General features: G+C 65.0%; 114 protein-coding genes and 1 pseudogene (1 of these 115 cut by a window edge). 67 read left to right on the top strand and 48 right to left on the bottom strand.

Features of this window, described 5'->3' with window-relative positions:
• From IC608_RS16705 to IC608_RS16675, 7 genes are all read left to right on the top strand, one after another.
• Positions 1-1,639, top strand: the 3' portion of a protein-coding gene (locus IC608_RS16705; protein ID WP_248306466.1) for a methyl-accepting chemotaxis protein. 410 nt of this gene lie to the left of the window's left edge; the window shows 1,639 of its 2,049 coding nt (coding positions 411-2,049); its start codon lies beyond the left edge, outside the window; the stop codon is at positions 1,637-1,639.
• 417 nt (positions 1,640-2,056) lie between these two features.
• Positions 2,057-3,682 (top strand): globin-coupled sensor protein, encoded by a 1,626-nt coding sequence (locus tag IC608_RS16700; protein ID WP_248306465.1) that lies wholly within the window; start codon positions 2,057-2,059, stop codon positions 3,680-3,682.
• Positions 3,683-3,749: 67 nt separating this feature from the next.
• Complete coding sequence (locus IC608_RS16695; RefSeq protein ID WP_191777874.1) at positions 3,750-4,112, top strand: methylglyoxal synthase; 363 nt, start codon at positions 3,750-3,752, stop codon at positions 4,110-4,112.
• A 106-nt stretch (positions 4,113-4,218) separates the two neighbouring features.
• Entirely contained in the window at positions 4,219-5,001 is a 783-nt protein-coding gene (locus IC608_RS16690; RefSeq protein WP_248306464.1) for an ABC transporter ATP-binding protein, read from the top strand.
• Positions 5,002-5,706 (top strand): ABC transporter ATP-binding protein, encoded by a 705-nt coding sequence (locus IC608_RS16685; RefSeq protein WP_191777871.1) that lies wholly within the window; start codon positions 5,002-5,004, stop codon positions 5,704-5,706.
• Positions 5,707-5,902: 196 nt separating this feature from the next.
• Complete coding sequence (locus tag IC608_RS16680) at positions 5,903-6,907, top strand: branched-chain amino acid ABC transporter permease (RefSeq protein ID WP_191777869.1); 1,005 nt, start codon at positions 5,903-5,905, stop codon at positions 6,905-6,907.
• The gene (locus IC608_RS16675) at positions 6,904-8,187 is read left to right on the top strand and encodes a branched-chain amino acid ABC transporter permease (protein ID WP_191777866.1); all 1,284 of its coding nucleotides are present in this window, start codon (positions 6,904-6,906) and stop codon (positions 8,185-8,187) included. The genes IC608_RS16680 and IC608_RS16675 overlap by 4 nt, the downstream gene beginning before the upstream one ends.
• Before the next feature lie 6 nt (positions 8,188-8,193).
• Here the strand turns inward: IC608_RS16675 and IC608_RS18530 are convergent, their stop codons facing one another.
• The 3 genes from IC608_RS18530 to IC608_RS16665 all read right to left on the bottom strand — a co-directional run bounded on the left by IC608_RS18530 (position 8,194) and on the right by IC608_RS16665 (position 10,526).
• Entirely contained in the window at positions 8,194-8,463 is a 270-nt protein-coding gene (locus IC608_RS18530) for an SDR family NAD(P)-dependent oxidoreductase (RefSeq protein ID WP_248306463.1), read from the bottom strand.
• Positions 8,464-8,469: 6 nt separating this feature from the next.
• Complete coding sequence (locus tag IC608_RS16670) at positions 8,470-9,117, bottom strand: SDR family NAD(P)-dependent oxidoreductase (RefSeq protein WP_248306462.1); 648 nt, start codon at positions 9,115-9,117, stop codon at positions 8,470-8,472.
• Between the two features lie 203 nt (positions 9,118-9,320).
• Positions 9,321-10,526 carry an ABC transporter substrate-binding protein gene (locus IC608_RS16665; RefSeq protein WP_191777864.1) on the bottom strand — a complete coding sequence of 402 codons (1,206 nt, stop codon included), beginning with the start codon at positions 10,524-10,526 and terminating at the stop codon, positions 9,321-9,323.
• 225 nt (positions 10,527-10,751) lie between these two features.
• On the opposite strand from IC608_RS16665, the gene IC608_RS16660 reads away from it, so the two are divergent.
• Complete coding sequence (locus tag IC608_RS16660; RefSeq protein ID WP_191777862.1) at positions 10,752-11,777, top strand: glycine betaine ABC transporter substrate-binding protein; 1,026 nt, start codon at positions 10,752-10,754, stop codon at positions 11,775-11,777.
• 48 nt (positions 11,778-11,825) lie between these two features.
• On the opposite strand, the gene proX is transcribed toward IC608_RS16660, so the two are convergent.
• The 3 genes from proX to IC608_RS16645 all read right to left on the bottom strand — a co-directional run bounded on the left by proX (position 11,826) and on the right by IC608_RS16645 (position 15,216).
• Positions 11,826-12,842 carry a glycine betaine/L-proline ABC transporter substrate-binding protein ProX gene (proX, locus tag IC608_RS16655; RefSeq protein ID WP_191777860.1) on the bottom strand — a complete coding sequence of 339 codons (1,017 nt, stop codon included), beginning with the start codon at positions 12,840-12,842 and terminating at the stop codon, positions 11,826-11,828.
• A 97-nt stretch (positions 12,843-12,939) separates the two neighbouring features.
• Positions 12,940-13,869 carry an ABC transporter permease gene (locus tag IC608_RS16650; RefSeq protein ID WP_191777858.1) on the bottom strand — a complete coding sequence of 310 codons (930 nt, stop codon included), beginning with the start codon at positions 13,867-13,869 and terminating at the stop codon, positions 12,940-12,942.
• A gap of 96 nt (positions 13,870-13,965) precedes the next feature.
• On the bottom strand, positions 13,966-15,216 hold the full coding sequence (locus IC608_RS16645; protein ID WP_191777856.1) for a quaternary amine ABC transporter ATP-binding protein: 1,251 nt from the start codon (positions 15,214-15,216) through the stop codon (positions 13,966-13,968).
• A gap of 399 nt (positions 15,217-15,615) precedes the next feature.
• On the opposite strand from IC608_RS16645, the gene IC608_RS16640 reads away from it, so the two are divergent.
• Together IC608_RS16640 and pyc are read left to right on the top strand one after the other, a co-directional pair.
• Complete coding sequence (locus tag IC608_RS16640) at positions 15,616-16,125, top strand: protein tyrosine phosphatase family protein (RefSeq protein ID WP_248306461.1); 510 nt, start codon at positions 15,616-15,618, stop codon at positions 16,123-16,125.
• A gap of 104 nt (positions 16,126-16,229) precedes the next feature.
• Positions 16,230-19,670, top strand: coding sequence for a pyruvate carboxylase (gene pyc / locus IC608_RS16635; RefSeq protein ID WP_191777854.1), 3,441 nt, complete (start codon positions 16,230-16,232; stop codon positions 19,668-19,670).
• Positions 19,671-19,744: 74 nt separating this feature from the next.
• Here pyc and IC608_RS16630 read toward each other — a convergent pair whose 3' ends face one another.
• Complete coding sequence (locus IC608_RS16630; RefSeq protein ID WP_191777853.1) at positions 19,745-20,035, bottom strand: YkvA family protein; 291 nt, start codon at positions 20,033-20,035, stop codon at positions 19,745-19,747.
• A gap of 156 nt (positions 20,036-20,191) precedes the next feature.
• Between IC608_RS16630 and ispG the strand changes: the two genes are divergently transcribed.
• Complete coding sequence (gene ispG / locus IC608_RS16625) at positions 20,192-21,433, top strand: flavodoxin-dependent (E)-4-hydroxy-3-methylbut-2-enyl-diphosphate synthase (RefSeq protein ID WP_191777851.1); 1,242 nt, start codon at positions 20,192-20,194, stop codon at positions 21,431-21,433.
• 214 nt (positions 21,434-21,647) lie between these two features.
• Here the strand turns inward: ispG and IC608_RS16620 are convergent, their stop codons facing one another.
• The 5 genes from IC608_RS16620 to IC608_RS16600 form a co-directional block, all read right to left on the bottom strand.
• Positions 21,648-22,079 (bottom strand): PACE efflux transporter, encoded by a 432-nt coding sequence (locus IC608_RS16620; protein WP_191777850.1) that lies wholly within the window; start codon positions 22,077-22,079, stop codon positions 21,648-21,650.
• Positions 22,080-22,370: 291 nt separating this feature from the next.
• Positions 22,371-23,000, bottom strand: a complete 630-nt coding sequence (locus IC608_RS16615; RefSeq protein WP_345890918.1) for a class I SAM-dependent methyltransferase — start codon at positions 22,998-23,000, stop codon at positions 22,371-22,373.
• Positions 22,982-23,449 carry a YbaK/EbsC family protein gene (locus IC608_RS16610; protein WP_191777849.1) on the bottom strand — a complete coding sequence of 156 codons (468 nt, stop codon included), beginning with the start codon at positions 23,447-23,449 and terminating at the stop codon, positions 22,982-22,984. The genes IC608_RS16615 and IC608_RS16610 overlap by 19 nt, the downstream gene beginning before the upstream one ends.
• 8 nt (positions 23,450-23,457) lie before the next feature.
• The gene (locus IC608_RS16605) at positions 23,458-24,093 is read right to left on the bottom strand and encodes an MOSC domain-containing protein (protein ID WP_191777848.1); all 636 of its coding nucleotides are present in this window, start codon (positions 24,091-24,093) and stop codon (positions 23,458-23,460) included.
• Between the two features lie 5 nt (positions 24,094-24,098).
• On the bottom strand, positions 24,099-25,001 hold the full coding sequence (locus IC608_RS16600) for a polyprenyl synthetase family protein (protein ID WP_191777847.1): 903 nt from the start codon (positions 24,999-25,001) through the stop codon (positions 24,099-24,101).
• A 121-nt stretch (positions 25,002-25,122) separates the two neighbouring features.
• On the opposite strand from IC608_RS16600, the gene IC608_RS16595 reads away from it, so the two are divergent.
• The 3 genes from IC608_RS16595 (at position 25,123) to fumC (ending at position 27,627) form a co-directional block, all read left to right on the top strand.
• On the top strand, positions 25,123-25,794 hold the full coding sequence (locus tag IC608_RS16595) for a transglycosylase domain-containing protein (protein ID WP_248306460.1): 672 nt from the start codon (positions 25,123-25,125) through the stop codon (positions 25,792-25,794).
• A 132-nt stretch (positions 25,795-25,926) separates the two neighbouring features.
• Complete coding sequence (gene rpmF / locus IC608_RS16590) at positions 25,927-26,106, top strand: 50S ribosomal protein L32 (RefSeq protein WP_191777845.1); 180 nt, start codon at positions 25,927-25,929, stop codon at positions 26,104-26,106.
• Between the two features lie 120 nt (positions 26,107-26,226).
• A complete protein-coding gene (gene fumC, locus IC608_RS16585; RefSeq protein WP_191777844.1) occupies positions 26,227-27,627 on the top strand; it encodes a class II fumarate hydratase in 1,401 nt (466 codons plus the stop codon).
• Positions 27,628-28,008: 381 nt separating this feature from the next.
• On the opposite strand, the gene IC608_RS16580 is transcribed toward fumC, so the two are convergent.
• Positions 28,009-28,488 carry a VOC family protein gene (locus IC608_RS16580; RefSeq protein ID WP_191777842.1) on the bottom strand — a complete coding sequence of 160 codons (480 nt, stop codon included), beginning with the start codon at positions 28,486-28,488 and terminating at the stop codon, positions 28,009-28,011.
• A gap of 172 nt (positions 28,489-28,660) precedes the next feature.
• Here IC608_RS16580 and IC608_RS16575 point away from each other — a divergent pair, with 172 nt between their 5' ends.
• Positions 28,661-29,110: a hypothetical protein gene (locus IC608_RS16575; protein WP_248306459.1), complete on the top strand. Its 450-nt coding sequence runs from the start codon at positions 28,661-28,663 to the stop codon at positions 29,108-29,110.
• Between the two features lie 4 nt (positions 29,111-29,114).
• Here IC608_RS16575 and IC608_RS16570 read toward each other — a convergent pair whose 3' ends face one another.
• On the bottom strand, positions 29,115-29,363 hold the full coding sequence (locus tag IC608_RS16570) for a hypothetical protein (RefSeq protein WP_191777840.1): 249 nt from the start codon (positions 29,361-29,363) through the stop codon (positions 29,115-29,117).
• A 197-nt stretch (positions 29,364-29,560) separates the two neighbouring features.
• Positions 29,561-30,328, bottom strand: coding sequence for a hydroxyacylglutathione hydrolase (gene gloB / locus IC608_RS16565; protein WP_191777838.1), 768 nt, complete (start codon positions 30,326-30,328; stop codon positions 29,561-29,563).
• 124 nt (positions 30,329-30,452) lie between these two features.
• Here gloB and IC608_RS16560 point away from each other — a divergent pair, with 124 nt between their 5' ends.
• From IC608_RS16560 to IC608_RS16550, 3 genes are all read left to right on the top strand, one after another.
• Positions 30,453-31,184: a class I SAM-dependent methyltransferase gene (locus tag IC608_RS16560; protein ID WP_191777836.1), complete on the top strand. Its 732-nt coding sequence runs from the start codon at positions 30,453-30,455 to the stop codon at positions 31,182-31,184.
• 80 nt (positions 31,185-31,264) lie between these two features.
• Positions 31,265-32,359, top strand: coding sequence for a pyridoxal phosphate-dependent aminotransferase (locus IC608_RS16555; RefSeq protein ID WP_191777835.1), 1,095 nt, complete (start codon positions 31,265-31,267; stop codon positions 32,357-32,359).
• Positions 32,356-33,327, top strand: coding sequence for a prephenate/arogenate dehydrogenase family protein (locus tag IC608_RS16550; RefSeq protein WP_191777834.1), 972 nt, complete (start codon positions 32,356-32,358; stop codon positions 33,325-33,327). Before IC608_RS16555 ends, IC608_RS16550 begins: the two co-directional genes overlap by 4 nt.
• A gap of 65 nt (positions 33,328-33,392) precedes the next feature.
• Here IC608_RS16550 and IC608_RS16545 read toward each other — a convergent pair whose 3' ends face one another.
• Positions 33,393-34,361 carry a DUF2125 domain-containing protein gene (locus IC608_RS16545; RefSeq protein WP_191777833.1) on the bottom strand — a complete coding sequence of 323 codons (969 nt, stop codon included), beginning with the start codon at positions 34,359-34,361 and terminating at the stop codon, positions 33,393-33,395.
• A 140-nt stretch (positions 34,362-34,501) separates the two neighbouring features.
• Between IC608_RS16545 and IC608_RS16540 the strand changes: the two genes are divergently transcribed.
• The gene (locus tag IC608_RS16540; RefSeq protein WP_191777832.1) at positions 34,502-35,071 is read left to right on the top strand and encodes a gamma-glutamylcyclotransferase; all 570 of its coding nucleotides are present in this window, start codon (positions 34,502-34,504) and stop codon (positions 35,069-35,071) included.
• Here IC608_RS16540 and IC608_RS16535 read toward each other — a convergent pair.
• The 4 genes from IC608_RS16535 to IC608_RS16520 form a co-directional block, all read right to left on the bottom strand.
• The gene (locus IC608_RS16535; RefSeq protein WP_191777831.1) at positions 35,059-35,397 is read right to left on the bottom strand and encodes a hypothetical protein; all 339 of its coding nucleotides are present in this window, start codon (positions 35,395-35,397) and stop codon (positions 35,059-35,061) included. The two genes, IC608_RS16540 and IC608_RS16535, sit on opposite strands and share 13 nt — an antisense overlap.
• Before the next feature lie 103 nt (positions 35,398-35,500).
• Positions 35,501-36,325: a lysophospholipid acyltransferase family protein gene (locus tag IC608_RS16530; protein WP_191777830.1), complete on the bottom strand. Its 825-nt coding sequence runs from the start codon at positions 36,323-36,325 to the stop codon at positions 35,501-35,503.
• 46 nt (positions 36,326-36,371) lie between these two features.
• The gene (locus tag IC608_RS16525) at positions 36,372-37,301 is read right to left on the bottom strand and encodes a cell division protein FtsX (protein ID WP_191777829.1); all 930 of its coding nucleotides are present in this window, start codon (positions 37,299-37,301) and stop codon (positions 36,372-36,374) included.
• Positions 37,294-37,956 carry a cell division ATP-binding protein FtsE gene (locus tag IC608_RS16520; RefSeq protein WP_191777828.1) on the bottom strand — a complete coding sequence of 221 codons (663 nt, stop codon included), beginning with the start codon at positions 37,954-37,956 and terminating at the stop codon, positions 37,294-37,296. The genes IC608_RS16525 and IC608_RS16520 overlap by 8 nt, the downstream gene beginning before the upstream one ends.
• Positions 37,957-38,166: 210 nt before the next feature.
• On the opposite strand from IC608_RS16520, the gene IC608_RS16515 reads away from it, so the two are divergent.
• From IC608_RS16515 to lysA, 3 genes are all read left to right on the top strand, one after another.
• Positions 38,167-39,060, top strand: a complete 894-nt coding sequence (locus IC608_RS16515) for an MJ0042-type zinc finger domain-containing protein (RefSeq protein ID WP_191778000.1) — start codon at positions 38,167-38,169, stop codon at positions 39,058-39,060.
• Between the two features lie 9 nt (positions 39,061-39,069).
• The gene (locus IC608_RS16510; RefSeq protein WP_191777827.1) at positions 39,070-39,480 is read left to right on the top strand and encodes a response regulator; all 411 of its coding nucleotides are present in this window, start codon (positions 39,070-39,072) and stop codon (positions 39,478-39,480) included.
• Between the two features lie 83 nt (positions 39,481-39,563).
• Entirely contained in the window at positions 39,564-40,814 is a 1,251-nt protein-coding gene (gene lysA, locus IC608_RS16505; RefSeq protein WP_345890917.1) for a diaminopimelate decarboxylase, read from the top strand.
• 104 nt (positions 40,815-40,918) lie between these two features.
• Here the strand turns inward: lysA and IC608_RS16500 are convergent, their stop codons facing one another.
• Entirely contained in the window at positions 40,919-41,641 is a 723-nt protein-coding gene (locus IC608_RS16500; protein WP_191777826.1) for a gamma-glutamylcyclotransferase, read from the bottom strand.
• Positions 41,642-41,942: 301 nt separating this feature from the next.
• Positions 41,943-43,391, bottom strand: a complete 1,449-nt coding sequence (gene argH, locus IC608_RS16495; protein ID WP_191777825.1) for an argininosuccinate lyase — start codon at positions 43,389-43,391, stop codon at positions 41,943-41,945.
• A gap of 24 nt (positions 43,392-43,415) precedes the next feature.
• Here argH and IC608_RS16490 point away from each other — a divergent pair, with 24 nt between their 5' ends.
• Positions 43,416-44,081, top strand: coding sequence for a redoxin domain-containing protein (locus IC608_RS16490; RefSeq protein ID WP_191777824.1), 666 nt, complete (start codon positions 43,416-43,418; stop codon positions 44,079-44,081).
• Positions 44,082-44,102: 21 nt separating this feature from the next.
• On the opposite strand, the gene IC608_RS16485 is transcribed toward IC608_RS16490, so the two are convergent.
• Complete coding sequence (locus tag IC608_RS16485) at positions 44,103-45,197, bottom strand: tetratricopeptide repeat protein (protein ID WP_191777823.1); 1,095 nt, start codon at positions 45,195-45,197, stop codon at positions 44,103-44,105.
• A 211-nt stretch (positions 45,198-45,408) separates the two neighbouring features.
• Between IC608_RS16485 and IC608_RS16480 the strand changes: the two genes are divergently transcribed.
• Complete coding sequence (locus tag IC608_RS16480) at positions 45,409-46,071, top strand: hypothetical protein (protein WP_191777821.1); 663 nt, start codon at positions 45,409-45,411, stop codon at positions 46,069-46,071.
• 18 nt (positions 46,072-46,089) lie between these two features.
• Positions 46,090-46,479, top strand: a complete 390-nt coding sequence (locus tag IC608_RS16475) for a hypothetical protein (RefSeq protein WP_191777819.1) — start codon at positions 46,090-46,092, stop codon at positions 46,477-46,479.
• 207 nt (positions 46,480-46,686) lie between these two features.
• Here IC608_RS16475 and IC608_RS16470 read toward each other — a convergent pair whose 3' ends face one another.
• On the bottom strand, positions 46,687-48,456 hold the full coding sequence (locus IC608_RS16470; RefSeq protein WP_248306458.1) for a methyl-accepting chemotaxis protein: 1,770 nt from the start codon (positions 48,454-48,456) through the stop codon (positions 46,687-46,689).
• Complete coding sequence (locus IC608_RS16465; RefSeq protein ID WP_191777817.1) at positions 48,453-48,767, bottom strand: hypothetical protein; 315 nt, start codon at positions 48,765-48,767, stop codon at positions 48,453-48,455. Before IC608_RS16465 ends, IC608_RS16470 begins: the two co-directional genes overlap by 4 nt.
• A 166-nt stretch (positions 48,768-48,933) precedes the next feature.
• Between IC608_RS16465 and IC608_RS16460 the strand changes: the two genes are divergently transcribed.
• From IC608_RS16460 to IC608_RS16425, 8 genes are all read left to right on the top strand, one after another.
• The gene (locus IC608_RS16460) at positions 48,934-49,296 is read left to right on the top strand and encodes an ArsR/SmtB family transcription factor (RefSeq protein ID WP_191777815.1); all 363 of its coding nucleotides are present in this window, start codon (positions 48,934-48,936) and stop codon (positions 49,294-49,296) included.
• Positions 49,289-49,786 carry an SRPBCC family protein gene (locus IC608_RS16455; protein ID WP_191777813.1) on the top strand — a complete coding sequence of 166 codons (498 nt, stop codon included), beginning with the start codon at positions 49,289-49,291 and terminating at the stop codon, positions 49,784-49,786. Before IC608_RS16460 ends, IC608_RS16455 begins: the two co-directional genes overlap by 8 nt.
• Positions 49,787-49,848: 62 nt before the next feature.
• Positions 49,849-50,118: an autorepressor SdpR family transcription factor gene (locus IC608_RS16450; protein WP_210316401.1), complete on the top strand. Its 270-nt coding sequence runs from the start codon at positions 49,849-49,851 to the stop codon at positions 50,116-50,118.
• A complete protein-coding gene (locus IC608_RS16445; protein ID WP_191777811.1) occupies positions 50,115-50,759 on the top strand; it encodes an SdpI family protein in 645 nt (214 codons plus the stop codon). The genes IC608_RS16450 and IC608_RS16445 overlap by 4 nt, the downstream gene beginning before the upstream one ends.
• Before the next feature lie 93 nt (positions 50,760-50,852).
• Complete coding sequence (gene argJ, locus IC608_RS16440; RefSeq protein WP_191777809.1) at positions 50,853-52,088, top strand: bifunctional glutamate N-acetyltransferase/amino-acid acetyltransferase ArgJ; 1,236 nt, start codon at positions 50,853-50,855, stop codon at positions 52,086-52,088.
• A gap of 1 nt (position 52,089) precedes the next feature.
• Positions 52,090-52,839, top strand: a complete 750-nt coding sequence (locus tag IC608_RS16435) for a GNAT family N-acetyltransferase (protein WP_191777807.1) — start codon at positions 52,090-52,092, stop codon at positions 52,837-52,839.
• Entirely contained in the window at positions 52,836-53,243 is a 408-nt protein-coding gene (mutT, locus tag IC608_RS16430) for an 8-oxo-dGTP diphosphatase MutT (protein ID WP_191777805.1), read from the top strand. Before IC608_RS16435 ends, mutT begins: the two co-directional genes overlap by 4 nt.
• 33 nt (positions 53,244-53,276) lie before the next feature.
• The gene (locus tag IC608_RS16425; RefSeq protein ID WP_191777803.1) at positions 53,277-53,471 is read left to right on the top strand and encodes a Flp family type IVb pilin; all 195 of its coding nucleotides are present in this window, start codon (positions 53,277-53,279) and stop codon (positions 53,469-53,471) included.
• 1 nt (position 53,472) lies between these two features.
• Here IC608_RS16425 and IC608_RS16420 read toward each other — a convergent pair whose 3' ends face one another.
• A complete protein-coding gene (locus tag IC608_RS16420; protein WP_191777801.1) occupies positions 53,473-54,951 on the bottom strand; it encodes a M48 family metalloprotease in 1,479 nt (492 codons plus the stop codon).
• Positions 54,948-55,757: a thermonuclease family protein gene (locus IC608_RS16415; RefSeq protein WP_248306457.1), complete on the bottom strand. Its 810-nt coding sequence runs from the start codon at positions 55,755-55,757 to the stop codon at positions 54,948-54,950. Before IC608_RS16415 ends, IC608_RS16420 begins: the two co-directional genes overlap by 4 nt.
• Before the next feature lie 138 nt (positions 55,758-55,895).
• Here IC608_RS16415 and IC608_RS16410 point away from each other — a divergent pair, with 138 nt between their 5' ends.
• The gene (locus IC608_RS16410) at positions 55,896-56,726 is read left to right on the top strand and encodes a DUF72 domain-containing protein (RefSeq protein WP_191777799.1); all 831 of its coding nucleotides are present in this window, start codon (positions 55,896-55,898) and stop codon (positions 56,724-56,726) included.
• 82 nt (positions 56,727-56,808) lie between these two features.
• Positions 56,809-57,312 (top strand): disulfide bond formation protein B, encoded by a 504-nt coding sequence (locus IC608_RS16405; protein ID WP_191777797.1) that lies wholly within the window; start codon positions 56,809-56,811, stop codon positions 57,310-57,312.
• On the opposite strand, the gene IC608_RS16400 is transcribed toward IC608_RS16405, so the two are convergent.
• The 3 genes from IC608_RS16400 to IC608_RS16390 form a co-directional block, all read right to left on the bottom strand.
• Positions 57,309-57,866: an HNH endonuclease gene (locus tag IC608_RS16400; RefSeq protein ID WP_191777795.1), complete on the bottom strand. Its 558-nt coding sequence runs from the start codon at positions 57,864-57,866 to the stop codon at positions 57,309-57,311. The genes IC608_RS16405 and IC608_RS16400 overlap by 4 nt on opposite strands.
• 89 nt (positions 57,867-57,955) lie before the next feature.
• Positions 57,956-58,621: an alpha/beta hydrolase gene (locus IC608_RS16395; protein WP_191777793.1), complete on the bottom strand. Its 666-nt coding sequence runs from the start codon at positions 58,619-58,621 to the stop codon at positions 57,956-57,958.
• The gene (locus IC608_RS16390) at positions 58,618-59,295 is read right to left on the bottom strand and encodes a DNA-3-methyladenine glycosylase family protein (RefSeq protein ID WP_191777790.1); all 678 of its coding nucleotides are present in this window, start codon (positions 59,293-59,295) and stop codon (positions 58,618-58,620) included. The genes IC608_RS16395 and IC608_RS16390 overlap by 4 nt, the downstream gene beginning before the upstream one ends.
• On the opposite strand from IC608_RS16390, the gene gluQRS reads away from it, so the two are divergent.
• Positions 59,294-60,139, top strand: a complete 846-nt coding sequence (gluQRS, locus tag IC608_RS16385; RefSeq protein WP_191777788.1) for a tRNA glutamyl-Q(34) synthetase GluQRS — start codon at positions 59,294-59,296, stop codon at positions 60,137-60,139. The two genes, IC608_RS16390 and gluQRS, sit on opposite strands and share 2 nt — an antisense overlap.
• On the opposite strand, the gene IC608_RS16380 is transcribed toward gluQRS, so the two are convergent.
• Positions 60,136-60,519 (bottom strand): DUF4260 domain-containing protein, encoded by a 384-nt coding sequence (locus IC608_RS16380; protein ID WP_191777787.1) that lies wholly within the window; start codon positions 60,517-60,519, stop codon positions 60,136-60,138. The genes gluQRS and IC608_RS16380 overlap by 4 nt on opposite strands.
• 8 nt (positions 60,520-60,527) lie before the next feature.
• Positions 60,528-61,475: an NAD-dependent epimerase/dehydratase family protein gene (locus tag IC608_RS16375; RefSeq protein ID WP_191777785.1), complete on the bottom strand. Its 948-nt coding sequence runs from the start codon at positions 61,473-61,475 to the stop codon at positions 60,528-60,530.
• A 97-nt stretch (positions 61,476-61,572) separates the two neighbouring features.
• Between IC608_RS16375 and IC608_RS16370 the strand changes: the two genes are divergently transcribed.
• The 5 genes from IC608_RS16370 (at position 61,573) to IC608_RS16350 (ending at position 63,792) form a co-directional block, all read left to right on the top strand.
• Positions 61,573-62,487 (top strand): LysR family transcriptional regulator, encoded by a 915-nt coding sequence (locus tag IC608_RS16370; RefSeq protein WP_191777783.1) that lies wholly within the window; start codon positions 61,573-61,575, stop codon positions 62,485-62,487.
• Between the two features lie 9 nt (positions 62,488-62,496).
• Positions 62,497-62,697, top strand: a complete 201-nt coding sequence (locus IC608_RS16365; protein WP_191777781.1) for a twin transmembrane helix small protein — start codon at positions 62,497-62,499, stop codon at positions 62,695-62,697.
• Positions 62,698-62,701: 4 nt separating this feature from the next.
• Complete coding sequence (locus IC608_RS16360; RefSeq protein WP_191777779.1) at positions 62,702-63,298, top strand: cob(I)yrinic acid a,c-diamide adenosyltransferase; 597 nt, start codon at positions 62,702-62,704, stop codon at positions 63,296-63,298.
• 91 nt (positions 63,299-63,389) lie between these two features.
• Positions 63,390-63,578, top strand: coding sequence for a putative motility protein (locus IC608_RS16355; protein WP_191777777.1), 189 nt, complete (start codon positions 63,390-63,392; stop codon positions 63,576-63,578).
• 4 nt (positions 63,579-63,582) lie between these two features.
• Positions 63,583-63,792 (top strand): hypothetical protein, encoded by a 210-nt coding sequence (locus tag IC608_RS16350; RefSeq protein WP_191777775.1) that lies wholly within the window; start codon positions 63,583-63,585, stop codon positions 63,790-63,792.
• Between the two features lie 77 nt (positions 63,793-63,869).
• Here IC608_RS16350 and IC608_RS16345 read toward each other — a convergent pair whose 3' ends face one another.
• Positions 63,870-64,949: a peptidylprolyl isomerase gene (locus IC608_RS16345; protein WP_191777772.1), complete on the bottom strand. Its 1,080-nt coding sequence runs from the start codon at positions 64,947-64,949 to the stop codon at positions 63,870-63,872.
• 418 nt (positions 64,950-65,367) lie between these two features.
• Here IC608_RS16345 and secA point away from each other — a divergent pair, with 418 nt between their 5' ends.
• Positions 65,368-68,061, top strand: a complete 2,694-nt coding sequence (gene secA, locus IC608_RS16340; protein WP_191777770.1) for a preprotein translocase subunit SecA — start codon at positions 65,368-65,370, stop codon at positions 68,059-68,061.
• Positions 68,062-68,130: 69 nt separating this feature from the next.
• Here the strand turns inward: secA and IC608_RS16335 are convergent, their stop codons facing one another.
• The 5 genes and pseudogenes from IC608_RS16335 to IC608_RS16315 form a co-directional block, all read right to left on the bottom strand.
• On the bottom strand, positions 68,131-68,775 hold the full coding sequence (locus tag IC608_RS16335) for a hypothetical protein (protein ID WP_191777761.1): 645 nt from the start codon (positions 68,773-68,775) through the stop codon (positions 68,131-68,133).
• Between the two features lie 80 nt (positions 68,776-68,855).
• Entirely contained in the window at positions 68,856-69,875 is a 1,020-nt protein-coding gene (locus IC608_RS16330) for a L,D-transpeptidase family protein (protein WP_191777759.1), read from the bottom strand.
• A gap of 160 nt (positions 69,876-70,035) precedes the next feature.
• Positions 70,036-70,989 (bottom strand): acetyl-CoA carboxylase carboxyltransferase subunit alpha, encoded by a 954-nt coding sequence (locus IC608_RS16325; protein ID WP_191777991.1) that lies wholly within the window; start codon positions 70,987-70,989, stop codon positions 70,036-70,038.
• 148 nt (positions 70,990-71,137) lie between these two features.
• On the bottom strand, positions 71,138-72,043 hold the full coding sequence (locus IC608_RS16320) for a site-specific tyrosine recombinase XerD (protein WP_191777757.1): 906 nt from the start codon (positions 72,041-72,043) through the stop codon (positions 71,138-71,140).
• A gap of 80 nt (positions 72,044-72,123) precedes the next feature.
• Positions 72,124-72,258: pseudogene (locus tag IC608_RS16315) on the bottom strand (histidine kinase); the annotation flags it as partial.
• 166 nt (positions 72,259-72,424) lie between these two features.
• Here IC608_RS16315 and IC608_RS16310 point away from each other — a divergent pair.
• Genes IC608_RS16310 through IC608_RS16300 form a run of 3 tightly spaced genes read left to right on the top strand, consistent with a single transcriptional unit; the run spans position 72,425 to position 75,450 of the window.
• Entirely contained in the window at positions 72,425-73,000 is a 576-nt protein-coding gene (locus IC608_RS16310) for a shikimate kinase (protein WP_191777755.1), read from the top strand.
• Between the two features lie 45 nt (positions 73,001-73,045).
• The gene (gene aroB / locus IC608_RS16305) at positions 73,046-74,161 is read left to right on the top strand and encodes a 3-dehydroquinate synthase (protein ID WP_191777753.1); all 1,116 of its coding nucleotides are present in this window, start codon (positions 73,046-73,048) and stop codon (positions 74,159-74,161) included.
• Positions 74,158-75,450 (top strand): HlyC/CorC family transporter, encoded by a 1,293-nt coding sequence (locus IC608_RS16300; RefSeq protein ID WP_191777751.1) that lies wholly within the window; start codon positions 74,158-74,160, stop codon positions 75,448-75,450. Before aroB ends, IC608_RS16300 begins: the two co-directional genes overlap by 4 nt.
• On the opposite strand, the gene IC608_RS16295 is transcribed toward IC608_RS16300, so the two are convergent.
• Entirely contained in the window at positions 75,447-75,743 is a 297-nt protein-coding gene (locus IC608_RS16295; RefSeq protein WP_191777749.1) for a BolA/IbaG family iron-sulfur metabolism protein, read from the bottom strand. The genes IC608_RS16300 and IC608_RS16295 overlap by 4 nt on opposite strands.
• Positions 75,744-75,792: 49 nt before the next feature.
• Here IC608_RS16295 and IC608_RS16290 point away from each other — a divergent pair, with 49 nt between their 5' ends.
• From IC608_RS16290 to IC608_RS16270, 5 genes are all read left to right on the top strand, one after another.
• Positions 75,793-76,419, top strand: a complete 627-nt coding sequence (locus IC608_RS16290; protein WP_191777748.1) for a J domain-containing protein — start codon at positions 75,793-75,795, stop codon at positions 76,417-76,419.
• Between the two features lie 144 nt (positions 76,420-76,563).
• Positions 76,564-77,547 (top strand): cobaltochelatase subunit CobS, encoded by a 984-nt coding sequence (cobS, locus tag IC608_RS16285; RefSeq protein ID WP_191777739.1) that lies wholly within the window; start codon positions 76,564-76,566, stop codon positions 77,545-77,547.
• Positions 77,548-77,707: 160 nt separating this feature from the next.
• A complete protein-coding gene (gene cobT / locus IC608_RS16280; RefSeq protein WP_191777737.1) occupies positions 77,708-79,597 on the top strand; it encodes a cobaltochelatase subunit CobT in 1,890 nt (629 codons plus the stop codon).
• Positions 79,594-80,586, top strand: coding sequence for an esterase-like activity of phytase family protein (locus IC608_RS16275; RefSeq protein ID WP_191777726.1), 993 nt, complete (start codon positions 79,594-79,596; stop codon positions 80,584-80,586). The genes cobT and IC608_RS16275 overlap by 4 nt, the downstream gene beginning before the upstream one ends.
• A gap of 67 nt (positions 80,587-80,653) precedes the next feature.
• A complete protein-coding gene (locus IC608_RS16270; protein WP_191777724.1) occupies positions 80,654-81,055 on the top strand; it encodes a VOC family protein in 402 nt (133 codons plus the stop codon).
• Positions 81,056-81,088: 33 nt separating this feature from the next.
• Here IC608_RS16270 and IC608_RS16265 read toward each other — a convergent pair whose 3' ends face one another.
• Together IC608_RS16265 and rpmB are read right to left on the bottom strand one after the other, a co-directional pair.
• Positions 81,089-81,775, bottom strand: a complete 687-nt coding sequence (locus tag IC608_RS16265) for a queuosine precursor transporter (RefSeq protein WP_191777722.1) — start codon at positions 81,773-81,775, stop codon at positions 81,089-81,091.
• A 194-nt stretch (positions 81,776-81,969) separates the two neighbouring features.
• On the bottom strand, positions 81,970-82,254 hold the full coding sequence (rpmB, locus tag IC608_RS16260; RefSeq protein ID WP_191777720.1) for a 50S ribosomal protein L28: 285 nt from the start codon (positions 82,252-82,254) through the stop codon (positions 81,970-81,972).
• A 235-nt stretch (positions 82,255-82,489) separates the two neighbouring features.
• Between rpmB and IC608_RS16255 the strand changes: the two genes are divergently transcribed.
• The 5 genes from IC608_RS16255 to IC608_RS16235 all read left to right on the top strand — a co-directional run bounded on the left by IC608_RS16255 (position 82,490) and on the right by IC608_RS16235 (position 89,038).
• The gene (locus tag IC608_RS16255) at positions 82,490-83,263 is read left to right on the top strand and encodes a DUF3108 domain-containing protein (RefSeq protein WP_191777717.1); all 774 of its coding nucleotides are present in this window, start codon (positions 82,490-82,492) and stop codon (positions 83,261-83,263) included.
• Between the two features lie 1,020 nt (positions 83,264-84,283).
• Positions 84,284-87,199 (top strand): helicase-related protein, encoded by a 2,916-nt coding sequence (locus IC608_RS16250; RefSeq protein ID WP_191777715.1) that lies wholly within the window; start codon positions 84,284-84,286, stop codon positions 87,197-87,199.
• A gap of 3 nt (positions 87,200-87,202) precedes the next feature.
• A complete protein-coding gene (locus tag IC608_RS16245) occupies positions 87,203-87,619 on the top strand; it encodes an RNA-binding S4 domain-containing protein (RefSeq protein WP_191777712.1) in 417 nt (138 codons plus the stop codon).
• A gap of 155 nt (positions 87,620-87,774) precedes the next feature.
• Complete coding sequence (gene fdxA / locus IC608_RS16240) at positions 87,775-88,113, top strand: ferredoxin FdxA (protein ID WP_191777710.1); 339 nt, start codon at positions 87,775-87,777, stop codon at positions 88,111-88,113.
• A gap of 358 nt (positions 88,114-88,471) precedes the next feature.
• Positions 88,472-89,038 (top strand): CarD family transcriptional regulator, encoded by a 567-nt coding sequence (locus IC608_RS16235; protein WP_191777708.1) that lies wholly within the window; start codon positions 88,472-88,474, stop codon positions 89,036-89,038.
• Between the two features lie 77 nt (positions 89,039-89,115).
• Here IC608_RS16235 and IC608_RS17965 read toward each other — a convergent pair whose 3' ends face one another.
• The 3 genes from IC608_RS17965 to IC608_RS16220 all read right to left on the bottom strand — a co-directional run bounded on the left by IC608_RS17965 (position 89,116) and on the right by IC608_RS16220 (position 90,998).
• Positions 89,116-89,481 (bottom strand): excalibur calcium-binding domain-containing protein, encoded by a 366-nt coding sequence (locus IC608_RS17965; RefSeq protein ID WP_210316400.1) that lies wholly within the window; start codon positions 89,479-89,481, stop codon positions 89,116-89,118.
• A 124-nt stretch (positions 89,482-89,605) separates the two neighbouring features.
• Positions 89,606-90,154 carry an AAA family ATPase gene (locus tag IC608_RS16225; protein WP_248306456.1) on the bottom strand — a complete coding sequence of 183 codons (549 nt, stop codon included), beginning with the start codon at positions 90,152-90,154 and terminating at the stop codon, positions 89,606-89,608.
• 13 nt (positions 90,155-90,167) lie between these two features.
• Positions 90,168-90,998: an SAM-dependent methyltransferase gene (locus IC608_RS16220; protein ID WP_191777704.1), complete on the bottom strand. Its 831-nt coding sequence runs from the start codon at positions 90,996-90,998 to the stop codon at positions 90,168-90,170.
• Between the two features lie 42 nt (positions 90,999-91,040).
• Here IC608_RS16220 and IC608_RS16215 point away from each other — a divergent pair, with 42 nt between their 5' ends.
• The 5 genes from IC608_RS16215 (at position 91,041) to IC608_RS16195 (ending at position 94,391) form a co-directional block, all read left to right on the top strand.
• Positions 91,041-91,832: a ComF family protein gene (locus tag IC608_RS16215; RefSeq protein WP_248306455.1), complete on the top strand. Its 792-nt coding sequence runs from the start codon at positions 91,041-91,043 to the stop codon at positions 91,830-91,832.
• Between the two features lie 33 nt (positions 91,833-91,865).
• Positions 91,866-92,120 (top strand): glutaredoxin 3, encoded by a 255-nt coding sequence (gene grxC / locus IC608_RS16210; protein ID WP_191777702.1) that lies wholly within the window; start codon positions 91,866-91,868, stop codon positions 92,118-92,120.
• 42 nt (positions 92,121-92,162) lie between these two features.
• Positions 92,163-92,990 carry a carbon-nitrogen hydrolase family protein gene (locus IC608_RS16205; RefSeq protein WP_191777700.1) on the top strand — a complete coding sequence of 276 codons (828 nt, stop codon included), beginning with the start codon at positions 92,163-92,165 and terminating at the stop codon, positions 92,988-92,990.
• Between the two features lie 66 nt (positions 92,991-93,056).
• Positions 93,057-93,479 carry a DUF1178 family protein gene (locus tag IC608_RS16200; protein WP_191777698.1) on the top strand — a complete coding sequence of 141 codons (423 nt, stop codon included), beginning with the start codon at positions 93,057-93,059 and terminating at the stop codon, positions 93,477-93,479.
• A gap of 42 nt (positions 93,480-93,521) precedes the next feature.
• Positions 93,522-94,391, top strand: coding sequence for an aldo/keto reductase (locus IC608_RS16195; RefSeq protein WP_191777696.1), 870 nt, complete (start codon positions 93,522-93,524; stop codon positions 94,389-94,391).
• A gap of 187 nt (positions 94,392-94,578) precedes the next feature.
• Here the strand turns inward: IC608_RS16195 and ilvD are convergent, their stop codons facing one another.
• The gene (gene ilvD, locus IC608_RS16190; protein WP_191777694.1) at positions 94,579-96,432 is read right to left on the bottom strand and encodes a dihydroxy-acid dehydratase; all 1,854 of its coding nucleotides are present in this window, start codon (positions 96,430-96,432) and stop codon (positions 94,579-94,581) included.
• 200 nt (positions 96,433-96,632) lie between these two features.
• Between ilvD and IC608_RS16185 the strand changes: the two genes are divergently transcribed.
• Positions 96,633-97,004, top strand: a complete 372-nt coding sequence (locus IC608_RS16185) for a hypothetical protein (RefSeq protein WP_191777693.1) — start codon at positions 96,633-96,635, stop codon at positions 97,002-97,004.
• 67 nt (positions 97,005-97,071) lie between these two features.
• Here the strand turns inward: IC608_RS16185 and ubiG are convergent, their stop codons facing one another.
• Positions 97,072-97,827, bottom strand: a complete 756-nt coding sequence (ubiG, locus tag IC608_RS16180) for a bifunctional 2-polyprenyl-6-hydroxyphenol methylase/3-demethylubiquinol 3-O-methyltransferase UbiG (RefSeq protein WP_191777691.1) — start codon at positions 97,825-97,827, stop codon at positions 97,072-97,074.
• Between the two features lie 156 nt (positions 97,828-97,983).
• On the opposite strand from ubiG, the gene IC608_RS16175 reads away from it, so the two are divergent.
• The 6 genes from IC608_RS16175 to clpB all read left to right on the top strand — a co-directional run bounded on the left by IC608_RS16175 (position 97,984) and on the right by clpB (position 107,378).
• The gene (locus IC608_RS16175) at positions 97,984-99,249 is read left to right on the top strand and encodes an aspartate kinase (RefSeq protein ID WP_191777689.1); all 1,266 of its coding nucleotides are present in this window, start codon (positions 97,984-97,986) and stop codon (positions 99,247-99,249) included.
• Positions 99,250-99,313: 64 nt separating this feature from the next.
• Positions 99,314-101,581: a phosphoenolpyruvate--protein phosphotransferase gene (gene ptsP / locus IC608_RS16170; RefSeq protein ID WP_191777687.1), complete on the top strand. Its 2,268-nt coding sequence runs from the start codon at positions 99,314-99,316 to the stop codon at positions 101,579-101,581.
• Positions 101,582-101,644: 63 nt separating this feature from the next.
• Positions 101,645-102,721: a peptide chain release factor 1 gene (gene prfA, locus IC608_RS16165; protein WP_191777685.1), complete on the top strand. Its 1,077-nt coding sequence runs from the start codon at positions 101,645-101,647 to the stop codon at positions 102,719-102,721.
• Positions 102,718-103,614: a peptide chain release factor N(5)-glutamine methyltransferase gene (gene prmC, locus IC608_RS16160; RefSeq protein ID WP_191777984.1), complete on the top strand. Its 897-nt coding sequence runs from the start codon at positions 102,718-102,720 to the stop codon at positions 103,612-103,614. Before prfA ends, prmC begins: the two co-directional genes overlap by 4 nt.
• A gap of 318 nt (positions 103,615-103,932) precedes the next feature.
• Positions 103,933-104,586 (top strand): DUF4167 domain-containing protein, encoded by a 654-nt coding sequence (locus tag IC608_RS16155; protein ID WP_191777683.1) that lies wholly within the window; start codon positions 103,933-103,935, stop codon positions 104,584-104,586.
• Positions 104,587-104,771: 185 nt separating this feature from the next.
• Positions 104,772-107,378 (top strand): ATP-dependent chaperone ClpB, encoded by a 2,607-nt coding sequence (gene clpB / locus IC608_RS16150; RefSeq protein WP_191777682.1) that lies wholly within the window; start codon positions 104,772-104,774, stop codon positions 107,376-107,378.
• Between the two features lie 164 nt (positions 107,379-107,542).
• Here clpB and IC608_RS16145 read toward each other — a convergent pair whose 3' ends face one another.
• Together IC608_RS16145 and IC608_RS17960 are read right to left on the bottom strand one after the other, a co-directional pair.
• Positions 107,543-109,366 carry a M23 family metallopeptidase gene (locus IC608_RS16145; RefSeq protein WP_191777680.1) on the bottom strand — a complete coding sequence of 608 codons (1,824 nt, stop codon included), beginning with the start codon at positions 109,364-109,366 and terminating at the stop codon, positions 107,543-107,545.
• Positions 109,367-109,537: 171 nt separating this feature from the next.
• Positions 109,538-110,110 (bottom strand): hypothetical protein (locus IC608_RS17960; RefSeq protein ID WP_210316398.1); only part of this gene is annotated, 573 nt, incomplete at its 5' end.

Here is a 110,110-nt window from a genome sequence, read left to right as displayed (position 1 = left end):
GGATCTCGTCATTCCCGCCGGCAGCGAGGCCTTCAACAAGCTCGCCGAAGGGCAGATGTATGTGGGCCGCTTCCCGGTGGATGGTGACGACTTCTTCGTGGCCATGCAGCCGATCGTCAAGATGAGCGGCGAATTGATGGGCGCGATCATGGTGGGCACGCCCATCAGCGCGGTCGAGGCGACCGCCAACAAGGTCCTTAGCCTCATTGCCATCGTCGGCCTCGTGACGACCATTGCCCTTTCTGCCCTGGGCTTTGTCGCCTCGCGTCTCATTAGCCGGCCGATCCCCAGGCTGGCGCAAGCCATGGATGCCATCGCCGAGGGGAAATACGGCACTGAAGTGCCCTATACCGGATGGGGCAACGAGGTGGGCGGCATGGCCCGAGCCGTGGAAGTGTTCCGCCAGAACGGTCAGCGCGTCAGCGAAATGACCGAAGCCGAAGCGGCCCGCATCATCGCCGAGCAGGACGAACGCCGGCGCATGATGGCGCAGTTGCAGACGGCATTCGGCGAAGTGGTGGACGCAGCCGTGGCCGGTGATTTCACGCGGCAGGTCGAAGACAATTTTCCCGACGCCGAACTCAATGCGCTGGCCGACAGCGTCAACAACCTCGTCGGCACGTTCAACCGCGGCGTCACCGAACTGGGTGCGGTGCTGGGGGCCATGGCCAATACCGACCTCACCCCTCGCGTCACCGGCGACTATTCCGGCGCCTTTGCCCACCTCAAGGCCGACGTCAACGCGGTGGCGGACAAGCTCACCGATGTGGTCGGGCAATTGCGCCACACCTCGCGCACTCTCAAGACCGCCACGGGGGAGATCCTGGCCGGTGCCAACGACCTCTCGGAACGCACCACGCGCCAGGCCGCAACCATCGAGGAAACCTCTGCGGCCATGGAGCAGCTCTCCGCCACCGTCCTCAAGAACGCCGAGCTTGCGCACGAGGCCAGCGCCAGTGCAGCCAGTGCGACGCGGACGGCCGAAGAGGGCGGCGCCGTGATGACTGCCGCGACGGAAGCCATGGAGCGGATCACAGCGTCTTCGTCCAAGATCTCCAACATCATCGGCCTCATCGACGACATTGCCTTCCAGACCAATCTTCTGGCGCTCAATGCCTCGGTCGAAGCGGCGCGCGCCGGTGAAGCGGGCAAGGGCTTTGCGGTGGTTGCCGTCGAAGTGCGACGGTTGGCGCAATCGGCAGCGCAGGCCTCGGCGGACGTCAAGGCCCTCATCGAGCAGAGTGCGGGCGAGGTGGGATCGGGTTCGCGCCTCGTCTCGGAAGCGGCCAGCAAGCTCACCGCGATGCTCATCGCGATCCGGGAAAACACCGGCTCGCTGGAGGCGATCGCGCGGGACAGCCGCGACCAGGCCTCGGCCATCGAAGAGGTTTCGGCGGCCGTCCGCACCATGGACGAGATGACCCAGCACAATGCGGCGCTGGTGGAAGAGACCAACGCGGCCATCGAACAGACCGAGGCGCAGGCGAGCGAGCTCGACCGGATCGTCGACATCTTCCATCTCGACGACGAGGGTCGGTTCGAGCAGGAGCGGAACGATGCGCCGCAGTCCCGGCCCGCTGCCCCGCGCTACCGCAGCCAGGGCAACGCCGCCATCGCCGCCGATTGGGACGAATTCTGAGCCAACTCTTCCGGTTCTGCACACCGAACCCGCCTCCCCAGAAGGCGGGTTCTTCTTTTTTTGCCACCGCCAGGCTTGGTTGAGCCGGACTTTATCCGCAGGCGACAACAGATTGGAACCGGCTGTAGCACTCCAGTGGGAGGTCGCGGTTTCTCATTCCGAGCAATCGGTTTGTGCATCGTTCGAACAAGGCCGTTCGGCGCGTGATCCCCAGTGCCTGGCGATCAGGCGCGATCCTCTCCAATTTTTTTGCTCACTTTTCCTCAAGTGCGCATCGGCGTGTGGCGGCGGCAAGCGAACCAAAGACTTACCTTGTTTTGGTAGTGTGGCCGGAAGGTTGATCTGGATCATGTTCCGCACTGCCAATCGACGTCACACACACATGAACTCAGGTTGGCGGCAGCTTAGATGGCGGGCATGACTACGGATACGACAGGCACTCTCGAATCCCGGCTGGACTTCATCGGCCTTGATGAGACTGGGCGCCAGCGGCTGGCAGAGGCGCAGCCGAGCGTGGAGCGGCATCTGCCGGGGGCGCTGGATCTCTTCTACGGCAAGATCGAAACGGTGCTCGCGGCGCGCCAGTTCTTCGATGGTCGGGCGCAGATGGACCGGGCCAAATCGCGGCAAGTCGGTCACTGGCGGTCCATCGCCTCCGGGCAGTTGGACGATGCCTATTTCGAGGCCAGCTCGAAAGTCGGGCTGCGCCACGCGCTGATCGGCCTCGAGCCGCGCTGGCACATCGGCGGCTATGGTCTCATCCTCGAGACGCTGGTGCGCGGGCTGATGCAGGATGCCATGGCCGAGGCGACCAAGCCGGTCAGGGGACGGTTCGGGCGCATGGTGACCCCCGACGCCGGCAGCGTGGCCGCACACGCCAACACGGCGGCCGAAACCGTCATCGCGGTGCTCAAGGCCGTGTTGCTCGATGTCGACATCGGCGTCAGCGCCTATTTCGACAAGCTGAGCCAGGACGCCCGCGACACCGAAGAAGCGGCCCGCCTGAAGATCCGCGAGGCGGTCACCGCCATCGGCGCCGTGCTGCGCGACGTGGCGGGAGGAGATCTCACCAGCCGCGTGACGGCCGAGCTCGACCCCGAATTCGACCAGATCAAGCACGATACAAACGCCGTTGCCGAGCGCCTGGCGGACATCGTGGCGCAGTTGCAGGCCACCTCCCGGTCGCTCAAAACGGCAACCGGGGAAATCCTCGCAGGAGCCAATGACCTTGCCGACCGCACGACGCGGCAGGCGGCCGCGATCGAGCAGACCAGCGCCTCGATCGAGCAGCTTGCCCAGGCCGTCTCGGACAATGCCGGCAACGCGGCCGTGGCCAACGAGCGGGCGCGGCAGCTCGCCAGTGGCGCCAAGGAGGGCGGGGCCGTGATGGGCAATGCCACCCATGCCATGGCGGCGATCGAGGCGTCGTCCGGAAAAATCTCCAACATCATCGGCATGATCGACGACATTGCCTTCCAGACCAACCTGCTGGCCCTCAACGCCTCCGTCGAGGCGGCGCGGGCCGGCGAGGCCGGCAAGGGCTTTGCCGTGGTCGCCGTGGAGGTGCGGCGGCTGGCCCAATCGGCGGCGCAGGCCTCGGCCGAGGTCAAGGCTCTCATCGACGCCAGTGCGGGCGAGGTGCGCGCAGGCACCCAGCTGGTGGCGCGCGCCGCCGAAACGCTGCGCACCATCCAGGCCGGCGCCGAGGAAAGTGCTAGCGTCATCGACACCATTGCCGCGGCCAACCGCTCGCAGTCGGCCGCGCTCGAGGAGGTGACGGTGGCCGTTCGGGCCATGGACGAAATGACCCAGCACAATGCGGCTCTGGTGGAAGAGACCAATGCCGCCATCGAGCAGACGGAGGGCCAGGCAAACGAACTCGACCGGATCGTGGATGTCTTCAGGCTCGAAACGCGCGAGCCGCAGGCTCCGCGTTCGGCCCAGCCCCGCAGCGCCCGCGCCACCGCCGCTCGGCCCGCTCCCGTGCCGCGGCCGCGCCTGGCCGGCAATACGGCGCTGGCCGAAGACTGGTCCGAGTTCTAGCCACCACACCATTGCCCTCTTCCGTCCGATTGGGGCATGAAGACCGCATCGGGCGCGGAGGATTGGCATGGCGCGGATTGGCCTTGTGGCTCACGACGACAAGAAGGACGACCTCTGCCGCTGGGCGGAGCGCCACCGGCAGAAGCTGGCCGAGCACGAGCTGTGGGGCACCGGCACCACCGGCAGCCGCATCATCGAGGCGACGGGGCTCTCGGTGCACCTGCTCAAGAGCGGGCCGCTGGGCGGGGACCAGCAATTGGGTGCCATGATCTGCGAAGGGCGGCTGGACGTCCTCATCTTCTTCATCGACCCGCTCTCGGCCCAGCCGCACGACGTCGACGTCAAGGCCCTGACGCGGCTCGCGACGCTTTACGACGTGCCTTTGGCCAACAACAAATCCACCGCGGACGCTGTTCTCGCGGCAGTTTGAGCGCATGGTCAAGGTTGACCCACTGCCCCTCTTGTGAACAGATGCCGCAAAATCGCCCGGATTGAACCGGGCCGGCATGACATCAGGAACCCGGGGCCTTCCAGACTTGTCCTCCGACTTGGTCATCGACGTTCGCAACGTCTCCAAACGCTTTGGCGGTCTCACGGCCGTCAACAACTGCTCGCTCTCGGTACAGCGCGGCTCGATCACCGGCCTTATCGGCCCGAACGGCGCCGGCAAGTCGACGCTCTTCAACATGGTTGCCGGGACCATCGCGCCCGATAGCGGGCAGGTGATCTTCGACGGGCAGGACGTGACGGGCTGGCAACCCCATCAACTGTTCCGCATCGGCATGTTGCGCACCTTCCAGATCGCGCATGAATTTTCCCAGATGACGGCGCTCGAGAACCTGATGATGGTGCCCGGCGACCAGCCCGGCGAGCACCTCTCGAGCACCTGGTTCCGGCCGCGCCTCGTGCGCAGCCGGGAAGTCGAGGTGCGCAAGAAGGCGCTCGACGTCATCGACTTCTTGAAGCTCGGCCATGTGCGCAACGAACTGGCCGGCAACCTCTCGGGCGGGCAGAAGAAGCTGCTCGAGCTGGGGCGCACCATGATGGTCGACGCCAAGGTGGTGCTGCTCGACGAGGTGGCCGCCGGCGTCAACAAGACGCTGCTCAACGACCTTGCTTCCAATATCGAGCGCATGAACCGCGAGCTGGACTACACCTTCTTCGTCATCGAGCACGACATGGACCTGATCGGGCGCCTGTGCGACCCGGTGATCGTGATGGCGCAGGGCGAGAAGATCGCCGAAGGTCCGATGGCGGACATCCGCGCCAACCCGGCCATCGTGGAAGCCTATTTCGGCACGCCCGTGGAGGCCGTGTAGATGCCCCTCATCGAACTCAAGCACGTGGTGGGCGGCTATGGCGGCGCGCCGATCCTCAATGGCGTCGACATGGCCATCGAGAGATCGGACATCGGCGTCATCGTGGGCCCCAACGGGGCGGGCAAGTCCACCACGCTCAAGGCCATCTTCGGCCTCCTGCAGGTGACCGGCGGCACCATCGAGTTTGCCGGCGAGAACATCGCCAACTCCCTGCCCGACAAGCTGGTGCCCAAGGGTCTCAGCTTCGTGCCGCAGGAAAAGAACGTCTTCACCTCGATGAGCGTGGAGGAAAACCTCGAAATGGGCGCCTTCACCCGGCGCGACGATTTCCGGCAGACCATGCAGTGGGTCTACCAGATGTTCCCGGTGCTGGCGGAAAAGCGCCGGCAGCCGGCGGGAGAACTCTCGGGCGGCCAGCGGCAGATGGTGGCCATGGGCAGGGCCCTGATGAGCAAGCCGACCCTGCTCATGCTCGACGAGCCTTCGGCCGGCCTCTCGCCGCGCTACGTCATCGAAATCTTCGAGACCATCGTGCGCGTCAACAAGGAGGGCGTCGGCATCCTCATGGTCGAGCAGAACGCGCGCCAGGCACTCGCCTTCGCCTCCAAGGGCTTCGTGCTCGCCGGCGGGCAGAACCGCTTCACCGGCACGGGCCCCGAACTCATCGCCGACCCCGAAGTCGCCAAGAGCTTTTTGGGGGGCTGATGAAGAGCGTGGTTTCGTGTCATCCGCCGGCGCGCTCCCTCCCCCGCGCGGGGAGGGCTGGGGTGGGGGGCTGTGAGCCCCAGTTTATCCAGCCCAGCCGCCACCCCCACCCAACCTCCCCCGTCGAGGGGGAGGAGCTGCATCGTGCGCGTCGCGTGGCCGGTGCTCCACACTTCACCAATGGCGGTTACCCCGCATGACCGAGATCATCTTCTTCATCAACCAGGTGGTGATTTCCGGCCTGGTTCTGGGCTGCATCTACGCCCTCGGGGCCATCGGCATCACGCTGATCTTCGGCATCCTGCGCTTTGCGCACTTTGCCCATTCCGAACTGATGACGGGGGGCGCCTTCATCGCCTTCCTCCTTGCCGCGGCCTTTGCCTCCTGGGGGATCGTGACGCCGATCCCGACCGGGTTTGTCGTGCTGCCGCTCGCCATGGTGCTGACGGCTATCCTGTCGCTGGGTATCGATAAGGGCTTTTACGCCCCGCTGCGCAAGCGTGGGGCCAAGCCGGTAACGCTGCTGATTGCCTCCATCGGCGTCACGCTGATGGTTCAGGGGTTGATCCGCCTGTTCTTCGGCACCGGCACCTATTCCTTCTTCGACACCGAACCCAAGGAAATCTTCCGCATCGACACCGCCTTCCTCGGTTCCACGCGCCCGCTGGTGATCACCGAGCCGCAGGTGCTGATGATCCTCGTGACGCTGGTGTCGGTGGTGGCGCTGCATTTCTTCCTCACCCGCTCGCGCCTGGGCAAGGCCATGCGCGCCATGGCAGACAATGCCGATCTGGCGCAGGTGTCAGGCATCAACACCGCGCTCGTCGTCCGCGTCACCTGGGTCATTGCCGGGGCGCTGGCCTGCATGGCCGGCACCATGCTGGCGCTCGACGTGACGCTGAAGCCCGACCTGGCGTTCAACATCATCCTGCCCATCTTTGCCGCCGCCATCGTCGGCGGGCTAGGGCAGGCCTATGGCGCCATTGCCGGAGGACTGCTGATCGGCTTTGCCGAGACACTGGCGGTCTTTAACTGGACCATGCTGTTCCGGCCGCTCAACGCCATCCTGCCCGACTGGCTGCAATTGCCGCCGACGCTGGCGCTGGTGCCCACCGAATACAAGCTTACCGTGGCCTTCGTCATCCTGGTGGTGACCCTGCTCGTGCGCCCCACTGGCATCTTCAAGGGAGCTTCGTCATGATCCGCCGTTCCCTGACCCTTTTCGCCGGCCTCTTCGTCCTCATCCTCGTCATCGGCTGGGTGCTGGGCATGCCCTTCACCTCGTCGCGCCTCGTGGAAGCGGCGGCCTATGCGCTGATCGCCATGGGCCTCAACATCCAGTGGGGTTATGGCGGGCTCTTCAATTTCGGCATCATGGGCTTTCTCATGGTGGGCGGCGCGGCCGTCACCTTCATTTCCTACCCGGCCAATCCCGAATTCTGGCACTCCGATGGGCCGATGATGCTGGGCCGGGCGCTCTTGGCCTTTGCCGTGGGGGCGGCCATCGTGATCGCGGTGCGCCGGGCCGACCGGATCGGCATCACCGGACGCTGGAAGGGTGTCCTCACGGTACTCGCCTGGTTCGTCGCCTATGTGCTCTATCGCAGCCAGATCGACCCGGCCGCCGCCTATATCGAATCCACCTCCGGCTGGGTCGGCGGGCTGGGCGGACATCCTGTGCTGGGATGGCTGTTCGGCGGTGTCCTCGCCGCCGGCATCGCCTATGTCATCGGCAAGATCTGCCTTGGCCTGCGCACCGACTATCTGGCCATTGCCACCATCGGCATTTCCGAAATCGTCCGTGCGCTGATCAAGAACATGGACTGGTTGACGCGTGGCACGCTGACCGTCTCACCGATCCCTTGGCCGACGCCGCTGCCGCAGGACCTGCAGGCGGGCGGCATGGGCATGGACCAGGCGCTGCTCCTCTCGCGCGGGGGCTTCCTGCTACTGGCCATCGTCGTCCTCGCCATCGTTATGTGGCTCATCAACCGCGCCTATGGCGGGCCCTGGGGCCGCATGATGCGGGCAATCCGCGACAATCACGTCGCCGCTGCCTCCATGGGCAAGAACGTGACCGCGCGCCAGCTCGAGATCTTCGTCTTCGGCTCGGTGCTGATGGGCATTGGCGGCGCCATGCTGGTGAGCTTCGTGCAGATCTTCGATCCCTCGAGCTACCAACCGATCAACCACACCTTCCTGATCTGGGTGATGATCATCGTCGGGGGAGCGGGCAACAATTGGGGCGCCCTGTTCGGTGCGGTGCTGATCTGGCTGATCTGGGTGATTTCTGAGCCGCTGGCGCGCGCCATCTTCGAGACCGTGAGCCTCTGGTCCACCCAGATCGGCTGGGGCGCGATCCCCGACATCGACGTGCGCTCGGCGCAGATGCGCGTCTTCGTCCTCGGGCTGGTGATCACCATCGCGCTGCGGTTTGCGCCCAAGGGCCTGATCCCCGAAGTGGTCCGCCGTGAAGGCTGAGGCGCCCTACGCAGTCTGCGGGTAGCGCAGCGCGGTCAGGTTTTCCGAGATCGCCCAGAGACGGTCAGCAGCCTCCTGGTCTTTCGCCTTGGGCGGAAGCTTGACCAGCTTCGGCTTGCCGCGCCACTCGGCCAGGCCATCAGGGCCAACGAACGAGAGCGGGGCCAGCCCGGGCTCCGTGGCCGCTGCGATGCTGGGCAACGCACCATCGGCAGCGCTCTGCGCCACGAGGCGATTGAAAGTGTTGGCGATCCGCGGTACCAGGCCTGCGCCCATGCCCGACTAGACTAGACCCGTCGCAGACAGGCCCGGATGGGCGGCAACCACGGTCAGGTCCCAGCCGGAGGCGTCGCTCAGTTGCTGCAGCTTGCGCGAAAACAGCAAGTTGGCGAGCTTGGACTGGCTATAGGCGCGCCAGGGGGCGTAGTCCTTCTCCCCTTGCAGGTCGTCAAAATTCATCGCGCCGGGACGGGCGGCATTAGACGACACGTTGACCACGCGTGCCCTGCCGCGCTGCAGCAGAGGCAGTAGCCGGGCGGTGAGGGCGAAATGGCCCAGATGGTTGGTGCCGAACTGCAATTCGAAACCGTCCGCCGTGGTCTTGCGCTTTGGCGGCATCATGACGCCGGCATTGTTGACGAGGATGTCGATCCGTTCGTGGGTGGCGGTGATCCGCGCCGCTCCCGCCGCGATGGCAGCAAGATCGGCCATGTCGAAGGCCTCGTATTCGATGGTGCCGCGAGTATCGGAGGCGGCGATGTCGCGCATAGCGGCGGCCCCTTTCTCGGCATTGCGCCCGGTCAGGAGGACATGGGCGCCTGCCCTAGCGAGCACCCGAGCGGTTTCAAGGCCGATGCCGCTCGTGGCGCCGGTGACGAGGGCCGCGCGGCCGCACAGGTCGGGGACGTCGGCGGCGCCGAGGACGTGCATTGGCGAATGGTCTCCTGCTTGCACCCCGTTCAGGATGGGCGCGGCGAAATCCTGTTGCAGTTGCTCAATGCAAGAGGCCCGGGATCGCTCCCGGGCCTCTGGTCTCAGTGTTCGTGCCGTGCGCGCGTAGCGCTCCGGGCCTCGACTTCTCAAAAGCCTCCACCGGAGGCTCTTGCCGGCGCTCTGCGCCGGACAAAGCCGAGTTAGTCGATCAGGCCCTTCTCGACGAACTTGCCGCCTTCAACAGCCAGCTCGACGATGATGCCGTCCACGTCGCCGGCCTCGTCGAAGTCCATGGAGCCACCGGCGCCCTCGTAGTCGATGTCGGTGCCGGCCGCGATCAGTTCCTTGGCCTTCTCCCACTCGCCGGGCATGATCTTCTCGCCCGGAGCCGAGGCGACGTCGCGCAAGGCGGCCGAGAGGCCTTCGCGGTCGGTCGAGCCGTTCTTCTCGATGGCCAGCGCCAGGAGGAACGCCGCGTCATAGGCCTGCGGCGCATAGGTGGCGTTGGCTTCGATGCCGGCGTCGGTCGCCAGCTTCTGGTAGGTTTGGGTGGCGTCGCCCGTCGGAGCGCCGGCGCGGGTCGCGATCATGCCTTCCACGGCCGAAGCGTCGATGCCGTTGAGCAGGGCATCGCCCACCATGCCGTCGCCGCCCACATAGGTGGTGAAATTGCCCGACTCCACGGCCTGGCGCAGGATGGTGTTGCCCGAGGCATTGGCGTAGGCGAGGATCACCAGGTTTTGCGAGGCCACGAGATTGCCCAGCTCGGCGCGGTAGTCGGCCTTGCCGTCTTCATGGGCGAGGTTGGCCGCCACGGTGCCGCCACCAGCGGTGAAGGCCGCTGACAGGGAGTCCGCAAAGCCCTTGCCGTAGTCGTTGTTGACGTAGGTGATGGCGATGTCCTTGACGTCCTTGGCCAGGAGCATCGCGGCCATCTTCTCGCCCTGCAGCGCGTCGGACGGGGTGGTGCGGTAGACGAGGTCGTTGTCTTCCAGCGTGGTCAGGGCCGGAGCCGAGGACGCGGGCGAAACGAAGACGACATTGCCCGACAGGCCCGAGCCGTTGAAGCCGCCGATGGTTTCGCCGGTGCACAGGCCGCCCACGACCGCCACCACGCTGTTGGTGTTGATCAGGCGGTCGGCGGCAGCAGCGGCGGCAGTGGCGTCGCAGGCACCGTCCGCGCTTTCGATCTTGAGCTCGCCGTCCAGGATGCCGCCCTGTTCGTTGACTTCCTTGGCCACCAGTTCGGCGCCGGCAAAGATTGGCGGCGTCAGCGACTCGATGGGGCCGGTGAAGCCTCCGAGAAAGCCGATGGTGGCGCCACTGTCCTGAGCCAGGGCCGGGGCAGCGGCGGCCAGGGTGGTCGCAGCAACGGCCAGGGTCAGGGTCTTCTTGAATGCAAACATGAACGTCCCTCTGTTTCGGGTTGCGCTCCGGGTGGTCTTTTCGACCTCCTTCTTGCGGCGGCGCAACGAGATAAGGAGGCGCGACAGCGCCTCACCGAGGGCAACTGTTGCACAGTCCGGGGGCAAAAGTCACCGGGGTTTGCGCGCCGTTTCGCCTCGTCCTCGCAGTTGCTTAACGGGGGCATGTCGGGGATAGACTGGGGGGCCCCCGAAAAGAGGTTCCCCATGCCCTTCGTCCGCCTGTCCGCCCTCGGCTTTGCCCTTGCTCTTCTGGCCCAGCCGGCACTGGCCCAGGTAACTGTGCTCGACGAGGCGCAAGACGCCACCGCAGCGCAAGGCAGTGATGCGCCCCCTCCGCCATGCGGCACCGCGCCGATCACCATTGCCCGCATGAGCTGGTCTTCGGCGGCGCTTCTGGCCGATATCCATGCCAAGGTGCTCGAAAAGGCCTTCGGCTGCACCGTCTCGGTCATTCCCGGCGATCTCGCCGCGACGGCCTCGTCGATGGGGTCGACCGGCCAGCCGGCGGTCGCGCCCGAAATGTGGGTGACCCGCATCGCCGATGTGTGGAACGGCGCCATCGAGGGGCAGATGGTGCGCAGCGCCGCGCCCACCTACAAGCAGTCGACCTTCGAGGGCTGGTACGTGCCCAGTTTCATGGGGGTGGCCGGTGGGCCCGTCCCCGCGGCGGCGTCGCTGGCAGATTTCATCGCCGCGGCCCAGCCCGAGGGGAAGGTGCGGTTCATCTCCTGCCCGGCCGACTGGGCCTGCGCCGTGATCAACCGCAACCTGATAGCGGCCTATGGCCTGACCGAGCGCTTTGAGATCGTGGAGCCGGCCAACCGGTTCGAGATGGATGCCCTGATCGGGGAGGCGGTCAGCCGCAAGCAGCCGGTGGTGTTCTACTATTGGCAGCCCAATGCAGTGCTGGCGCAGCTTGACTTCACCGCGCTCGACATGGGCGCCTATGACGAGGCGGCGTTCAAGTGCCTCGCGAGCCTCACCTGCCCCGATCCCAAGCCCTCCGCCTTCGCCCCGGAAATCGTGGTGACGGCGGTGGTGGACCGGCTGTTCACGGACATCCCGGCCGTGGCCGGATATTTCCAGCGCGCCAGCCTCGATCTCGAGACGATGGACGAATTGCTCGCCGAGCTCAACGAAACGGGGGCGACGAGCCAAAGCGTGGCCGAGCGCTTCGTCGTCGAACACGAAGACATCTGGCGCGCGTGGACCGGCCCGGTTGCGCCATGAAAAAAGCCGGGCGCTAGCCCGGCTTTCGCGTTTGTCGTTGCGGACCGCTTAGGAAGCGGCCTGGCGAGCGTCCTCGAGCCAGCTGTCGACGTCGGCACGGTTGTCCTCGATCCACTTAGCCGCCTGGGCTTCGATGTCGTCGTCGCCTTCATTCATGGCCGCATTCTGCGCAAAGATGTCACCGAGCGGGATCTCGACGTCCTTGAGCAGCGCACCGACGGCCGGGTTGTCGGCGAGGAATGCCGAATTGGCGACTGGCACGATGTCGTTGGCCGGGAAGCCGAGCGTGCAGGGGTCGTCGACGCACCCTTCGACACCATCGAGGGTCGCGGCATCGGCCAGGCTCATGTCGGGCAGGTCGACCTCGGGCACCTCGATCCACATCACGTCCTTGCCGGGCACGAGCTCGTTCACGGTCCAGTTCGGGGTCCAGGTGTAGAAGAGGATGTGCTCGCCGTTCTGATAGGCGGCTACCGCATCGGCCATGGAGGCGGCGTAGCCGGCCTTGATGGCGTTCACATCGTCGCGCAGGTCATACGCATCCATGTGATGCTCGATGTTGATCTCGCAGCCCCAGCCCGGCGGGCAGGCAACGAGGTCGGCCTTGCCGTCGCCATTGCGGTCGAAGGCTTCCTTGACCTCGGGACGCTTGAAGTCTTCCAGCGTCTTGATGTCGAATTCCTCGACGGCGGCCTTGTCGACCAGATACCCTTCCAGCGCGCCGCCCTTGGCCACGGCGCCGACGATCTCGGCGGAGCCTTCGAAGGTGGGCTTATAAGTGTTGTGCAGCGGGAACCAGCCATTGACCCAGAGGTCCATGTCGCCCTGCGACACGGCCTGGTAGAACGGCGGGTTGTCGAGCGTGGTGATGGTGGGGACATCATAGCCGAGCTCCTGGAAGAGCTGGCGGTAGATTTCCGCGTGGAACCAGCCGGTGTCCCAGGTGGCCTGGGCCATCTTGATGGTCTTGCCTTCGCCTGGCTGGTCCTGGGCGATGGCGGGCGTGACGATGGCGGTGGTGGCGAGAACCGCGGCGAGCGAGGTCAGTGTCTTGAGACGGAACATGGGTGTCTTTGTCTCCTGTTTTTCTTGTTTTCAGGATCCGCCTGGGACGGATGGCGAAGGGCGGGCAACTCGTCCGCCCCTTTCATGACGGGGTCAGTCAGCCCGCCTTTCCGGGTTCGGTCGTCGCGATTTTTCCGCGCGGCCGGAACAGGGAAACAAGCGTCTCGCGCAGCGAGACGGTCTGGACCTGGTTCTGGGTACCCAGGCCCTGTGTGATGCGATCGAGGATGATGGCGAGGATGACGATGCCCACGCCACCGGCGGTGGCGCCGCCCACGTCGAGGCGTCCGAGGCCCGTATTGACCACAAGACCAAGGCCACCGGCGCCGATCAGGGCCGCGATGACGACCATGGAGAGAGCCAGCATCAGCGTCTGGTTGAGCCCCGCCATGATGGTGCGCAGCGCCAGCGGGAACTGCACTTCGACCAGCATCTGCCAGCCGGTGGAGCCGAAGGATTCGGCAGCTTCGATCAAATCCTCGCGCACATTGCGGATGCCCAGATTGGTCAGGCGGATGATCGGGGGCAGGGCGAAGATGATGGTGGCGATGATGCCCGGAGCCATGCCGACCCCGAACAGCATGACGATCGGCACGAGATAAACGAAGCTCGGGATGGTCTGCATGATGTCGAGGATCGGCCGCACGATCTTCCACATCAGGTCGCTGCGCGCGGCGAGAATGCCCACGGGAATGCCGATCACGGCGCAGAAGATCACCGAGGTGATGATCATCGAGAGCGTCGTCATGGTCTCGGGCCAGAGGCCGATCATGTCGATGAAGAACAGGCCGATGACGGTAAAGATCGCCATGCCGCGGCCGGCATATTTCCAGGCCAGCAGCGCCAGCACCGCGGTGACCACGAGCATGGGCACAAAGGCCAGAAAATCGTCGAGGCCGTTCAGCACCAGGGTGATGGGGACCTGCAGGGCGCGGAAGAAGGGGCGGAAATTGGGCACCAGCCAGTCGCGAACCAGCGTGTTCACCCAATCGTCGAACGGAATGATGAGAAGGTCGGAAGGGCTCAAGGCGCGTCTGCCTTTCTGTTTTCGGGTTTCGGCGGCAGCCAGTCGGGCGCGGCCGGAAATCGTTGGTTGTGCGGGGTCAAGATCCCGCGTGAAGCGCTAGAGCGCAGGCTGGCGGTCCGGCTCTGAAACGGTGTCCGGTTCGGGCTGCGGCGCCTCGGTCGGCGTTTCGCTCGACAGCTGGGCAAAGACTTTCTCGGGCTCCACCACGCCGATCAGCCGGTTGTCGGTATCGGTCACGGCGATGGGCAGGCCGGTGCTGGCGCGTTCGTAGAGATCGGCCAGCTGGGTGTCGGCATCGGCGCTCGGATAGTCGGTGATGAGGACATCCTTGAGCGGCACATCGTCGGCGCCACTCTCGCGATCCGCCGCTGCCGCCTGCTGGTAGGTGACGACGCCGGCGATCTCCTGCCCGTCCATGACGTAGAGGGCATTGAGGTTCTGGTCTTCCATCGCCTTGACGGCATCGCCGGCCGTATCGGCGTCGAGGTCGACCACGGAGGGCTCGGTCGCAACGCTCTCGGCGGTAAAGACGCGACCACGGTCGATGTCGGCCACGAAGGCGGCGACATAGTCGTCGGCGGGAGTGGAGACGATCTCCTGCGCCGTGCCGACCTGCACGAAGCGCCCGTCCTTCATGATGGCGATGCGGTCGCCCAGCATCAGTGCCTCGTTGAGGTCGTGCGTGATGAAGATGATGGTTTTCTTCAGTGACTTCTGCAGCGCCAGCAGTTCTTCCTGCATGCCCTTGCGGATCAGCGGGTCGAGCGCCCCGAACGGCTCATCCATGAGCAGGATCTGCGGCTCGGTGGCGAGGCCCCGGGCGAGGCCGACGCGCTGCTGCATGCCGCCCGAAAGCTCCGAGGGCAGACTTTCGGCCCAGGCGCCGAGGCCGACCTGCTCCAGCGCTTCCATGGCGCGCTTGCGGCGCTCGGTGGCGCCCACGCCCTTGATCTTGAGGCCGTAGGCCGCGTTCTCGAGAATGGTGCGGTGCGGAAACAGCGCAAAGTGCTGGAACACCATGGCAATCTTGCTGCGCCGGATGTCGCGCAGCTTGTCCGCCGAGCAGGAGGCCACATCATCGTTGTCGATCAGGATCTGCCCGCTGGAGGGGCGGATCAGCCCGTTCAGCATGCGGACGAGGGTCGATTTCCCCGATCCGGACAGGCCCATGACGACGAAGATCTGGCCTTCTTCGACTTCGAAATTCGCATCCTGCACGCCGATGGTCTGGCCGGTGGATTCGAAGATGGCTTCCTTGGTCTCGCCCTTGGCGAGCAGGTCGAGCGCCTTGTCCGGCGCATCGCCGAATATTTTGTAGACGTCTTTCACCCTTAACTTGGCTGGCATGTGTCCTCATAAACAAGACGATGCACTATAGAGTATTTCGCGCACAGATATCGCGCGGAGCATCGTGAATGACAAAACCCGTGCGCGGCCGGAACGAAAATCGTTCCACCATCACGGTTCGCTATGATTGATGTTAAGTTTCAGACTATGACATCGGTTCCCTCATTTCAACCGCAAATCGGCCCCAATCTGATTTTGCAGCTTGGACGATAGATTGAGGGTGCCTGCGGAGAAGTCCGGATCATCTGCGTTCTGGGCCGATTTGTCTCTGCCGCTATTGGTGCGCTGCGGCAAGGAATGGGGCTTTCGGCCGCTGCCGATCCGATCCCGCACAACGACCCGCGAGGCGCCTCGCCAACGGTTCAGCCGGTACGACTTTCCGCCTAGGCCGACAGTTCCATGACAGGATACCCCCGCCAAGTGTTGCCTAGCGCGCACACGCATGGCTATAACGGCACCGCGATGCCGATGGCCGGCGGGGGAGAACTTGCCTTGGATGTGAAGCGGATCAACGACCACGTCAGCGTGTCAGGGCAGATCCAGCCCCAGGATATCGCGACGCTCAAGTCGCTGGGTTTCACCACCATCGTCAACAATCGGCCGGACGGGGAATCTCCCGATCAACCGGCCAGCGCAGAAATCGAAGCTGCCGCCAAGGCAGCCGGACTTGCCTATCACGCCATCCCGCTGGGCCGGGAGGGGGTCAGCCCCGACCTCGTCGCCCAGACCAAGGCCGCGCTCGAGGGGAGCGAAGGCCCGGTATTCTGTTTCTGCCGGTCGGGCACGCGCTCGACCACGCTCTGGGCGCTGAGCCAGGCTGGGGACCGCCCCGCCGGGGAGATCATCGCCGAGGCGGCGGAGGCCGGATACGACATGAGCCACCTGGCCGGATATCTCGGCCAGGGCTGATTGACCCAAGGCGACGGTTGGCGGACAACCGTCCGTTCCGTTGCGCACATGCTGAGCCGGATGCCCTAGGCGTCCACAGTCCCTCCTGCTCGGAACGGTTTCCCATGCCCATCAAGAAGATCCTCGTCGCCAACCGCAGCGAAATCGCCATCCGCGTGTTTCGCGCCGCCAATGAGCTCGGCCTCAAGACCGTGGCGGTCTATGCCGAGGAGGACAAGCTGGCCCTCCACCGCTTCAAGGCCGACGAGGCTTATCTCATCGGCAAGGGCAAGGGCCCGGTCGAAGCCTATCTTCAGATCGACGAATATATCCGCATCGCCCGCATTTCGGGCGCCGATGCGATCCATCCCGGCTACGGCCTCCTTTCGGAGAGCCCCGAATTTGCCGATGCCTGCGAGGACGCCGGCATCACCTTCATCGGCCCGCGCGCGCAGACCATGCGCGATCTCGGCAATAAGGTCGCCGCCCGCAACATGGCCATCAAGGCCGGCGTGCCTGTGGTGCCAGCCACCGAGCCGCTGCCGGACGACATGGAGGCGGTCAAATCCATGGCCGCCGAAATCGGCTATCCGCTGATGCTCAAGGCCAGTTGGGGCGGCGGCGGGCGCGGCATGCGCCGCATCATGGATGAAGCCCATCTTGTCAACGAAGTGTCCGAAGGCAAGCGCGAAGCCAAGGCCGCGTTCGGCAAGGACGAGATGTATCTTGAAAAGCTGGTCGAGCGGGCCCGGCACGTCGAGGTGCAGCTCCTGGGCGACGACCACGGCAACCTCGTGCACCTGTTCGAGCGCGACTGCTCGGTGCAGCGGCGCAACCAGAAGGTGGTCGAGCGCGCCCCCGCGCCCTACCTCTCGGCCGAAGGCCGCAAGGCGCTGACCGATGCCGCGGTGAAGCTGGGCAAGGCCGCCAATTATCGCGGCGCCGGCACCGTCGAGTTCTTGATGGACGCCGACACCGAGCAATTCTACTTCATCGAGGTCAATCCGCGCATCCAGGTCGAGCACACGGTCACGGAGGAGGTGACCGGCATCGACATCGTCAAGGCGCAAATTCACGTGCTCGATGGCGCCGTCATCGGCACCCCGGAGTCGGGCGTGCCGAGGCAGGAAGACATCCGGCTCAATGGCAATGCCATCCAGTGCCGCGTGACGACGGAAGACCCCGAACAGAACTTCATCCCCGATTACGGCCGCATCACCGCCTATCGTGGCGCCACCGGGTTCGGGGTGCGTCTCGATGGTGGCACCGCCTATGCCGGCGCGGTCATCACGCGCTACTACGACCCGCTCCTCGAGAAGGTGACCTGCTGGGCCCCGAGTGCCGAGGAAGCCATCGCCCGCATGCACCGCGCCCTGCGCGAGTTCCGCATCCGCGGCGTCTCGACCAACCTGGCGTTCCTCGAGAACATTATCACCCACCCCGATTTCGTAGGCAATCGCTACACCACGCGCTTCATCGACACGACGCCCGAACTCTTCAACTTCAAGCCGCGCAAGGACCGGGCGACCAAGCTCCTCTCCTACATCGCCGATGTGACGGTGAACGGGCACCCGGAAGTGCGCGACCGGCCGCGCCCGCCCGAGGATGCCGCCGCGCCCATCGTGCCGCAGTTCCCGCCTCTCCCGGTCGTCGACGGCAGCCGCCAGGTGCTCGATCGCGATGGCCCTCAGGGCCTTGCGCGCTGGATGAAAGAGCAAAAGCGCGTGCTCTTTACCGACACGACGATGCGCGACGCGCATCAGTCGCTTCTGGCCACCCGCATGCGCTCGTTCGACATCACGCGCATCGCCCAGGCCTATAGCCGGGGCCTGCCTAACCTCTTCAGCCTCGAATGCTGGGGCGGGGCGACCTTCGACGTCTCCATGCGCTTTCTCAACGAAGACCCCTGGGAGCGCCTCGCCAAGGTGCGCGAGGGCGCGCCCAACATCCTGACGCAGATGCTGCTGCGCGGCTCCAACGGGGTCGGCTACACCAACTATCCCGACAACGTCGTCCAATTCTTCGTCAAGCAGGCCGCCGCCGGCGGCGTCGACATCTTCCGCGTCTTCGACTGCCTCAACTGGGTCGAGAACATGCGTGTCTCGATGGATGCGGTGGTGGAAGCCAACAAGGTCTGCGAGGCCGTCGTCTGCTACACCGGCGACATGCTGGACCCCGACCGGTCCAAGTATGACCTCAAATATTACGTGGCTCTGGCGAGGGAACTGGAAGCGGCCGGCGCCCACGTTCTCGGCATCAAGGACATGGCGGGGCTCCTCAAGCCGGCTGCGGCGAAAAAGCTTGTTACGACCCTCAAGCAGGAAATCGGCCTGCCCATCCACCTTCACACCCACGACACCTCTGGCGCGGCGGCCGCCACGGTGCTGGCGGCGGTCGAAGCGGGCGTCGATGCCATCGACGCGGCCATGGATGCCCTGAGCGGCACCACCTCGCAGCCGACGCTGGGGTCGCTGGTGGCGGCGCTGGCCGATACCGACCGCGATCCCGACCTCGACCCCAAGGCCATCCGGCAGATCTCGTTCTATTGGGAAGCCGTGCGCACGCAGTACCGGGCCTTCGAGAGCGATCTCAAGGGCGGCGCCTCGGAGGTTTATCTGCACGAAATGCCCGGCGGGCAGTTCACCAATCTCAAGGAGCAGGCGCGCTCGCTCGGCCTTGAGACCCGCTGGCATGAGGTCGCCCAGACCTATGCCGACGTCAACCAGATGTTCGGCGATATCGTCAAGGTCACGCCCAGCTCCAAGGTGGTCGGCGACATGGCGCTCGCCATGGTGTCGGCGGGCCTCACCCGCGCCGATGTCGAAAATCCGGACAAGGACATCGCCTTCCCCGACAGCGTCGTCGGCTTCTTCGCCGGCGATCTCGGGCAGCCGCCCGGTGGTTTTCCGGAAAAGCTGCAGAAGAAGGTGCTCAAGGGCCGTACGCCGCTGACCGAGCGCCCCGGCTCCTACCTCAAGCCCATCGATCTCGAGGCCGAGCGCAAGGCCATTGCCGATGAGGTGGGCCATGTGGTGGACGATTATCGCCTCGCCTCCTACCTCATGTACCCGAAAGTCTATTCGGACTTCGAAAAGACGCAGGACCGCTACGGCCCGACCGAAGTGTTGCCCACGCCGGTCTATTTCTACGGCCTCAGCGAGGGCGAGGAAGTGCTGGTCGATATCGAAAAAGGCAAGACGCTGGTCGTGACCTACCAGGGCCGGGCGCCGACCAACGAAAAGGGCGAGGTGCGGGTGTTCTTCGACCTCAACGGCCAGCCCCGCACCATCACCGTCCCCGATCGCCTCAAGGCGGGCGAAGTCGTCGTGCGCGCCAAGGCGGCGCCGGGCGATGCCAGGCAGATCGGCGCACCCATGCCGGGCGTCATCTCCACCCTCGCGGTCAAGCAGGGCCAGAAGGTCACCGCCGGCGACGTGGTCTGCTCGATCGAGGCGATGAAGATGGAAACCGCCATCCACGCCGAAACCGATGGCGTGGTGGCCGAGCTCCTCATCAGACCGGGCGACCAGATCGACGCCAAGGACCTGCTGATGCGGCTCGAATAGACAAAGGCCCGGAGCGATCCGGGCCTCGGTTTTCGATCAGACGTGGCGCGGGTCCTGTCGGACCCCGGCAGTGGTCAGAGACGGCGCGCCGTGCCGTCCACCGTGCGTCCGGTCTTGCCGGCATGGGCCTTGGCCGGAACCGGCAGGCGCGAGACGATCCAGCTCACCATAAGCGGCACAAGCACGATGTCGTCGACCCAGCCCAGGAACGGGATGAAATCGGGCAGCACGTCAAACGGGTTGACCAGGTAGAAGGCAACAAACAATGTCGCCGCCTTCAGGTGGAGCGGGGTCTGGGGCGCCCAAAACGCCTTCCAGAGCTGGATGACTTCCTTGCGGAAGAGAACGAGACGGGGGAGGAGCATTTTGATCATGCTTGATAAATGGTCACGGGCCGTCCGGGTTCAAGAAGGACCGGTTCACTTTTGCTTGCCGTCAGAAGCGCGGCCGTCACGGATTTGACCGGTTGCCAGGGCTAAAGGGAACGCCTATCTCGGAAGCGTTCACACACGAGGATGAAAATGGCCGGTCCAGCGCCACGCAGGCAATCGGTGGGTGTCAATGTCGGCGGCGTCATGGTCGGCGGCGGGGCGCCCGTCGTCGTGCAGTCGATGACCAACACCGACACGGCCGATATCGACGCCACCGTGCGCCAGGTGATGCAACTGGCTCGCGCCGGCTCGGAGATCGTGCGCATCACCGTCGATCGCGACGAGAGTGCGGCCGCCGTGCCGATCATCCGCGATCGCCTGGCCTCCATGGGCTACGACGTGCCGCTGGTGGGCGATTTCCACTATATCGGCCACAAGCTCCTCACCGACCACCCCGCCTGTGCGGAAGCCCTGGCGAAATACCGCATCAATCCGGGCAATGTCGGTTTCAAGGCCAAGCGCGACACGCAGTTTTCCACCCTCATCGACATCGCCAACCGCTACGACAAGCCGGTGCGCATCGGGGTCAATTGGGGCTCGCTCGATGAAGAGCTGCTGACGCGCCTGATGGACGAGAACGCCGTCTCGCCCCATCCGATGTCCGCCGCCGCCGTGCAGCGCGAGGCGATCATCCAGTCGGCGCTGCTCTCGGCCGCCCGCGCCGAGGAACTGGGCATGCGGCGCAACCAGATCCTGCTTTCGACCAAGGTCAGCGACGTGCAGCACCTGATTGCCGTCTACCAGGACCTTGCCGCCCGTTGCGACTATGCCCTCCATCTTGGCCTCACCGAGGCCGGCATGGGCTCGAAGGGTATCGTCGCCTCCTCGGCCGCCCTCGGCATCCTCTTGCAGCAGGGGATCGGCGATACCATCCGCATCTCGCTCACCCCCGAGCCGGGCGGCGACCGGACGCTCGAGGTCAAGGTGGCGCAGGAATTGCTCCAGACTATGGGCTTCAGGCAGTTCCTGCCGGTCGTTGCGGCGTGTCCCGGGTGCGGGCGCACCACCTCCACCACCTTCCAGACGCTGGCCAAGGACATCCAGGATCATCTCAACGTCTCGATGCCCGAGTGGCGCGAGCGCTATCCGGGTGTTGAAACGCTGTCGGTGGCGGTCATGGGCTGCATCGTCAACGGACCAGGCGAGAGCAAGCACGCCAATATCGGCATTTCCCTGCCCGGCACCGGCGAAACCCCCGCCGCCCCGGTGTTCGTCGATGGCCAGAAGGTCGCCACCCTGCGCGGCGCCGACGTCGCCGACCAGTTCAAGGTGATGGTCGCCGACTATATCGAAAAGAAGTTCGGCACCGGCCGCCAGAACGCAGCCGAATGAACGAGCGCAACCAGCGCCGCCTGTTCTGGCTGGCCATGCTGATCATCGTGCTCGGTGCGCTCAAATGGATGGGACAGATCTAGGGAGAGACTCGTCTCGGGCTGTCGGGATCGACTGCCTCCGCCCACCGGGTCATCCCCGCGAAAGCGGGGACCTCCGTTCAACAGGGGTTCCCGCTGTCGCGGGAATGACACTGCGCTTGGACTCCCAAGGATCAGCTCCTGGCAGTCTGCCACTCCGGCAGCGGGAACACGCGGTCATAAATCCAGTTAAAGACCAGCGCATAGCCCATGTAGAAAAGCGCGAAGGCGATATCCATCACCAGCGCGTCCCAGAGGGAAATGTCGAGATACCAGGCGATGGCCGGCATCAGCATGACGAGCAGGCCGAGCTCGAACGCGATGGCATGGACGATCCGGATCGGCAATGTCTTGGCGGTGGTGCCGCGCGTGGCCCGCATCAGGTGGTCGAAGCCCAGATTGTAGATGTAGTTCCACGCCATCGCCACGGTGGCGCTGCCCACCACGATCACCGCCGAATTGCCGGCCGGCAGGTGAAAGACGAGCGCGCCCAGGGGCGTTGCCAGCAAAATGCCGATGATCTCGAAAGAGAGGGCGTGGCGAATGCGGTCGGCAGGGGTACGCATGATGCGCTCCATCAAGCCGGGCCGTCCCGAACGCTGCCCAAAACGGGGGAGGTCGTCCTCCAGGAGCCGATATAGGGCAGGGCGCAGCAGGCGGCAAGCGATGGAGGCGCTGCACAGGCGCAAATGGTGCCCGGAGCTGGATGCTCTCCCTCCCCTGAACGGGGAGGGTCGGGGTGGGGTGGTTCCGCGCCCAGGCCCTCGCACCCCACCCATCCCCCCCCCGTCGAGGCGGAGTGGTTGCGGCAGTGCGCGTCGCACGATTAGGGGGGAGGCTCCATCGCCTCCCTCACCTCAAAGGGGGCCGAGACCGAACACCCCGGCCCGCACCAAGACCTCGCTGCCAAAATCGGGCACCTGATACTCAGCCAACACATCGAGCTGTTCCACCGGCAGGTCACGGCGAAACGGGTCACCGATGAGCACAGTGGCGCCCCCAGCTGCGTGCCGGCGAAGCGTCGGCAAGGTCCGCTCGGCCACCTTGGCGTCGTAGAACACGTCGCCCGCCAGCACGATGTCGGCCCTGGCCAGGGGATCATCGGTCAACCCGATGGTGACATCATTGGCTTCCGCATTGAGCCTGAGGGCCACCTGCCCGATCCGGTCCGGCTCGAACGCGGTTACTGTCGCACCAGCCCTTGCGGCAGCGATGCCGACCAGGCCCGAGCCGGCCCCGAAATCGAGCACGGTTCGCCCGCGCACGGCTTCGGGGTGGGCCAAAATGTGCAGTACCAGCGCCGCGCCACCGGCCCACGCATAGGCCCAGTAGGGCGGATCATCGCCGAGGCCCTGCGTGATGAGCCAGGCGGTCAGCCCGCTCCGGGGCGTCGGCTGATGGAGCAAGATCGATGGGCAGAACGGCAGCGGCGCCAGCACCAGCCGGGTGCCGATGAACTCGGCCGGGGTCACTCGGGCAGTTGGCACGCCTCGACCCAGCGATTGCCGCAGAGTTCGGCCAGCCTGTCCACCGACATCCTGACCGAGGCGTGCGTATCGCCGCCAGCCGGAATGACGAGATCGTAGATGCGCAACGAGCGGTCGAGGAAGATCGGCAGCGGCGCGGGCAGTCCGAAGGGGCAGACGCCGCCCACCGGGTGGCTGGTCAGCCGCAGCACGTCCTCGGGGCCCAGCATGCGCGGACGCCCGCCAAAGGCGGCCTTGGATTTGGCGTTGTCGAGCCGGGCGTCGCCGCGCGTGACGAGCAGGAGGTCCTCGTCGCGCACGCGAATGCAGAGCGTCTTGGCGATCTGCCCGGGTTCGACGCCATGGACGACAGCGGCGAGGGGCACGGTGGCGGTGGAGGCGTCGGTGACCAGCACGACCAGGTCGGGGGCGCGTGCGGCCAGATCGTCACGAACGGATTGCAGGCTCATCAGCAGTCCTAGAGCAGGGTGGCGAGGCGGTTTTCGTAGTCGGCCCGCATCTTGTAGTGGATAGGGCTGGCCAGAATCCGGCGCAGGGTTTGTGGGGGGATGTCGCGGCGCCCGTCGAGCGCCATGAGTTCGGCCATGGTCACCCGATCGCCGGTGAACGGCTTGAGAATGACCGGCTCTCCGGCGTGAAAATTGCCCGGTTCGAGGACGCGGCAATAGGCGCCGGGGCGGCCCGCCTTGTGGAAGCGCCTGACCCAGCCGGGATCGCCCATCTTGGCCGCAAAGGTGGCGCAGGGCGTGCGGTGCGAGGTTACCTCCAGCACCACCTCGTCGATCTTGAAGCAATCACCCACCGCAACGTGGCGCCCCTCGACGCCTCCGATAGTGAGGTTCTCCCCAAAAGTGCCGGGCGCCAGCTCCCGGCCGAGTTCGGTTTCCCAGAAGGCGTAGTCGTCGCGAAAGTAGACATAGACCGCCTGGTCGACGCCGCCGTGGTGTTTGCGGTTGACGATCGCGTCGCCCGCCAGGCCCTGCCGCGTGATGTCGACATCGCCCTCGACCGGCTCCTTGTAGATGCCCGTCTGGGTCGTTTTTTTAGGGATTGGCCGTGGCTGGCCGACATTGACGCTGATCAGGATGGCCATGGTGGTCAATTCTCTCGGGAGGCAAAATAGCGGGCGGTGGCCCGCAGGCCATCGGCTCTGGGGCCGAAGGTGCGCAGATATCCGACGGCTTCGGTGACCACCGCCGTCAGGGCCTGGCGCGCCGCCTCGACCCCGACACGGGCCACGAAGGTCTGCTTGCCCATGCCCGCATCCTTGCCCGTTGCCTTGCCCATGGCGTCCGACGTCGCGGTGACGTCCAGAATGTCGTCGGCCAGCTGGTAGGCGCGCCCCGCGGCCTCGGCATAGGCGGTCAGGGCCGAAAGCGGCCGAGGCTCGGCGCCGCCCAGCAACGCCCCCATGCGCACCGCCGCGCGGATCAGCGCGCCGGTCTTCATGGCCTGCATACTGGCGATATCGTCCTCGGAAAAGCCGCCTGTTTCCCCCTCGATGTCGCGCATCTGGCCGCCGGCCATGCCGCCCGCGCCGCTGCCTGCGGCCAGTTCCGCCACCAGGGCAATGCGCACGGCCGGGTCGGGGTGGGTTGCCGGGTGGGCAAGAAGCGCGAAGGCGTGCGTCAGCAGACCGTCTCCGGCCAGGATGGCTGTCGCCTCGTCAAAGGCCTTGTGCACGGTGGGCCGGCCGCGCCGGAGATCGTCATCGTCCATGGCCGGCAAATCGTCATGCACGAGCGAATAGCAATGCACCATCTCGACGGCGAGACCGGCCTGCAGGGCCGCCGCGGGCGGCACCGAAAAGATGGCCGCGGCCTGCCGCACCAGGAGCGGGCGCAGGCGCTTGCCGCCCTCGAGGCTCCCGTGGCGCATGGCGGCGACCAGCCGTCCGGCGGCTGGCCCGGGTCCGGATAGCGCAGGCTCGGTCAGGAGGTCGGAGAGCCGGGCCTCCACGGCCCGGGCGCAATCGGCGCTGTCGGCAGCGAAATCATACATGGGCTCGTTGCTAGCCGGTTGCCCGGGGAGCGGCAAGGGCCATGCTTGGCCGCGGGCAGGGGAAAGGCTATGGGAGCGCATGGCTCGAAAACGTGTGCGTCCCTTGTGGCGGTTCCTCCGGATGATCCTTGTCATACTGGCGGTGCTGGTGGCCATTCCGCTCGTCCTGACCCCGGTCTATCTGGTGGTCGATCCGGTTTCCGTCCCCATGCTCGAACGCTCCCTCACCGGACGGCCGGTGGTGCGGAAGTGGCGTCCGATCGACCAGATTTCGGACCGCCTCAAGGCCTCGGTTATCCTCTCGGAAGATGGGCAGTTCTGCCGGCACTGGGGCGTCGACATGGCAGCGCTGCGCGAGGAGGTGGCCAATTATTTCGCCGGGCGCGAAACGCGCGGCGCCTCGACCATCACCATGCAGGTGGCGCGCAATCTCTTTCTCTGGAACGGGCAGAGCGTGGTCCGCAAGGCGCTCGAAGTGCCGCTGGCGGTCTATATCGACCTTGTCCTGCCCAAGAAACGCATCATGGAGATCTATCTCAACATCGCCGAATGGGGGCCGGAGGGGCAGTTCGGCATCGCCGCGGGCGCGGAGCGGGCTTTCGGCATCGCGCCGCAGAACCTCGACTGGCGCACGGCGAGCCTGCTCGCCGTCACCCTGCCCAACCCGCTGGTGCGCCGCCCCGCGCAGCCGAGTCCCGGGCTCAGCCGCGTGGCGCGGATCGTGGCGGACCGCGCCCAGCAATACGGGCAGCGCGCGGCCTGCGTCGGCGCGGGGGGCCGGCTTGCGCTTTAGCGCCCCGCGCGCGCAACAAATCCTCTAGCCAAGCCCCCTGGCTTGCTCTATAGAGGCCGCCAATCCCAACAGAGACGCGTCTCTGGGCCGCTTCCGGCGGCGCAACGATATTGAATTCGAAAGGACCGCACCATGGCTGTGCCAAAACGAAAGACCTCGCCGATGAAGCGCGGCTTCCGCCGCTCGGCTGACGCGATCGCAAACCCCACCTATGTCGAGGACAAGGATTCGGGCGAGCTGCGTCGCCCGCACCACGTCGACCTCAAGACCGGCATGTATCGCGGCCGGCAGATCCTCGAAGCCAAGAAGTAAGCCGAAAGGCTGGCGGCGCGTATGCGCTCGATCTGATCTATAGCGGCCGGTCCCCCACGGGATCGGCCGTTTGTTTTTCCCCTCGCCACCAGAAGCGACCAGACCTGACGGAGACCGGGCATGAGCATGCGCGTAGAATCGGACACCATGGGCACCATCAACGTGCCGGCCGACAAATATTACGGCGCGCAGACGGCCCGGAGCCTGGCCAATTTCGACATCGGCGGCGAAAAGATGCCGCGCGAGATCATCAAGGCCTTCGGCATCCTGAAAAAAGCGGCGGCGCTGGCCAACACCAAGCTTGGCCTCATGGACGAAAAGACGCGCGACCTGATCGTCGCGGCGGCGGACGAAGTCATCGCGGGCAAGCTGGGCGATCATTTCCCGCTTGTCGTTTGGCAGACCGGCTCGGGCACGCAGTCGAACATGAACGTTAACGAGGTGATCTCCAACCGCGCCATCGAGATGGCCGGCGGCGAGATGGGCTCGAAAAAGCCCGTCCACCCCAACGACCACGTCAATATGAGCCAGTCGTCCAACGACACCTACCCCACCGCCATGCACATCGCGGCGGTCGAGGCGGTAGAAAACTACCTCTATGGCCGCGTCGAATTGCTGCGCGACACGCTCAAGTCCAAGGCCGACGAATACATGGACGTCGTCAAGATCGGCCGCACGCACCTGCAGGATGCGACGCCCCTGACGCTGGGACAGGAAATTTCGGGCTGGGTGGCGCAGATCGATTATGCGCTCGCCGCCATCAAGGCCACCATGCCCCAGCTCAAGGAGCTGGCGCTGGGCGGCACGGCCGTCGGCACCGGGCTCAACGCCCACCCCGACTATGCGGTCGCCGTCGCAAAAGAAATCGCGCAGCTGACCGGCCATGACTTCGTCACCGGCCCCAACAAGTTCGCGCTGCTGGCCGGGCACGACGCCTTTGTCGGTGCCTCCGGGGCACTCAAGCAGCTCGCGGTGGCCTTCATGAAGATCGCCAACGACGTGCGCTGGCTCGCCTCGGGCCCCCGTTCGGGCCTGGGGGAAATCACCATTCCCGAAAACGAGCCGGGCAGCTCGATCATGCCGGGCAAGGTCAATCCGACCCAGTCCGAAGCCATGACCATGGTGGTGGCGCAGGTGATGGGCAATGACGCCGCCATCGGCTTTGCCGCGAGCCAAGGCAATTTCGAGCTCAACGTCTTCAAGCCCGTCATCGCCTACAATTTCCTGCAGTCCGTGCGGCTCCTCGCCGACGCCGCCAAGAGTTTTAACGACAATTGCGCCGTCGGCATCCAGCCCGACCGCAAGCGCATCACGCAGTTGGTGGACCAGTCGCTGATGCTGGTGACGGCGCTCAACCGCCGCATCGGCTACGACAACGCCGCCAAGATCGCCAAGACTGCCCACAAGAACGGCACCACGCTGCGCGAGGAAGCCATCAATCTGGGGCTCCTCACCGGCGAAGAATTCGACGCCGAGGTCAAGCCCGAGCAGATGGTCGGCCCGCTTTCACTGAAGAAGTGAAGCCTGGGTCCAGGCGCCTTTGATGCCAGCATCGTCACCACCGGGCCTGTCCCGGTGGTCCATGCCTGTCCAGGATGGATTGCCGGGACAAGCCCGGCAATGACGGTTAAGTTTGGGTGTGTTGGGGTGGATGCCCACTCCCCCTTGGCAGGGAGGGCATGAAGCAGCTCGCACCGCCCATCGGCTCCTGCGCCTCCCTCCCCGCAAGAGGAGAAAGAACCCGCCACGGCCGCGATGCGCACCCTCCCCTTGACGGGGAGGGCAGGGGTGGGGTGCTTCACACGCTCGAACCGGGGGCTGTCGCACCCCTCCCGTCCTCCCCCCGTCACGGGGGAGGTACAGGCCATCCCGCCCATTCACCAGCCGCTGCAGCCTGAGGCCCTACCCCCTCACCGCCGCCTCGATCTTGGCCACGTCGATCTTCTTCATGCTCATCATGGCCTCGAAGGCCCGCTTGGCCTTGTCGCCCCCCTCCTGCATCGCTTCGGAAAGGGCGCGCGGCGTGATTTGCCAGGAAATGCCCCATTTGTCCCTGCACCAGCCGCACATGCTTTCCTCGCCGCCATTGCCGACGATGGCGTTCCAGTAGCGGTCGGTCTCGGCCTGGTCGTCCGTCGCAACCTGCATGGAAAAAGCCTCGGTATGCTTGAAGGCCGGGCCGCCATTGAGCCCGATGCAGGGGATGCCCATTACGGTGAATTCCACGGTGAGCACGTTGCCTTCCTTGCCCGACGGATAATCGCCAGGAGCGCGGTGAACGCCGGTGACGACGGTGTCGGGGAAGGTTTCCGCATAGAACCTCGCGGCGCCCTCGGCGTCATTGTCGTACCAGATGCAGACGGTGTTCTTGGCGTTTTGCATGGTGCTCTCCTCGAGAAAACGGCCCTAGTGTTGCGCGACTGAACGGTCGCGTCCACAGGGGCGACGAATGCCGCCCCGCCATACCGACACGCTCGCAAGATTTTTCTTGGCGCCTTTCGCACGCCGGGCCGGTCTGGCATGGTGGGCGTCGCCACAGGGAGACCAGCCGAGCATGAGCGAAACAGTGATCCTGCCAGACCGGGCTGCGCCGCGCCGCCGGGGACGCTTCATCCCGCCCCTCCTGGTGTTTCCCTTCCTCGCCTACAACCTCGTGGTGTTCCTGTTCTTCCGCGGCGATCCGGTCAACTGGTCCGCGGGCCTGTTGGCCATCCCCATGCCTTCGGGCATGTCCTGGGCCATCAGCGCGGGCGATTTTCTCCTCGTCATCGGCATCATCATGCTGTTCTTCGAGGTGCTGAAATCCACCCAGACGGCGCGCAACTCCATCATCGAGCACATGCTCTCGATGGTGCTGTTCGTGCTGTTCCTGGTCGAGTTTTTGCTGGTTGGGGCCGCCGCCAGCTCGGTGTTCTTCCTTCTGATGGTGATGAGCCTGATCGACGTCGTCGCCGGCTTTACCGTCTCCATCACCAGCGCCAGCCGTGACGTCTCGATGACCTGACCGCTCAGGCGGTGAGGTTTTTGCGGTAGCCCTGCGGCATGCGCCGCACGGCGATCCTGGCGCCTTGCGTGTAGGAGCCGATGGCCGCTTCCACCGAGGCGTTGCGTCGGGCCCGTTGTGGCGGCAGGCGGTCCCGCGCGGCCAGGAGGTGGCCGACAAAGGCCGCATCGGCATGGCTGCGCGCCAGCGATGGGCGCGGCGCGGGCGCCGCTAAGGGCACCGGCAGTCTCGCTTGTGTATCAGTCTCGGGCATTGCGGCTCTCACTGTACCGTTTCGAGCCGATATGTCCTGAAATGGGACGCATCTTCTGGCTCCATACCCCTTTAGGGGCAATCGGCGTGCCAGATGTTAACGCGGTGTTAACCCGTTGCGATCCCCGAATGTGATCGATCCACGAAAAAGGCGGGTCCGAAGACCCGCCTTGTCTGCAGTTCCGCCTTGCTAAGCTCTCAGAAGTTGTCCTTGCCCTTGCGGATGGCGGCGAAAACTTCGGCCGGATCGGCGCCTTCGAGCCCGTAATAACGAGCCAGCTCCGGCGCGTCGGCGCGCAGGAACGGGTTGGCGCGCTTGTCCTCGCCCAGCTCGAACGGGATCGTGGGCCGGCCGCCGCTGCGCAGCGAATTGACCACGTCGGCGCGCTGCTGCAGCGCCCTGTTGTCAGGGTCGATGCTGAGCGCAAAGCGGGCATTGGCTTGGGTGTATTCATGGCCGCAATAGACCAGCGTGTCGTCGGGCAGGGCGCGCAGGCGCTTGATCCCTTCCCACATCGGGCCCGGTGTGCCCTCGAACATCCGCCCCACGCCCAGCGAGAACAGGGCATCGGCCGAGAACAGGTGCCGTCCGTGCGGATCGAAATAGACGATGTGGCCCAGCGTGTGCCCGGGCGTCGCGATCACCTGGAAACTGGTTTCGCCCAGCGTGACCGTGTCGCCATCGCCCACCAGTTCATCGAGGCCGGAAATCTTGTCCGCTTCGGCGGCGGGTCCGACGACCCGTGCGCCATAGGCCTGCTTGAGGTCTGCTATGGCCTCGACATGGTCCTGGTGGTGATGGGTGATGAGGATGTCGCTCAGCGTCCAGCCCCGCGCCTCAAGCGCCGCCCGGATCGGGCCGGTCTCCGGCGCATCGATGGCGGCGGTCTTGCCGGTCGCCTCGTCGTGGGCGAGATAGCCGTAATTGTCGCTGCGGGCGGGAAAGACGTCGACGATCAGGGCCATGGCCTACTCCTTCGTGTTCCTGCGGAAGCTAGGCATCGCCAGCCCGAAACGCAACCGTCCCGGGCGCAAAGACGCCCGCGCGAAAGCGCTTTTGCGCGCAGGACCAAGGCGTTACACTTGCCCCATGAGCAGCGATGTCACCCGCCTGATCGCGTATTACAAATCGCCACTGGGGCGCATTTCCCGCGCGCTGGTGCGCGAGCAGGTCATTGCCCTGGCCGGTGACGTGCGCGGCAAGCGGGTCCTGGGGCTCGGCTTTGCCACGCCCTATCTGCGGTTTGCCCTGGGGAAGGCGGAACGGGTGCTCGCCTTCATGCCGGCGCGGCAGGGGGCCTCGGCCTGGCCGCGCGAGGGCCCCAGTTGCACGGTGCTGTGCGACCCGCTCGAAATGCCGCTGACCGATGCGGCGGTGGACATGACCATCGCCATCCATGCGCTCGAGCACGTGGCCGATGCCGAGGAACTGATGCGCGAGCTGTGGCGCATCACGGCGCCCAACGGGCACCTGATCCTGGTCGTGCCGCGGCGGCGCGGTATCTGGGCGCAGCGGGACAACACGCCGTTTGGGCAGGGCAATCCCTATTCCGGCGGCCAGCTCGAAAAGCTCCTGCGCGACCACAGCTTCGTTCCCGAGGCCTGGCGCGATGGCCTTTTCCTGCCGCCCATGCAGTCCTCGCTGGTGCTGAAGTCAACGCGGTTCTTCGAGCGCTTCGGCCGCCTGTTGGGGCCGGCCATGAGCGGGGTCATCTGCGTGCGCGCCCGCAAGGAAGCCTTTCCGGCCGTGCCGCGCCGCAAGCGGGAGGCCCGCTATGTGCGGGTGCCGGGGCTTTCGGCCGCTACGGCGCGCTCGGGCTGAGGCGGCAAGAGCCTTTGCCTTTGCGGCGCGCTTTGCATATGGTCCGCGCGGCGTGTTGTGCCCCAGCCTAGCGAAACCCGATGCCCCTTTCCTCCCGCCCGACGCCACAGCCCGGCATTCTTGATATTGCGCCCTACGTGCCCGGCAAGTCCGGCGGCCCCGGGCGCCCTGCCATCAAGCTCTCGGCCAACGAATCCCCGCTCGGCGCCAGTCCCGCCGCCGTCGAAGCCTTTGCCGCTGCCGCGCAACGGCTCGACATCTATCCCGAAGGCTCCTCGCGCCTCCTGCGCGAGGCCCTGGGCGAGGTGCACGGCATCGATCCGGCGCTGATCGTCTGCGGCAACGGCTCGGACGATCTGCTGCACCTTATCGGGCAGGTGTATTTGGGCGAAGGCGACGAGGCGGTGATGAACCGCTACGGCTTTTCGGTCTATCCCATCATCACGCTGGCCACCGGCGCAAAAATCGTAATGACCGAGGAGCGCGACTACACGGCCGATGTCGATGCCCTGCTCGCTGCCGTTACCCCGCGCACCAAGATCGTCTGGCTGGCCAACCCCAACAACCCGACGGGCACCTATCTGCCCGAAGCGGAAGTGCGACGACTGCATGCCGGGCTGCGGCCCGACATCCTCCTCGTCATCGACAACGCCTATGCCGAATACGTCACGGCGCCCGACTACCGCATCGGCCTTGATCTGGTGCGCGCCTCCGAAAACGTCGTCATGGTGCGCACCTTTTCCAAGATGGGCCTCGCCGCCGCCCGGATCGGCTGGATGGTCGGACCGCCCGCCATCGTCGATGCCATCAACCGCATTCGCGGACCCTTCAACGTCAACCTGCCCGCGCAGATGGCCGGTGCCGCCGCCGCGCGCGACACCGCGTTCACCGCCCGCCTCAAGGCGCACAACGCGCAGTGGCGCGACTGGCTGACGGGCGCGCTGCAGTCAAACCGCCTGCGCGTCATCCCCAGCCAGGCCAATTTCATCCTGGTGCTGTTCGAGGACGAGGCCACGGCGGCGCGCGCCTTCGAGACGCTTCTGGCCGCTGGCTATGTGGTGCGCGAAGTCGCCGGCTCCTACGGCATCGGCAATGGTCTTCGCATATCCATCGGCTCGGAAGCGGCCATGCGCGGCGTCGCCGATGTGCTCAATTCAATGATGGCAGGGCAATGAGCGTCACCTTCCGCAAACTCGCGCTGGTCGGCATCGGCCTGATCGGCTCTTCCATCGCGCTGGCCGCCCGCCGGCAGAACCTGGTCGAAACCATCGCCATTGCCACCCGGCGCGCCGAAACGCTCGCAGAAGCGCGGGCGCTCGACCTGGGCGACATCTATACGCTCGACGCGGCCGAAGCCGTGCGCGGCGCCGACCTTGTCATCCTCTGCGCCCCGGTAGGGGCCTATGGCGCCCTGGCCGAAGCCATCGGTCCGTTCCTCGAGCCCGGCGCGATCGTCTCCGATGTCGGCTCGGTCAAGGAGCATGTGGTCAAGGTGGTTGGCCCGCATGTGCCCGAGGGCGTCCATTTCATCCCCGGCCACCCCATCGCCGGCACCGAGCATTCCGGTCCCTCCGCGGGGTTTGCCGAGCTCTTTGCCGGCCGATGGTGCGTCCTGACGCCGGGCGCCGATGTGCCTGCGGCCGCCACCGCGCGCCTCGTCGCCTTCTGGCAGGCCATGGGTTCGATGGTCGAGTGCATGGATGCGGCGCACCACGACATGGTCCTCGCCATCACCAGCCACATCCCGCACCTCATCGCCTACAACATCGTGGGCACCGTGGCCGATCTCGAGGCCGACACGAAATCGGAAGTGATCAAGTTCTCCGCCTCGGGCTTTCGCGATTTTACCCGCATCGCCGCCTCCGACCCAGTGATGTGGCGCGACGTGTTCCTCACCAATCGCGACGCCGTGCTCGAAATGCTGGGGCGCTTCAACGAGGATCTGTCCGTCCTGCAGCGCGCCGTGCGCACGGGGGACGGCCCCGCGCTCGAGGCGCTGTTTACCCGCACGCGCGCCATCCGCCGCTCGATCATTTCGGCAGGCCAGGAAACGGCCGCGCCCGATTTCGGCCGGCCGCACGAGGCGGCGCCGCCGGCAACGCCCCTGCCGGTGCGCGACCATGGTGGCGGCGACGACGCCTGATCGTCGCGAGCGCCAGCTCTGATGGCGAGGTGCGCAGCGCAGCGCAGCCTCGAACCACGCGAGCGCTAGAACAGGGACGGGACCGTCGCGATCGGCACGAGGCCGGAGGACAGGGTTCCACCGCGCAGATTGATCTGGTTCTTGTGGCGGCCATCTTCACCCGGAACGCCGAGCACCAGCGTGCGCCAGGGCTCCTCGATCAGGGGCCCGATCCGCTCGGCGACACCGCTCGAGGTGATCTCGATCGTGCCATTGGGGAAGCCCTGCTCGTCCAGCGCGATGTGCCCCGTCGCTTCCAGGTCCGCCGTGGCGTCGGTGGCGTGAAGCCGCGTCAGCGTCAGCACGCCGCCATTGCGCTGCCAGGCCGGCAACAGAGGCTCGGCCCCCAGCGTGCGAATGTCGTCGGGCAGGGCGCTGATTTCGGCCTCGAGCTCGGCCTCCCCTCCCGTCAGCCCAAGCCCGGGAGCCTCGACGCCCCTGGCGCTGGCATAGTTGGCGAGCGCGGCCAGGTGCCGGTCGGCGTCATGCGCCTCGGGAATGTCGAGCAGGTGGAATTCCACATGGTCGGCCTTGGCGATCTGGTGCTCGAACAGCCGGTCGGTCCAGGTCGGGGCGTCGGCGATGAGGGAAAAGCGGGCAACGCGCCAGTCCTCGATCCGGAGGCTGGCTTCCATGCCGGTCCATTCGAGGGCACTGCGCTGCCCTGTGAAGGCGTCGGACAGTTCCAGCGGCCCCTTGGCCCAGGCCAGGATATGATTGGGCCGATAGACCATGACGCTGGCGCGCAGCTCGGGCATCTCCGCCATGACATCGGCGGCGACCAGCACCGCATCGGTGCAGTCGAGGTCGAAGCGGAAAGGATAGCCGCCGACGGAAAGGTCGCCGCAGGTGAGCTGTGGCGCGGTCTCGCCATCGGCGAGGGCCAGGGCTTCCACCTGCTGCCGCACCTGGCCAGCCAAGAACAGCCAGGCGCCACTCCAGGCGAGAACGACCAGGACGACGACGACACCGAGGATGATGATTCGCTTGCTCATGGCTGCCTTCTTAACCGCAGAGGCGCAATGTCAGAAGCGGGTTTCCCGTCGCGGCTGGGTGAGACAGGTTCGTCCCGCGCTGCCGCATCTCTTGCCAGAGAGGGCGGCGGTTGTGAGGCGGGACAAGGAGCGCTAAATTGATGGCCATGACAAATGCGGTCGACACAGCAGCGAGCCGGTGGGTTTTCGGCTACGGCTCGTTGATCTGGAACCCCGGCTTCCCGTTTCGCAGTGCGCAGCTCGGACTCCTGCGCGGGGCGCACCGGAGCCTGTCCATCATTTCCCATCACCACCGCGGCACAGTGGAACGCCCGGGCCTCGTCTTCGGCCTCGCCCGTGGCGGCGCCTGCCGCGGCATGGCGTTCGAGGTGACCGACGCCGACTGGTCGGGCGTCTTCGATTATCTCCAGGCCCGCGAACAGGTGACGATGGTTTATCGGAATGTCGTGCGGCCGGTGCGGCTCGACGATGGCCGCTCGGTCATGGCCCTGACCTATGTCATCGACGAGCGGCACGAGCAGTTCGCGGGGCGGCTGAGCCTTGAGGAACAGGTGGAGATGGTGCGCGAGGCCCGGGGGCTCTCGGGGCGCAATGTCGACTATGTCGTCAATACGGTGCGCCATCTCGAGCAGCTGGGCATTCACGATGCCGGGCTCGTGGCCCTGGTCGAAGCGCTCGAAACCGAGGCCGCGGCGGGTCAGGCCGCCTGAGCGCGCAGTTCTGAAGCCGGTTCGCCCGCTTCGAGATCATGGATGACGCTGAGCCGTTCGCCCGATCCGGCCGCAGAACCGATGCGGAACACCTTGTCGGCGCAGGTCATGGCGAGGCGGAAGCGGGCGCGGCTCAGCGGGTCGGCGACGAGGTCTGCGGTGGACCCGACCCAGAGCCCGTTCCGTCCCTTGGCGAGGAGATAGAGCGCATCTTCGTTCATCGCGAAGGCCTCGAGGCTTTCCGGGCAAAGATCGTAGACCTGTCCCGAGCATCCCAGCCAGTGCACCGTCCGCTCTTGCCTCGAACCGCCTGAAAACCCGGCCATGCCGCCCTCCATCGCAATGAGAACAAAGGTAGAACGAAAGCCGATGTTGGTCAAGCGGCTTCTGTGTTCTCATCTACATGTATGGCTTGCGTCGGCCCTGCCGTCAACATCTGGTGTCTTCGCTGCGGCGGGCCCGCAGTTTCGCCACGCCCTCAGCCAGCGCCGGCGTCATCGGCCGTGCCAGCCTCTCGGAGAGCGCCTCTTCGGCCAGGACATCGGAAGCCGGCTCGATTGCCGCGCGCAAACGCGCCATGAATTCGGCCTGCGGCAGGCCCGGCTCGATGGGCGGCAGGAACCGCGCCTTGGCCGTTCCGGGCCAGATGACGAGGCTGTTGCGCCCCCAGAACAGGCCCGAGTTCAGCGCCACCGGCACCACGGGCACATCGAGTGCCGCGTAGAGGCGGGCAATGCCCTGGCGGTATTGCGGCGGCGCCAGGGGGGCGCGGCGCGTGCCCTCGGGATAGATGACGATGCGGCAGCCCCGCGCGATGGCCTCGCGCCCCTGCTCGATCATCTGCGGGATGGCGTCGGCGCCCTTTTGCCGGTCGATCTCGATGGTGTCGAGCGACAGCGCCGCCCAGCCAAAGAAGGGAATGCGGGTCAGTTCCTTCTTGGCGATATAGGCAGGCCGGCCGGTATGGGGAAAGATGGCGAAGATGTCCCAGTCGGACTGGTGCTTGGAGGCGATGATGCAGCCGCCTGGCGGAATGTTCTCGTCCCCGCTCACGTCCGTCTTCATGCCGGTGGTCCAGCGCAGGATATGGATGTTGGACCAGCACCAGTAGCGGGCCAGCGCCCAGGTGAGGCGCGTGCGGCCCGCCGTGATGCCGATAGTGCCGATGACTAGCGCCAGCACGATCGTCTGCCCCAGGAACAGCAGGTAGAAGAGCGCCGTGCGGACGGCCTGGACGGCTTTTCTGATCGGCATGCACTCTCCTTCCAAAGGCGGGGGGCTGGCGCCCTCTAGCCTTTCGTCACGAAGCTTCGCTGAGATAACGCCGGACGGTGACCCGGGAGGTGACGGCGGTCAGCACGGCCATGACGGGCACCAGGGCGAGAATGACGATCATGCCTTCCCAGCCGAGGAGAAACTGCCCGAACAGCACCCCCACCTGCGCCGTTGCCTCGCTGGGCAGTACGCTCCCGGCAGCGGTGCCGATGATGAGGAAGAACAGGATGGAGAGGAGCGCGCCCAGCAGCCCCCCCTGCAGGCCGATCGACAGGAACCGCCCCTGGAACGCCCCGGCGATGAAGCGGTTCGAGGCGCCGATGAAATGCAGCACGTCGACGATTTCGCGGTTGGTGGCCATGGCCCCGCGCGTGGCGAAGATGATGGCGAGGACGGTCGCCACCCCGATCAGCCCCAGGATCAGAACGCCCGAGAGCACCACCGTGCCGGCCATGGTGTTGAGCTGCTGTCGCCAGGCAGCGTGCGTATCGAGGCTGGCCCCCTTGATGGCGCCCAGATTGCGCTGCAGCGAGGGGATGTCCGCATCGAGCGGATCGGACAATTGCACGACGATGAGGCGGGGAATGTCGATGGCCGAAAGGTCGAGCCCTTGCCCGAGCCAGGGGCGCAGGAGGTTCTGGCTTTCCTCGATGCTGAGCGCGCGCGCGCTGGCGACGCCGGGGGTCGATTCGGCCAGTGACACGGCGGTGCGCAGATTGCTCTCCATCACCTCGCCCTCGACCGGGCGGATCTGGATGGTCAGTTCCCGTCCCACATCGGCCGACCAGGCAATGGCCGATTTCTGCACCAGCACCACCCCGCCCAGCGTCACCGCCGAAAGGAAGGCCATGATGGTGACGAGCAGCAGCAGCGTCCGTCCGGCCACGCTCTTTTCGGGCACGATGGGAAAGCCGCCGACGCGGCGGGGCAGGCGGGCGAGAAGCTGCCTAATCATGGATGGTCAGCTCCCCCTTGTTGAGCACCATGCGCGGATAACCGAACCGATCGAGCAGCGGCAATTCGTGCGTGGCCAGGATAATGGTGGTGCCCAGCGTGCGGTTGAGCTCGGCAAACAGGTGCACCAGGCGGTCGGACAGTTCCGGGTCCACATTGCCGGTCGGTTCGTCGGCCAGCAACACCTTTGGACGTCCGATGACGGCCCGGGCGATGGCGGCGCGCTGCTTTTCTCCGCCGGAAAGCAGGCTCGGAAAAGCGTGCATGCGCTCCCCCAGCCCCACCCACTCGAGCAGTTCGATCACGTTGGGCCGATATTCGCTCTCCACCTGGCCCAGCACGCGCAACGGCAGGGCGACGTTTTCGAACGTCGTGAGGTGATCGAGCAGCCGGAATTCCTGGAACACGATGCCGATGTGGCGCCGCATCTGCAGCAGGCTGTCCTGGTTGAGGCGGCTGACGTCCTCGCCGAACATGGTGACCTTGCCGCGGCTGGGCTTGAGCGAAAGCAGCAGCAGGCGCAAGAGGCTCGTCTTGCCCGAGCCAGAGGGGCCGGTGAGAAAGTGAAACGAGCCGGGCTCGATGGAAAAGCTCAAATCGGTGAGGATTTCCGGCCCGTTGCCGTAGCGCAGACCCACGTCGGAAAATTCAATCAATAACAGCTCCCCAGCGCGTCCAGCGTCACCCGCGCCGATGGCGGCGAATCAGGCAGTGGCGTCATCATAGCAGCGGGGCGCCCCGCCTGCGGCATCGGGGGCCCTTTGGGCGGGGGAAAGCGGCACAAATGTGGTGCGTTTGCGGGTTTGAGGAGTTTTAACCCGGCGCGCGCTAGGGTCGGGCCGTCTTTCCCCCGTGCCGCCGGCCCGATGATCATTACCTGTCCGCATTGCCAGACCAAGTACCAGGTCACCTATGACGCCATCGGCTCGGCCGGGCGCAAGGTGCAGTGCGCCCATTGCCACCGGGACTGGAAGCAGGCCGCGCTGCCGCCCGAGCCACCGGCAGAGGATGCGGACCGGTTGTTTTCGGACGTCGACGAAGATCTCCTCGATGAAGCGCTTGCGGCGGAGGCCGAGGCCGTTGCTGCCGAGCAGCTCCCCGTCCGGCGCCCGCCCCTCGAACCACAAACGGTCGACGCGGCCGAGTTGCATAAGCGGCAGAAGGCGTTTTCGCGGCGCCACAACGAGATGGTGTCGCAACTGCCGCTCGCCCGGTTGCGCCGCTCTGCCCGGATGGGCGCTGCACTCCTCCTGGTCGCCATGCTGGCAACGGCCTATTTCGCGCGCGTCCAGATCGTTGATCGCTACCCGAGCCTGGCTGGCCTCTACCAGGCCATCGGTCTGGGCGTAAATGTGGTGGGCCTCGACTTTGCCAATGTGCAGTCGGGCATTACGTCCATGGGCGGGCGCACCGTGCTGTCCGTCTCGGCCCAGATCGTGGGACTGCGCTCCCGGCCCAGCCCGGTCCCGCCGGTCGTCGTCACCCTGTTCGACGCTTCCGGCAAGATCGTCTATCAGTGGAGTGCCCAGCCGCGCGTACCCGACCTCATGGCCGGCGAGCGCGCCACCTTCGACACCAGGCTCAGCGATCCGCCCGAGAGTGCAACCCGCGTGCAACTCACCTTCGGGGGCGGCGAACGGGACGACCGGCCGAACCCGCAACCGGACATGCCAGTTGGCGAACCGCCCGCCACCAGCCAACGCCAGGCCGCCGAACCGGCCCCTGCGGCCGCGCCGGCCGCCCCGACACAACATCATTAGGAGAGCGCCATGGCCCGCATCCTTGTCGCCGAAGACGACCCTTCCGTACGCGCCTTCGTGGTCAGCGCCCTCACCATGAAAGGGCACGAGATCGTGGCCGAAGAAGATGGGGGGCTGGCGGCCGAAACGCTCGATGCCGAAGAGGGGCGCTTCGACCTGCTCCTCTCCGACATCAAGATGCCCATCATGGACGGCATTGGCCTCGCGCTCCATGCCGGCGCCCGCTACCCCGATCTGACCATCGTGCTGATGACCGGCTTTGCCGACCAGCGCGAGCGGGCGCACGGGCTCGATGCCCTGATCTACGATGTCATCCCCAAGCCCTTTACCCTGGCCGACCTGGTTGCCAAGGTGGACGATGCCCTCCATGGGCGTCCGGTCGAGGTGGTCTCGCTCGGCCAGCAGGCGCGTGGACAGTAACGATCCGTTGCGCGCAAGGCTTTGCGGGCGCTTCGGGGTGCGGTAAAGAGCCCCGCAAAATTCTCTCCAGCCGGACAATCGACGTGACCCGACCCAGCGCCCTGCCGCCCGACCTCATCGAGGCTGCCCTCCAGTCTGCACGGCAGGTGGGCACGCCGGTCTGGCTCTACGACGCCGGTCCGATCCGGGCGCGGGTCGAGCAGCTGCGCTTCTTTGATTGCGTGCGCTACGCGCAAAAGGCCAACAGCAACACCCATATCCTCCGGCTGCTGCGCGGCCTGGGGGTGATGGTCGACGCGGTCTCGCTCGGCGAGATCGAGCGGGCGCTGCGCGCTGGCTACCAGCCGGGCACGGCAGCGCAGGAAATCGTCTTTACCGCCGACATTATCGATGCCGCGACGCTCAGGCGCGTCGTCGAACTGGGCATTCCGGTCAATTGCGGCTCGCCCGACATGCTGCAGCAGGTCGGGGCAGCGCACCCCGGGCATCCGGTGTGGCTGCGCATCAACCCCGGCTTCGGGCACGGGCACAGCCGCAAGACCAATACCGGGGGCCCTTCGAGCAAGCACGGCATCTGGCACGACGAACTGGAAGCCTGCGTTCGGCTGATCGACGAGCATGGGCTGCACCTGGTGGGGCTGCACATGCACATCGGTTCGGGCGTCGATTACCAGCACCTGCACCGCGTCTGCGACAGCATGGTCGACGCTGTGCGGCGCACCAATCGTCCGATCGAGGCGATCTCGGCAGGCGGCGGCCTTTCCGTGCCCTATCGCGCGGGTGAACCGGAAATCGATACGCAGGAATATTTCGCGGCCTGGGACAAGGCGCGGCGCGAGGCCGAGGCGATCACCGGGACCAGGCTCCGGCTCGAGCTCGAGCCCGGCCGGTTTCTCGTGGCCAATGCCGGGCTCCTCGTGGCCGAAGTGCGCGCCGTCAAGCAGGTCGCCAACAACCATTTCGTCATGATCGACGCTGGCTTCAACGACCTGGCGCGGCCCGCCCTCTATGGCAGCCACCACGACATCTGTTTTGTCACCCCTCGAGGCGAACCGGTGTCCGGTCCTGTCGGGCCCACCGCCGTGGCCGGGCCGCTTTGCGAATCAGGCGACGTCTTCACCCAGGCCGATGGCGGCTTCGTCGATTTCCGCGACCTGCCCCTGCCGCAGGTAGGGGATTTCGCCATCCTGCGCGACGCCGGGGCCTATGGAGCGAGCATGTCGTCCAACTATAATTCCCGCCCCCTGGCGCCCGAAATGCTGCGCGACGGCGACACCCTCCGCCTCATCCGCCGCCGCCAGACCATCGACGAATTGCTGGCGCTCGAGGCCTAGGCCTCCCTCTGCGCTCGCCGCTCCTGCGCCCCCTCGCCCCTCAGGGGAGAGGGCCGGGGTGAGCGGTGCACCTCCATCGACTCGGTCCCGAGCAGCAGCACCGGCTAAGCGCCCCGCGCCTCGAACGTCGCCTCGATCCGGTGGGCTACCATATGCTGCAAGCGCCAGAGATGGGGATCGTGAATACCCATCTGTTCGAGATGCTCGACGGTGGCATGCAGATATTCGGCCATGGAGCCGCGCGTGCCGGTGGCGGTCGCGAGCACGTCGGCAATCTCTTCTTCGCTGAGCCCGGAAACGTAGCGCCCGGACTTGCGGTCGATGCAGAAGGTCAGCGCCCGCACCACCCGTTCGCCCGAGCGGACCGTCACCATGCGCGGGGGAAAGGCGCTGGGCAGCCAGCCCATTTCGCGTTCGAACAGTTTTACGAGGCACTCGTCGCGCCGCGCGTCGGGCAGGCGGTAGAGCGCGCCAGTACAGGCGCCACCGCGGTCGAGCGCCAGCATCAGCCCGGGATTTTCGTCGCTGCCACGAAAGCGGTTGTTCCACCCCAGGCAAAAGGCGCGGTGCCAGCCATGCAGCAGGCCCCGGCGCATCTCGACGAAGTCGCAGGCCGGCTTCCAGATCAGGGAGCCATAGGCAAAAATCCAGGTCTCGTCATGCGCCTGGCCGCCGCCGAAGAAGCGCTCGATGGTGGCGCGATGATCGTCCTCCGTCGCGGCCCGCATGCCCTCGGGCGGTTCGGGCAGGCCTTCGGTGACGTCTTCGGGCTGGAGGTAGGCGACGTGGCGCGGGGTCAGGCGCATGGGACGCTGTTTAAGGGGCATCTTTTTCCTTCAACCGCCGCTTCCCACATCTCGGTGTCATCCCCGCGAAAGCGGGGATCTCTGTTCAAGGCCACAGGGGTTCCCGCTTTCGCGGAAATGACCTTGTGGACGATTACTCCAGCCTAGGCCGTTGGCATCTTTTCCTTCAGCCGCCACTTTGCGCTACCGCTTGTCCTATCCCGGTGTCATCCCCGCGAAGCGGGGACCTCCGTTTGAGGTGGATGTTACCGCAACAGGGGTTCCCGCTTTCGCGGGAATGACCGTGTGGACAATTGCTCCAGCCTACGCCGTTGGCATACGGTCACTCAACCCCGCCATCGCCATGGCCGCCATGCTTTCGTCCCTTGAGCGCCCGCGGCTCGTGCTGCTCCCCGGTCAGCGCCGATTTCCAGCGCGCGGCCTGCATGAGCACATTGGCCGGCGCCGTGCCGCCATAGGATTTGCGCGCCGCGACGGAGGCTTCCACAGTCAGAACCTTGTGGATGCGGCTGTCGATGCGATCGTCGATGCTCTTGAAGTCCTCGATGGTGAGGCCCTCGAGCCCGCAATCCTTCTTTTCCGCCAGCGCCACGATCTGCCCGGTGATGTGGTGGGCGTCGCGGAAGGGGATATTGATCTCGCGCACCAGCCAGTCGGCGATGTCGGTGGCGGTGGAAAACCCGGCCGAGGCCGAGGCGTGCATCCGTTCGCGGTTGGGCTCCATGTCGGCGACCATGCCGGTCATGGCGGCCAGCGACAGGGAGAGCGCGTCGAGCGCGTCGAAGGCGACTTCCTTGTCTTCCTGCATGTCCTTGGAATAGGCGAGCGGCAGGCCCTTCATCACCACCAGCAGCGAGTTAAGTGCCCCCATGATCCGGCCAATCTTGGCGCGCACCAGCTCGGCGGCGTCCGGATTGCGCTTTTGCGGCATGATGGACGAGCCGGTGGTGAACTTGTCCGATAGCTTGACGAAGCCGAACTGGGCCGAACTCCAGATCACCATCTCCTCGGCAAAACGGCTGAGGTGCATGGCGCAGATCGACGCGGCCGCCAGCGTTTCGAGGATGAAATCGCGGTCCGACACCGCATCGAGCGAATTGGCCGTCGGCCGGTCGAAGCCGAGTGCGCTCGCCGTCATGTCCCGGTCGATCGGGTAGGGCGTGCCGGCCAGCGCGGCCGAACCAAGCGGGCTTTCGTTGAGGCGCCGACGCGCGTCGTTCAGCCGTCCCACGTCGCGGCTGAGCATTTCCACATAGGCCAGCAGATGATGGCCGAAGGTCACCGGCTGGGCGTTCTGCAGATGGGTAAAGCCGGGCAGGATGGTTTCGGCTTCCTCTTCGGCGCGGCTCACCAGCGCCAGCTGCAGCGCGCGGATCTGGGCCACGAGATGGTCGATGGTGTCGCGCACATAGAGCTTGAAGTCTGTCGCCACCTGGTCGTTGCGCGAGCGCGCGGTATGCAGGCGCCCCGCCGCGTCACCGATCTTGTCGCGCAGGCGCTGCTCGACGTTCATGTGGATGTCTTCGAGCGCGCGCGAAAACGTGAAGCTGCCGCCCTCGATTTCGCCGAGCACCTCGTCCAGACCTGCCAGGATGGCGTCGCGGTCGGCGCGCGTCAAAATGCCCGTCTTCTCGAGCATTGTCGCGTGGGCCTTCGATCCGGCAATATCCTGGCGGAACAGGCGCTGGTCGAAGCCGATCGAGGCGTTTATCTCTTCCATGATGGCGTCGGGGCCGGAAGCAAACCGTCCACCCCACATCTTGTTGCTCATAGAAAAAGCCTTTCGGGAGTTGCCATGTCGGACACCAGCGCAAACCAGCCACGCGGGCGAGGCCGCTTCGTCCTGCCCGGTCTTGTCGGGCTGGTCGTTTGTGCGGGCGTAGCTATAGCGGCGTGGTTTTATCTGGGCAACTCTGCCCAGGCCAACTCGTGCAAGGCGCAACCGGCGGCGGCCCAGATCATCGATACCGCCGCGACCGGCGAGTTGGCCGCCCTCATGGGCACGGGCCAGGGGCGCGGCTATGCCGACCTCGCCTTCAAGGACGAAGCGGGCGCCGCGCACACCATTGCCGATTTCGAGGGCAAGGCACTGCTGGTCAATTTCTGGGCCAGCTGGTGCATTCCCTGCCGCGAGGAAATGCCGGCGCTCGACCAGATCGCGGGCGAGTTCAACTCGGACAAGTTCAAGGTGCTGCCGATCAACCTCGACATCGGCGAAGGCGGGCTGGAAAAGGCAAAAGCCTTCCTGGCCGAAGGCGGCTTTGAAAACCTGCCGCTCTACGCGGACAACAGCTTTGCCGCCTTCGACCGCCTCAAGCGCGAAGCGGTCGCGGTGGGTCTTCCCGCAACGCTCCTTCTCGATCCGGACGGCTGTGAACTCGCCGTCCTGCAGGGCCCGGCCGAATGGCAAACCGAGGATGGCAAGGCCGTGGTGAAGGCGCTGATCGGGCTCAGGGGGTAGGGAGCATCACGCCGGACGGCGCTAGCGACCTGACTTGATGGCCTCGAGATGCTCGCGATAGGCGGGCTTGGCGTCGAGCGCCACGGCTTTTGTGGCCAGGTCCAGTGCCTCCTCCTGCTGGCCGGAGCGGTGCAGCACCCACGCCAGGGTGTCGAGGTAATTGGCCTCCTCGGGGGACGCCGCCACCGCGGCGCGGGCCAGCGTCTCGGCCTCGCCCAGCCGCTCGCCGTCGGCCGCCAGCATCCAGGCCAGCGCGTTCTCGGCTTCCGCCCGCAGAGCGCCGTCCAATTCTATCACCTGGCGGAATTTTGCCTCGGCCATGGCGGCGTCGCGGTCGACGCCCGATCCTTGCCCATAGACGAGGCCGAGGTTGAGCATGGCCGGCTCCCAGCCCAGCGCCGCCGCCTTTTCGTAGAGCGCCACCGCCTGGGCCATGTCGACCCCGAGGCCGCCGCGGCCCTCGGCATGGTAGACGGCCGTGTTGTGGATGGCGAAGGCCTCTCCCGCGTCGGCTGCGGTGCGATAGAGCGCGAGGGCCTTGACCTCGTCCTTCTCGACGCCCCAGCCATTTTCGTAGAGATAGCCGAGCGCCCCGCTGGCGGGCGCGAAACCGAGGTCCATGGCCTCCTGGTAGAGGCGCGCGGCCATGCCGTGGTCGACTTTGGTGCCGAGGCCTTTCTCGTACATGCGCCCCAGCGCTTCACGCGCTATCCCCAGCGGCGCCTCGGCGGCCTTGCGGTAATGGCTGAACGCCTTGGCCGCATCGACCTCCACGCCGTAGCCGCCTTCGTAGAGCGCGCCCAGGCTGTACTCGGCGAGGGGTGTTCCCGCTGCCTCATAGGCCGCGATGGCTTTTGCCGCGTCGCCCGCCGCGTCGTAGGCCCGGCCGAGCTGGTACCGAAGCGTTGCATCGCCGGGTTGCGCCACGAGGGCCGCCTCGCAGGCCGCGATCGCCTTGGGCGCGTCCAGCTGATCGAATGGCACGCCGGTCTCTGCGCTCTCCATGGCGTAGGGGCTTGCTGTCAGGCGATTGCAGGCTTCTGTCGCCGTCTCCGCAGCGGCAGCGGGCAAGGCCCAGAGCACAACCAGCACCGCGGCACCATGCAATCTGCGCACCCTGAAGTCTCCCGCTATCGGCGCCATCCACGGCGCGTCCCCCACGCTAGCCGAGAGCTTTGCTGTGCACCAGCGGGGAAAGTGTTTCCCGCAGCTGATTTTTGTTGACCTCGCGTGGGCGATACTTGTTCGTGTGAAGAACGCTGAAGATACCGCTTGGAAAAACCCGCGATCTGATCTTATCTTCCCTCCACCGTGGGGGGAATATTTCATGCTCAAGCTGCTGCCTGCTCTGGCGCTGGTCGCTGTCGCAACCGTGTCGCCGTCCCTGGCGGCCGAAGCGGAGGACAGGGTCGACCTCCTGCTGCGCTGCGGCGCCGGCTACCTGCTCATCGCCGATGATCCGTCCATCGCCGAGACCGAGGAGGACAAGCAGACCTTTACCGATTACGGCACGGCGCTGCTCACCATGGCCGACCGGGCCCTGGCAGAGGCGGGCGTTTCGGAGGCCGAGCGCGAGGCCACCGGCTTCCGGATCATGGGCGAAGTCGACACGGCCATGGAAAACGGCACCGATGCCGGCTTCGAGCCTGAAGAATGCCTGCCCCTGCTCAAGACGGAAAAGACCAAGGCGACCCCCTCGCCCGAAGATCTCCGCGACGCCAAGATCGACATGCTGATGACGTGTGGGGCCGGCTTCATCCTCTCGTCCCAGACGCTGCAGGAGCAGGGCGAGGAGGCCGACGCCGCCATGCTCGAAGAGCTCGGCAACAATCACATCAACGCGGCCGAAGAGTTGATGATCCAGTCCGGCCTGGGCGAGGAAGCGCGCTTCCAGATCAGCAAGATGTATGGCGAACAGGTAGGCACGAAAATGCGGGCCGGTGAGGATCTTCCCTATGATTGGGACACCTGCGCCACCATCGAATACTAGCGCCAGCAGGATTTCTTGATGCCAGGACGTCTTTTCATCGGCCTCGCCCTTGTGGCCATGGCCGCTCCCGCGACCGCCTTCGACATCTCCTCCAGCTACGCGCCCAGCGCCGACCTGGTGCCCGGCCGCTACGCCTGCGTCAGCGGCCTCGATTTCAGCAGCTATAGCTGGACCTTCGATGTGGACGCCGCTGGGAGCTATGTCGTTGAGGGGCTCGAGGGGGGCGGGAGCCTGTCGCTCGCGCCGAACGGCGAAGTCGCGTTCGATGGCGGCCCGTTTGCCTCCGACGACACGGCCACCACCGCCGCCATGAACACCACGCGGGCCTCAGATGGCGCGCCGGTGCTGATCATCCGCTACGATTTCGGCGACACCGTCACCGACGACTACTGCGCCCGCTTCGAATAGCGGCTGTTCTTGTTGTAGGCGCGCGCTGATGCCGATGCGGGTGTGAGCCATTGTGCCACGCCCTCGTGGTTCGAGGGTCGCTGCGCCCCCGGCAGACCGAATCCCGGCCGCCCTCATGGTGAGGTGCGAGTTTTTCACGAGCCTCGAACCACGAGGGCGGCACGCACGACATGATCCGACACATCTTCCGGCGGTGCCGGTGATGCCTTAGAACGCGCTCCAGTCGAGCTTTTCGGCGGCGTTGCTGCGGCCGCTATAGGCGCGCCGAACGGCAGCGGGAGCGGCTGCGGGTTTTGGGGTCGGCCGTTGCACCGCAGCGTCCGTCTTGAACACGCCCACAATGGCGTCCAGTTCGACCGCCCGCGCTTCGGTCTGTTCGATGGCGGCATTGGTTTCTTCCACCAGCGCCGCGTTGTGCTGCGTCATCTCGTCCATCTGGCGGATGGCGCCGGTCACCTCGCCGATGGCGGAAGCCTGCTCGGTGCTGGCTACGGACACGTCGCTCATCAGCGCGCTGTTGGCCTGCACTGAAGCCAGGATCGCCTGCAGCTTCTGGGCCGCCGTCTCGACCAGCCTGCCGCCGCCGCTGACTTCCTGGGCGCTCTGCTCGATCAGCCGCTTGACGTCCGAGGAGGCCTGCGCCGCCGACTGGGCGAGGCGCCGCACCTCCACTGCCACGACGGCAAACCCCTTGCCCGCTTCTCCGGCGCGAGCCGCTTCCACCGAGGCGTTGAGCGCCAGCAGGTTGGTCTGGAAAGCAATGTCGTCGATGAGCCCGATGATGTTGGAAATCTTGGCCGACGAGGTGCTGATGCGCTCCATGGCCTCGGTCGCTTCATCCATCACCGCGCGGCCCTCGTCGGCAAGGTGCGCGGCCGATCGGGTGCGCTTGGAGGCGTCCTGTGCGCGGCGGGCGTTCTCGCCCACGGTAGCCGCCAGTTGTTCCATGGCCGCCGAAGTCTGCTCGATGGCGGCCGCCTGCTTGCTGGTGCGCTCGGCGAGGTCATTGGTGCCGGCCAGCAATTCCCCGGTGGCGAGCTTGAGCGCCTGCGAGGTGTCCCGCAGCTGCGACACCACCTGCGCGAGATTGTCCGCGACCGCATTGGTGTCGGTCTTGAGCTTTGCCAGCGTGCCCTGATACTGCCCCGAAACCCGCTTGGTGAGATCGGTCTGGGCCAGCGCAGCAAGCACGTCGCCCGTCTCGCCAAGGCTGCGATCGACTACTTCGACGAGGTTGTTTACCCCTTCGGCAAGGGCGGTCAGTGCCGGATCGGCAAAGGTGCCGGTGATCCGGTCCTCGAAATTGCCGGCTGCGGCGGCGTCGATCACGCGGCTGAACTCGCTCGAAAGCTGGTCCATCATGCGGGCGCGTTCCTCGCGGCGGGTTGCCGTCGCCTGCTCGATTTCTTCGGTGAGGGCCTCGGCGTGTCGGGCGCTGACCACCGCTTCCTCGGACCGTTGGTCGGCGACATTGAGCAGATGACGCGTGTTCTCGGTCATCCAGATCAGGCCCGCCGCTTCCACGATGAGGATGACGGCGTGCAGCACCACGCGTCCCAGCCCGCCACCGCCATAAAACACCAGTTCGCTCATCGCCATGCCGAGCACCAGGTGGTGCACCGCCACGAGGGCCGCGCCCAGGAGGATGGTCTTGCTGTCATAGAGCAGCGCGCAGATGGCGAGAGCCGCAAAGAACGCCATGTGCAGGTCGGTCTGGATCGGGTTGCCGCGCGCGACCGCCAGAAGGGCCATGACGTCCGTCATCATCACGCCCACGGTCATGTAGCGGAACGCGGCGGATTGGCGTTTGAGGACATAGCTTGTCCCCGTGGCGGCCAGGCTGAGCCCGGCGAGCAGAGAGGCGCCGCCCAAGGCGCCATGGATGAGAAATTCTGCGCCGATCACGCCCACCGACATGAGGACAGTGAGGGCAACGATCGCCAGGAGAGACTGGCCGCGGATGGTATTCAGGTTCATGATGCCTCAGAAGACAGCTGCGGGGCGCAAAGCCCCTTTGCAGAAAGAAAAAGGAGCGCCCCCAGCCGCCGCGCCCGATCCTGGAAGTCCGGATCGGGGGCATAGGCAACGACGACATTGGGGAGCCGCGTGGGCGCCACGACGTAGCCGCCCGCTTCCCGGACGACTTCCCAGGCTGCGGTCTCGCTGGTGAAAGGTGGGAAGGCTACGGCCATCTGGCCCGATTGAGGGGCCGCCATGGTCTGGGCTCCCGCCAGCATCGCGGCGGCAACCGTCAGGACCATCACGGGCAGCAGATCGCGCAAAGCCACGGCTCCGACCGCCTTCCCGGGGTGTTATTTTGGCCTGCAGAGGAACTTAAAGCAAGATGGTTGAGGAGAGGTGAACCGGCTGCCCATCTCTGCGCGAGCACGCGGACAATCCGAGCGTCTCAAACCCCCACTTGCGTCTCCCGCCAGTTCGCTTATAGTGAACCATATGGTTCAGTTTCATGACGCTCATGCCGACACCGCCTTTGCCGCTCTTGCCGATGCCACCCGCCGTGGCGTGCTGGAGCGTCTGGGGCGCTCGGACGCTTCGATAACCGATCTTGCCCAGAGCTTCGGGATGACGCTCACCGGCATGAAAAAGCACGTTGCCGTGCTCGAGCAGGCCGGGCTCGTCGCCACCGAGAAGGTGGGGCGGGTGCGCACCTGCCGGCTGGGCGCCAGCCGGCTCGAGGCGGAAGCGGCCTGGATCGAGCGCTATCGCGCGCTCTGGGCCGCCCGCTTCGAGGCGCTCGACGCGGTTCTCGCCGATCTCAAGCAGAACAATTCATCGAATGGAGGACACCATGACTGAGCCCGCCGCAACGCACCGCACCGATGTCGAGCGCCGATCCGAGCGGGAGCTCGTCATCACCAGGACCTTCGATGGGCCGGCGCAACTGGTCTTCGACGCCTGGAGCAAACCCGAGCTCCTGATGCGCTGGTGGGCGCCGAAATCGTTCGGCATCACCTTCCTCTCGTGCGAAGCCGATGTGCGCACCGGCGGCAGCTACCGCTTCGTCTTCGGCACCCCGTCGTCCGATCAGCCCATGGCGTTTTTTGGCCGTTACCTCGAGGTCGTCCCGCCCAGCCGCATCGTCTGGACCAATGAGGAGGGCGAGGAGGGCTCAGTCACCACCCTGACCCTCGAGGAAAAGGACGGTCGGACCTTTCTCGTTCTGTCCGATCTCTACCCCTCCGAGGCCGCGCTCAACGAGGCCATCGCCTCGGGCAGCACCGGCGCCTATCCCGAACAGTTCGACGCCCTCGACCCGCTCCTGGCCGAACTCCGCACGAGCCCCTAAAATTAGCCTTGACGCTAATTAGCTACCACGCTATTTAGCGTTATGTCTAATCAGGGTCCGCCATGGGTATCAATGCGGTGTTCGAAGCGCTCTCCCACCCGGCTCGCCGGAAGGTGCTGGCGCTGCTCAAGCAGGGGCCGATGACCGCCGGTGAGCTGGCGGAGCATTTCGCGTTCAGCAAGCCGACCCTGTCGGTCCACTTCAACAAGCTCAAAGAGGCCGAGCTCGTCGCCGTGGAACGGCGCGGGACAAGCATCGTCTACCACCTCAACACCTCCATACTGGAGGGGGCGCTGGCAAGCCTTCTCCGTCTCAAGGAAAACGACGAATGAACCGGGTCATCCTGTCTCCTCTCAATCTTGGCCTGTGGGGCGCCCTCATCGCCGTGACGCTGGCGGGATATGGCCTCATTCCCGCCGGAACGGTGCTGCCCGTGCACTGGGGCATCACCGGGGAGCCCGATGCGTTCCTGCCCCGGAATGGCGCCCTCATCCTGCCGCCGCTGTTTGGGGCGATCGTCATGTTGATCTTCTGGGCGGTGGGCCGTTTTGCCCCGCCGGCGCAGCTCGAGGCCAGCAGACATGCCTGGCGCACCATCGTGCCGGCCCTCAGTGCTCTTTTTCTAACCATCGCGGTGACCACCATCCTCATCGGCCTCGGCTATCCCGACCTGATGGTGCGGGTGATCTGCGTCGGCCTCGGCGTCATGCTGGTCGTGCTCGGCAATGTCATGCCCAAGACACAGCGCAATGGCCTTGCCGGCATAAGGCTGCCGTGGGTAGCCGATGCCGTGGTCTGGCAGAAGACCCAGCGTCTTGGCGGCCTCCTCTTCATGGCCGGCGGGTTCCTGCTCCTTGTCTCGGCCCTGGTGCTGGAAGACCCGGCACACCTGTTCGTCGCCCTGCTGGCCGCCCTTTTGGTGCCCATCGGGGTCACGGCCATCTACAGCTACCGCCTCGCCCACGGAGGCTGACAACCGAGCGATGGCCTGCCGCGTCTTGCGTCCGGCAGGCCTTTGGGGCACACCCGAAATCCTGTCGATTTGCCCCAAGCAAGGTTGTTCCCCATGGCCGCCCACCCGGTTTCGCCGCTTGCCCCGAAAAGCTACCCCGAGCTGCCGCCCATCGCCGGGGTGCGCTTCGCCACGGCCGAAGCGGGCATCAAGTACAAGAACCGCACCGACGTGCTGCTGATGGCGTTCGACGCGGGTACCGTGGCGGCCGGCGTCCTCACCCGCTCGAAATGCTCCTCGGCCGCCGTCGACTGGTGCCGGGCGCGCCTGCCGGGCGGAGTGGCGCGCGGGCTCGTGGTCAATTCGGGCAACGCCAACGCCTTTACCGGCTTCAAGGGCCAGCAAAGCGTCGAGATGACAGCCAGAATCGCCGCCGAGGCGCTGGGCTGCTCGACGGACGAGATATTCCTCGCCTCGACGGGTGTCATCGGTGAACCGCTCGATGCCGGCAAATTCGCTGGCGTGCTGGACGAAACCGCGACGCGCCTGGCCGATACGCCCTGGATCGACCCGGCCAAGGCGATCATGACGACCGACACCTATCCCAAGCTCAATGGTGCGGTGCTCGACATCGATGGCGTCGAAATCCGCATCAACGGCATCGCCAAGGGCTCGGGCATGATCGCGCCCGACATGGCGACCATGCTCAGTTTCGTCGTCACCGACATGCCGGTCAGCGCCGCGGTGCTGCAGGCGCTGCTGGCGCGCCACGTGCAGACCAGCTTCAACGCCATCACCGTCGACAGCGACACCTCCACGTCCGACACACTCCTCGCCTTTGCCACCGGCAAGGCCGAGGTCGAGCCGCTGACCAGCCTCGATGATCCGCGCGCCGAGATTTTTGGCGCCGCCCTGTCGGACGTGTTGTTCGACCTCGCCATCCAGGTGGTGCGCGATGGCGAAGGCGCGACCAAGCAGGTCTCGGTGCATGTCGAGGGCGCCACCTCCGACGCCTCCGCCTTCCGCATCGCCAAGGCCATCGCGGATTCGCCGCTGGTAAAGACCGCCATTGCCGGTGAGGACGCCAATTGGGGCCGCGTGGTGATGGCCGTCGGCAAGGCTGGTGAACCGGCCGATCGCGACAGGCTCGCCATCCGCTTCGGTGACATCCTGGTCGCCAAAGACGGCGAGCGCGCCGCCGGCTACGACGAAGCCGCCACCAGCGCCTACATGAAGGGCGAGGATCTGGAGCTGACGGTGCATCTCGGCCTGGGCGACGGCCGGGCGACGGTCTACACCTGCGACCTCACCCACGGCTACATCACCATCAACGGCGACTACCGAAGCTGAAATGGGCTTTCCGGACGCCGAAGCCTTCGAACGCGCCGGGCTCAAGGCCTGGCCGGGCATCGAGGAACATTGGGACCGCTCCTGGGTCCGCCGCGCCGCGGGCGGCTACACCAAGCGCGCCAACTGCACGCAGTGCTTCGATCCGGACGATTTCGAAGATGCCGATGTGCGGGTGATCTCGGCTGCGTCCTGGATGGTGTTGCGCAAGATCAAGCCGGTGTTCCGCATCACCCCGCTGTCGAGCCCGGAGCTCAACGCCACGCTGGACGAGGCCGGCTGGACCGTGCTCGACCCCAGCCATCTCTTCGCCATGGAACTCGGCGAGCAGGAAGCGGACCCCGAGGCGCGGGTCCTCCCCGTGCTCGATGCCCAATTTCTCGCCGCGGCGCAGCGCCTGCAGGGCTATGACGCAACCGCCATGAGCGGCATGAAGAACCTTCTGGCTGCCCTCAAAGTGCCTGCCGCCGGTGTTCTCCTCTACCGGAACGGGCAAGCCGTGGCCTCCTCCATCATGGCCGTGGCCGATGGCATCGTCGTCACCGGCAATGTCGTCACCGATCCCGCCCGCCGCCGCCAGGGCCTGGCCGCAGCCATGATGCGCTCAGGCCTTTCCTGGGCCAGGGGCCAGGGAGCCCGTTACGCCGCGCTCAACGTCCAGGCCGACAACGCTGCCGCCAAGGCGCTCTACAGCGCGCTCGGCTATGTCCACCAATACGACTATTCCTACCGCATACCGGGAGCGCCCAAGTGAGCGACAAACCGCTGCTGCTCGTCGTCGCCTGCGCGCTGGTCGATCCGGATCGGCGCGTCCTCATCGCCCAGCGGCCCGAGGGCAAGTCCATGGCCGGGCTCTGGGAATTTCCCGGCGGCAAGGTCGAGCCGGGCGAAACGCCCGAAGACGCATTGATCCGGGAGCTGCGCGAAGAACTGGCAATAGAGACCAAGCAGGCGTGCCTGGCTCCATTGTCGTTTGCCAGTCATTCTTACGAGAACATTCACCTCTTGATGCCACTTTACGTATGCCGCAAGTGGCAGGGATTTGTCGAAGCGCGTGAACATCAGGCGCTCAAATGGGTGCGCCCGCAGGCGCTTCGCGACTATCCAATGCCGCCGGCGGACGAGCCGTTGGTGGCAGCCTTGTGCGATCTTCTCTAGGAGCGCCGGCAGCCGGGAGCATAGGGAGCTAAGATGCGTGCACTGCCGATCCGGCGCTTCCTGCGCAACGAGAGTGGCGCTACCGCGGTCGAATACGGGCTTCTGGCCGGGCTCATCGCCGTTGCGCTGATCGCCAGTTTCATCGCGCTTGGCAACACCACCCAGGGCCTGCTCGCGGCGGGCGGGGCGGCCAACGTCATGACCGACCAGGCCGCCACCATTCCCTGAGCTAGTCCAGCGTCACGATCTTGACGCGCGTTCCGGCCGGCACCGGATCGCCCGGATAGAAATTGTTGAGGATGTAGAAGAGATCGCGGCTCCCGGGAATGTTCGCCATCTGGCGCGCCAGCGTGTCCGCCGTGTCTGCCGCCCGGGCGGTCACGACCCGGATGTGCAACTGCCGGATCTGGTTCAAATCCGAGGCGTCGGTCCGCCGGAAGCTCTGGATGGTCTGCTCGGCCCCATCACGGAAGCGCGCACTGTCGCCCTTGGCGGCGAAGATGAAGCGATAGACATCGCCATCGAGCCGCATCACCGCCACGCGGAAGAACCATTGATCCGTCTGGGCGAGCCCGGTCGCCATCTCGATACCGTTGACGGTCCGGGCCTCGACGGTTTCGGCCTTGAGCCCGGCAATCCAGCCCGATTTCAGATAGTCGGCCAGCGCCATGTTGGGCTGCACCTGCGCACTGTCGAAGCGCACGGCCTCGCCGTCGCCGGCGACGCCCACCACGGCGCTCTGCGAATTCTGCAGCGTATACCCATTGGGCACGGTGAAGGTGAACCTGCTGCCCGGATGGATGAACCGCTGGCCGACGATCGTGCCCTGGGCGGGACTGTCGCCGAAGCTCATGCCCGAGATCGCCGTGAGGTAGGCATCGCGGTCAGCCTCGCCGTTCGGTCCGGTCCCGAACATGGACTGGGCAGTCGCGAGGGCCTCCCGGATGCGCGCGGGCGTTGCCGGATGGGAGGAGAGGAAGCCGTCATCGCCTTTGGCGTCGCCCGCGGAGAAGGCGGCAAACCGGCTCATGACGCCGAGGAACCGCGCCGCGGCGCGCGGATCGTAACCCGCCTTGCCGGCAACCTTGATGCCTTCCTGGTCGGCATCGAGCTCCTGGTTCTGGCTGAAGGCGGCGAGCGACTGGCGGGTCCGGTTGGCAACGGCGTCGGTCGAGGTGTCGCCTCCGAAAATGCCGGTGATGACCCGGTCCACGATCTGCGTGGTCCGCGTCTTGTCGGTCCGCGCGCGGGCGTGGCGCAGCGTCACGTGGGAAATCTCGTGCGCCAGCACCGCCGCCAGTTCGCTGGTGTCGGACGCCAGGGCGAGGATGCCGCGGGTCACGTAGATATAGCCGCCCGGCAGGGCGAACGCGTTGACCTCGGAGGTGTCGAGGATGGTGACGCGGAACTCGGCATTGGGCTGATTGGCCGCCGCGAGCAGCCGGCCCACGATGCGCGCCACCATGATTTCGGCCGAGCGGTCCGAATAGACGCCACCATAGGCCGCCACGATGCGCGGGTGTTCGCGCAGGCCGATCACCGCATCGTCCGGCTCGGTCCCTTCCGGCACCACCATCGGGGCGGGGTTGTCCCCCGTCTTGGTCACCTCGATCGAAGAACCGGTAAGGGACGTGCAGGCCGTTACCGCCACAAGGCTGATTGCCAGGACGCCGATGCGCACACCAATGTTGCCGAAAAGCGCCTTCATCGTGTCGACAGAACCTCGATCTGCTCGGGATGGGTAATTTCGATGCGCGGACCGTCCCGATCGTCCACCCATCCGCGTATTCGCACCAGTGCCCCTTCAAGTGCAAGCGGGTCTTGGCCCATCTGCGTGAAAAGACGCAAGGCTGGCTTTTCGATCACGCCGGTGAAGTCTTCCTTCCAGAAGCGGCCGAAATTGAGATAGGTGCGCCCGCCGGCCTTTTCAGCCAGCAGCACGCGCCCTTCCACCAGCTCGTACTGCCCCGCCAGCTTCAGCAGGTCCCCAGGCCGGTCGGCCGCGCGAATGGCATAGAAAGCGTCGGCCCAGATGCCGAGCCGGGCCGCGCGCGCCCGGCCTTCGCCGGCAAAGAGCTCATCAAGGCAGGCGCGGTTGTCGGGAAAGGAATAGACGCGGGCCAGGCCGTTCTCGACCATGAAGGACTGCGCCCAGATCTCCTTCCCGTCGACCGCGACGAACATGTGCGCCAGTGCCCGGTCGTAGCGATCTATCTGCTCGCCGCCATAGCCGAGCCGCACCGGGCGGTTGAGCGCGAGCGTCTCCAGCGCCGACTTGGCTTCCTCGGCCAGCGGCCAGGCGGGGAACCCGTCCCGCCCCAGCGGCAGTTTTGGGGCTTGCGTGCCGATCAGGCGCACGGTCAGCCCCGTATCGAGCACCACCGTATCGCCGTCCGTGACCTGCACCACCGTCCCGCCATCGACCATGCGAAGATCGGTGCACGCGTCCACTGCACTGACGAAACCTGCGAGCACGGCCAGGGAAGCTGCGGAAAGGGCGATAGCGTGACGCAAAGGCGAGACCTTGTAAGACGTGATTCACCATGCACTCAAACACGGCAAAAAATCATTACCGGTAGAGGTTCACGAATGCAGGAATTGTCTTTGTGTGGCTTTCCGGCCAATGTCGAGCGGGAGCGGGAGGAGCCGGACATGGCACCAGGCACTGTGCGAACCGGAACGGCGGGATGGGTCTTCGAGCCCTGGCGCGGCAGCTTTTTCCCCCAGGGCCTCGTGCAGAAAAAGGAACTGGCCTATGCGGCCAGCCGGCTCACCAGCATCGAGATCAACGCCACCTTCCGGGCCAACCAGAAGCCCGAGAGTTTCCGCAAGTGGGCTGGCGAAACGCCCGCGGGCTTTCAATTCTCCGTCAAGGGGCCGCAACTGGTCACCCATATCCGCCGGCTCAAGAACTGCCGGCAGGAACTGGCCAACTTCTTCGCCTCGGGCCCGCTGGCGCTGGGCGATCGCCTCGGGCCGTTCGTCTGGCAACTGCCGCCGAACCTGCAGCTCGATCTCGATAGCTTTGCCGCATTCGCCGCCATGCTGCCGCGGACTATCGAGAGCTACCTCGCGCTGGCCGGTGAAGCCGACGGCAAGGGCAAGTCGCCCCCGTTCCTCGATGCGTCGGACGCACCGCAACGCATCCGCCATGCCATCGAAACCCGCCATCCCAGTTTCGATACGCCGGAGGTGGACGCCATCTTGCGCGAGCACAACATCGCACGGGTCATTGCCGACACGCTCGAAAATCCGCGCCGCGACCGCACCGCCGACTTTGCCTACTGCCGTCTCCAGGGTCCCGCCCGCGAGGGAGCGACCGGCTACGAGCCCGAAGACATCGCCGAGTGGTCTAAACTGGTATCGGATTGGCGTTCAACTGGCGATGTCTATGTCTATTTCGTGCATGAAAACAAGCTGTACGCTCCGCACAACGCTATGGCCCTGCGTCGCGCCCTCGGCGAGACCGTGCCATCCGAATAATCACGAGCCCGTTCCGGTCTGGCTTTTGTCCGAAGCGGGCGCTAAGTCAGCCTCAAGCGTCACTTTTTTAGCGGATGATCTCATGTCAGCCACCAGCCGTCCCTGGGACAAGCTTGCCGCCGGTCTGGCCTTTCTTCTCGGTCTGGCGACCATCCTGGGGGCGCTGGGATCGCAGTATATCGGCGGCCTCTACCCGTGCGAGCTCTGCCTCGAGCAGCGCCTGGCCTATTATTACGGCCTGCCCATCCTCGCGCTCGTCCTGCTGTTGTGGAACCGGCTGCCGCTGACCGTCTGGTTCATTGCCATGGCGCTGGTCGCGGCCATCTTCGCCTGGGGCACCTATATGGGCGGCTACCACGCGGGCGTCGAATGGGGGTTCTGGCCCGGGCCCACCGCCTGCACCGGCGTCGGCGATGACTTCAGCTTCGACCAGCTCAACGACATGAAGCCGGTGATCGGCTGCGATGTGGTGCAGTTCCGGTTCCTCGGACTGTCGCTGGCGGGCTACAACGCGCTGATTTCGCTGGCGATCGTGCTGCTGCTGATCGGCGCCATGGTTGTCCAGGCCCGGCGCCGCCGCGCCTAGGGCTCGAGCTCGATATCCCAGTAAAGATAGTCCAGCCAGCTCTTGTGCAGGTGGTTGGGCGGGAACAGCCGGCCGTTATTGTGCAGGTCATGCACCGTGGGGGCGTAGGGCGCCTGGTGCGGGAACATGCGGATTTCGCTCGGCAACCGGTTGGCCTTGCGCAGATTGCACGGCGCGCAGGCGGCAACGACGTTGTCCCAGGTGGTGAGGCCGCCCTTGGAGCGGGGGATCACGTGGTCGAACGTCAGATCTTCCTTGGAGCCGCAGTACTGGCACTGGAAGCGGTCGCGGAGGAACACGTTGAAGCGGGTGAAGGCCGGATGGCGCGCCGGCTTGACGTAATCCTTGAGCGACACCACGCTGGGCAGGCGCATCTGGAAGCTGGGCGAGCGGATGACCGTGTCGTATTCGGAAACGATATTCACCCGATCGAGGCACACCGCCTTGATGGCGTCCTGCCACGACCACAACGACAGTGGGTAATAACTGAGCGGCCGAAAGTCGGCGTTCAGCACAAGGGCGGGACAAGCCTCAGGCGACACATGGATGGTCACTTGAGTCTCCCGGAACGGGAATCGCGTAAGTCCATAGCCCTCTTATACTAAGCCCTTTGTGTCGGGCGTGTGAAGCGGGCGCGCAATGGTTATTTCGTGAGCTGGCGGGCCACGAAATCACTTGCGAACTGCAGCCCATCGGGGGAAATGCCGTGCCCGGTGCCGCGGCTCACATGGTAACTCACACTATAGCCCGCCTCGGTCAGCGTCACGTTCGCCTCGGCACTCATCTGCGGCGAGACGACGGTATCGAGATCGCCATGCACGAGGCACACCGGCGGGCGTGCCAGCTTGGTCTCGCCGAAGCCTTCGGGCGGCAGAAAGGCCCCGGAAAACCCAAGGACCCCCATCAGCGTCTTGTCGGCCGGCAGCGACAGGCCGGTATGGAGTGCCATCATGGCCCCCTGGCTGAATCCGGCAAGGATCGTGCGCTCGGGGGTGAGGCCAGACTGGGCCCAAAGGTCTTCGAGAAACTCGACCAGGATGGGACGCGCCAGCGTGACGCCGCTCTGGCGGCTGGCGAGGCGGTCGCCCTCGAAATCGATGCTGAACCACTGGAAGCCACCGGCCGTCATCTGGGCCGGGTGCGGCGCATTGGGCGCCAGGAACACGGCGCCGGGCAGCAGGTCCTGCCAGAGCGGGGCCAGCGAAATAAGGTCATTGCCATCGCTGCCATAGCCATGGAGCAGAACCACGGCAGCGTCAGGCGCGCCACCGGTCCGGGGCGGCAGCATGGGGCCGGAAAGCTTGGTCACAACAGGATTCCTTCGCGGTCGCGCAGAATGGCGAAATAGCGCCAGAGCAGCAGGGCGGCGGCCGAGCGATGCGGCGACCAGTCTGCGGCAAGGGCGATCATTTCCTTGATGGTCGGCCGGGCGTCAAGGCCAAGGCCATGATGGGCGGCCTTGAGCAGGGCCAGATCGCCGGCCGGGAAGATGTCGGGGTGAGCGGCGCAGAAGAGGAGATAGACCTCTGCGGTCCAGGGTCCGATGCCCTTGTGCGCCACGAGCGCGCGGATCGCCTCGTCGGCCGGCAAGGCGTCCACCGTAGCGAAGTCGAGGCTGCCATCGAGAACAGCCCGGGCCATGGTGCCGACGGCGAGAAACTTGCCGCGGGAAAAGCCGGCGCCGCGCACCTCGTCTTCGGTGAGCTTCAGATACCCCTCGGGCGTCAAGGCGCCTGGGAGCAGCGCGAACCGCCCCCAGATGGCCGCCGCGCTCTGGACGGAAAGCTGCTGGCCGCAGATCACCTTGGCCATGCCGGCAAAATGCTTGGGGTTTACCCGCGGCATGACGTCCCCCACGCGCTCGCGCAGCGGCTGAAGCTGGGGCGCGCGCCGCACGAGCGCGTCAAGGTGGGTGGCGACGCCTTCGGGCGTATCGATACGCCATGACGCGGTCAGGGTTTGAGTGCTATCGGTTTGAGCCATGTCCAGTTCCATACTTCGATTTGCCCCCAGTCCCAACGGCTGCCTGCATCTGGGTCATGCCTATTCCGCCCTCGCCACCTGGGACGCCGCGGCCAGGCTGGGCGGAACGGCGCTGTTGCGGATCGAGGACATCGACACGGAACGCTGTAAACCCGAATTTACCCAGGCCATCTTCGAGGATTTGCGCTGGCTGGGCCTCACCTGGCCAGAACCGGTGATGCACCAGTCGCAACGGCTGGACCTCTATATGGAGGCGGCCGACCGACTTTTGGAGATCGGCCTGCTCTATCCCTGTTTCTGCTCGCGCTCGGACATCGCCGCCAGAGCCACCGAAACCGACCCCGATGGCGCGCCCGTCTATCCCGGAACCTGCCGCCATCTGCCGCCCGAGGAGCAGATCCGGCGCATCGAGCGGGGCGATGCCGTGCAGTATCGGCTCGACGTGGGGGCCGCGATGGCGCGGGTGGGGGTGCTGACCTTTACCACCGTGATGCCCACCGTGCTGGACCGCCCGCAGGTGCGCTACGCACGGCCCGAGCGCTGGGGCGACGTGGTGCTGCAGCGCAAGGACACGCCGACGAGCTATACCCTGAGCGTCGTGGTGGACGATGCCGCGCAGGGGATAACCCATGTGACGCGGGGGCGCGATCTCGACGCCATCACTGACGTGCATGTGCTCTTGCAGATGCTGCTCGGCCTGCCCAGCCCCACCTACCATTTCCACCGCTTGCTGCTCGACGATGCCGGGCGGAAGCTCTCCAAGTCCGACGGCGCGCAGAGCCTTGCGGAACTGCGCGCCCAGGGGTGGTCGTCCCAGGATGTGCGGCGGGCTGTTGGCTTCTAGCCCCGCGCCTTGCCGATCGGCCCCAGATGGGTGAGCGAGAAGCTTTCCGGGGCCTTGAGGCCGTAGCCGAGGGCACGGTCAAAGCCCGCGTGACCCATCCAGAGGGCGCCGAGGCTGGCAGCCACCGGCAGCGAAAGGACGAGCCCTGCGGCAAGCACCACCATGCCGAAGGCATAGAGGTGGACGAGGTTGTACACCGTGCTCCCGACCCGTTTGCCGAGGCCATAGGCAGCAAAGCTGAAGTCGGGGGCAAAAAAGGTCAGCAGCGCCAGCCACCAGGGCAAGTCTGCCCCGAGTGGCCAGAGCAGCGCCAAGGCCGAGGCGAAGATGAGGCCACCTTCCACGCGCTGCCAGTTTCTCCACCAGGTCTGGTGTTTCATCTTCACCCTCACGCGGCCTGCTTGAAGGCCATAAGCTCTTCGATTGTTGCGGCGACCGCCTGCTCGAACGGGGTGGCGGCGCCTGCCGGCAGCATGGCGTCGAAATCGGGGTCGACCAGTTCCATTTCGTTGAGCCAGAGATAGCGCATGCGATAGATGTCGCGCATCACCGGGTTGACCACGCCTACGGCGCGCAGCAGCCACCAGGGCATGGGCGAGACCTTGAGCGGGCGCGGCACGGCAGTCTGGATCGCAGCCATCATCTGGCGGTGCGACACCCAGTGACCGGCAAAATGGAAATTGCGGAAGGCGGGCAGCGTGGCGCGCTGCTCGGCGAGCGTCACGAAGCCGCGGCCGAGGTCGGGCAGGTAAGCCCAGCTGTGGCGCTTGTCGAGGTCGCCCAAATGATAGAGCCGTCCGCGGCGCTCATCCATCAGCATGGCCGCCTCGAACCATTCGGCGCGGTTGCCGGGGCCGAAAAAGTCGCCGGCGCGCAGGATCAACGTCTGGAAGCGGCCGTCCTGCGCGGCTTTTTCCAGCATGGCTTCAAGCCGGATGCGGATTTTTCCGCGCGGCGCTTCGGCGCTCTGGCGCAGGTCGGGCGACACCACGCGGTCGGCGGCCCGGTAATTGTAGATCGTGCCGGGAAACAGCAGCGTCTTGCCGCTCGTGCCCATGGCGTCGATGACCGTCTGAAGCTGGCGCTCGGCGGCGCCATTGCCCCACTTGTCGTAGGGGAGATGGAGGCCGTACACGACGATCTCGGCATCGGCGATCGCGGCCCTGACCACTTCGACGTCGTCGGCATCGCCAGCGACGAACTCGGTGCCGGCGACCGGCCGGCGGTTGGTGCGGCCCAGGCCCCGGACGCTCCAGCCAGCGTCGCGGAAGGCGGTCATGGCGGCGTTGCCCAGATGGCCGTTGCTGCCCAGAATGGTGACTTTGCCCTTTTGCATCTTCGAATTCCTTGCCTGTGTGGTGTTGCTGACAGGGAAGATGCTCGATACGCTGATGAATGGCGATCGGGAGAATTCGGACGTTGGACATTCAAGAATGAATAGGGAGCCGGACTGGTCCTGGTGGCGCAGCTTTGCCGCCGTCATTGCCGAAGGGTCCCTCTCGGGTGCCGCCCGCAAGCTCCAGATCAGCCAGCCCACGGTGGGCCGCCATATCGAGGCGCTGGAGGCCGACCTTGGCCTGCCGCTGTTCGATCGCACTCTCACCGGGCTCAAGCCGAACGCGGCCGGGCTTCGCCTCTATGAGCCGATCCAGCGGGCGCAGGGTGCGCTCGCGGAGGCGGCCATCCTTGCCGAGGGGGCGCAGGAGCAGACCGGAGGTACGGTGCGCATCACGGCGAGCACCATGATCTCGAACTACGTGCTGCCGGACATCCTCCTCGGGGTGCGGGCGCGCTTCCCCAAGGTCGCGCTCGAGATCGTGCCCTCTGATTCTCCGGAAAACCTGCTGATGCGGGAAGCCGACATCGCTCTGCGCATGTTCCGCCCCACCCAGCTCGAGCTGGTGACGCGCCACCTGGGGGACATTCCCATCGTTCCGGTGGCGCATGAGCGCTACCTGGCGCGGCGGGGGCGGCCGGCGACGGTAGAAGAGCTCTGGGAGCACGACATGCTGGGCTTTGACCGGTCAGACGCCATCCTGCAGCATGCCCGCAGTCTGGGCATCGTGCTGACGCGCGACAATTTCGTGCTGCGCTCGGACGACCAGCCGCACCTGTGGGAGTTGATCAAGGCGGGGCTCGGCATCGGCTTTGGGCAGCGCAACCTGATCCGGCGCACGCCCGGGCTCGTTGAACTTCCGATCGACCTCAAGATCCCGGCGCTGCCCATGTGGCTCACCGTGCACAGGGAGTTGTTCACCTCCCATCGAATCCGTGCCATCTATGATGCTGTCGCCAAGGGGCTCAGCGCCTATATCGAAGGCACATCTCAAGGCTCTGTTTCGCGTTAGGCGCAGCTCATGCAGACACTTCTCAATATCGCCATCGCCCTGGCACTGCTGTTCGTGGTCATCGTGCTCGGCATGGGCCTGTGGAACATGCTCAAGGGCGGACCGGGCAACACCAGCCAGCGTTTGATGCGCCTGCGCGTCGTCGGGCAGGCGGTGGCCTTGGCGCTGCTGCTCGGGGCGCTGTTCCTGTTCGGCGGCCGGGGAGGCTGAGGCCATGGTCAAGATCAACGCTATCTATACCAGGACCGGTGACAACGGCACGACAGGCCTTGTTCGCGGACCGCGCCGGTCCAAGCATGACCTGCGCGTGGAGGCCTATGGCACCGTCGAAGAGGCCAACGCCACCATCGGTGTTGCGCGCCTCTCCACGTCCGCGATGCCCGAACTCGACCTCGTGCTGGGGCGGGTGCAAAACGATCTCTTCGACGTCGGCTCCGACCTGGCCACGCCCGGAGCGGACGATCCCGACGCCCCATATCCCACGCTGCGCGTGCGGCCGGTGCAAACCGAGTGGTTGGAACACCAGATCGATCACTTCAATGCCGATATCGCGCCCCTCAGGAGCTTCGTGCTGCCGGGCGGCACACCGCTGGCTGCGGCGCTGCACGTATCGCGAACGGTCTGCCGCCGCGCCGAACGGCTCGCGGCGGCGCTCCGGGAAGCCGAGTCGGAAACCAATCCGGAAGCCCTGCGCTATCTCAACCGACTCTCCGACCTCATCTTCGTGCTCGGGCGTGTGGCCAATGAAAAGGGCCAGAAGGACGTGCTCTGGGTGCCGGGCCAGCATGGGGACGTCAAGAAGGGCGGCTGACGCCTTTGCACCAATTGCCCTGCGTGTGGGGAAGGAATTGTTTACCGGCGGGGCCTAGCGTTATGGCTTGATCCACCGGGGAGTGCACGTCTTGGACACCGACCTGGCCATGAACCTTCTGGCCGCCCGCACGACCATGACGCAGAATTCGGCGCAGATGGCCGTGTTCAAGAAGGCGCACGACATGGAGGCGGACCTTCTCAATTCCCTGATGCAGACTGCGCTCGAGATGGCGCCGCCCCCGCCGGGGCAGGGCACCAAGGTCGACAAGACGGCCTGACATCATGAGCAGCGGCATCGGCATCTCCCCGTCCGTCATGATCAACCGCATGGTGCACGAAAGCGGCACGCCCGAAGCGGCCAGCCTTGCCGAAGTGGCCAAGTTGCGCATGCGCCTGGCGCAGGCACAGGCGGAGGAACTGGCCACCTCGGCCAGTCCCGAACCTGCGGCCAAGGGCCCGGCGAACGGCGCCGAGGTCGACCTCTTCGTCTAACCCGGACCCGCAGATCCAGCCGCAACCAACAAGAAAGGCCCGGCGGAGCCGGGCCTTCTTGTGCGTGGCGGACGCGCTTACTGCGCTGCTGCGTCGGTTTCCTCAGCAGCGGTTCCGGCGTCTTCCCCGGTGGCAGGGGCGCCGTCATCCATGCCGGCCGCGTCGCCATTCTGGGCTGCGGCGTCGCCGGCCTGCTGGTCGTCAAGGGCAGCGGCGAGGGCCGAATCCTTGATGTCGATCTCGACGCCGCTCATCAGCGCGTCCACCTTTTCGCCAAAGGCCTTCATCAACGCCTGCTGCTGGAGCTGCTGGGCGACCTGCTCGAACGCCGGTGGCTCGGACTGGCGCTTTTCCTCGAGCTTGATGATGTGCCAGCCAAACTGAGACTGGACCGGATCGGAGACCTGACCCGGTTCGAGCGCGAAGGCGGCTTCCTCGAACGGCGGCACCATCATGCCTTTGCTGAAGAAGCCAAGGTCGCCGCCATTGGCTGCACCCGGATCGATGGACTTTTCTTTCGCGATGGCGGCGAAATCGGCACCGCCATCGAGTTCGGCCTTGATGGCCTTGGCCTCATCCTCGGTCTCGACCAGGATGTGGCTGGCGTGAACCTCTTCCTGCGGCTTGAAGTCGGCGACGTACGCGTCATAGGCGTCGCGGACGGACTGCTCGGTGATCGATCCGGCGATGGCCTCGGCGAAGTAGGCACGGCGGAGCGCCCGCTCTTCGAGGTAATTGAGGCGCTTGGCGAATAGCTCCGTCTTGTCCATGCCGGCCTCGCGCGCGGCATTGGACATGACCTTCATGTCGATCAGGACGCGCAGCAGGAACGGCCGGCGCTGGTCGGGCGGCATCTGCTGGAGATCCTGGGCCATGTCTTCGGCGGCAAAGCTGAGATCGGCCTCGGTGATGTCCTGGCCGCCTACCGTGGCGACCACGGTATCGGGCGAAACGGGAGCCGGGGCTGCAGCAGGGGCAGCGGCCGCGTCGGGGGCGGCGGGCGCGGCCGAGGCGTCGGGTGCGGTGGCCGGCGCTTCGGTGGTCGCGGGGGCTTCCGGGGCTGCTGCGTCCTGGGCATGGGCGCCCAGGGCAGGAACCGCGGCCAGAAGCGCGGCGAGGCTCAGCGTGCGAACCAGTCGCAGGGAGGAATTCGGCATGGTGATCAGGTCTCTCCTTTGCCGGTCCGGCGGGCCGGCATGATCATTGGGCGGGGCGATCCGCCGATGGTGGCCCGGCATGAACTGCCAAGAGGGCCAAATTGTGCCGCACGCGGCCGCCTTCACCAGACTGTGTGTGCGGCCCCAGAGGCCCCGGAAAGCCAGAGGGTGGGGAAGGTGTGGCCCATTTGGCCAACGTTGACAAGACTTGACCCCGCTCTTACATCTCACGCGCTTTTTCAGGAAGCACGGGCGCATGGTCGAACACTGGCCGACTGCTTCTGTGCATCATCACCGGACCGGGAGCCGATCGGCTTCCTTCGCGTTGTGACGAGGCGAGATGAGGCCGGCAGCCGCGTCCGGACGCGATGCCGCCCGCTTCTTTCCCGCCCGCCACCGACACTAGAGGATTGAACGAATGGCTCTTGCTTCGCTTGCCCGGAAGATTTTCGGGTCACCGTCCGACCGCCAGGTCAAGCGGTACCACGGCAAGGTGGCAGCGATCAACGCGCTCGAGCCGGAGCTCGCCAAGCTCACCGATGACGAGCTGCGCGCTCGCACGGCCGACTTCAGGACGCAGCTGGAGAACGGCGCCGACCTCGACGACCTCATCGTTCCCGCCTTCGCAACGGTGCGCGAGGCCTCCAAGCGCGTGCTCGGCATGCGCCACTTCGACGTGCAGCTCATCGGCGGCATGGTGCTCAACGATCGCGCCATTGCCGAGATGCGCACCGGCGAGGGCAAGACCCTGGTCGCAACGCTCGCCGTCTACCTCAACGCCCTCAACGGCAAGGGCGTGCACGTGGTGACGGTGAACGATTACCTCGCCCGCCGCGACGCGGGCTGGATGGGGCAGATCTACCGGTTCCTCGGCTTGAGCGTGGGCATCATCGTCCATGGCCTTACTGATCAGGAGCGCCGGCAGTCCTACGCCGCCGACATCACCTACGGCACCAACAACGAATTCGGCTTCGACTACCTGCGCGACAACATGAAGTATTCGCGCGCCCAGATGGTGCAGCGCGGTCATGAGTTTGCGATCGTGGACGAAGTGGATTCGATCCTCGTCGATGAGGCCCGGACGCCGCTGATTATCTCGGGTCCCTCCGACGACCGGTCCGAGCTTTATATCAAGGTCGACGAGCTGATGGGTGTCATCGGCGAGGGGGACTTCGAGCTCGACGAGAAGCACCGCGCTGCGACCTTCACCGACGACGGTGTCGAGAAGCTCGAGGAGGCTTTGCGGAGTGCCGGGCTGCTCAAGGGCGAGTCGCTCTACGACATCGAGAACGTGGCTCTGGTGCACCATGCCAACTCGGCGCTGCGGGCGCACAAGCTGTTCCGCAAGGACAAGGACTATATCGTCCGCGACGACGAAGTGGTGATCATCGACGAGTTCTCCGGGCGCATGATGCCGGGCCGCCGCTATTCCGAAGGCCTGCACCAGGCGCTGGAAGCCAAGGAACACGTCAAGATCCAGCCCGAGAACCAGACCCTGGCCTCGATCACCTTCCAGAACTATTTCCGGCTCTACAAGAAGCTGGCCGGCATGACCGGCACGGCGGCCACCGAGGCCGAGGAATTCGCCGACATCTACAATCTCGGCGTCGTCACCATCCCCACCAACCTGCCAATCCAGCGCATCGACGAGGACGACGCGGTCTATCGCACCGCGGCCGAGAAATACGATGCGATCGCTGACCTCATCAAGGAATGCCAGGAGCGCGGCCAGCCGGTGCTCGTGGGCACGACGTCGATCGAAAAGAGCGAGATGCTGGCCGATCTTCTGCGCAAGAAGAATGTGGGCCAGATGAACGTGCTCAACGCCCGCCACCACGAGCAGGAAGCCTTCATCGTGGCCGACGCCGGCCTGCCGGGCGCCATCACCATTGCCACCAACATGGCCGGCCGCGGCACCGACATCCAGCTCGGCGGCAATCTCGAAATGCGCATCGAGCGCGAGGCGGGCGAGCTCGAGGGCGAGGCCCGCGAAGCCAAGATCGCCGAGATCAAGGCGACCATCGCACAGGAAAAGGAAAAGGCGCTCGCCGCCGGTGGCCTCATGGTGATCGGCACGGAGCGCCATGAATCGCGGCGCATCGACAACCAGCTGCGCGGTCGCTCGGGTCGCCAGGGCGATCCGGGTCACTCGAAATTCTACCTGTCGCTGCAGGACGACCTGATGCGCATCTTCCCGGTGGAATCGATGGACTCCATGCTGGCCAAGCTCGGCCTCGAGCAGGGCGAAAGCATCACCCATCCGTGGGTTACCAAGGCGATCGAGCGCGCGCAGGGCAAGGTCGAGGCGCGCAACTTCGACATCCGCAAGAACATCCTCAAATACGACGACGTGATGAACGATCAGCGCAAGGTGATCTTCGAGCAGCGTCTCGAATTCATGGATGCCGAGGACGTCAGCGAGACCGTCACCGACATGCGCCACGACGTGGTGGAGAACATCGTGACCAAGGCCTGCCCGCCGCGGTCCTACCCCGAGCAGTGGAACACCGAGCAGCTTGCCGCGGCCGCCAAGACCTATCTCAATGTCGATGTGCCCGTCGCCGAGTGGGCGGCAGAGGAAGGCATTGACACCGAAGCCGTGGAAACGCGTCTGCGCGAGGCGGCGGACGCGCTGATTGCGCGCAAGGAAGAAACCTACGGCCCCGCCATCATGCGGCAGGTGGAAAAGTCCATCCTGCTGCAGTCGGTCGACGGTCTGTGGCGCGAGCACCTCGTCATGCTCGATCACCTGAGCAAGGTGGTGGGCTGGCGCGGCATCGCCCAGCGCGATCCGCTCAACGAATACAAGCAGGAAGCCTACGAGCTCTTCCAGGCCATGCTGTCCAACCTGCGTGAACTGGTGACGACGCAGCTGAGCCATATCGAGGTGCAGATGCGCCAGCCGGAGCCGCCCCAGGCTCCGTCACCCGCCCAGTTGACCGAGAGCCACATCGACCCCACCACGGGTGAAAATGATGCCGTCGGCGACGACAGCGACCGGCCCGAAAACCGCCCGCTCGACCCGCAATTGCTGGTCGGCCTGTCGCGCAATGCGCCGTGCCCCTGCGGCTCGGGCAAGAAGGTCAAGCACTGCCACGGCGCCTTCGTCTGATCGGTTCCCGATTCAACAGAAAGCCCGGCAGAACTGCCGGGCTTTTTTCTTTGTGCATACCAATGAGGTTCAGCAGGTGACGCGAATCTCTGCATAGCCGGTGACGCCCTCGTCGCCACCGGAAGTGACACCGATCATGCAGCCCGAATTGCCCAGCGCCATGGTGCCGCCCGATGGGATGGCCGTGCCGTCGGAGAGGGTGATGTAGCCGTTGTCCACGCCCGACACCTGCACCTCCGCCTGATGGCCGCAAACCGGGTAGCGGTCGCCTGCCGCGACCAGGATGCGCATCCCCGATGGGAGGCACTCCGCTCCGGGCTGGGCGCCCGAGTTGGCAGTGGCGCTGGGCATGGGCGCGCTCGTGCCAGCGCCATCGCGCCATGCCTGCTCCAGAATGGCAATCCTGTTGGAGAGGTCGTCCAACTGTGTCGTGTCGCCCGAACTATCGGCAACCGGCGCAGCGCTCCGCTTGGCGTAGAGATCGAGGCTGATGCGCAGCTGCGCCACTTCCGTTGCGAGGCGAACGATTTCGCGCCGGGAGTCCGCATAAGTCCAGACGGTGGCGGCGAGTGCGGCGAGCGCAATCACGCTGGAGGCTATGGCGATGACCGCTGCCGAACCGGGGCGGCGGGCGGTGCGAGCGGGCGCCGTGTCCGACCAGCGGTTAGGGCTCTCGACAGGGGGAGCCTCTGGAGCAAGGGGGGGTTGTTCCACGACACCATCCATCCAGCTTAAAGTCTGGCCTTCGCACCCGAGTGCGGCCGAACTTGGGTCGAGGCTCGGTCCGCCCTGGTTCAGGAGCGTGCGGGTGCAGGCAAAGGCTGGGGCGCGGAGGTGCTTGCAGCCGGTGCCTGGTCCGGCGCAGCGGCGGGGGCCTCTTGCCCGCCCGTGAACACCGAGCCGATATTGGAGAAGAAGCTGCCCATCGCCGCGCCACGCGCCTTGATGGCGGCCTCTTCGGATGCCTGGCGATCAAGAGCTGTTTGCGAGCGGGCCAGGACGGCCTCGTCGGCCTGCTGGCGTTCTTCGAGGCCGGCGATGCGGACCGTCGCGGGGCAGGGGCCGAGGGGATCGAGCGGGCCGGTGGAAGCCGGATTGAAGATGTACTGGCGGTTGCAGACGTCCCAGACCGGCGGCGCCTTGGCGAGCTCGAACAGGTCGTAGCCTTCCTTGATGTTCTTCCAGAACTCCAGGTTCTGGCTGCCGGCGTACTTGGCCAGATTGGCCGCGGTCATGCGGAAGGGGAAGATCTGCAGCTGGAAGCTCGAATTGCCGCCGCGGAAGCTTTCACGCGCCAGGGCATAGATTTCGGCGATGCTGGCATCGGTCATGGCGTAGCAGCCGACGGACTTGCAGTCGCCATGGACCATGAGGTTGGAGCCGGTGCGGCCCCAGGCACGGTCAAACTTGTTGGGAAAGCCGGTGTTGAAGGCCAGATAGTAGTTGGACCTGGGGTTCATCAGGCCCGGAGTGATCGTATAGAACCCTTCCGGGCTCTGCCGGTCGCCCTCCTTGATCTTGGGTCCCAAATCCCCCGAAAAGGCACAGATCGCGTAGCTCTTGAACATGCGGAACTGGCCCGAAGAGGTCCGTTTCCAGACCTCGAGCGTGTTCTCCTGCTTGAAGATGCGCACCAGCATCGCTTCGCCGGGCGAGGAGCCCATGGCGCTGAGCGCCGCGACCGTCTCGGCCGGCAGCGGCTTGTTGTGCCGGTTGTCGCCGGCCTTGACGAAATTGGTGCAGGCGGCCAGCACCAGCCCAAGGACCAGCATGGCAAGAAGGATGGCAGAGCGGCGAAGCAGCGAGGCGGTCACGATGGAAAATGCCCGGTAAATCAATTGCGCCCATATGGCGGGCCTGTGGTTACCAGAGCATGAGGCCGCGCAGTGAACGAAGCCTTACCACGGGGCGAACGCGCCCGGAAGCGGGGCGCGCTCACGCAACTGTGCGTAACGGAGGATGGCCGCCGTTGCGTTAGATATTGGTGCCGATGGCGAGGAATTTTTCGCGGCGATGCTCGCGCACTTCGAGGCGCGACTTGCCTTCGAAGTCCCTGAGGAAACCGTCTATCGCATCGCGCGTCGAGTCCATGACGGCGGCATGGTGGCGATGCGCCCCGCCGGCCGGTTCGGGGATGGTGGCGTCGATCACCTTGAAGCCCAGGAGGTCCTGCGCCGTAATTTTCTGGGCCGTCGCCATGTCCTGCGCCTTTGCCGCGTCGCGGAATAGGATGGACGCCCCGGCTTCGGGCGAGATGACCGAATAGATGGCGTTTTCCAGCATGAGCACTCGGTTCGCCGTGGCGATGGCGATGGCGCCGCCCGAGCCGCCTTCGCCGATGATGATGGCGATGTTGGGCACGCCCAGCTCGAGGCTCTTTTCCGTTGATCGCGCGATGGCCTCGGCCTGGCCACGCTCTTCCGCCCCGATGCCGGGATAGGCGCCGGCGGTGTCGACAAAGGAAATGACGGGGATGGCGAAGCGGTCGGCCATTTCCATGATGCGGACGGCCTTGCGGTAGCCCTCGGGGTTGGCCATGCCGAAATTGTGCTTGAGGCGCGTTTCGGTGGAGTTGCCCTTTTCCTGGCCCAGGATGGCGACAGACTGGCCGTTGAAGCGGCCGAAGCCGGCCTGCAGCGCCGCGTCCTCGCCGAATTTGCGATCACCGGCCAGGGGCGTCCATTCGGTGATGAGCGAGGCCACGTAGTCGGAAAAGTGCGGGCGCTGCGGGTGCCGGGCGACCTGGGTTTTCTGCCAGGGGGTGAGCTTTTTGTAGATCTCGACCAGCGCCTCGTCCGCCCGGGCCGAGAGCCGATTGACCTCTTCGTCAATCGAGACGGCCTGGTCCGTCTGGGCCAGCGACTTCAGTTCGGCGATCTTGGCTTCAAGATCGGCCACCGGCTTTTCAAAATCGAGATAAGACTGCATCCCACCGCCCATAAGGGTCTGTTTTTCCATCACGCCGCGCTCGGGCGCTGCTGTTGCGTTCTAAAGTGGCCGGAAAGTGGCGGTGGTGCAACGCCGAGTCAAGGCGCGGGTTGCTTTTGCGCGCTTCGCCCACAGTTTGCCGGGCCGCTCAGCCGGTGGCGAGGGGGTGGTGGGTCTCGACCAGCGTGCGCAGTTTTTCGTCGAGCACGTGCGTATAGATCTGCGTGGTCGAGATATCGGCATGGCCGAGCAGCATCTGGACGACGCGAAGGTCGGCGCCGTTGGCGAGGAGATGGCTGGCAAAGGCGTGACGCAGGACATGGGGCGCGACCCGGTCTGCAGAAATGCCGGCCCGTGCCGCCAGCGCCTTGAGGTCCCGGGCAAAGACCTGGCGCGCGAGGTGGCCGTCTTCCCCCTTGGCCGGAAAGAGCCAGGGGCCGGGGGGCAGCGTCGATGCCCAAAGGCGGACCGCGTCGCGGGCGCGGTCATTCATGGGCACGATGCGATCCTTGTTGCCCTTGCCGGTCACGGTGATGAAAGCGGCTTCCCGCATCACGGCGGCGCGCTTGAGGCCGACCAGTTCGGATACGCGAAGGCCAGTGGCATAGAGCATCTCAAGCAGCACATAGAGGCGCCGCGCGGCCGTCTCCCGGGCCGGCGTGTCTGCCGCCTTCGCCTCCGCCTCGGCCAGGGCAAGCAGGCGGTCCACCTCCGCCACGGAGAGCACCTTGGGGAGCGCGCGCCGTGCGCGGGGGCTGGGCACGATGCGCGTGGGATCGTCGGAGCGGATGCCATCGGCGCACAAAAACTTGTGGAACTGCCGGATGGCCGAAAGCCGCCGGGCACTCGAGGATGCGGAGAGGCCGCTGGCATGCAGCGCATCGAGATAGGCGGTCACCGTATCGCGCGCGAGGGTGCGCAGGGACTGTCCGCGGTTCTTTGCAAAGGCGGCGTAATCATCAAGGTCCCGACGGTAGGCGGCAATGGTGTTGGCTGCCGCTCCGCGTTCGGCGCTCATCATTTCGAGGAAGGCGCCGATCAGGTGGTCGGTCATGGGTTGGCCGGTGCCGGGCTCCCGTCGACATTGGGCAGCGGAATCGCGGGCGGCTTGGCGGCACTATCCCCCTCGCCCAAGAGGTCGCGCGTCGGAATGCGCACGGAGACCTGCTTGGGCTGGGGCTCGACAAAGGAGACCAGCGCGAACATGCCGGCAAAGACGAGGCCGGCGAGAAACAGCAGGGTGATCAGCAAGCGAAACAGAGTGGGCATGGAGGTCCTGCGCGATGTCGATGCGCTCAAAGGTAGCGGCAAAAGGTTGCCATAGGGTTGGCCGCACTGTCGCGGAAAGCGGCGCAGGGATCAAGTTCGCCGGCGCGTCTGCTTGACAGGGGGCTTCTGGGCCGATTGAAACGCAGGCAGACGGAGGGCAGGGGCGTTGAGCAGATCGCAAGGCACGGCACGGCAAGGACGCGCCAAGGCACTTGCCGCCCGGCTTGCCGGCCGGCCGCTGGTTCTGGTGGGCATGATGGGTGCAGGCAAGACGACCGTCGGCCGCAGGGTTGCCCGCCGTTTGGGGCGGGTATTCGTCGACAGCGACGCTGAAATCGAAAGTGCCGCCCAGATGAGCATACCGGAGTTTTTCGCCCAGCATGGTGAAGGCGAGTTCCGGGCCGGTGAACGCCGGGTCATATCGCGGCTTCTCAAGGAGAAGGACATTGTCCTCGCCACCGGAGGCGGAGCCTTCGTCAACGCCGAGACCCGGGCCTTGGTCAAGGAAGGGGGCGTGTCGGTCTGGCTTAAGGCCGATCTCGAGGTGCTGTTCGCGCGGGTCTCGCGCCGCTCGAACCGCCCCCTCCTCCTGACGGCCGACCCCAAGGCAACGCTCGAGCGGCTGATCGCGGAGCGTTACCCCATCTATGCCGAGGCGGACGTGACCGTGATGAGCCGGGATGTGTCGCAGGACACGGTGGCGAGCGATGTCATCGCAGCGGTCCTCGCCCATCTTTCCTGACGATTTTTTTGAGGCGCCACGCTCGGCGCCGGGAGACTTTGAAGCATGCCGCAGATCGATCACACCGTGCACGTGGCCCTCGGCGAGCGAGCCTACGACATCCTGATCGGGCCGCGGCTCCTGGAGGAAGCCGGCGCTATCCTCGCCGATCGCTTTCCCGGCCGGCGCTTCGGGATCGTCACGGACGAGACGGTGGCAAAGGCGCAGTTGCCGCGCTTGCAGACTGCGCTCGACGCAGCGGGGCTCTCCTATTCTGCAATCGTGCTGCCGCCAGGCGAGGCGACCAAGAGCTATTCGGCCCTCGAGCAGGTGGTCGAAGGGCTGCTCGCCGCCCGGTTGGAACGGGGCGACCTGGTGATCGCGCTGGGGGGCGGCGTCATCGGCGATCTGGCAGGATTTGCCGCCGCCATCACCCGCCGCGGCATGGACTTCGTGCAGATGCCGACCTCGCTCCTGGCGCAGGTGGATTCCTCGGTCGGCGGCAAGACGGGCATCAACTCGCCGCAGGGCAAGAACCTGGTCGGCGCCTTCCACCAGCCGCGGCTAGTGCTGGCCGATCTCTCCACCCTCGATACTTTGCCGCTGCGGCAATTCGCAGCTGGTTACGCCGAGGTGGTCAAATATGGCCTCATCGATGATCCGCAGTTCTTCGAATGGCTTGAAGCGAACCGCAGCGAGATTTTTGCAGGTGGGCCGGCGCGGGGCGAGGCCATTGCGCGCTGTTGCGCGCACAAGGCGCGCGTCGTGATCGAGGACGAAACGGAAACCGGCGTGCGGGCGCTGCTCAATCTGGGACACACGTTCGGGCATGCGCTGGAAAAGGATACCGGCTACTCCGACCGCCTCCTGCATGGCGAGGGCGTGTCCATCGGCATGGTGCTGGCGCACGGCTTTTCCACGCGCCTCGGGCTGGCGCCGGGGCAGGATGCGAGCCGGGTGGAAAACCACCTCAAGGCAGCGGGTCTTCCCACCCGTCTGGCCGATATCCCGGGTGAAATCGGCTCGACCGAGACGCTGATGGCGGCCGTCGCGCAGGACAAGAAGGTGCAACGGGGCGCCCTGACCTTCATCCTGACGCGAGGCATCGGCCAAGCGTTCATTGAAAAGAATGTCGATCCTCAAGTGGTTCATGGTTACCTCGAGGAGATGCGTTCCGCATGACAATTGCGCTTTGGCTGACCTGTGCCGGTATCGTCCTGCTGCTGGCGATGAGCTTTTTCTTTTCCGGTTCCGAGACGGCGCTCACGGCGGCGTCGCGCGCGCGGATGCACCAGCTGGCCCGCGCCGGGGACAAGCGGGCCGAACTGGTGGAAAGTCTCAGCACGGAAAAAGAGCGGCTGATCGGCGCGATCCTGCTTGGCAACAATGTCGTGAACATTCTCGCCTCCACATTGGCGGCGAGCGTGCTGATCGCCCTCTTCGGCCAGTCAGGCATCGCCTATGCCACGCTGGGCATGACAGCGGCCGTGGTGATCTTCTCGGAGGTGCTGCCCAAGACCCTGGCGCTGATGCGTCCCGATGGCTTTGCGCTCGCCGTCGCACCGGCGGTGCGCGTGGTGGTGTTCCTCTTCGCTCCGGTGACCCTGGCGGTGCAGGGCATCGTCAACGCTATCCTGCGCTTGTTCGGGCTCGATGCGAGCAATGTCAGCGCCATTTCCGGGCGGGACGAGATTCGCGGGACCCTGAACCTGCTGCATTCGGAGGGAGAGGTGGTCAAGGGCGACCGCGACATGCTGGGCGGCATCCTCGATCTCAGCGACCTCGCGGTCAGCGACGTGATGGTGCACCGCACGCAGATGACGGCGCTCGACGCGGATCAGCCGATCGAAGCCCTCGTGGATGCGGTGCTGGCGAGCGCGTATACGCGCATCCCCCTCTATCGGGGCGAGAGCGACGATATCGTCGGCATGGTCCACGCCAAGGACGTGCTGCGCGCTGTGGCCGCCGCCAAGGGCGATATGAGCCAGATCAGCATCGAGCAGATCGCCAGCAAGCCCTGGTTCATTCCGCAATCGACCCCGGTGCAGACCCAATTGGCGGCCTTCCTCAAGCGCCACACCCACATGGCGCTGGTGCTCGACGAATACGGGGTGCTCGAAGGCCTCGTGACGCTGGAAGACATCATCGAGGAGATTGTCGGCGACATCTCGGACGAACACGACGAGCCGGATGATGAAGCGCTCTACGGGATTGAGAAACAGCCCGACGGCAGCTATATCGTGGATGCGAGCATCCCCATCCGCGACATCAACCGGGCCCTTGACTGGGACCTCCCAGACACCCACGCCAACACCGTGGCGGGGATCGTGATCATCGCGGCCAGGATCATTCCCGATCCGGGCCACGAGGTCAGCGCGCACGGCTTCGACTTCGTCGTCCTGGCCCGCGACCGGCAACGCGTGTCAAAGGTGCGCATCGTGCCGCAACCGGACCAGAACGCGCAGGGTTAGGCCGGGGAACCGGTTGTGCCTGACGGGGCGTTTCCGGAGGGAAGCACCTCGATGGCGAGGGCGTGGACGCGGTCCTTCAATTCTGCGTCGAGCGTTTCCATCACCGCCCGGTGTTGCGCGACGCGGCTCAGGCCGTCAAAATTGCGGGTCGCGATTCTGACACGAAAATGAGTTTCACCACCCTCCCGCCAGCCGGCGTGACCCCGATGGCGGTTGGATTCGTCGATGACCTCCAGATGGAGCGGCGAAAAACGTTCTGTGAGCTTGGCTGTTATCACGTCGGTGATGGACACGGTTCGGGCTCCGCAAAGACAATGGTTTCAAGGACCGTAACTAGGCGCAATGAAACAGCAATCCAAGATATTCGATTCCATTCGCATCCGCTCGCGCCGGGACGAGAAGCCCGAGCCGGTGGCTGATACCTGCGATTGGGAAGGCTGTGACCGGCCAGGGGAATACCGGGCGCCAAAGGGCAAGAAGTCGGAGGGGCAGTACCACAATTTCTGCCTCGAGCACGTTCGCCACTACAACAAGGCCTTCAACTACTTCGCCGGCATGAGCCCGGAGGAGCTGGACGAGGTGTTGCACACCCCGCCCAAGGCGGAGACGCGCTCGAGCTTTGGCAACGGCAGCGCAGGGGCGGCCAAGGCCGCGGCGCAGCAGGGGGCGCCCAAGCTGGGGGACCGTTATGGCGATCCGTTCGGCGTCTTTGCGCGCTATCGCTACCAGCAGGCCAAGCGCCCCGCCACCGAGCGCGTTCGGCCGCTCAACGAGCCGGACCGGCGTGCCCTTGAAGTGCTCGGCTTCACCCAACGGGCCAAATCCGACGAGATCAAGCAGGCCTATAAGGGGCTCGTCAAAAAGCACCACCCGGACGTCAATGGTGGCGATACCTCGTCCGAGGAGCGGCTGCGGGCGATCATCGCGGCCTACACCCATCTCAAGAAGGCCGGTTTCGTGGTGCGCTAAGCCCCATGCGCTGCGGCGCCGGCGAGGCTACCAGCCCCGCCACAATGCTGCTATAGAGCGGCACGACTTGCAGAATGGAGCGCTGCCCAGCGGGCAGGCATCCACCTCCCGACGAAACGAACGCTGAACTCCAAGAGCCTTGCCATGACCGAATTCCCCAATCTGCCCGACACCGAATACAAGGCGCGGGAGTTGTTCGGTATCGACACGGACCTCGTGGTCAAGGGCTACAAGGAGCGCACCGACCACGTGCCGCCGGTCGACCCGGACTACCTGTTCGACCGCAACACCACGCTCGCGATCCTGGCCGGCTTCGCCTACAACCGCCGCGTCATGGTGCAAGGCTATCACGGCACCGGCAAGTCCACCCATATCGAGCAGGTCGCGGCCCGTCTCAACTGGCCGCTGGTGCGCGTCAACCTCGACAGCCACGTCTCGCGCATCGACCTCGTCGGCAAGGACGCGATCGTGCTCAAGGATGGCAAGCAGATCACCGAGTTCCGCGACGGCATCCTGCCCTGGGCGGTGCAGAACAACATCGCGCTGGTGTTCGACGAATACGACGCCGGCCGCCCGGACGTGATGTTCGTGATCCAGCGCGTGCTGGAGCAGTCGGGCCGGCTGACGCTGCTCGATCAGAACCGCGTCATCACCCCCCACCCGGCCTTCCGCCTGTTCGCGACCACCAACACCATCGGGCTGGGCGACACCTCGGGCCTCTATCACGGCACGCAGCAGATCAATCAGGGCCAGATGGACCGCTGGAGCATCGTGACGACGCTCAACTACCTGCCGCACGACAAGGAAGTCGGCATCGTCCTGGCCAAGAACAAGGCCTATGGCGAGACCGAGAAGGGGCGCAAGCTCGTCAACAACATGGTGCGGCTGGCCGATCTCACGCGCCAGGCCTTCATCAACGGCGACCTCTCCACCGTGATGAGCCCGCGCGGCGTCATCACCTGGGCCGAGAATGCCGAAATCTTCGGCGGCGACATCGGCTTTGCCTTCCGCCTCACCTTCCTCAACAAGTGCGACGAGCTCGAGCGCCCCGTGGTGGCCGAGTTCTACCAGCGCGTGTTCGGCGAAGATCTGCCGGAAAGCTCCGCCAATCTGGCGGTGATGGCTTAACTCACTTCTCCCGGTTCTTCCGGGAGACCCCTCATCCGGCCCTGCGGGCCACCTTCTCCCCAAAGGGGCGAAGGGGACGCGGTGGTCGTCCAGGCACCGAGCTACCCCCTCGCCCCTCCGGGGAGAGGGTTGGGGTGAGGGGTTTTCCGGGACATATACTATGGCAACTCCCCCGCGCAGCAAGTCCAACAAGCCGGACCAGACCCAGGTGTTCAAGAGCGCCATGGGTGCGACGGTGCGCGCCATCGGCAACAAGGCCGACCTCGAGATCAGCTTCACCGCTGACCGGCCGCTCCTCACCTCGGACAAGGCGCGGCTGGCCAACCTGCCGCGGCTGCCGACCCGGCGCGACATCGCCATTGCCCGCGGCCAGGGCGACGCCATGGCCATGCGGCTCGCCAGCCATGATCCGGAAACCCATCGCAAGCGCCTGCCGATGGACCCGCAGGCCCGCGCCGCCTTCGATGCGCTGGAGCAGGCCCGCGTCGAGTCCCTCGGCGTCATCCGCATGCCGGGCATGGGCGGCAATATCCACGAAATGCTGGAGGACCGGCTGTTCCGCGCCAATTTCGCGGAAGTCGACGACAAGGGCGATGCGCCCCTGGCCGAGGCGCTGGGGCTGATGCTGCGCGAAAAGCTGGCCGGCGTGCCGGTGCCGCCCTCGGGGCATGCGCTGGTGGACCTCTGGCGCAAGGAAATTGAAGCCAAGGCCGGTCCCTCGCTCGAAAGCCTGCTCTCGACCTATGAAGACCAGGAGGCTTTCTCGAAAGCCGCCCGCGCCGTGCTGCGCGATCTCGATCTTATCGCCGAAAGCGAGATGGAAGACCCCGACGCCTCGGACGAGGAGGAGGGCAATGACAGCCAGCCCGAGCAGGCGCAGGGGTCGGAGCAGAACCCGGAGCAGGGCGAGGGCGAGAACGAGCAGGCCGAAAGCGAAGAGGACCAGCAGGCCGGCGAGAGCGAAGAAACCGGCGATGTCGAAGGCATGGAAGCCGACATGGCCGACAGCGACGAAGACGCCGAGGCGGAAGCGGGCGAAGATGCGCCCATGCCCCCGCCCGCCAAGGACGGTGGCGAGCGTCTCTCGAACCAGTTCACCTACAAGGTCTTCACCACCAAGTTCGACGAAATCGTCAAGGCGGCCGAGCTGTGCCCGCCCGATGAACTCGATCAATTGCGGGCGCTGCTCGACAAGCAGCTGGAAAACCTCGCGGGTGCGGTTGCGCGGCTCGCCAACAAGCTGCAGCGGCGGCTGATGGCCAAGCAGAACCGGAGCTGGCAGTTCGACCTTGAAGAGGGGCTGCTGGACACCGCACGGTTGACGCGTGTGGTAACCGATCCGCTGCAGGCGCTGAGCTTCAAGGTCGAGAACGACACCGATTTCCGCGACACCGTCGTCACCCTCCTGATCGACAATTCCGGGTCCATGCGCGGCCGCCCCATCACCATCGCGGCGATCTGCGGCGACATTCTTGCGCGCACGCTGGAGCGGTGCGGCGTGAAGGTGGAAATCCTGGGTTTCACGACCCGCGCCTGGAAGGGCGGCAAGAGCCGGGAGGCGTGGCTGGAAGCCAATCGGCCTGCCAATCCGGGGCGCGTCAACGATGTGCGCCACATCATCTACAAGGCGGCCGACGAGCCCTGGCGCCATGCGCGGCGCAACCTCGGGCTGATGATGCGCGAGGGCCTGCTCAAGGAAAATATCGACGGCGAGGCGCTCGAATGGGCGCGCAAGCGCCTGATGGCGCGGCCCGAGCAGCGGCGCATCCTGATGGTGATCTCCGACGGGGCGCCGGTGGACGATTCCACCCAATCGGTCAACGCCGGCAACTACCTCGAGGCACATTTGCGGCAGGTGATCGAGGAGATCGAGACGCGCTCGCCGATCGAACTGGTGGCCGTGGGGATCGGGCACGACGTGACGCGCTACTATCGCCGAGCGGTGACGCTGCTCGACGCCGAGGAACTGGCCGGTGCATTGACCGACGAACTCGCTGCCCTGTTCGACGACGAAGCCCCGTCCCAGACGCGGCGGCGGGGGCGCGGATGATCTGTCGGCCGCTGCCCTTGCTGCTGTCGCTCCTGACGCTGGTCCAGGCGGCCGGCGCGGTAGAGGTGACGGTGACGTCCGGGGCGGTGACACAGTTTCGGGGCGTGGGGCTTGATCAGCCCGTCGATGGGCTGATTTTCCGCGGCGGCATGACGCTGCAAAGCCAGGAAGATACGTTTGGGGGCCTTTCGAGCGTCACGCCCACGGGGCCGGACCAGGCCATCGCTTTTGTCACCGACCGGGGCAACTTCGTTTCCGGACAACTCGCCTATGACGCCTCGGATCGACTTCTTGGCTTCATCGGAGTGCAGATCGACCCGATCCAGAATTCGGGAGGCAAGCCCTTGCCGCGCCAGTTTGCGCGTGATGCCGAAGGCATGGACACGATCTGGCGCGACGGCATGCCGGTCGCGGTGCGCGTGAGCTTCGAGAACCTCACCCGGGTGGCCGATTTCGCCATTGCCGATGGGCGGCCGGGCGGCGCGGCGCGCGAAATTCCCATCCCTCAGTGGCTGACGGATCTGCGCACCAATGAGTCGCTGGAAGCCACCTGCATTGCGCCTTCGGCATCGCCGATTGCCGGGTCCACCGTGCTCATCGCGGAAAGCGCACTTGATGCAGAGGGCAACCACCGCGGCGAGCTCCTGGGGGTCAAGGACAAGGGGCCGATCGGCTACCGCAACTCGCCCATTGTCAATCCGACCGACTGCGCCTTCCTCCCCAATGGAGATTTGTTGATCCTCGAGCGCGGCGTGGCGTTGTTCAGCTTCGTCATGGCCCTGCGGCGCGTGCCGGCGGCCGAGGTGCGGCCGGGCAATCTCATGCAGGGCGAGTTGCTGCTGTCAGCCGAGGGCGGGGATATCGACAATATGGAAAGCCTGATGGTGCACCAGTCGCCCGGCGGCGAGACCCGCATCTTCATCGGCTCGGACAACAACTTCAACGGCTGGCAGCGGAGCCTGATGCTCGAGTTCGCGCTGGCGGAGTGATCCTTGACCACCGTCAATCTAGTCCGAGCCTCCGGTGGCAGCATGGCCATGTCACGGAGTTCGCGCCATGCCGCATTTCGTCCACATCGACATCGCTGCTGACGATCCGCAACGCGCGGCCGACTTTTATGCCGACGTCTTTGACTGGCCGGTTACCAAGCTTGAAGGGCCCACGCCCTATTGGCTCTTGGGCACCGGGCAAGATGGGGCGGGGATCGGCGGCGGCATCGCTAGACGCGAGCGCCGTTGGCAAACCATGACGCCGACCATAGAGGTCCCTTCGGCCGAAGCCTATGGCAAGAAGATCACCGCGTGCGGTGGCACCATCGTGGTGCCGGCGACCGAGATTGCGGGCGTGGGCCAGCTAGTCACCTGCCGGGATCCCGAAGGCAACGTCTTCGCCATCCTGCAACCGGCCCCCGGCAATCCTTTCGTGCCGCCACCTTCGGGCGGCAAGCCGCCGGCATGATCGCAAATGGGGCCAAGGGGCTCCGGTACTCGTTCAGGCGAGGGCGCTGAGCGGTGGTAGCGGCTTCAGGCGTCCCATGAGAGCACGATAGGGTGCGAGCAGCACGAGGGCCGCCAGGAACTTGACCGCGAAATCGCCTGAGGCCAGCGACAGCCAGAGCGGCACCTCCGGTCCGATGCCAAGCCATGGCGCCGGGAAGGCCAGCGACCCGTCGGGAAGACCGAAGGCCGCGTCGACAAAGGCCAGGGCGGGGGCAAACGCCACCGTAAAGAAAATGGTCGTGTCGATGACCGAGCCGAACAGCGATCCGGCGAGCGGCGGCAACAGCCAGTTGCGGCTGGCCCGGAGGCGCGAAAAGACCGCGATATCGAGCAACTGCCCGACCACGAAAGCGGTGGCCGATGCCAGCGCGATGCGTTGCGTGGTGGCCGGCGCTCCGCCCGCATTCCAAGGCAGGGGGTGATAGCTGAGGTAGAAGGAAACGCCCAGGCCGACGAGGAAGCCGACCAGCACGACCAGCCGCGCATTGCGCGCGCCGTCGAACCGGTTGGTGAGGTCGGTGACCAGGAAGGCGAAGGGAAAGGTAAAGGCGCCCCAGGTCAGCAGGTCGGCGAGGTTCACCGGGCCGAGCTGGACCTGGAAGGGGTAAAGCACGAGGACGTTGGAGGCGGCGACCACGATCACCATGGCGACGATGGCGCCAACAAAGCGAGACAGCATCAGACTGCACCTTTTTGCGTCGCCATCGGCAAAAGACCGACGCGACTTCGGGGGGAGATCGGCGGAGCGATCCGGCACTGTTCTAATCCATGCCGGTGTCGCTGGTATAGAGCCGGCAGGGCGCGAAGCAACCGGGCAAAGAAAAACCGCGCGGAGGTGGCCCCCACGCGGTTTGATCGAAAATCGGAAGGCGCTCAGCCGGCGAGGGCGGCGCGAACTTCCTTCTTGATGCCCAGGGCCAGCGGGGACAGGTCAGCATCGTCCTGCTTGAGCAGGAACGCATCGAGGCCGCCGCGGTGTTCGACGGTGCGCAGGGCCGAGGTGGCGATGCGCAGCTTCACCGGGCGGTTCAGCGCCTCGGAAATCAGCGTGACGTTCACCAGATTGGGAAGGAAACGACGGCGGGTGCGGTTGAGGGCGTGCGAAACATTGTTGCCCACCATAACGCCCTTGCCGGTCAGTTCGCAGCGACGTGCCATTTTTGAGATCCTGTTTGTGTAAAGGTCCTGCGTGGCGGGGTCATCCCGCAACGGGCCTCGATTGTCATGAAATCCGGGGGTTCTGTAGAGAAAAGGGGCTCCCCCGTCAAGCGCGAGGGGGATTCAAAGGGGTGCGAGCGGCTTGCGCGGTCCCTATAGCGTCGGCACGGTGGCCGCAAGAAATGATTCGCCCCGGCCGTGTCCGCCGGGGGCGACGACACGAAAAGACCCAGCCGTGATCCGATCCGCTCTTGCCCTTGCCACCCTCGCCGCCTCCATGGCCGGCGCCTTTGCTGCCCCCGTTTCCGTCACTGCCAGCTATGTGATGACCGTCGGGCGCATCAATGTGGCGCTGATGGATGTGACCCTCGATGACGACGGCCAGCGCTACGGGCTGGATCTTTCGGCCAATGTCACCGGCTTCGGCTCGATGGTGGCGAGCGGAACGGCCACCGCCCGGTCGACCGGGAGTTCAGGCGGGCCGGCCCTGCAGTCGGAGAGCTTTACGCTCGAGACGCGGGCAAACGGCGAACAGTTCAGTGTCGACGTCGGCTACCTCGGGCGCGATGTCTCCAGTTTCAAGGTCAACCCCCCGGTGCTCGACACGCCGGACCGCGTGCCGCTGGAGCGCCGGCATCTGACAGGGGTCGGCGACTTCCTCTCCGCCTTCGTGCTCAAGGGAGAAGGACTCGACAAGAGCCTCTGCCAACGCGATCTCAACATCTTTACCGGTGTGGAACGCTTCGACATCGCCATGGCCTACGTCAACACGGACGAGGCGACCTCGCCCCGCACCGGCTATCAGGGGCCGCTGGTGTTGTGCTCCATCGACTACAAGCCCATCTCCGGGCACTACACCTCCTCGGACATCACCAACTATCTCGCCGATTCGAGCCGCATTCTCATCTGGTACATGCCGCTCTCCGATACCGGCTTCTATATTCCCTATCGCGCCATCCTGGGGACGACGGTGGGCGACCTTTCCATGGTGCTGGTGGGCACGCGCTGAACGGATCAAGCCGTTTTGGCCGATAGGACAACGTTTTGGCTTTCTCGTCCTCCGAAAGAAGGCGGCCGAGTGTACCGAACCGGCACAGTCCATTTTCAGGACAGTCGCGAGCCACAGTAGGCGATCCTGCACGTCCACGACCGGCAACTGGCGCGAAATGAACGCTCCGGGCGGGCGCATCGGGTTTGTCCCGAAATGGCGCGTCAACGAATTTATCGTTACCACGGCCGCGCCAACAACCCGGAAATAGGGGGGCAAGGGGTTTACGGCGGGGCCGCGCAGCACGGTCAGTGGGGTGGCGCGCTCTTCAGACATGGCGCAATGGCACCCTTTTAGCGACTTCTTTAGGTTCTTGAACGACTTCCGCTCTGACCTCGGCCGTTGCGAGGTGCCTTTAGTTGCCCCTCGAACGTCCACACACCCTATATGGTGGTGAACAAACCAAGATCATCATCGCCGCCGCGATTCTGCCCCTGTTCGTTCCTCTTTTGGTCCAGGCGTTAAATTGCTCGGCAAAGCGGTGGTCGTGACTCCGTTGAGAGACCGACGGCGTGCCAAGATAGTGATCATCTCGCCGCGCACGGGGGCCGTTCTCCAGGCTGGGCGGCGTTTCCCAGCCTGGGACGTCAATGCGAAAAAGTTTCAATGCAGAGGCCGGAAAGCCCCGGCGCGCACGGGCTCGCCGATTAGCCTGCAATCATTTTGGCGGCGGCACGGCGTAAGGGTTCATTAGCACATTGGGCAGAGCGCCCGCTCTTAAGAGAAAGCTAACGAAGGTGAAAGGATTTCTGGCGCTATTGCCACAGTTTGCGGGCAAAACGTTCTCCCGTTGTGGCGGCTGCCCGGGAATGGGGCCAGATGTTGTGGAGAACGAACAGGCACTCGCGGCACAATGCCGATTCGGTGGTGTTTCGTTGCTGCTTCGTTCCAGTCGTTAACACACGAGGGCGGAAGGCGCCGCCAATCTTCATTCGGTGTTGCCTCTCGCAAGCCGGGCCCGAACCCCTTACATAGGGCGCAATGACCTCCGCACCCTCCCAATCGGTCAAGGCCATTTTAGGGCCGACCAATACCGGCAAGACCTTTTATGCGATCGAGCGCATGCTGGCCCATCCGTCCGGGATGATCGGCCTGCCGCTGCGGCTTCTCGCCCGGGAGGTCTATCAGCGCGTGGTTGAGCGCGTCGGCGTGCAGGCGGTGGCGCTCGTCACCGGCGAGGAGCGCATCGTTCCGGCCAAGCCGCGCTACTGGGTGGCGACGGTCGAAGCCATGCCAAGCGACATCCATGTCGATTGCGTTGCGGTGGACGAGATCCAGACCGCCATTGACTTCGATCGCGGCCACGTCTTCACCGACCGCATCCTCAAGGCGAGGGGCGTGCACGAAACGCTGCTGCTGGGCTCGGGCACCATGGCGCCGGTGATCCGCAAGCTGCTGCCGCACGCCGAAATCATAGAGCGGCCACGCTTTTCTCAATTGACCTATTCGGGCTCGAAGAAGATCTCCCGACAGCCCACGCGAAGCGCCATTGTCGCGTTCTCTGCACGGCAGGTTTATGCCATTGCCGAACTGATCCGGCGCGAGCGCGGCGGAGCGGCGGTGGTGATGGGCGCGCTCTCCCCGCGCACACGCAATGCGCAGGTCGATCTCTACCAGAACGGGGATGTGGATTTTCTGGTCGCCACCGATGCGATCGGGATGGGCCTCAACCTCGACATCCACCACGTGGCCTTTGCCGACGACACCAAGTGGGATGGCCACCAGAGCCGCCCGTTGACCCCATCGGAACTGGGGCAGATCGCTGGTCGCGCCGGCCGGCATGCCCGCAACGGCACGTTCGGGGTCACCGGCGGCACGGAGAATTTCGACGAAGAGTTGGTAGTGCAACTCGAAACGCACGATTTCGAACCGGTCAAAGTGCTGCAATGGCGCAACAGCGCGCTGGATTTCGGATCGATCGAGGCGCTGCGCCGGTCGCTGGAGATGGCGCCCCAGGACCGCACGCTGACGCGGGTTCCAACGGCGACCGACCAGCATGCGCTGGAGTTCCTCGCCCGCAATGAAGCGGCCGCCCTGGCGCGTGGACGCGATGCGGTGAGGCTCCTCTGGGAATGCTGCCAAATCCCGGATTATCAGGGGATTTCTCCGGCCGCCCATGGCGAAATCGTCACGCGCATCTTCGGCGATCTGAGGCGCCACGGGGCCGTCAGCGCCGACTGGATCGCCGAGCAGGTGCGGTTCTGCGACAATGCAGAGGGCGATATCGACACGCTGAGCAATCGAATCCGGCAGATTCGCACCTGGACCTTTGTCGCGACGCGCAAAAACTGGCTTGAAGACCCGGTCCATTGGCGCGAAAAGACCAAGGACATCGAAGACCGTCTGAGCGATGCGCTGCACGAGCGCCTTACCCAGCGGTTTGTCGATCGACGTACAAGCGTGCTGCTCCGCCACCTGAAAGACAAACGTATGGCATCTCCCGAAATCAACAGCCAAGGCGAAGTCCGGCTCGAAGGCCACCTCATCGGCACGCTGGAAGGCTTCCGCTTCACGCTGGCGCGGTCCGAAGGGGATTTGGACGCCAAGGGGTTGCGCGGGGCTGCCGACTCGGTCGTGGCGCCTGAAATCCATAATCGCGCCGACCGGCTGGCGGGAGCGCCAAACGAAGAGTTCGTGCTGGCGACGGACGGGCGCCTGCGTTGGCGCGGCGAAGTTGTGGCCGAGCTGGCAGAGGGCGACAGCCTCTACCGGCCGCGCATCATCATGCTCGCAGATGAGACCCTGACCGGGCCCGACCTGGAGCGCGTGCAGGATCGCCTCAGCCTCTGGCTGCGCCACCACATCAATACCGTCCTTGAGCAGGTCATGTCGCTCGAGGCGCCGGCGGACCTCGAGGGCTCGGCGCGCGGCATTGCCTACCAGTTGTTCGAGCATCTGGGCCTGCTGCCGCGCGGCGCGGTGGCCGACGAGGTCAAGGGGCTCGACCAGGACGTGCGCGGCAAGATGCGCAAGCTGGGCATCAAGTTCGGCGCCTATCACATCTACCTGCCGCTTTCGCTCAAGCCGGCGCCGCGCGAACTTGCGCTGATCCTGTTTGCACTCAAGCATGGCGGCGTGCGCCAGCCGGGCGTCACCGACATTCCCCATATCGTGTTGTCCGGTCGAACCTCGTTCGAAGTGGATCCGGAAGTGGATACTCGCCTCTACGAGATCGCGGGCTTCAAGGTGGCGGGCAAGCGGGCGGTCCGTATCGATATCCTGGAGCGCCTGGCGGACATCATTCGGCCGCTCATCGCGCTCGATCCGACGCGAGTGCAGGGCGAATTGCCGGCCGGCGCCGCCGAAGGCAACGGCTTCCGCGTGACGGTCGAGATGACGAGCCTCCTCGGCTGTTCGGGGGAGGATTTCAGTTCCATTCTGAGCTCGCTCGGGTATCGCCTGCGCCGCACGCCAAAGCCAGTGGCGGTGCCGGCCGAGGCCAGCGCAGAAACGCTCGCTCTGGCTGAGACGCTGGACGCAGCGGAGGGCAGCGTTTCCACCGAACCGGTGGCGACACCGATCGAGGACGCACCGGGCTTGGCAGAGGGTGTGATCAACGAGGCGACCGAGGCCGAGGAACTGCCGGCAACGGCAGAGCCCGAGTTCGACGAGGTCTGGTTTCCCGGCGGACGTCGCAACGAGCAGCGCAGGGGCGACCATCGTCCTCGTCGCGAGGGGGCCGAGAGTCAGCAGCGGCGCCCGGATCGGCAGCGGCCCAAGGGACCGCGCCGTCCGCCGCAGGGTGAGGACCGGCCGCAGGGGGCAAAGCCAGGCAGCGGCAAGGGCCGCCCGGACAAGGCGGACCGTCAGGATCGTCGGCCGCCGCGTGAGGAGCGCAAGTTCGACCCCGATAGCCCATTTGCAGCCCTTGCGGCGCTGCGCGGCAAGACCGAGTAGCGATTGGCCGGCCCTGCCGAGGCGCCCATCCGAAAGGAGCGGCTCGACCGGTTCCTGTTCTTTTCGCGCGCGGCCAAGTCGCGCACGCTGGCCCAAAAAATCATTGAGGCGGGGGCCATCCGGGTCAATGGCGAGCGCACCGAACGCACCGACCACAAGGTGGGCGCGGGCGATGTGCTCACCATGTCGCTGCATGGTCGGGTCGTGATCTGGCGCTTGCTCGACTGCGGCACGCGCCGGGGTCCGGCAAGCGAGGCCCAGGCGCTGTATGAGGATCTGTCGCCGCCTCCGGTTCCCCGGGTAGAACTCTCGCCATATGACGCGGCGATCGCCGCGAGGGGGCCGGGCGCCGGGCGGCCGACCAAGAAAGAGCGCCGGGAGACCGACCGGCTGCGGGGCGCTGAAGAAGGCGAGGATTAGCGCCGGGAAAAGTTTCCGGCTGCCCGCAAATCTGCGCCAATCGGTCCTCGCCGGCGGCCTTGCGAGGGACCGGAAAACGGTTTAGCACCACAAGCGTCGAGACCAGCCCGTCCGCTTCGGGGCGAGCGCTGAAGCCTTCATGGAACGCCGTTTAGATGACCTACATCGTCACCGACAATTGCATCGCCTGCAAATACACCGATTGCGTCGAAGTGTGTCCCGTGGACTGCTTCTATGAAGGCGAGAATATGCTGGTGATCCATCCGGACGAGTGTATCGACTGTGGTGTTTGCGAGCCGGAGTGCCCGGCAGAGGCCATCAAGCCCGATACAGAGAGCGGGCTCGATGAATGGCTAGAGCTCAACCGCAAGTTCTCCACCGCCTGGCCAAACCTGACCGAGCGGCGCGATCCGCTGCCGGAGGCCAAGGAACGTGATGGTGAACAGGGCAAGCTGGCAAAGTACTTCACCGACGCGCCTGGCGAGGGCGACTGACGGACTTTCGTAAGTCGGCAGATTTGTGGGCGCAGCAGGCATTTGTCATGCTGCCGTCATATTATCGGCAGCCGCAACCGCCTATAGCGGCGCGGTGATTCGTTCCTTTTGATTTTGCTGATTTTTTGTGCTATGGTCTTTCCATATGCAGTTGAGCCCCTCACCCAGCCCGTGCCGTAAGGCACGATTTTTTTGACACAAAACCTGCGGTTATCTGGCCCTCCCGGACACAAGCGGAACCGGAAGGCTTGGAGCTCGTACTGCTAATGCGCCCGGGTCGGGCGCGCGTAGAGAGTTTGATGGCGGTCCTTGCCGCGAGGAACCGGCCATTTGGGGCGTCAACAAGGAGTTCCAGCATATGGTAGCCAAGAAGTCACAGCAGCGGCTCGGGTTCAAGACCGGTGAACATGTCGTCTATCCCTCTCATGGCGTTGGCATCATCGTGGCCATCGAAGAGCAGGAAGTCGCTGGTCTCACGCTAGAGCTGTTCGTCATCAGCTTCGAGCAGGACAAGCTGACGCTCCGCGTTCCCGTCGCCAAGATCAAGTCGGTCGGCATGCGCAAGCTGGCCGAGGAAGACGAAGTCCAGAAGGCGCTCGATACCGTCACCGGCCGCGCCCGCGTCAAGCGCACCATGTGGTCTCGTCGCGCGCAGGAATACGAAGCCAAGATTAATTCGGGCGACCTCATCGCCATCTCGGAAGTCGTGCGTGACCTCTATCGTTCCGAAGACCAGCCCGAGCAGTCCTATTCGGAGCGCCAGCTCTTCGAGCAAGCGATGGACCGGATGAGCCGCGAAGTCAGCGCCGTCAAGAAGCTGACGCTGACCGAGGCCGTGCAGCTAATCGAAAAGCAGCTCGCCAAGAGCCCAAAGCGTGGCAAGACCGACGCTGCGGACGCCGAAAGCGACGAGGAAGCGGCATAACAGTTCGCCATTTCCATCCAATCCAAAGGCCGGCAGATTGCCGGCCTTTTTTGTTGACCGCGCAGCAGGCGGGCTGGTTACCGATCTTCCGGTTCGCAGCCGATGCCGTCCCCGTCGCGGTCGAGATTGAAGATGTCCTTCCCCGCTACCCTCACGGTGCCGCTGAAGTGCCGGCAATCGACGTCACTTGTTGCGTGAACCAGCGATGCCGGTAGCGGGACGGAGTAAATGACCTCGGTGGCCACCGGCGGAAGGTCTGCTCCGGGCATGGCCAGAAAAGAGGGCAGCGACCGTATCGGTATGAAGCTTTGCGGCGATGTCGGAAAGATATAGGCGATGGTCGTATCGCCTTGCGCAACAATCGTCGGGGCGACGTCATGTGCTGTCGCCGCGGGGGCAAGACCGGTCAGGGCGAGTGAGAGCAGTATGGTTGAGCGGTTCATCATCAACATCCTTCGTTGCCCCTTGCCGCTGCAACGCACGACCGGTCCAAGGTCTTACCGGGATCCGTTTTTAGGGTTGACGAAGTGTTGACGAGTTCGACTGGGCCGGCCGCGGCGCATGGGTTCAGTCCTGGAGGCGATGAGTCTCTGCACCCAGAGCTGCCAACACGGCAGCCATGACCTGCTGATGGGTCCGGGCCGAAACGGCCAGCGCATGCCTCTCGTATCGGCCGAGGTCCGTGAACTGGTTGTGCAGATCGGCGACCACTGCCGGATCCGAAAGGCTATCTCCGCCGCGGGCCGCACATCGGCGAACAGCCTCGTGCAGTGAGGTGCGCAGCACGATGTAGTGAGTGGGAAGCCCCGTGGGCGTGAAGTGCGGGAGCCACCACGGGCGGACCACGCCATCGAGGACGACGAAGTAGCCTTCGCGCGCGTAAAGGCCGGCTACATCGGCGACAATGCGTGCAATCATGCGGTTCTGACGATCGGCCTCGGGTAACCACGGATCGATGTGCCCGGCCTTGATGTATCCCCAGAAGTCATCGCTATGGAGGTGAACCTTGGGTACGCTTGGCATTCGGGCCAGCGACTCTGCCGTGGTCGTTTTGCCCGAACCCGGGTGACCGGAGAGGATAAGGATCTGGCCGGCGAGGGCTGTGTCGTCGCCCAATTCAATCCTCTCCTCAGCTTCCGCCCAACACGTCGCGAAGGCTTGTCTTCGCGCTGCCCGGGCGCAAGGGTTTCTGCTGGCTTTCATGTGGCACCCAGCCGGAGAGCCACAGGATTTCGAGCGTTGCCCGTATACGCCCGTCACTGTCCGAATCGCGTTCGGCATAGGCGTGCGCAGCTCGTGACAGCAGCTTCCTCGTGGCAAAGCGTTTCGGGGCATCCACCAGCGGATTGGAGGCACCCAGGGCCTGCAGTTCGGCCATGAGCGCAAAGGGTGTCGCGTAGCGCACGGTGTGGCTTTCCACGTCCGCCACCGGCAGGGCCAGCCCGGCTCGCTGCAGCAGGGCACCGCCGTCGCGCACCTGCACCATGGGCGCGACGCGCGCCGAAGCACCCCCAGAAACGTCGAGATCGGCGGCAAGAAAGGCCTCGCGCAACTCGGAAAGGCTGTCGCCGCCGAGCATGGCAACCATAAGTAGTCCATCGGCGCGGAGGCGGGCGCGGAGGCGAGCCAGATAGCCGGGAACGTCGTTGACCACCTGCAGGTGCAAAAGGGACACGATCAGATCCTGCTCACCTTCCGGGAGTTCGGGGAACTCTCCATCCCCCGAAAAGGCCTCTATTCGCTCGAAGGAGACTGTGGCGCTTGCCGTTGGCAGGGCGACGGGAAGGGTAGACGCGTCGGGTGCAATCAAGACGGCGCGGGGAAAATCGCGGATGTGGGCCGCAAGGCGGTCAGCCAGGTCCTCCAGCACCAGATCGCGCACGAAATTGTCGCGACGGGGCCGACGGGCGAGATTGGCCCGGATGCGTGCGGTGTCGAAAATGCGCGGGGGCTGGGACATGAAGGTCTGCGAGGGCTGGATTGTCCAAGGGAACGTGGCAGTATGAGCCTTATGGAGAGCGTGGACGGGCAAGTCAAAGGCGCATCGGTCTGGGCAGCGGTCGTGCGCCTGGGACGCTTGATGCTCGACCAGGTCTATCCGCCCGGGTGTACCGCGTGCGGGGCTCCACTCGATGCCCATGGTGGGCTTTGTCCGCAGTGCTTTGCAAAAATGCGGTTCATCACCTCGCCGATGTGCACGGTGCTGGGGCTGCCCTTCGAAACCGATCTGGGGGATGCCCGTTCCGCCGAAGCGCTTGCCGACCCTCCGCCGTTCCGCCGCGCAAGGGCGGCCGTGGCTTATGGTGAGGTTGCCGGCACTCTGGTGAGCCGGCTGAAATACGGTGATCGGCCGGAACTGGCAGGGTTCTGTGCTCGCCTGATGGCACAGGCCGGACCGGAATTCTGGAACGAGGCTCCGGTTCTGGTGCCGGTGCCGCTTCATCCGAGCCGCCTGCGCCACCGGCGCTACAACCAGTCGATGCTGCTGGCCCAGGCCCTCGGCAAATCGCTGGGCCTGCGCGTGGAAGGGGGGCTCGTCCAACGCCACCGCAAGACGCGGCAACAGGTCGGCCTTAGTGGCGATGGCCGCGCGCGGAACGTGCAGGGTGCTTTTTCCCTCGACGCCCGCGCTCTGGAACGGCTGGGGGGACGCTCCGTTGTGCTGGTTGACGACGTCTATACAACCGGAGCGACTGTGAAGGCCGTCACAAACGTGCTGCTGCGGGGTGGCGTCACGACGGTCGATGTCCTCACCTTTGCCCGCGTTGTCATCGGCGAACACGAGCCCATATAAGAGGCACAAGGCCTCCCTCGGAGCAGATTTTTCATGGCTAAAATCGAGATCTACACCACACCGACCTGCCCCTATTGCCACGCAGCCAAATCGCTGCTGAACGAGAAGGGCGCGGATTACACAGAAATTACCGTGCTCGATCCGGAACTGCGGCAGAAAATGACCGAGCGGGCCCATGGGCGGCGGACCGTGCCGCAGATTTTCATCGGGGAGACGCACGTTGGCGGATATGACGACATGGCCGCACTCGACCGGCAGGGCAAGCTCGATCCACTGCTCGCCCAGTAGGCCGGTGTTTGCGTTGGCACTGAGAGAGGCGAGGGCGCGCCCATGAAAATAGCGGCCATCCAGATGCGGTCCGGACTTGACCCGGAGGAAAACCTGGCACAGCTCGAACCGATGCTGATCGAAGCGGCGCAGTCGGGGGCGGAGTATGTGCTGACCCCGGAGGTGAGCCTGATTTTCCCCGAGAACCGGGAGCAGTTGCGGTCCGTTGCCGCGCCGTTCGAGGGGCATCCGCAATTGGCTCGGATCAGCAGCCTTGCGCGCGAGCATGGCATTTTCGTCCACGTCGGCTCGCTACCGATCCCTCTCGAAGACGGGCGCTTCGCCAATCGGTCGGTGCTCTTCAGCAAGGACGGTGCGCAACTCGCACTCTACGACAAGATTCACCTGTTTGACGCCGATATTTCGGGGCTCAATGCGTATCGGGAGAGCGCTACCTATCGGGCGGGAGAGCAGGCGGTGGTCGCTCCGCTGGGCCGGTTCACGCTGGGACTGTCCATCTGCTACGACATGCGGTTCCCTCGGCTATACAACAGTCTTGCCAACAGCGGCGCAACGCTCATGGCGGTGCCGGCCGCATTTACGGTGCCGACCGGAGAAGCGCACTGGCATGTGCTGCTGCGAGCTCGAGCCATCGAGACAGGGTCCTATGTCATCGCAGCGGCTCAAGGAGGCGCCCACCCCAATGGGCGCTCGACATACGGACATTCTCTTGCTGTCGATCCCTGGGGGCGGGTCGTTGCGGAGCTGGCGCATGATCGGCCCGGCGTGCTGCTCGCCGAGATCGATCCAGCGGCAGTTGCAGAGGCGCGCGCGCGCATTCCAGCGTTGGTTAATGCCCGCGATTTTGCGCCGGCGGATTTGCAGGGTTGAGGCTGGACCCCTATATGCGGAAAGCGGGACTGATCCCGCTTAACCACAGCCAGATTTTGTGACGCCGTGATCCAGTATTCTCTTCAATGCTCGAAAGGGCATGTATTTGACGCTTGGTTCAAGAACGCTGCGACCTTTGATGAGCAGGCCGCGCTCGGCATCGTGCATTGCGCGACCTGTGGCAACAGCGCCGTGGAGAAGGCGCCGATGGCGCCCAGCCTTGCCCGCACTGGTGACGAGCGCGTGCCGCTATCCACCGCCCATCCTGATGCCGCCCGGTTCCGCGAACTGCTTCGGCAATACCGCCGCAAGGTGATGACCGAGGCCGAGAACGTCGGTGAGCGGTTCGCCGAGGAAGCGCGCAAGATTCACTTTCAGGAGGCCGAGGCGCGGGGCATCTACGGCCAGGCAACTCGTGACGAGGTCGCGGGGTTGATCGAGGATGGGGTTGAATTTCTTCCCCTGCCCGACGTGGGCGAGGACAATTAGGCGTCTTCGGGCGACTCATTCCATCCATTCAAGGAGACTGAAATGGCTCAACTCGATGCGGCCCAAGCGGGCTCGTTTGCGATCGGTGGCGATCTCTCGGTGAACCGCCTCGGCTTCGGCGCCATGCGGATCACCGGCGCGGGCATCTGGGGGCCGCCACAGGATCGCGATGAAGCTGTGCGCGTGCTGAAGCGCCTTCCCGAAATCGGCGTCAACTTCATCGACACTGCCGAAAGCTATGGCCCCTATGTCAGCGAGGAACTGATCGGGGAGGTGCTGGCTCCCTATGCCGAGGGAACGATCGTCGCCACCAAGGGCGGATTGACCCGCACGGGCCCCAATGTCTGGCCGCAGTTAGGGCGTGCGGAATTTCTACGGCAGGGCGTGATGATGGGTCTTCGCCGCCTCAAGCTGGAGCGGCTCGACCTCTGGCAGTTGCACCGGATCGATCCGAAGACGCCGCGCGAGGAACAGTTCGGCGAAATTGCGAAGATGCAGGAGGAGGGCCTCATCCGCCATGTCGGTCTGTCCGAGGTGAGCGTCGCGGACATCAAGGAGGCGAGCAAGTATTTCAAGGTCGCCACGGTCCAGAACCACTACAACTTCGCCAAACGCGACAGCGAAGATGTCCTGGAGTATTGCGCGGCGAACGGCATCGGCTTCATTCCGTGGTTCCCGCTGGCGGGCGGCGAGCTTGTTGAAGGAAACGAGAGGACGCGCGCCATCATCGAAAAGCACGGCGCCTCGGCCAGCCAGATTGCCCTGGCCTGGCTGCTCAAGCGCAGCCCGGTGATGCTGCCCATTCCAGGCACCGGCAAGGTTAGGCATCTGGAAGACAACGTCGCTGCAGCCTCTCTCACGCTGAGCGATGACGACTTCAATGTCCTCGACGCGGTGGCCAGGAAGAACTGATCGTTTCGAAGATTTTGGAGATTTGGGTCGGTTCGATAGGGAGGGTGGAATCCCCGCTATCGAACCTGACCAGATCAGCCAGCCTTGGCAGGCCGCTGAGTGGCTATGGCCCCTTTAGCACTGAGGTGCAGGCTTTGTCACGCGATTGTCGCAAAGCGTGATGGCGCCAAGGCGCCATCGCTTCACTTTAGTGCCAGAGCTTGTCGATCGCCTCGGTATCCCGGACTGCGCCGCGCGCGGCAGATGTGGCGAAGGCAGCGTAGGCCTTGAGGGCCGTGGTCACGTTGCGCTTGCGGGGGTGCGCAGGCTTCCAGCCGAGCTGATCCTGATCGTGGCGGCGCTGGGCGAGTTCGTCATCGCTGACAAGGAGGGTGATCGTCCGGTTCGGAATGTCGATCTCGATGGTGTCGCCCTCGCGCACAAGGCCGATCGTGCCGCCTTCGGCAGCTTCGGGTGAGACGTGACCGATAGAGAGGCCCGAGGTGCCGCCGGAGAACCGGCCGTCGGTCAGCAGAGCACAGGCCTTTCCGAGGCCCTTGGACTTCAGGTAGCTCGTTGGATAGAGCATTTCCTGCATGCCTGGGCCACCGCGAGGACCTTCGTATCGGATGACGATGACGTCGCCTTCGCGGATTTCGTTGGAGAGGATGGCCTTCACGGTGGCGTCCTGAGACTCGAACACCCGCGCGGGGCCGGTGAACTTCAGGATCGACTCGTCCACTCCGGCCGTTTTGACGATGCAACCGTCGATAGCGATGTTGCCCTTGAGGACCGCCAGGCCGCCATCTTTGGAGAACGGGCTTTCGGCCGAGCGGATGACCCCGTTCTGGCGATCCAGGTCCAGGTCGGCCCAACGGTTGGACTGTGAGAACGCCTGGGTAGTGCGGACGCCGCCGGGGGCAGCCATATAGAACTGGCGCACGCTTTCGGAGTTGGTGCGCGAGATGTCCCACTTGTCGAGAGCGTCACCCATCGTCGCCGAATGGATGGTGGGCTCGTTGCGGTTGATGAGACCGGCGCGGTCGAGTTGTCCGAGGATGGCCATGATGCCGCCGGCACGATGCACATCTTCCATGTGCACGTCGCTTTTGGCGGGCGCGACCTTCGACAGCACCGGCACCTTCCGGCTCAGCCGGTCGATGTCGTCCATGGTGAAATCGACGCCCCCTTCGTGCGCCGCCGCCAGGATGTGCAGCACCGTATTGGTTGAGCCACCCATGGCGATATCGAGGCTCATGGCATTTTCGAAGGCGGCCTTGCTCGCGATCGTACGCGGCAGCACGGAAGCATCTTCCTGCTCGTACCAGCGGCGGGCGAGGTCGACAATGAGATGGCCGGCCTCTTGGAAGAGGCGCTTGCGATCCGAATGGGTTGCAAGAGTCGAGCCGTTGCCGGGAAGAGATAGGCCGAGCGCTTCGGTAAGGCAGTTCATGGAGTTGGCGGTAAACATGCCGGAGCAGGAGCCGCATGTGGGGCAGGCTGCCTCTTCGACGGCCTGCACTTCGGCATCGGTGTATTGATCATCGGCAGCGATCACCATGGCGTCCACTAGGTCGAGCGCCTGCAACTTGCCCTTGAGCATGGCCTTGCCTGCTTCCATGGGGCCGCCGGATACGAAAACCACGGGGATGTTGAGCCGCATTGCGGCGTTCAACATACCCGGCGTGATCTTGTCGCAGTTCGAGATGCAGACCATGGCATCGGCGCAGTGGGCGTTGACCATGTACTCCACCGAATCGGCGATGATGTCGCGGCTCGGCAGGGAGTAGAGCATCCCATCGTGGCCCATCGCGATGCCGTCATCGACAGCGATTGTGTTGAATTCCTTGGCCACGCCGCCTGCCGCCTCGATTTCGCGGGCGACGAGTTGGCCGAGGTCCTTCAGGTGCACGTGGCCGGGCACAAATTGCGTGAAGCTGTTCACCACCGCGATGATGGGCTTGCCGAAGTCGCCGTCCTTCATGCCCGTTGCGCGCCAGAGGCCGCGGGCGCCGGCCATGTTGCGGCCATGGGTGGTGGTGCGGGAGCGATAGGCGGGCATGGAACGATCCTCGAATTGCTGCCGGTGACGCCGGGTAGTGTCCCGTTTCAATACCGCCAATCAGCATCAGCGGCAAGAATTTTCCGTACCGTACCGTACGGTACACTGGGCGACACGCGAGGTCAGAGGAAGTCAAGGTGCTGAGGTGGAACGGTCATCATGCCTACACGTTTGTTGGACAAGGACAGAGGAGACAACCCATGGACGCTATTCCCAATTCCGTACACGAGGGCATGAAGGTCCTCGACGCTCGCATGCACGACATCGGCACCGTCGAAACGTTCCGGGTCACGGACGAAGTGCCAGGCCATCCGGATCAGGATGCGGCTGGTGTCAGCCCGATTTTCGAAGAGGAGCGCAACACGCTCGCCGGCATCCTAGCCGATGTCTTTAGTCCGGACGACGAGCTGCCGCGCGAGATGCAGGAAAAGGCGCTGCGTGAAGGCTTCGTGCGCCTTGATGCGGACGGTCTCTTCGCAGCCGATCGGTATATTTTTCCCGAACACATCGATCGGGTGGAGGGGGACAAGCTGATCCTCTCCGTCAGCAAGGACGACTTGTTGAAGGTCTGATCTGTATCGCGGTCAGCCACGGCCCCCGCCCACAGGCGGGGGCTTTCTTACTCTGCCTCCCTGGCAACTAGCCTCCCGCCTTCTCGGCATGCGGCCGTTCAGCCAGCACCATGTAGTTGATGCCCATATCTGGAGACGTACGCCACTCATCGGCCAGAGGGTGGAAAACGACACCGGTCTGATCGACCACGGAGAGGCCGTTGCGCGTGAGAAGGCTGCGGATTTCGTCCGGCGTCAGGAACTTGTTCCAGTCGTGCGTGCCGCGCGGCAACCAGCGCAGAACGTATTCGGCGCCAATCACTGCCAGCGCCCAGGCCCGGGCTGTCCGGTTGAGGGTCGCGGTGAACAGGAGCCCTCCCGGCGCAACGAGGTCGGCGCAACTTTTCATGTAGAGCGGGACGTTATCGACGTGCTCCACCACCTCCATGTTGAGCACCACGTCGAACCGTTCTCCGGCAGCCACGAGCGCCTCGCTGGTGGTAGCGCGATAGTCGATCTCAAGGCCGGCCTGCTCTGCATGGATTTGGGCAATGCGGATATTGCGCTGTGCCGCATCGATACCCGTGACGGTCGCGCCAAGCCGCGTCAGTGGCTCGCAGAGTAGACCACCCCCGCAGCCCACATCCAGAACCTTCAGTCCCTCGAACGGGCGGATGGAATTGGCCGCTCTTCCGAAATGGCGAACAAGGTGGTCGCGAATGTAGCGCAGCCGGACCGGGTTGAACTTGTGCAGCGGCTTGAACTTGCCGCTTGGGTTCCACCACTCCTCCGCCATCGCAGTAAACTTGGAAATTTCGGCGTCGTTGACGGTGGTCTCGGTCATGGCGTCTTCCTTTGCCTCTCGTTATGCCCCTGCAAACAGGGAGGGGCAAGGCGCGGCGTGTCGCACAGCGATGCCCATTGATTGCGCCGGGGCTTTATGGCATGTCCGCGCCAACTAGAGCGTACCGCCCGGTTCGGCGGAGTTTCGGGGAAGACAGTGGCCCGTATCGTCGTCAAGTTCGGTGGCACCTCGATGGCCAATATCGAACGCATCCGCCATTCCGCCCGCCACGTGAAGCGCGAGATCGAGGCCGGCAATCAGGTCACCGTGGTCGTCTCGGCAATGTCGGGCAAGACCAATGAGCTCGTGGGCTGGGTCAACGAAGGCTCGAAGCTGCACGACGCGCGCGAGTACGACGCGGTGGTTGCCTCCGGCGAGCAGGTTACGGCAGGCCTCATGGCCATCGTGCTGTCCGAGATGGGCGTCCAGTCGCGTTCGTTCGCTGGCTGGCAGGTTCCTATTCATACCGACGACTCCCACGGCGCGGCCCGTATCACCGGCATCGATCCCACCGAGCTCGACAAGCGCATGAACGAGGGTTGGGTCCCGGTCGTCACCGGCTTCCAGGGAATTTCACCGCACGGGCGGATCACCACGCTGGGACGTGGGGGGTCGGACACGTCGGCCGTTGCGGTGGCCGCCGCAGTCGGTGCCGACCGGTGTGACATATACACCGATGTGGACGGCGTTTACACCACGGACCCGCGCATCGTGCCCAAAGCGCAGCGCATGACGAAAATTTCCTTCGAGGAAATGCTCGAAATGGCGTCGCTGGGCGCCAAGGTGCTGATGATCCGGTCGGTGGAAATGGCCATGGCGCACAAGGTTCGCCTGACTGTGCGCTCAAGTTTCGATGACCCTGATGCGCCCCAGATCGGGCCGGACGGTCGGCCGGGTGTGCCGGGTACACTGGTTTGCGATGAGGATGAGATCATGGAAAAGCAGATCGTTTCGGGCGTGACGCTCGCCAAGGCCGAGGCCAAGATCACCCTCCGCGATGTCAAGGACAGCCCTGGAGTGGCGGCCGCCATCTTCGGTACGCTGGCGGACAAGGGCATTATCGTCGACATGATCGTGCAGAATATCGCCGACGACGGAGCCACCACCGACATCACCTTCACCGTGCCCGACAGCGAATACGAGAAGGCCGTCAAGGCCCTCGAAAGCAATGGTGGCCGCTTCGAATATGCCCGTCTTTCGGGGTCGCGGGGCGGCGCAAAGGTTTCGGTGGTGGGTGTGGGAATGCGCAGCCATGCCGGTGTGGCTGCCTCCATGTTCAAGGCTTTGGCAGACAAGGGCATCAATATCCAGCTCATTACGACGTCGGAAATCAAGACGTCGGTGCTGATCGATGAAGAATATGCTGAGCTTGCGGTTCGGGCCCTGCACACCTATTACGGTCTGGACAGGAAGGACGCCTGAGCCCGATCGAGGGGAAGTGGGCCGCGTCCCGATGCAGGGGGGCGGCTCAGCCGCCTGAGAGGCGATGGTGACGACCATAGGCGGCCCACGGGTGCTGCTGAGGCAATTGCGGGAGACGATGGCGGAGCCGCTGGCTTCGCAGGAGCGGCTCGACAAGATCGTGGCGCTCATCGCCGACAACATGCACGCCGATGTCTGCTCCTTCTACGTGCTGCGCGACGACGGCGCGCTGGAGCTCTTCGCCACCAAAGGGCTGGATGCCCAATCCGTGCACCTGACCACGCTGCGGCTTGGCGAGGGTCTTGTCGGCCTGATCGCAGCGGAAGCGGAGCCGCTCAGCCTGGACAACGCGCCGGAGCATCCGGCCTTCGCCTATCGCCCCGAAACGGGCGAAGACAAATATAATTCGTTCCTCGGCGTGCCGGTACTCCGCTCAGGCCAGACCCTGGGTGTCCTTGTTGTCCAGAACGGTGACCATCGGCATTATGGCGAGGACGAAACCGAGGCCATGCTGACCACGGCCACAATCCTGGCCGAAATGATCGCCACCAGCGACTTCGACAATCTGATCAAGCCTGGATCGGATATCGATCTGAGGCGGCCTCGCATGTTCAACGGCGTCAGTTTCACCGAAGGAATCGCGCTTGGAACCGTGGTGCTGCACGATCCGCGCGTCGTCGTAACGAATTTTATCGCAGACGATACCGATGCAGAAAAGCGGCGGCTGGATGATGCCCTCGCGACCATGCGGGTCTCGATCGATGCCATGCTGGACCATGGCGACATGGCTGGCGGCTCCGACCATCGCGAAATTCTTGAAACCTACCGCATGTTTGCCAACGACCGAGGCTGGGTGAACCGGCTGATGGAGGCGATCGATAACGGTCTTTCGGCCGAGGCCGCGGTCGAGCGGGTGCAGAACGATACGCGCGCCCGCATGCTGCGCCAGACCGATCCCTATATTCGTGACCGGCTGCACGATCTGGATGACCTGGCCAACCGCCTGCTGCGCGTTTTGACGAACACCAATCAGCCGGCGCAGCGCGAACTGCCGGACAATGCAATTCTGGTGGCGCGCAACATGGGCCCTGCGGAACTACTCGAATACGACCGCCACAAGCTCCGCGGCGTCGTGCTGGAGGAAGGCGGGGCGACCGCGCACGTGGCCATCGTGGCCAGATCGCTCGGGATTGTCGCGGTGGGCCAGGCGCATTCGATCGTGTCGATGTGTGAGACGGGCGACGACATCATTATCGACGGCCCAGCGGGCACTGTGCACCTGCGGCCCACGCCCGAGATCGAACAGACGTTCATCGACAAGGTGCGGGTGACGGCGCGGCGGCGGGCCCATTATGCGGCTCTGAAGGACAAGCCGAGCGTAACCCGCGACGGGGTCGAGATCACGCTCCTGCACAACTCGGGTCTCGTGGCGGATCTACCCATGCTGGAGGACACCGGGGCCAAGGGGGTAGGCCTTTTTCGCACGGAATTGCAGTTCATGATCGCGAGCAAGTTGCCGCGACTGCAGGAGCAGGTGGACCTTTACGCCGAAGCCATGGCGATCGCCGGGGAACGACCCATCGTGTTCCGGCTGCTCGATATCGGTGGCGACAAGGTGGTGCCTTACCTGCGCTCGATGGCCGAGGAAAACCCGGCCATGGGTTACCGGTCGATCCGACTGGGGCTCGACCGGCCCGGTCTCCTGCGGACCCAGATCCGGGCGCTGCTGGTCGCGGCCAATGGGCGCCCGCTCAAAATTCTCGTGCCCATGGTCACGGAAACCTTTGAGTTTCGGCAGACACAGGCGGTGGTGCGCAAGGAGATGGAACGGTTGCGGCGGGCGGGACAGCCCGTACCGGCCCGTCTTGAACTGGGCGCCATGGTGGAGGTGCCATCGCTGCTGTTCGAACTGGACCAGTTGCTGCCAGACACCGATTTCGTTTCCATCGGCTCGAACGATCTGGTGCAGTTCCTGACGGCCGCCGATCGTGCCAACCCGCGCGTTGCCAAAGCGTATGACCCGATTGGCTTGCCGCGCCTGCGGGCAATGCGCCTGGTGGTCGACGCTGCGCGGCGGCACAACAAGCCCGTCACCATGTGCGGTGAGCTCGCCGGCAAGCCGATGGAGGCGCTGGCCCTCATGGCAATCGGCATGACGCGCCTCTCCATGGGGCCGGCGTCGATTGGACCGATCAAGGAAATGGTGCTCAACCTTGAACTCAAGCCCATTCGCGATGCCGTCGCTGCCGCTCTCAGCGACGGGGCTGACGGGATCGGCATACGCGATCTGCTGGGCGAATGGGTGGATCGGCAGAAGCTGCCGATGGGCTGATGCCTTGCGGTCGATGCCGCAGGGCTTTACACGCTCGACCCGATACCAGCCGAAAGACCGCACATGCCCACTCTGCCCCAGGACAAGCTCGACGCTCTCGAGCTGCGTTTCGAGTATATCGAGGCGGCGCTTTCGGGCGGAGCTGCGCCGGACGAATTGGCCAGGCTGAGCAAGGAGCATTCAGACCTCAGCGATATCGTGGCTGAAATCGGGGCGTACAAGAAGGCGCTCAAGGACCGGGCCGAGGCCGAGGCGTTGCTCAAGAGCGGCGACAAGGAAATGGCCGAAATGGCTCAGGCCGAAGTCGAGGAACTCGATGAACGGATCGAGGCCTTCGTGCAATCCATCCGAGTCCTCTTGTTGCCCAGGGATGAAGCGGACGACAAATCGATCATCCTCGAAATCCGCGGTGGCACTGGCGGCGACGAAGCAGCGCTGTTCGCTGGTGATCTCTTCCGGATGTACGAGCGCTATGCCTCGGCGCGCGGCTGGAAGGTAACGGTGATGGAGGAGAGCCCCGGTGAAATGGGCGGCTTCAAGGAAATCATCGCCAACGTCACGGGCAAGGGCGTCTACGCGCGGATGAAGTATGAGTCGGGCGTACACCGGGTGCAGCGCGTGCCGGCCACAGAAGGTTCAGGACGCATCCACACTTCGGCGGCCACCGTAGCAGTGCTACCCGAGGTGGAAGATATCGACATCGACATCAGGAACGAAGACATTCGCATCGACACGATGCGCGCGTCGGGTGCAGGGGGCCAGCACGTCAACACTACAGACTCGGCTGTGCGGATCACCCATCTGCCGTCAGGCATCGTGGTGACCTCGGCCCTCAAGTCGCAGCACCAGAACCGTGCCCAGGCCATGGTGGTGCTGCGGGCCCGGCTGTACGAAATGCAGCGTGAAGAACGGGATAGCGCACGATCGGCCGAGCGCAAGGGGCAGGTCGGGTCCGGCGACCGCTCCGAGCGAATCCGTACCTATAATTTCCCGCAGGGACGCGTGACCGACCATCGGATCAACCTCACGCTCTACAAGCTCGACAAGGTGATCACCGGCGAGGCTCTGGACGAGCTGATCGACGCGCTGATCACCGAGAACCAGGCCGCGCAGCTGGCGGCGATGGAGCAAGCCAACTGAGCACTGCTGATACGATTGGCCAGTTCTGGCGCGCCTGGCGCGATCGATTGAACCGGCAGGGGATTGTGACGGCGACGCTTGATGCCAAGCTGCTTCTGGCTCATGCGCTTGGTGTCGATAGCCTGACATTGGCGGTGCGGGAAAACGAGCAGGTCTCTGCCGATGCCATGTTGCGGGCCAACGTCCTGTTCGAGCGGCGGGTGTCGGGTGAATCGGTAGCTCGCATCATTGGTCAAAAGGGGTTTTATGGGCTCGATTTTGAGCTTGGTCCAGCCACGCTGGAGCCTCGCCCGGAGACCGAACTGTTGGTCGACCTGGCGCTCGCGGCCTTGCCGGAGGGCGGTCGCGTCCTGGATCTGGGGACCGGAACCGGCTGCATTCCGATCGCGCTCCTGGTCAACAGACCCGATGCGACGGCTATGGCGACGGATGTTTCGGCTGAAGCGCTAGAGGTCGCGAGAAGAAATGCTGAGCGGCTAGCGGTGGCAGAGCGGCTGAACTTCGCCAAGGGCGACTGGTTCGACGCGCTTGACGCTACCTCGGACGGGCCCAAATTCGACCTCGTGCTGTCCAATCCGCCCTATATCGCCAGCGCAATTATCAGAACTCTCAGCACAGAAGTTCGCAGCTTCGATCCCCTGCTGGCGCTTGACGGCGGACCCGATGGCCTGACGCCTTACCGGGCAATTGCGGCCCAGGCGGGGTGCTTCCTCAAGCGCGGGGGCGCCGTCATGGTAGAAATCGGATATGACCAGGGGGAGCAGGTCTCGGCGCTGTTCGAGCGGGCCCATTTCGTCAACATATCGGTCCGGAAGGACCTGGCGGGGCTTGATCGTGTGGTCGTGGCGCACCATATCGGGGAAAATCACAGTGCGTTGTTGAGCCAGGACTAGTTTACTCTGGCCAATACGGTGAAAACCGGTTAGTTTGACCGTGCTGTCAATGGCGCATCATGGGCGCCGCAGCGGCCGCACCCGATCCAACATTGCTTATGCTGCTTGGCGCAGCGCTGTTCCCCAAGCCGGAACGACGCAAGTACAAGCCGGGCGAAAACGGGGCCGCTGCCGACCGCACTCGGTCTTCATGAAACCAGGTAGAGCCCCGTTTGGATGCGCAGTTTCCATCTGCCGGGGTCGGGGGCCAGATCGGGCCTGTTTGTTCCGGTCCGCCCAGAGATGACGCTTAACTACCAGAGTTAGACAAAGCGACCTATGAGACCCAACAACCAGAACAAGAACCGGCAGCGCGGCCGCAACGGTGGCCGCAAGCACGTCAATCCGCTTTCGCGCAATTACGAGAGCAATGGCCCCGACGTGAAGGTGCGCGGGAATGCCGCCCATATCGCCGAGAAATATCTGCAGCTGGCGCGCGACGCCCAATCAAGCGGTGATTCGGTAATGGCGGAGAATTATCTCCAGCATGCCGAACATTATTTCCGCATCGTCTCCTCGGCGCAGCAAGCCATGAGCGGTCCACGTGACGGCCAGACGCAAGACGAGAACGACTTCGACGATGATTTTTCGGAGATGAACTCGCGCTTCGCCTCCCCTCAGCAACAGCAGCAGCGGGACCACGGCACTGCTCAGGCCGGTCATGCCGGTCATGGCGAGGGTGAAAGCGACGAGGATAAAGCGGCGCCACAGGCTGCTGCCGATGGGGCCCCGCCACAAGGAGAAGAGGCTTCCGGTGAACCTCCAGCCGAGGGCGAACCGGCCCCCCGGAAAGCGCGCGAGCGTCGTCCGCGCCGCCGCCGCCCAGCCGCTGGCGCCGAGGGCGCAGCGGATCCGGGCACCGGACCGCAGCCGGATGTCGGCGAACTGCCGGCATTCCTGACGGCTGGAAATCCGGCCAACGCAGCCGAATAATTCAGAACCGGGCCGGGCGCCCGGTTCTTTGTTTTTAGGCGCGCGCCCTTCAACTCCCAAACGCGTGACCCATATAAATTCTTGTGACGGAGCGTGCCGGCTGACCGGGCGTTGCGCATACGACGCTTCCGACGCCATGCCGGTGCCTTTGGGGCCGGGCTGGCGGGCGAGACAAGGAGAGTTGCATGAATATCGAAAAGTACACCGAGCGGGCGCGCGGCTTCATTCAGAGCGCGCAGACCTACGCTCTGGGGCAAGGGCATCAGCAGTTTTCGCCGGTGCACCTGCTCAAGGTCCTTCTGGACGATGACCAGGGGATGGCTAATGGCCTTATCCAACGCGCAGGGGGCGACCCAAAGGCGGCACGCGCTGGCGTAGAAGCGGCTCTCAACAAAATCCCCAAAGTGTCTGGCGATGCCGGCCAGCTTTATCTCGGTCGTGAACTCGCCAAGGTCTTTGACACCGCCGAGCAGGCGGCGCAAAAGGCCGGTGACAGCTTCGTGACGGTGGAGCGGCTGTTGCTGGCGCTCGTCATCGAGAAGGACAGCGAAGCGGGGAAGATCCTCAGTTCCGCCGGCGTGACGGCGCAGGGCCTCAATACGGCCATCGAGGCGATACGCAAGGGTCGCACTGCCGATACGGCATCTGCGGAAAGCGGTTATGACGCGCTCAAGAAATATGCCCGCGATCTCACGGCGGATGTGCGCGAGGGGAAGCTCGACCCGGTGATCGGCCGCGACGAGGAAATCCGGCGTACCATCCAGGTGCTGTCGCGCCGCACCAAGAACAATCCGGTGTTGATCGGGGAACCGGGCGTTGGCAAGACGGCCATTGCCGAAGGTCTCGCGATCCGCATCGTGAACGGTGACGTCCCCGAATCCCTCAAGAACAAGAGCCTCCTTGCGCTCGACATGGGTTCATTGATCGCCGGTGCCAAATATCGCGGCGAATTCGAGGAGCGCCTCAAGGCCGTGCTGTCCGAAGTGCAGTCGGCAGAGGGGCAGATCATCCTGTTCATCGATGAGATGCATACGCTCGTCGGTGCGGGCAAGGCCGATGGTGCGATGGACGCCTCGAACCTGCTCAAGCCTGCCCTGGCGCGCGGCGAGTTGCACTGCGTTGGTGCGACCACGCTCGATGAGTATCGCAAGCACGTTGAAAAGGACCCGGCGCTGGCCCGGCGTTTCCAGCCGGTGTTCGTCTCCGAGCCCACCGTGGAAGACACCATTTCGATCCTCCGCGGGCTCAAGGAGAAGTACGAACTTCACCACGGCATCCGCATTGCGGATTCGGCGCTGGTGAGCGCGGCAACCCTGTCAAACCGCTACATCACCGACCGCTTCCTGCCGGACAAGGCCATCGACCTCATGGACGAGGCCGCAGCACGGCTGCGCATGGCCGTGGATAGCAAGCCTGAGGCTTTGGACGAACTTGACCGGCGCATCATGCAGCTCAAGATCGAGCGGGAAGCGCTCAAGAAGGAAACAGACGAGGGTTCCAAGACTCGACTGGAGCGGCTCGAGCACGATCTGGCCGGGTTCGAAGAACAGGCGCAGGCTTTGTCGGCGAAATGGCTGGCAGAGAAAGAACGGCTTCAAGGGTCGACCAAGCTTAAGGAGGAGCTAGATGCCGCCCGTTCGCAGCTCGAAATTGCGCAACGGCAGGGCGATCTCGCCAAGGCCGGAGAACTGGCTTACGGCGTCATTCCGGACCTTGAACGGCGTTTGAAAGACGCTGACGCCAACGGCAAGCTCGACCCCGTGATGGCCAAGGAAACGGTCGAAGCGAGCGATATTGCACAGGTGGTTTCGCGGTGGACCGGCATTCCCGTCGATCGCATGTTGGAAGGCGAAAAGGAAAAGCTGCTCCATATGGAGAGTTCCCTGGGTGCCCGCGTGATCGGACAGGCCGAAGCGGTTGCAGCGGTGGCGAAGGCCGTGCGGCGGTCGCGCGCCGGGCTGCAGGACCCGAACCGGCCGATCGGGTCGTTCATGTTTCTCGGACCGACGGGCGTGGGCAAGACGGAGCTGACCAAAGCGCTGGCGCAGTTCCTCTTCGATGACGAGACGGCCATGGTTCGTCTCGACATGAGCGAATTCATGGAAAAGCACTCCGTGGCGCGGCTCATCGGTGCCCCTCCGGGCTATGTCGGCTATGACGAAGGCGGCGTCCTCACCGAAGCGGTGCGGCGGCGGCCTTACCAGGTGATCCTGTTCGACGAGATCGAAAAGGCGCATCCGGACGTGTTCAACGTGCTGCTGCAGGTGCTCGACGACGGACGCCTGACCGACGGGCAAGGCCGGACGGTCGACTTCCGCAATACCGTGATCATCCTGACCTCCAATCTGGGGGCGGAATACCTGGTGGAGCTCAAGGATGGCGAGTCGGTGGAATTGGTGCGGGGCAAGGTGCTGGACACGGTCAAGGCGGCGTTCCGGCCCGAATTCCTCAACCGGATCGACGAAATCCTGCTGTTCCACAGGCTCGGGCGCGAGCACATGGGTGCTATCGTCGACATTCAGTTCGGGCGGCTCGAAGCCCTGCTCAAGGATCGCGACATCAGCCTCGAGCTGACACCGCGCGCACGGGATTGGCTGGCGAACGAAGGATACGATCCGGCTTATGGCGCCCGCCCCCTCAAGCGCGTCATCCAGCGCGAAGTGCAGGATGAACTCGCCGAGGAGATTCTGACGGGCACCGTCAGCGACGGAGGGCGGGTCGTCGTCGACGCCGATGACAGCGGCATCGTACTCCTGCCGGCCAGCAGCGGCCAGTCCCACGCTGCTGCCTGAGGCGGAACAAGTCCTCAAGGGCCGGTCCTCTGGGCCGGCCCTTTCTGTTTCGCCGCCCTTCCCGTGCCGCAGAACCACATGCAGATGTGGTTGCCAGGACCAAGACGCAAGAAAGGCGTTCGTGCAGTTAGATTGGATCACGCGGGAAAGAAACGTGCAGTTGCCTAGCGCGAGGCGACCTGTGCTGCCCCAGCGGGTGTGCCGGGGCGCTCCATCAGATCGTCGATCTGTGCGATCGTCTGTTCGAACTGGTCACGGTACTGTGGCGGAAGGACGTTGTCCTTTGGCAGCTTTACGCTGAGAGGATCGACGAAGTTGCCGTTGATCTTGATCTCGAAGTGCAGGTGCGGTCCCGTCGATTGCCCCGTCGAGCCGACATAGCCGATGAGTTGCCCTTGCCGCACCTTGCTGCCGACACCAAGACCTTTGACATAGCGCGACAGGTGCCCATAGCCGGTCTCGTAGCCGTTGACGTGCTTGATCTCGATCTTGTTGCCGTAACCGGACTGCCACTTGTACCACTCTATGACGCCATCACCGGCAGCATAGATGGGGGTACCGGAGGGCGCCGCAAGATCGGCGCCGCTATGCAGGCGCCGTGTGTGGAAGATTGGATGGATGCGGTAGCCAAAACGGGAGCGAAGCGTGCCGCCACCTTCCAGCGGCCGGCGGTTCAGGAAGCGCTTCCCGGTTTCGCCATCGGGATCAAAGAAATCAACGCTGCCGTCGGGGGTGGCAAAACGGTACATCTGTCGATGCGTCCCTGACAGGTTAAGGCCAACGTAGAGAAGCTCGGGCTTGGGGGCGCCTTCTTCGGTGGTCTCCAGAATTTCTATGCTGTCGCCGGCGGTGATGCGCTTGGTCATGTCCACGTCGTAGGCGTACATGCCGACAATGCGCTTGATGGTGTCGTCATCCAGGTTGTGCTTGCGACCGGTCTCCCAGATAGCCCGGTAGATCGTCGGCAGATTGCCGACGTTGATCTGTTCGACGTCTTCCTTGGGGAACTCCACCCAGTCGGGCTGCAGGCCAACGACGTACTGCCCATTGTCGCTGAGCGCCACGGTTGCGATATGCGGATCGCCCGGGGCATTTTCGGGGCGGTAGATCGACATCCGGTAGGGGACAAGACTGTTGGTGTCGCCGCTCACGGGCCCATAAAGAATGCGCAGACGGACACCGACGGGCAATCCCCCGGCCGGAATAAGGTTTGCAAGCGCGTTCTCCACCATGGACACCTGCGCTCGGGTAAAGCCGTTGCGCACCAGGGTGTCGGCAAGGGGGCCCAGTTCACGCACCGTCAGGAAGCGTTCGGAGCGGCCGGGACCGTTGTCGGCGGCAAGAGTCGTCTTGGGCATCACCGTGACGTTTTCGGCAACTCCAGGAAGGCTGGTGGCATCTTCGGCCGCTGTGAGGTCACGAACATCCTGCGTCGGGTCTGCATAGGCCATGGCCGATGGCGAGACTTCATAGAGGCCTCCATCGGTCAGGCCGCGGACGAAATCGGCCGCGCCCTGATCCGAGATCAGGCGTGGCGGGACGAAGCTCTCGGGCATCGCGCCCTGATTGACCACCACCTCACCCTCGACGTCGGTGCCATAGACATCTGTGTTGAGATCCATCCCCGCGGCCTTGAGCGGCTCGGTCGCGTTCAGGATGGCGACAGGGTCGTAGGGTGGCGCATCGGCGGAAAGCGAGGTTGCAGTTGTCGCCAGCGTGGCCTGGATGCGGGTGAAGGGCTGGTTGCGGATGATCTCGCGCCCATCCACGCTTTGGCGGATCGACGCCTCGATGACCTCCAGATCCGAACGCGTTTCCGCAACCGGACGCACGCGCGAGGACTTCGATGTGAAATCCGTCGCTGCCGGCTGCGCGATACGGGGGGCAGCGAGTTGCAGGGCGGCATAGGCAGTCGAGAACGTGTCTTGTCCCTGAAAGGAGACGTAGAGTGCCGCTCCCATGAGAAGGACGCTGGTCAGCCCTGTCATGACTGTTCCGGACAGCCAGGCAAAACTCAGTTCGCGTCCTTGGGGGATATCGCCGTCAGTGGACTGAAGGGTGAGTGCGGGACCATCCTCAAATCCGCTGGCGCGCAAAAGAGCCAGATGACGATGCCTAGGCGCTGCGGTCAACGCTCCATCCTTAGTCGGTAGCACTAGTCACCGCTGCGATCGGCAGACCGGAAGCAACGGAGGGTTCTGCGTGTATAGACGGTTGCGCGTCTTTGGCCAACAAATGCGGCGGAACTGGGAAAAAGCAGCGACCATAGCGACAGCTCTTGAACTCGGTAGAGTAAGCTCCCAAATGAGCACTGCAAGCGGAGTGGCCTGTAAACTCTGGTGGTTCAGTAGAGTTTTCCACCGAAGCGAAGCCAGCGCCTTCAGCTTTTTCTGATTTTTCGCCGATGGGTCGTTGACAGGGAAGAACGCTCCCCCTAAAACCCGCCCATCGCTGAAGACCGCGGCGCCGCGAAGCGCCAAAGACTGAAGCAAGCCCTTGATAATGAAAAGTAATTTTCGCAATCGAGGTTCGGTTTTCGGAGTTCTTCGAAAAACGAAATTAGGGTGTTGACAGGACGAAATGTTCTGAATAAAACCCCCCAGCGCTGAACGACGCGAGCGACTAGTTTGCTCCCACTGATTGGCGCAATCTGACAGGGCAGGGTGGCTGCCGGGCAACCGGAGGCAAGCTACTGTTCTCTCGGGAATTGCGAGAACTTTGGTTCTCACCGA

Origin of the sequence: Devosia oryzisoli (assembly GCF_014837245.1) — a bacterium.
GTDB classification, from domain to species: domain Bacteria; phylum Pseudomonadota; class Alphaproteobacteria; order Rhizobiales; family Devosiaceae; genus Devosia; species Devosia oryzisoli.
The sequence above is the reverse complement of the archived record's forward strand: the minus strand, read 5'-3'. Positions and strand labels throughout refer to the sequence as shown.

What these genes read in the sequence shown, in the direction of transcription:
- IC608_RS16700 (WP_248306465.1), top strand. Translation starts at nt 2,057, where the DNA reads ATGACTACGGATACGACAGGCACTCTCGAATCCCGGCTGGACTTCATC.
- IC608_RS16695 (WP_191777874.1), top strand. Translation starts at nt 3,750, where the DNA reads ATGGCGCGGATTGGCCTTGTGGCTCACGACGACAAGAAGGACGACCTC.
- IC608_RS16685 (WP_191777871.1), top strand. Translation starts at nt 5,002, where the DNA reads ATGCCCCTCATCGAACTCAAGCACGTGGTGGGCGGCTATGGCGGCGCG.
- IC608_RS16680 (WP_191777869.1), top strand. Translation starts at nt 5,903, where the DNA reads ATGACCGAGATCATCTTCTTCATCAACCAGGTGGTGATTTCCGGCCTG.
- IC608_RS16675 (WP_191777866.1), top strand. Translation starts at nt 6,904, where the DNA reads ATGATCCGCCGTTCCCTGACCCTTTTCGCCGGCCTCTTCGTCCTCATC.
- IC608_RS18530 (WP_248306463.1), bottom strand. Translation starts at nt 8,463, where the DNA reads ATGGGCGCAGGCCTGGTACCGCGGATCGCCAACACTTTCAATCGCCTC.
- IC608_RS16670 (WP_248306462.1), bottom strand. Translation starts at nt 9,117, where the DNA reads ATGCACGTCCTCGGCGCCGCCGACGTCCCCGACCTGTGCGGCCGCGCG.
- IC608_RS16665 (WP_191777864.1), bottom strand. Translation starts at nt 10,526, where the DNA reads ATGTTTGCATTCAAGAAGACCCTGACCCTGGCCGTTGCTGCGACCACC.
- IC608_RS16660 (WP_191777862.1), top strand. Translation starts at nt 10,752, where the DNA reads ATGCCCTTCGTCCGCCTGTCCGCCCTCGGCTTTGCCCTTGCTCTTCTG.
- proX (WP_191777860.1), bottom strand. Translation starts at nt 12,842, where the DNA reads ATGTTCCGTCTCAAGACACTGACCTCGCTCGCCGCGGTTCTCGCCACC.
- IC608_RS16645 (WP_191777856.1), bottom strand. Translation starts at nt 15,216, where the DNA reads ATGCCAGCCAAGTTAAGGGTGAAAGACGTCTACAAAATATTCGGCGAT.
- IC608_RS16640 (WP_248306461.1), top strand. Translation starts at nt 15,616, where the DNA reads ATGACAGGATACCCCCGCCAAGTGTTGCCTAGCGCGCACACGCATGGC.
- pyc (WP_191777854.1), top strand. Translation starts at nt 16,230, where the DNA reads ATGCCCATCAAGAAGATCCTCGTCGCCAACCGCAGCGAAATCGCCATC.
- IC608_RS16630 (WP_191777853.1), bottom strand. Translation starts at nt 20,035, where the DNA reads ATGCTCCTCCCCCGTCTCGTTCTCTTCCGCAAGGAAGTCATCCAGCTC.
- ispG (WP_191777851.1), top strand. Translation starts at nt 20,192, where the DNA reads ATGGCCGGTCCAGCGCCACGCAGGCAATCGGTGGGTGTCAATGTCGGC.
- IC608_RS16620 (WP_191777850.1), bottom strand. Translation starts at nt 22,079, where the DNA reads ATGCGTACCCCTGCCGACCGCATTCGCCACGCCCTCTCTTTCGAGATC.
- IC608_RS16610 (WP_191777849.1), bottom strand. Translation starts at nt 23,449, where the DNA reads ATGAGCCTGCAATCCGTTCGTGACGATCTGGCCGCACGCGCCCCCGAC.
- IC608_RS16605 (WP_191777848.1), bottom strand. Translation starts at nt 24,093, where the DNA reads ATGGCCATCCTGATCAGCGTCAATGTCGGCCAGCCACGGCCAATCCCT.
- IC608_RS16600 (WP_191777847.1), bottom strand. Translation starts at nt 25,001, where the DNA reads ATGTATGATTTCGCTGCCGACAGCGCCGATTGCGCCCGGGCCGTGGAG.
- IC608_RS16595 (WP_248306460.1), top strand. Translation starts at nt 25,123, where the DNA reads ATGATCCTTGTCATACTGGCGGTGCTGGTGGCCATTCCGCTCGTCCTG.
- rpmF (WP_191777845.1), top strand. Translation starts at nt 25,927, where the DNA reads ATGGCTGTGCCAAAACGAAAGACCTCGCCGATGAAGCGCGGCTTCCGC.
- fumC (WP_191777844.1), top strand. Translation starts at nt 26,227, where the DNA reads ATGAGCATGCGCGTAGAATCGGACACCATGGGCACCATCAACGTGCCG.
- IC608_RS16580 (WP_191777842.1), bottom strand. Translation starts at nt 28,488, where the DNA reads ATGCAAAACGCCAAGAACACCGTCTGCATCTGGTACGACAATGACGCC.
- IC608_RS16575 (WP_248306459.1), top strand. Translation starts at nt 28,661, where the DNA reads ATGAGCGAAACAGTGATCCTGCCAGACCGGGCTGCGCCGCGCCGCCGG.
- IC608_RS16570 (WP_191777840.1), bottom strand. Translation starts at nt 29,363, where the DNA reads ATGCCCGAGACTGATACACAAGCGAGACTGCCGGTGCCCTTAGCGGCG.
- gloB (WP_191777838.1), bottom strand. Translation starts at nt 30,328, where the DNA reads ATGGCCCTGATCGTCGACGTCTTTCCCGCCCGCAGCGACAATTACGGC.
- IC608_RS16560 (WP_191777836.1), top strand. Translation starts at nt 30,453, where the DNA reads ATGAGCAGCGATGTCACCCGCCTGATCGCGTATTACAAATCGCCACTG.
- IC608_RS16555 (WP_191777835.1), top strand. Translation starts at nt 31,265, where the DNA reads ATGCCCCTTTCCTCCCGCCCGACGCCACAGCCCGGCATTCTTGATATT.
- IC608_RS16550 (WP_191777834.1), top strand. Translation starts at nt 32,356, where the DNA reads ATGAGCGTCACCTTCCGCAAACTCGCGCTGGTCGGCATCGGCCTGATC.
- IC608_RS16545 (WP_191777833.1), bottom strand. Translation starts at nt 34,361, where the DNA reads ATGAGCAAGCGAATCATCATCCTCGGTGTCGTCGTCGTCCTGGTCGTT.
- IC608_RS16540 (WP_191777832.1), top strand. Translation starts at nt 34,502, where the DNA reads ATGGCCATGACAAATGCGGTCGACACAGCAGCGAGCCGGTGGGTTTTC.
- IC608_RS16535 (WP_191777831.1), bottom strand. Translation starts at nt 35,397, where the DNA reads ATGGCCGGGTTTTCAGGCGGTTCGAGGCAAGAGCGGACGGTGCACTGG.
- IC608_RS16530 (WP_191777830.1), bottom strand. Translation starts at nt 36,325, where the DNA reads ATGCCGATCAGAAAAGCCGTCCAGGCCGTCCGCACGGCGCTCTTCTAC.
- IC608_RS16525 (WP_191777829.1), bottom strand. Translation starts at nt 37,301, where the DNA reads ATGATTAGGCAGCTTCTCGCCCGCCTGCCCCGCCGCGTCGGCGGCTTT.
- IC608_RS16515 (WP_191778000.1), top strand. Translation starts at nt 38,167, where the DNA reads ATGATCATTACCTGTCCGCATTGCCAGACCAAGTACCAGGTCACCTAT.
- IC608_RS16510 (WP_191777827.1), top strand. Translation starts at nt 39,070, where the DNA reads ATGGCCCGCATCCTTGTCGCCGAAGACGACCCTTCCGTACGCGCCTTC.
- IC608_RS16500 (WP_191777826.1), bottom strand. Translation starts at nt 41,641, where the DNA reads ATGCCCCTTAAACAGCGTCCCATGCGCCTGACCCCGCGCCACGTCGCC.
- argH (WP_191777825.1), bottom strand. Translation starts at nt 43,391, where the DNA reads ATGAGCAACAAGATGTGGGGTGGACGGTTTGCTTCCGGCCCCGACGCC.
- IC608_RS16490 (WP_191777824.1), top strand. Translation starts at nt 43,416, where the DNA reads ATGTCGGACACCAGCGCAAACCAGCCACGCGGGCGAGGCCGCTTCGTC.
- IC608_RS16480 (WP_191777821.1), top strand. Translation starts at nt 45,409, where the DNA reads ATGCTCAAGCTGCTGCCTGCTCTGGCGCTGGTCGCTGTCGCAACCGTG.
- IC608_RS16475 (WP_191777819.1), top strand. Translation starts at nt 46,090, where the DNA reads ATGCCAGGACGTCTTTTCATCGGCCTCGCCCTTGTGGCCATGGCCGCT.
- IC608_RS16470 (WP_248306458.1), bottom strand. Translation starts at nt 48,456, where the DNA reads ATGAACCTGAATACCATCCGCGGCCAGTCTCTCCTGGCGATCGTTGCC.
- IC608_RS16460 (WP_191777815.1), top strand. Translation starts at nt 48,934, where the DNA reads ATGGTTCAGTTTCATGACGCTCATGCCGACACCGCCTTTGCCGCTCTT.
- IC608_RS16455 (WP_191777813.1), top strand. Translation starts at nt 49,289, where the DNA reads ATGACTGAGCCCGCCGCAACGCACCGCACCGATGTCGAGCGCCGATCC.
- IC608_RS16450 (WP_210316401.1), top strand. Translation starts at nt 49,849, where the DNA reads ATGGGTATCAATGCGGTGTTCGAAGCGCTCTCCCACCCGGCTCGCCGG.
- IC608_RS16445 (WP_191777811.1), top strand. Translation starts at nt 50,115, where the DNA reads ATGAACCGGGTCATCCTGTCTCCTCTCAATCTTGGCCTGTGGGGCGCC.
- argJ (WP_191777809.1), top strand. Translation starts at nt 50,853, where the DNA reads ATGGCCGCCCACCCGGTTTCGCCGCTTGCCCCGAAAAGCTACCCCGAG.
- IC608_RS16435 (WP_191777807.1), top strand. Translation starts at nt 52,090, where the DNA reads ATGGGCTTTCCGGACGCCGAAGCCTTCGAACGCGCCGGGCTCAAGGCC.
- IC608_RS16425 (WP_191777803.1), top strand. Translation starts at nt 53,277, where the DNA reads ATGCGTGCACTGCCGATCCGGCGCTTCCTGCGCAACGAGAGTGGCGCT.
- IC608_RS16420 (WP_191777801.1), bottom strand. Translation starts at nt 54,951, where the DNA reads ATGAAGGCGCTTTTCGGCAACATTGGTGTGCGCATCGGCGTCCTGGCA.
- IC608_RS16410 (WP_191777799.1), top strand. Translation starts at nt 55,896, where the DNA reads ATGGCACCAGGCACTGTGCGAACCGGAACGGCGGGATGGGTCTTCGAG.
- IC608_RS16405 (WP_191777797.1), top strand. Translation starts at nt 56,809, where the DNA reads ATGTCAGCCACCAGCCGTCCCTGGGACAAGCTTGCCGCCGGTCTGGCC.
- gluQRS (WP_191777788.1), top strand. Translation starts at nt 59,294, where the DNA reads ATGTCCAGTTCCATACTTCGATTTGCCCCCAGTCCCAACGGCTGCCTG.
- IC608_RS16390 (WP_191777790.1), bottom strand. Translation starts at nt 59,295, where the DNA reads ATGGCTCAAACCGATAGCACTCAAACCCTGACCGCGTCATGGCGTATC.
- IC608_RS16380 (WP_191777787.1), bottom strand. Translation starts at nt 60,519, where the DNA reads ATGAAACACCAGACCTGGTGGAGAAACTGGCAGCGCGTGGAAGGTGGC.
- IC608_RS16375 (WP_191777785.1), bottom strand. Translation starts at nt 61,475, where the DNA reads ATGCAAAAGGGCAAAGTCACCATTCTGGGCAGCAACGGCCATCTGGGC.
- IC608_RS16370 (WP_191777783.1), top strand. Translation starts at nt 61,573, where the DNA reads ATGAATAGGGAGCCGGACTGGTCCTGGTGGCGCAGCTTTGCCGCCGTC.
- IC608_RS16365 (WP_191777781.1), top strand. Translation starts at nt 62,497, where the DNA reads ATGCAGACACTTCTCAATATCGCCATCGCCCTGGCACTGCTGTTCGTG.
- IC608_RS16360 (WP_191777779.1), top strand. Translation starts at nt 62,702, where the DNA reads ATGGTCAAGATCAACGCTATCTATACCAGGACCGGTGACAACGGCACG.
- IC608_RS16350 (WP_191777775.1), top strand. Translation starts at nt 63,583, where the DNA reads ATGAGCAGCGGCATCGGCATCTCCCCGTCCGTCATGATCAACCGCATG.
- IC608_RS16345 (WP_191777772.1), bottom strand. Translation starts at nt 64,949, where the DNA reads ATGCCGAATTCCTCCCTGCGACTGGTTCGCACGCTGAGCCTCGCCGCG.
- secA (WP_191777770.1), top strand. Translation starts at nt 65,368, where the DNA reads ATGGCTCTTGCTTCGCTTGCCCGGAAGATTTTCGGGTCACCGTCCGAC.
- IC608_RS16325 (WP_191777991.1), bottom strand. Translation starts at nt 70,989, where the DNA reads ATGCAGTCTTATCTCGATTTTGAAAAGCCGGTGGCCGATCTTGAAGCC.
- IC608_RS16320 (WP_191777757.1), bottom strand. Translation starts at nt 72,043, where the DNA reads ATGACCGACCACCTGATCGGCGCCTTCCTCGAAATGATGAGCGCCGAA.
- aroB (WP_191777753.1), top strand. Translation starts at nt 73,046, where the DNA reads ATGCCGCAGATCGATCACACCGTGCACGTGGCCCTCGGCGAGCGAGCC.
- IC608_RS16300 (WP_191777751.1), top strand. Translation starts at nt 74,158, where the DNA reads ATGACAATTGCGCTTTGGCTGACCTGTGCCGGTATCGTCCTGCTGCTG.
- IC608_RS16290 (WP_191777748.1), top strand. Translation starts at nt 75,793, where the DNA reads ATGAAACAGCAATCCAAGATATTCGATTCCATTCGCATCCGCTCGCGC.
- cobS (WP_191777739.1), top strand. Translation starts at nt 76,564, where the DNA reads ATGACCGAATTCCCCAATCTGCCCGACACCGAATACAAGGCGCGGGAG.
- cobT (WP_191777737.1), top strand. Translation starts at nt 77,708, where the DNA reads ATGGCAACTCCCCCGCGCAGCAAGTCCAACAAGCCGGACCAGACCCAG.
- IC608_RS16275 (WP_191777726.1), top strand. Translation starts at nt 79,594, where the DNA reads ATGATCTGTCGGCCGCTGCCCTTGCTGCTGTCGCTCCTGACGCTGGTC.
- IC608_RS16270 (WP_191777724.1), top strand. Translation starts at nt 80,654, where the DNA reads ATGCCGCATTTCGTCCACATCGACATCGCTGCTGACGATCCGCAACGC.
- IC608_RS16265 (WP_191777722.1), bottom strand. Translation starts at nt 81,775, where the DNA reads ATGCTGTCTCGCTTTGTTGGCGCCATCGTCGCCATGGTGATCGTGGTC.
- rpmB (WP_191777720.1), bottom strand. Translation starts at nt 82,254, where the DNA reads ATGGCACGTCGCTGCGAACTGACCGGCAAGGGCGTTATGGTGGGCAAC.
- IC608_RS16250 (WP_191777715.1), top strand. Translation starts at nt 84,284, where the DNA reads ATGACCTCCGCACCCTCCCAATCGGTCAAGGCCATTTTAGGGCCGACC.
- fdxA (WP_191777710.1), top strand. Translation starts at nt 87,775, where the DNA reads ATGACCTACATCGTCACCGACAATTGCATCGCCTGCAAATACACCGAT.
- IC608_RS16235 (WP_191777708.1), top strand. Translation starts at nt 88,472, where the DNA reads ATGGTAGCCAAGAAGTCACAGCAGCGGCTCGGGTTCAAGACCGGTGAA.
- IC608_RS17965 (WP_210316400.1), bottom strand. Translation starts at nt 89,481, where the DNA reads ATGAACCGCTCAACCATACTGCTCTCACTCGCCCTGACCGGTCTTGCC.
- IC608_RS16220 (WP_191777704.1), bottom strand. Translation starts at nt 90,998, where the DNA reads ATGTCCCAGCCCCCGCGCATTTTCGACACCGCACGCATCCGGGCCAAT.
- IC608_RS16215 (WP_248306455.1), top strand. Translation starts at nt 91,041, where the DNA reads ATGAGCCTTATGGAGAGCGTGGACGGGCAAGTCAAAGGCGCATCGGTC.
- grxC (WP_191777702.1), top strand. Translation starts at nt 91,866, where the DNA reads ATGGCTAAAATCGAGATCTACACCACACCGACCTGCCCCTATTGCCAC.
- IC608_RS16205 (WP_191777700.1), top strand. Translation starts at nt 92,163, where the DNA reads ATGAAAATAGCGGCCATCCAGATGCGGTCCGGACTTGACCCGGAGGAA.
- IC608_RS16195 (WP_191777696.1), top strand. Translation starts at nt 93,522, where the DNA reads ATGGCTCAACTCGATGCGGCCCAAGCGGGCTCGTTTGCGATCGGTGGC.
- ilvD (WP_191777694.1), bottom strand. Translation starts at nt 96,432, where the DNA reads ATGCCCGCCTATCGCTCCCGCACCACCACCCATGGCCGCAACATGGCC.
- IC608_RS16185 (WP_191777693.1), top strand. Translation starts at nt 96,633, where the DNA reads ATGGACGCTATTCCCAATTCCGTACACGAGGGCATGAAGGTCCTCGAC.
- ubiG (WP_191777691.1), bottom strand. Translation starts at nt 97,827, where the DNA reads ATGACCGAGACCACCGTCAACGACGCCGAAATTTCCAAGTTTACTGCG.
- ptsP (WP_191777687.1), top strand. Translation starts at nt 99,314, where the DNA reads ATGGTGACGACCATAGGCGGCCCACGGGTGCTGCTGAGGCAATTGCGG.
- prfA (WP_191777685.1), top strand. Translation starts at nt 101,645, where the DNA reads ATGCCCACTCTGCCCCAGGACAAGCTCGACGCTCTCGAGCTGCGTTTC.
- IC608_RS16155 (WP_191777683.1), top strand. Translation starts at nt 103,933, where the DNA reads ATGAGACCCAACAACCAGAACAAGAACCGGCAGCGCGGCCGCAACGGT.
- clpB (WP_191777682.1), top strand. Translation starts at nt 104,772, where the DNA reads ATGAATATCGAAAAGTACACCGAGCGGGCGCGCGGCTTCATTCAGAGC.
- IC608_RS16145 (WP_191777680.1), bottom strand. Translation starts at nt 109,366, where the DNA reads ATGACAGGGCTGACCAGCGTCCTTCTCATGGGAGCGGCACTCTACGTC.